Source organism: Luteibacter sp. 3190 (assembly GCF_031456385.1).
Taxonomy (GTDB): Bacteria; Pseudomonadota; Gammaproteobacteria; order Xanthomonadales; family Rhodanobacteraceae; genus Luteibacter.
Map to the genome: position 1 here is coordinate 112,866 of NZ_JAVDUO010000004.1, position 115,343 is coordinate 228,208.

90 protein-coding genes (2 of these 90 cut by a window edge) are annotated in these 115,343 nt (G+C 69.0%); 54 read left to right on the forward strand and 36 right to left on the reverse strand.

Translation table 11 applies throughout. The features are described from left to right. Together J2X58_RS16195 and J2X58_RS16200 are read left to right on the forward strand one after the other, a co-directional pair. Nucleotides 1–138, forward strand: the final stretch of a protein-coding gene (locus tag J2X58_RS16195; protein ID WP_310049392.1) for a recombination-associated protein RdgC. It extends 771 nt beyond the left edge of the window; the window shows 138 of its 909 coding nt (coding positions 772–909); its start codon lies beyond the left edge, outside the window; the stop codon is at nt 136–138. A 73-nt stretch (nt 139–211) separates the two neighbouring features. Continuing rightward, the gene (locus J2X58_RS16200) at nt 212–979 is read left to right on the forward strand and encodes a YgjP-like metallopeptidase domain-containing protein (RefSeq protein WP_090057602.1); all 768 of its coding nucleotides are present in this window, start codon (nt 212–214) and stop codon (nt 977–979) included. A 56-nt stretch (nt 980–1,035) separates the two neighbouring features. Here J2X58_RS16200 and J2X58_RS16205 read toward each other — a convergent pair whose 3' ends face one another. The 7 genes from J2X58_RS16205 to J2X58_RS16235 all read right to left on the reverse strand — a co-directional run bounded on the left by J2X58_RS16205 (nt 1,036) and on the right by J2X58_RS16235 (nt 12,940). After that, on the reverse strand, nt 1,036–2,034 hold the full coding sequence (locus tag J2X58_RS16205) for an alpha/beta fold hydrolase (RefSeq protein WP_310049396.1): 999 nt from the start codon (nt 2,032–2,034) through the stop codon (nt 1,036–1,038). A gap of 97 nt (nt 2,035–2,131) precedes the next feature. After that, nucleotides 2,132–3,982 carry a M1 family metallopeptidase gene (locus J2X58_RS16210; protein ID WP_310049398.1) on the reverse strand — a complete coding sequence of 617 codons (1,851 nt, stop codon included), beginning with the start codon at nt 3,980–3,982 and terminating at the stop codon, nt 2,132–2,134. Nucleotides 3,983–4,040: 58 nt separating this feature from the next. Then, nucleotides 4,041–4,790, reverse strand: coding sequence for a bifunctional demethylmenaquinone methyltransferase/2-methoxy-6-polyprenyl-1,4-benzoquinol methylase UbiE (gene ubiE / locus J2X58_RS16215; RefSeq protein WP_090057595.1), 750 nt, complete (start codon nt 4,788–4,790; stop codon nt 4,041–4,043). An 82-nt stretch (nt 4,791–4,872) separates the two neighbouring features. Further along, on the reverse strand, nt 4,873–8,085 hold the full coding sequence (locus tag J2X58_RS16220) for a DUF6543 domain-containing protein (RefSeq protein ID WP_310049401.1): 3,213 nt from the start codon (nt 8,083–8,085) through the stop codon (nt 4,873–4,875). 150 nt (nt 8,086–8,235) lie between these two features. Next, entirely contained in the window at nt 8,236–10,848 is a 2,613-nt protein-coding gene (plsB, locus tag J2X58_RS16225) for a glycerol-3-phosphate 1-O-acyltransferase PlsB (RefSeq protein ID WP_310049403.1), read from the reverse strand. Nucleotides 10,849–10,865: 17 nt separating this feature from the next. Further along, nucleotides 10,866–11,822, reverse strand: a complete 957-nt coding sequence (locus J2X58_RS16230) for a hypothetical protein (protein ID WP_310049406.1) — start codon at nt 11,820–11,822, stop codon at nt 10,866–10,868. Nucleotides 11,823–12,028: 206 nt separating this feature from the next. Beyond that, a complete protein-coding gene (locus J2X58_RS16235) occupies nt 12,029–12,940 on the reverse strand; it encodes an HAD family acid phosphatase (protein WP_310049408.1) in 912 nt (303 codons plus the stop codon). Between the two features lie 144 nt (nt 12,941–13,084). On the opposite strand from J2X58_RS16235, the gene J2X58_RS16240 reads away from it, so the two are divergent. Both J2X58_RS16240 and J2X58_RS16245 read left to right on the forward strand, forming a co-directional pair. Continuing rightward, a complete protein-coding gene (locus tag J2X58_RS16240) occupies nt 13,085–14,104 on the forward strand; it encodes an AI-2E family transporter (RefSeq protein WP_090057582.1) in 1,020 nt (339 codons plus the stop codon). 66 nt (nt 14,105–14,170) lie between these two features. Beyond that, nucleotides 14,171–15,190, forward strand: a complete 1,020-nt coding sequence (locus tag J2X58_RS16245) for an AI-2E family transporter (protein WP_090057581.1) — start codon at nt 14,171–14,173, stop codon at nt 15,188–15,190. A 51-nt stretch (nt 15,191–15,241) separates the two neighbouring features. Here J2X58_RS16245 and J2X58_RS16250 read toward each other — a convergent pair whose 3' ends face one another. Further along, nucleotides 15,242–17,233, reverse strand: a complete 1,992-nt coding sequence (locus J2X58_RS16250) for a UvrD-helicase domain-containing protein (RefSeq protein WP_090179793.1) — start codon at nt 17,231–17,233, stop codon at nt 15,242–15,244. A gap of 105 nt (nt 17,234–17,338) precedes the next feature. On the opposite strand from J2X58_RS16250, the gene J2X58_RS16255 reads away from it, so the two are divergent. Both J2X58_RS16255 and J2X58_RS16260 read left to right on the forward strand, forming a co-directional pair. Continuing rightward, nucleotides 17,339–17,992, forward strand: a complete 654-nt coding sequence (locus J2X58_RS16255; protein ID WP_090179790.1) for a thymidine kinase — start codon at nt 17,339–17,341, stop codon at nt 17,990–17,992. Continuing rightward, nucleotides 17,989–18,762: a hypothetical protein gene (locus J2X58_RS16260; protein WP_310049415.1), complete on the forward strand. Its 774-nt coding sequence runs from the start codon at nt 17,989–17,991 to the stop codon at nt 18,760–18,762. Before J2X58_RS16255 ends, J2X58_RS16260 begins: the two co-directional genes overlap by 4 nt. A 4-nt stretch (nt 18,763–18,766) precedes the next feature. Here J2X58_RS16260 and J2X58_RS16265 read toward each other — a convergent pair whose 3' ends face one another. The 6 genes from J2X58_RS16265 to J2X58_RS16290 all read right to left on the reverse strand — a co-directional run bounded on the left by J2X58_RS16265 (nt 18,767) and on the right by J2X58_RS16290 (nt 24,171). Further along, nucleotides 18,767–19,693: a hypothetical protein gene (locus tag J2X58_RS16265; RefSeq protein WP_310049417.1), complete on the reverse strand. Its 927-nt coding sequence runs from the start codon at nt 19,691–19,693 to the stop codon at nt 18,767–18,769. Between the two features lie 93 nt (nt 19,694–19,786). Beyond that, nucleotides 19,787–20,599 carry a bifunctional DNA-formamidopyrimidine glycosylase/DNA-(apurinic or apyrimidinic site) lyase gene (mutM, locus tag J2X58_RS16270; protein ID WP_310049419.1) on the reverse strand — a complete coding sequence of 271 codons (813 nt, stop codon included), beginning with the start codon at nt 20,597–20,599 and terminating at the stop codon, nt 19,787–19,789. A gap of 39 nt (nt 20,600–20,638) precedes the next feature. After that, nucleotides 20,639–21,127 (reverse strand): hypothetical protein, encoded by a 489-nt coding sequence (locus J2X58_RS16275; RefSeq protein ID WP_310049421.1) that lies wholly within the window; start codon nt 21,125–21,127, stop codon nt 20,639–20,641. 1 nt (nt 21,128) lies between these two features. Continuing rightward, nucleotides 21,129–22,475, reverse strand: a complete 1,347-nt coding sequence (locus J2X58_RS16280) for a DUF4350 domain-containing protein (protein ID WP_310049424.1) — start codon at nt 22,473–22,475, stop codon at nt 21,129–21,131. Beyond that, the gene (locus tag J2X58_RS16285) at nt 22,475–23,230 is read right to left on the reverse strand and encodes an ABC transporter permease (protein WP_310049435.1); all 756 of its coding nucleotides are present in this window, start codon (nt 23,228–23,230) and stop codon (nt 22,475–22,477) included. The genes J2X58_RS16280 and J2X58_RS16285 overlap by 1 nt, the downstream gene beginning before the upstream one ends. Next, complete coding sequence (locus tag J2X58_RS16290; protein ID WP_310049438.1) at nt 23,227–24,171, reverse strand: ATP-binding cassette domain-containing protein; 945 nt, start codon at nt 24,169–24,171, stop codon at nt 23,227–23,229. Before J2X58_RS16290 ends, J2X58_RS16285 begins: the two co-directional genes overlap by 4 nt. Nucleotides 24,172–24,192: 21 nt before the next feature. Between J2X58_RS16290 and J2X58_RS16295 the strand changes: the two genes are divergently transcribed. Then, nucleotides 24,193–25,386: a fatty acid desaturase gene (locus J2X58_RS16295; RefSeq protein WP_090057555.1), complete on the forward strand. Its 1,194-nt coding sequence runs from the start codon at nt 24,193–24,195 to the stop codon at nt 25,384–25,386. A 70-nt stretch (nt 25,387–25,456) separates the two neighbouring features. On the opposite strand, the gene J2X58_RS16300 is transcribed toward J2X58_RS16295, so the two are convergent. Beyond that, complete coding sequence (locus J2X58_RS16300) at nt 25,457–26,359, reverse strand: LysR substrate-binding domain-containing protein (RefSeq protein WP_310049441.1); 903 nt, start codon at nt 26,357–26,359, stop codon at nt 25,457–25,459. Between the two features lie 146 nt (nt 26,360–26,505). Here J2X58_RS16300 and J2X58_RS16305 point away from each other — a divergent pair, with 146 nt between their 5' ends. Then, complete coding sequence (locus J2X58_RS16305; RefSeq protein ID WP_310049442.1) at nt 26,506–27,420, forward strand: aromatic alcohol reductase; 915 nt, start codon at nt 26,506–26,508, stop codon at nt 27,418–27,420. A gap of 102 nt (nt 27,421–27,522) precedes the next feature. On the opposite strand, the gene rpmG is transcribed toward J2X58_RS16305, so the two are convergent. Together rpmG and rpmB are read right to left on the reverse strand one after the other, a co-directional pair. Further along, a complete protein-coding gene (gene rpmG / locus J2X58_RS16310; protein WP_036109728.1) occupies nt 27,523–27,687 on the reverse strand; it encodes a 50S ribosomal protein L33 in 165 nt (54 codons plus the stop codon). A gap of 11 nt (nt 27,688–27,698) precedes the next feature. Continuing rightward, nucleotides 27,699–27,935 carry a 50S ribosomal protein L28 gene (gene rpmB / locus J2X58_RS16315; RefSeq protein WP_089981369.1) on the reverse strand — a complete coding sequence of 79 codons (237 nt, stop codon included), beginning with the start codon at nt 27,933–27,935 and terminating at the stop codon, nt 27,699–27,701. Between the two features lie 304 nt (nt 27,936–28,239). Here rpmB and secB point away from each other — a divergent pair, with 304 nt between their 5' ends. From secB to J2X58_RS16345, 6 genes are all read left to right on the forward strand, one after another. Continuing rightward, nucleotides 28,240–28,731 carry a protein-export chaperone SecB gene (secB, locus tag J2X58_RS16320; RefSeq protein WP_090057550.1) on the forward strand — a complete coding sequence of 164 codons (492 nt, stop codon included), beginning with the start codon at nt 28,240–28,242 and terminating at the stop codon, nt 28,729–28,731. Nucleotides 28,732–28,735: 4 nt separating this feature from the next. After that, a complete protein-coding gene (locus tag J2X58_RS16325; RefSeq protein ID WP_310049451.1) occupies nt 28,736–29,770 on the forward strand; it encodes an NAD(P)H-dependent glycerol-3-phosphate dehydrogenase in 1,035 nt (344 codons plus the stop codon). A 126-nt stretch (nt 29,771–29,896) separates the two neighbouring features. Next, nucleotides 29,897–32,908, forward strand: coding sequence for a DEAD/DEAH box helicase (locus tag J2X58_RS16330; protein WP_090057545.1), 3,012 nt, complete (start codon nt 29,897–29,899; stop codon nt 32,906–32,908). An 81-nt stretch (nt 32,909–32,989) separates the two neighbouring features. Next, the gene (locus J2X58_RS16335) at nt 32,990–33,310 is read left to right on the forward strand and encodes a type II toxin-antitoxin system RelE/ParE family toxin (RefSeq protein WP_310049455.1); all 321 of its coding nucleotides are present in this window, start codon (nt 32,990–32,992) and stop codon (nt 33,308–33,310) included. After that, complete coding sequence (locus J2X58_RS16340; protein ID WP_310049458.1) at nt 33,307–33,591, forward strand: addiction module antidote protein; 285 nt, start codon at nt 33,307–33,309, stop codon at nt 33,589–33,591. The genes J2X58_RS16335 and J2X58_RS16340 overlap by 4 nt, the downstream gene beginning before the upstream one ends. A 64-nt stretch (nt 33,592–33,655) precedes the next feature. After that, nucleotides 33,656–34,207 carry a hypothetical protein gene (locus J2X58_RS16345; protein ID WP_310049460.1) on the forward strand — a complete coding sequence of 184 codons (552 nt, stop codon included), beginning with the start codon at nt 33,656–33,658 and terminating at the stop codon, nt 34,205–34,207. Nucleotides 34,208–34,277: 70 nt separating this feature from the next. On the opposite strand, the gene glk is transcribed toward J2X58_RS16345, so the two are convergent. Further along, nucleotides 34,278–35,318, reverse strand: a complete 1,041-nt coding sequence (gene glk, locus J2X58_RS16350) for a glucokinase (protein ID WP_310049462.1) — start codon at nt 35,316–35,318, stop codon at nt 34,278–34,280. A 219-nt stretch (nt 35,319–35,537) separates the two neighbouring features. Here glk and ugpC point away from each other — a divergent pair, with 219 nt between their 5' ends. The 3 genes from ugpC (at nt 35,538) to J2X58_RS16365 (ending at nt 39,604) form a co-directional block, all read left to right on the forward strand. Further along, complete coding sequence (gene ugpC / locus J2X58_RS16355; protein WP_310049465.1) at nt 35,538–36,629, forward strand: sn-glycerol-3-phosphate ABC transporter ATP-binding protein UgpC; 1,092 nt, start codon at nt 35,538–35,540, stop codon at nt 36,627–36,629. A 100-nt stretch (nt 36,630–36,729) separates the two neighbouring features. Continuing rightward, nucleotides 36,730–37,719, forward strand: coding sequence for a porphobilinogen synthase (hemB, locus tag J2X58_RS16360; protein ID WP_310049468.1), 990 nt, complete (start codon nt 36,730–36,732; stop codon nt 37,717–37,719). A gap of 76 nt (nt 37,720–37,795) precedes the next feature. Next, nucleotides 37,796–39,604, forward strand: a complete 1,809-nt coding sequence (locus J2X58_RS16365) for a monovalent cation:proton antiporter-2 (CPA2) family protein (protein WP_090057523.1) — start codon at nt 37,796–37,798, stop codon at nt 39,602–39,604. A 1-nt stretch (nt 39,605) separates the two neighbouring features. Here J2X58_RS16365 and J2X58_RS16370 read toward each other — a convergent pair whose 3' ends face one another. Together J2X58_RS16370 and J2X58_RS16375 are read right to left on the reverse strand one after the other, a co-directional pair. Next, on the reverse strand, nt 39,606–43,034 hold the full coding sequence (locus J2X58_RS16370; RefSeq protein ID WP_310049473.1) for an ankyrin repeat domain-containing protein: 3,429 nt from the start codon (nt 43,032–43,034) through the stop codon (nt 39,606–39,608). Nucleotides 43,035–43,124: 90 nt separating this feature from the next. Beyond that, nucleotides 43,125–43,427 (reverse strand): YcgL domain-containing protein, encoded by a 303-nt coding sequence (locus J2X58_RS16375; protein ID WP_090057518.1) that lies wholly within the window; start codon nt 43,425–43,427, stop codon nt 43,125–43,127. A 234-nt stretch (nt 43,428–43,661) separates the two neighbouring features. Between J2X58_RS16375 and J2X58_RS16380 the strand changes: the two genes are divergently transcribed. Then, complete coding sequence (locus J2X58_RS16380; protein ID WP_090057516.1) at nt 43,662–45,089, forward strand: outer membrane protein transport protein; 1,428 nt, start codon at nt 43,662–43,664, stop codon at nt 45,087–45,089. Nucleotides 45,090–45,221: 132 nt separating this feature from the next. On the opposite strand, the gene J2X58_RS16385 is transcribed toward J2X58_RS16380, so the two are convergent. The 3 genes from J2X58_RS16385 to trxA form a co-directional block, all read right to left on the reverse strand. Next, nucleotides 45,222–46,592, reverse strand: coding sequence for a glutamate--cysteine ligase (locus tag J2X58_RS16385; RefSeq protein WP_310049480.1), 1,371 nt, complete (start codon nt 46,590–46,592; stop codon nt 45,222–45,224). A 311-nt stretch (nt 46,593–46,903) separates the two neighbouring features. After that, nucleotides 46,904–48,679 carry a transcription termination factor Rho gene (gene rho, locus J2X58_RS16390; protein WP_090057511.1) on the reverse strand — a complete coding sequence of 592 codons (1,776 nt, stop codon included), beginning with the start codon at nt 48,677–48,679 and terminating at the stop codon, nt 46,904–46,906. A gap of 156 nt (nt 48,680–48,835) precedes the next feature. Continuing rightward, nucleotides 48,836–49,162, reverse strand: a complete 327-nt coding sequence (trxA, locus tag J2X58_RS16395) for a thioredoxin TrxA (RefSeq protein WP_090057509.1) — start codon at nt 49,160–49,162, stop codon at nt 48,836–48,838. Between the two features lie 427 nt (nt 49,163–49,589). Between trxA and J2X58_RS16400 the strand changes: the two genes are divergently transcribed. From J2X58_RS16400 to J2X58_RS16460, 13 genes are all read left to right on the forward strand, one after another. Then, on the forward strand, nt 49,590–51,332 hold the full coding sequence (locus J2X58_RS16400; protein ID WP_090057506.1) for a DEAD/DEAH box helicase: 1,743 nt from the start codon (nt 49,590–49,592) through the stop codon (nt 51,330–51,332). Between the two features lie 165 nt (nt 51,333–51,497). Then, nucleotides 51,498–52,175: a cell division ATP-binding protein FtsE gene (ftsE, locus tag J2X58_RS16405; RefSeq protein ID WP_090057503.1), complete on the forward strand. Its 678-nt coding sequence runs from the start codon at nt 51,498–51,500 to the stop codon at nt 52,173–52,175. Continuing rightward, complete coding sequence (ftsX, locus tag J2X58_RS16410) at nt 52,172–53,152, forward strand: permease-like cell division protein FtsX (protein WP_090057501.1); 981 nt, start codon at nt 52,172–52,174, stop codon at nt 53,150–53,152. Before ftsE ends, ftsX begins: the two co-directional genes overlap by 4 nt. Before the next feature lie 18 nt (nt 53,153–53,170). Then, on the forward strand, nt 53,171–54,010 hold the full coding sequence (locus tag J2X58_RS16415; protein ID WP_310049485.1) for a response regulator: 840 nt from the start codon (nt 53,171–53,173) through the stop codon (nt 54,008–54,010). Continuing rightward, nucleotides 54,007–54,711, forward strand: coding sequence for a uracil-DNA glycosylase (gene ung, locus J2X58_RS16420; protein WP_090179743.1), 705 nt, complete (start codon nt 54,007–54,009; stop codon nt 54,709–54,711). Before J2X58_RS16415 ends, ung begins: the two co-directional genes overlap by 4 nt. 231 nt (nt 54,712–54,942) lie before the next feature. Beyond that, the gene (gene rpoH, locus J2X58_RS16425) at nt 54,943–55,803 is read left to right on the forward strand and encodes an RNA polymerase sigma factor RpoH (protein ID WP_090057497.1); all 861 of its coding nucleotides are present in this window, start codon (nt 54,943–54,945) and stop codon (nt 55,801–55,803) included. Nucleotides 55,804–55,888: 85 nt separating this feature from the next. Continuing rightward, on the forward strand, nt 55,889–56,569 hold the full coding sequence (locus tag J2X58_RS16430) for a response regulator transcription factor (protein WP_090057494.1): 681 nt from the start codon (nt 55,889–55,891) through the stop codon (nt 56,567–56,569). Further along, the gene (locus tag J2X58_RS16435; protein ID WP_090057492.1) at nt 56,547–57,920 is read left to right on the forward strand and encodes a HAMP domain-containing sensor histidine kinase; all 1,374 of its coding nucleotides are present in this window, start codon (nt 56,547–56,549) and stop codon (nt 57,918–57,920) included. Before J2X58_RS16430 ends, J2X58_RS16435 begins: the two co-directional genes overlap by 23 nt. 93 nt (nt 57,921–58,013) lie before the next feature. Further along, nucleotides 58,014–61,217 (forward strand): efflux RND transporter permease subunit, encoded by a 3,204-nt coding sequence (locus tag J2X58_RS16440; RefSeq protein WP_310049492.1) that lies wholly within the window; start codon nt 58,014–58,016, stop codon nt 61,215–61,217. After that, nucleotides 61,207–62,379 (forward strand): efflux RND transporter periplasmic adaptor subunit, encoded by a 1,173-nt coding sequence (locus J2X58_RS16445; protein ID WP_310049497.1) that lies wholly within the window; start codon nt 61,207–61,209, stop codon nt 62,377–62,379. Before J2X58_RS16440 ends, J2X58_RS16445 begins: the two co-directional genes overlap by 11 nt. Further along, nucleotides 62,366–63,781, forward strand: a complete 1,416-nt coding sequence (locus tag J2X58_RS16450) for an efflux transporter outer membrane subunit (protein WP_310049500.1) — start codon at nt 62,366–62,368, stop codon at nt 63,779–63,781. Before J2X58_RS16445 ends, J2X58_RS16450 begins: the two co-directional genes overlap by 14 nt. Before the next feature lie 659 nt (nt 63,782–64,440). Continuing rightward, complete coding sequence (locus J2X58_RS16455; protein WP_310049503.1) at nt 64,441–65,196, forward strand: hypothetical protein; 756 nt, start codon at nt 64,441–64,443, stop codon at nt 65,194–65,196. Between the two features lie 22 nt (nt 65,197–65,218). Continuing rightward, entirely contained in the window at nt 65,219–66,616 is a 1,398-nt protein-coding gene (locus tag J2X58_RS16460; RefSeq protein WP_310049506.1) for a coniferyl aldehyde dehydrogenase, read from the forward strand. Nucleotides 66,617–66,670: 54 nt separating this feature from the next. Here the strand turns inward: J2X58_RS16460 and tal are convergent, their stop codons facing one another. From tal to J2X58_RS16475, 3 genes are all read right to left on the reverse strand, one after another. Beyond that, nucleotides 66,671–67,648: a transaldolase gene (tal, locus tag J2X58_RS16465; RefSeq protein WP_090179727.1), complete on the reverse strand. Its 978-nt coding sequence runs from the start codon at nt 67,646–67,648 to the stop codon at nt 66,671–66,673. Nucleotides 67,649–67,778: 130 nt separating this feature from the next. Then, nucleotides 67,779–69,950 (reverse strand): primosomal protein N', encoded by a 2,172-nt coding sequence (locus J2X58_RS16470; RefSeq protein WP_310049511.1) that lies wholly within the window; start codon nt 69,948–69,950, stop codon nt 67,779–67,781. A 372-nt stretch (nt 69,951–70,322) separates the two neighbouring features. Beyond that, nucleotides 70,323–71,483: a DUF3667 domain-containing protein gene (locus J2X58_RS16475; RefSeq protein WP_310049514.1), complete on the reverse strand. Its 1,161-nt coding sequence runs from the start codon at nt 71,481–71,483 to the stop codon at nt 70,323–70,325. An 88-nt stretch (nt 71,484–71,571) separates the two neighbouring features. Here J2X58_RS16475 and J2X58_RS16480 point away from each other — a divergent pair, with 88 nt between their 5' ends. Next, entirely contained in the window at nt 71,572–72,960 is a 1,389-nt protein-coding gene (locus J2X58_RS16480) for an MATE family efflux transporter (RefSeq protein WP_310049517.1), read from the forward strand. Nucleotides 72,961–73,013: 53 nt separating this feature from the next. After that, entirely contained in the window at nt 73,014–74,933 is a 1,920-nt protein-coding gene (gene sppA / locus J2X58_RS16485) for a signal peptide peptidase SppA (protein WP_310049520.1), read from the forward strand. A gap of 136 nt (nt 74,934–75,069) precedes the next feature. Here the strand turns inward: sppA and J2X58_RS16490 are convergent, their stop codons facing one another. Both J2X58_RS16490 and J2X58_RS16495 read right to left on the reverse strand, forming a co-directional pair. After that, on the reverse strand, nt 75,070–75,282 hold the full coding sequence (locus tag J2X58_RS16490) for a hypothetical protein (protein ID WP_175472885.1): 213 nt from the start codon (nt 75,280–75,282) through the stop codon (nt 75,070–75,072). A 44-nt stretch (nt 75,283–75,326) separates the two neighbouring features. Beyond that, on the reverse strand, nt 75,327–76,127 hold the full coding sequence (locus J2X58_RS16495; RefSeq protein WP_310049524.1) for an ATP-binding cassette domain-containing protein: 801 nt from the start codon (nt 76,125–76,127) through the stop codon (nt 75,327–75,329). A gap of 172 nt (nt 76,128–76,299) precedes the next feature. Here J2X58_RS16495 and J2X58_RS16500 point away from each other — a divergent pair, with 172 nt between their 5' ends. Together J2X58_RS16500 and J2X58_RS16505 are read left to right on the forward strand one after the other, a co-directional pair. Then, nucleotides 76,300–77,082: an SDR family oxidoreductase gene (locus J2X58_RS16500; RefSeq protein WP_090179717.1), complete on the forward strand. Its 783-nt coding sequence runs from the start codon at nt 76,300–76,302 to the stop codon at nt 77,080–77,082. A gap of 81 nt (nt 77,083–77,163) precedes the next feature. After that, nucleotides 77,164–78,552 (forward strand): Hsp70 family protein, encoded by a 1,389-nt coding sequence (locus J2X58_RS16505; protein WP_310049527.1) that lies wholly within the window; start codon nt 77,164–77,166, stop codon nt 78,550–78,552. Nucleotides 78,553–78,656: 104 nt separating this feature from the next. Here J2X58_RS16505 and J2X58_RS16510 read toward each other — a convergent pair whose 3' ends face one another. Both J2X58_RS16510 and J2X58_RS16515 read right to left on the reverse strand, forming a co-directional pair. Then, entirely contained in the window at nt 78,657–79,298 is a 642-nt protein-coding gene (locus J2X58_RS16510; protein ID WP_310049530.1) for a DUF4124 domain-containing protein, read from the reverse strand. Nucleotides 79,299–79,301: 3 nt separating this feature from the next. Then, on the reverse strand, nt 79,302–80,246 hold the full coding sequence (locus J2X58_RS16515; RefSeq protein WP_175472883.1) for a DegV family protein: 945 nt from the start codon (nt 80,244–80,246) through the stop codon (nt 79,302–79,304). A gap of 194 nt (nt 80,247–80,440) precedes the next feature. Here J2X58_RS16515 and J2X58_RS16520 point away from each other — a divergent pair, with 194 nt between their 5' ends. Both J2X58_RS16520 and J2X58_RS16525 read left to right on the forward strand, forming a co-directional pair. Further along, nucleotides 80,441–81,226: an AMP nucleosidase gene (locus J2X58_RS16520; protein ID WP_090057469.1), complete on the forward strand. Its 786-nt coding sequence runs from the start codon at nt 80,441–80,443 to the stop codon at nt 81,224–81,226. Nucleotides 81,227–81,472: 246 nt separating this feature from the next. Continuing rightward, nucleotides 81,473–82,357, forward strand: a complete 885-nt coding sequence (locus tag J2X58_RS16525; RefSeq protein WP_310049537.1) for an EamA family transporter — start codon at nt 81,473–81,475, stop codon at nt 82,355–82,357. Between the two features lie 24 nt (nt 82,358–82,381). Here the strand turns inward: J2X58_RS16525 and J2X58_RS16530 are convergent, their stop codons facing one another. From J2X58_RS16530 to J2X58_RS16545, 4 genes are read right to left on the reverse strand one after another with little or no spacing between them, the layout of a single operon-like run. Next, the gene (locus J2X58_RS16530; RefSeq protein WP_090057466.1) at nt 82,382–82,621 is read right to left on the reverse strand and encodes a hypothetical protein; all 240 of its coding nucleotides are present in this window, start codon (nt 82,619–82,621) and stop codon (nt 82,382–82,384) included. 23 nt (nt 82,622–82,644) lie between these two features. Beyond that, nucleotides 82,645–84,474, reverse strand: coding sequence for a S8 family serine peptidase (locus J2X58_RS16535; protein ID WP_310049540.1), 1,830 nt, complete (start codon nt 84,472–84,474; stop codon nt 82,645–82,647). Nucleotides 84,475–84,495: 21 nt separating this feature from the next. Further along, a complete protein-coding gene (locus J2X58_RS16540) occupies nt 84,496–86,337 on the reverse strand; it encodes a S8 family serine peptidase (protein WP_310049542.1) in 1,842 nt (613 codons plus the stop codon). A 31-nt stretch (nt 86,338–86,368) separates the two neighbouring features. Next, a complete protein-coding gene (locus tag J2X58_RS16545; RefSeq protein ID WP_310049546.1) occupies nt 86,369–88,783 on the reverse strand; it encodes a YadA-like family protein in 2,415 nt (804 codons plus the stop codon). 211 nt (nt 88,784–88,994) lie between these two features. Between J2X58_RS16545 and J2X58_RS16550 the strand changes: the two genes are divergently transcribed. Beyond that, nucleotides 88,995–90,389: an ATP-binding protein gene (locus J2X58_RS16550; RefSeq protein ID WP_310049549.1), complete on the forward strand. Its 1,395-nt coding sequence runs from the start codon at nt 88,995–88,997 to the stop codon at nt 90,387–90,389. On the opposite strand, the gene J2X58_RS16555 is transcribed toward J2X58_RS16550, so the two are convergent. Continuing rightward, nucleotides 90,362–91,036, reverse strand: a complete 675-nt coding sequence (locus J2X58_RS16555) for a response regulator transcription factor (RefSeq protein ID WP_310049550.1) — start codon at nt 91,034–91,036, stop codon at nt 90,362–90,364. The genes J2X58_RS16550 and J2X58_RS16555 overlap by 28 nt on opposite strands. A gap of 464 nt (nt 91,037–91,500) precedes the next feature. Between J2X58_RS16555 and J2X58_RS16560 the strand changes: the two genes are divergently transcribed. After that, nucleotides 91,501–93,159 carry a Na+/H+ antiporter gene (locus J2X58_RS16560; RefSeq protein ID WP_090057451.1) on the forward strand — a complete coding sequence of 553 codons (1,659 nt, stop codon included), beginning with the start codon at nt 91,501–91,503 and terminating at the stop codon, nt 93,157–93,159. Between the two features lie 39 nt (nt 93,160–93,198). Here the strand turns inward: J2X58_RS16560 and J2X58_RS16565 are convergent, their stop codons facing one another. Continuing rightward, entirely contained in the window at nt 93,199–93,984 is a 786-nt protein-coding gene (locus tag J2X58_RS16565; protein ID WP_310049555.1) for a TatD family hydrolase, read from the reverse strand. Nucleotides 93,985–94,566: 582 nt separating this feature from the next. Here J2X58_RS16565 and J2X58_RS16570 point away from each other — a divergent pair. From J2X58_RS16570 to hrpB, 15 genes are all read left to right on the forward strand, one after another. Further along, entirely contained in the window at nt 94,567–95,004 is a 438-nt protein-coding gene (locus J2X58_RS16570) for a hypothetical protein (protein ID WP_139206119.1), read from the forward strand. Beyond that, nucleotides 95,001–96,968 (forward strand): PA domain-containing protein, encoded by a 1,968-nt coding sequence (locus J2X58_RS16575; RefSeq protein WP_090057444.1) that lies wholly within the window; start codon nt 95,001–95,003, stop codon nt 96,966–96,968. Before J2X58_RS16570 ends, J2X58_RS16575 begins: the two co-directional genes overlap by 4 nt. A gap of 229 nt (nt 96,969–97,197) precedes the next feature. Next, nucleotides 97,198–103,995: an ESPR-type extended signal peptide-containing protein gene (locus tag J2X58_RS16580; protein WP_310049558.1), complete on the forward strand. Its 6,798-nt coding sequence runs from the start codon at nt 97,198–97,200 to the stop codon at nt 103,993–103,995. A gap of 228 nt (nt 103,996–104,223) precedes the next feature. After that, complete coding sequence (gspE, locus tag J2X58_RS16585; protein ID WP_175472881.1) at nt 104,224–105,921, forward strand: type II secretion system ATPase GspE; 1,698 nt, start codon at nt 104,224–104,226, stop codon at nt 105,919–105,921. Between the two features lie 12 nt (nt 105,922–105,933). Further along, nucleotides 105,934–107,151, forward strand: a complete 1,218-nt coding sequence (gspF, locus tag J2X58_RS16590) for a type II secretion system inner membrane protein GspF (protein ID WP_310049562.1) — start codon at nt 105,934–105,936, stop codon at nt 107,149–107,151. A 26-nt stretch (nt 107,152–107,177) separates the two neighbouring features. Beyond that, nucleotides 107,178–107,603, forward strand: a complete 426-nt coding sequence (gene gspG / locus J2X58_RS16595) for a type II secretion system major pseudopilin GspG (protein ID WP_090179692.1) — start codon at nt 107,178–107,180, stop codon at nt 107,601–107,603. Nucleotides 107,604–107,629: 26 nt separating this feature from the next. Beyond that, complete coding sequence (locus J2X58_RS16600) at nt 107,630–108,070, forward strand: GspH/FimT family pseudopilin (protein ID WP_090057433.1); 441 nt, start codon at nt 107,630–107,632, stop codon at nt 108,068–108,070. Next, a complete protein-coding gene (locus tag J2X58_RS16605) occupies nt 108,067–108,489 on the forward strand; it encodes a prepilin-type N-terminal cleavage/methylation domain-containing protein (protein WP_310049568.1) in 423 nt (140 codons plus the stop codon). Before J2X58_RS16600 ends, J2X58_RS16605 begins: the two co-directional genes overlap by 4 nt. After that, nucleotides 108,486–109,151, forward strand: coding sequence for a prepilin-type N-terminal cleavage/methylation domain-containing protein (locus J2X58_RS16610; protein ID WP_310049571.1), 666 nt, complete (start codon nt 108,486–108,488; stop codon nt 109,149–109,151). The genes J2X58_RS16605 and J2X58_RS16610 overlap by 4 nt, the downstream gene beginning before the upstream one ends. Further along, nucleotides 109,148–110,005, forward strand: a complete 858-nt coding sequence (locus J2X58_RS16615) for a type II secretion system protein GspK (protein WP_310049574.1) — start codon at nt 109,148–109,150, stop codon at nt 110,003–110,005. The genes J2X58_RS16610 and J2X58_RS16615 overlap by 4 nt, the downstream gene beginning before the upstream one ends. Continuing rightward, the gene (locus tag J2X58_RS16620) at nt 110,002–111,261 is read left to right on the forward strand and encodes a type II secretion system protein GspL (RefSeq protein WP_310049577.1); all 1,260 of its coding nucleotides are present in this window, start codon (nt 110,002–110,004) and stop codon (nt 111,259–111,261) included. The genes J2X58_RS16615 and J2X58_RS16620 overlap by 4 nt, the downstream gene beginning before the upstream one ends. Next, nucleotides 111,248–111,844 carry a type II secretion system protein GspM gene (gspM, locus tag J2X58_RS16625; RefSeq protein WP_310049580.1) on the forward strand — a complete coding sequence of 199 codons (597 nt, stop codon included), beginning with the start codon at nt 111,248–111,250 and terminating at the stop codon, nt 111,842–111,844. Before J2X58_RS16620 ends, gspM begins: the two co-directional genes overlap by 14 nt. Further along, nucleotides 111,841–112,611 (forward strand): hypothetical protein, encoded by a 771-nt coding sequence (locus J2X58_RS16630; RefSeq protein WP_310049582.1) that lies wholly within the window; start codon nt 111,841–111,843, stop codon nt 112,609–112,611. The genes gspM and J2X58_RS16630 overlap by 4 nt, the downstream gene beginning before the upstream one ends. Before the next feature lie 37 nt (nt 112,612–112,648). After that, nucleotides 112,649–114,859, forward strand: a complete 2,211-nt coding sequence (gene gspD, locus J2X58_RS16635; protein WP_310049584.1) for a type II secretion system secretin GspD — start codon at nt 112,649–112,651, stop codon at nt 114,857–114,859. Nucleotides 114,860–114,897: 38 nt separating this feature from the next. Then, nucleotides 114,898–115,343, forward strand: the 5' end (the start) of a protein-coding gene (hrpB, locus tag J2X58_RS16640) for an ATP-dependent helicase HrpB (RefSeq protein ID WP_310049587.1). Its footprint extends 2,065 nt past the window's final position; only the first 446 of its 2,511 coding nucleotides appear in the window; the start codon lies at nt 114,898–114,900; the stop codon falls past the right edge of the window.

Below are 115,343 nucleotides of genomic sequence, written 5' to 3' on the forward strand. Positions count from 1 at the left end.
GTCGTGCTCGACGAACAGGCGGACAGCCCCGAATCGGCCGCGGCGGAAATGGACGCGAACTTCGCCCTGATGGCGCTCGAATACGAACGCCTGCTCGGCAAGCTCGCCGAATGGTTCACGCTGCCTCGCCCGGAATGATCCCGGCCCGCCAGTCGCAGTGTCTGATATGAGTTGGTGGGATGTTCGTCGGGATCGCAACGAGACTCGGCTCATGGCATCGGACGAAGGCGACTGGCTGGAACTGGCGACCCCCACGGGCGCCACGATCCGTGTACTTAAGGCGGCGCACCCCCGTGCGCGCCGCCTGCGGCTGACGGTGACGCCGAAGGGCGCCCGTCTCACCTATCCCAACGGCACGCACGTGGCGCAGATGACCGCGTTCCTGCGCCACCATGCCGACTGGCTCGAGCAGAAGCTCGGCGAGTTCAACCTCGATGCCGAGCCCCTGCCGCCGCTGCGCGTGGGAGTCCCCACCACGTTCCCATTCCGCGGCGAGGACGTCACCCTCGATTGGGCCGAGGGCCCTTATCCGCGCGTGGAGCACGAGCCGGGCCTGCTCACCCTCAGCATTCCGCGCCCGCACACCCGCGCGTTGCTCGTCGCCCGGGGGCTGCTCGCGACGCATTTCGAGGCGCAGATCCGGCGCGACGTCTCGCGCTGGCTGCCCGCCTACATCCCGCAGATCAACGCGGCGCCGACCGCCCTGCGCATCCGGCCGCTGAAGAGCTTGTGGGGAAGCCTGGACACGCGCGACAGGATCAACCTCGATCTCGCCCTCGCGCTCGCCCCGCCCGCGGCGCTGCGCTACGTACTCGTGCACGAGCTGTGTCACCTGAAGGTGCGCAACCACTCGGCGAAGTTCTGGCACTGGGTGGAAGCCGTGTTTCCCGATTACAAGGAACAGCGCACGTGGCTGCGCGCGAACGGCAGCGGGCTGAAGATGCAGCTCGATCGTCTGATCGCCGACGTGGCGGACTGAGCTTCGCCCGCCGGCGGGCGCCGGTCGTATCGGCGATCAGGGCGCTTGCGACGGCGTCAATGCGCCAGCGCGAAACCCGTCAGGACGCGCGCGGTGTCTTCCGGCTTCTCGAGCATCGGCATGTGGTTGCAGCCGTTCAGCACCGTGGCGCCGATCGACGGCGAGCTCTTCAGGCCTTCGCGCAGCGTGTCCAGCGCGGACACGTCGATGATCTTGTCCTCGCGGCACCACAGGCCGAGCACGGGCATCTGCAGCTTGCCGATGACCGGGTCGAGCGCGAACGCCTGCGCCGGCTGCTTCAGTTCGACGAACGTGCGCTCGATGAAGGCGTGGTCCTTACGGTTGCGTGCGACCAGCGCATCCTCGATGCGACCGGGGAATTGCGGCGGCTTGAGGAAAATGCGCGCGAGCAGGGCTTCCAGATCGGCGCGATCCTCGAGAAGGAACGGATTCTTGCCCGACTTCACGTCGCGGGTGAAGTCGTTGTCCTTGAACGTGAGGCCGAGCGAGCTCATCAGCACGAGACTCGCCACGCGCTCGGGATGCTGCTGCGCGTAGACGCCAGCGATCGCACCGCCCATCGAATGGCCGACCAGCAGGAAACGCTGCGCGCCGACCGCGGCCGCGAAGGCCTCGAGGCGGGCGGCCTGCTGGGGAATGCCGTAGTCGCCGGTGTCGATGCGCGACGAATCGCCCCAGCCCGGAAGATCGGGAATGAGGATGTGGAAATGTTCGCCGAGCGCCTTTGCGGTTTCGAGCCAGGTGGTCTTGTCGGCGGCGAAGCCGTGCAGCAGCACGATCGTCGGCCCCTGGCCGCCTTCGTAATACGACCACGTGGTGTCGCCCGCCACGATCGTCTTCTTCTCCATGTGCGCGCTCAGCGCCTGCCGGGCCGCGTCGGCCTTGAGCAGCAGGGAGGGCGCGAAGAGGTAGACGATGCCCGCGCCCAGGCCCAGCACGACCGCCACGATGACGAGGAACTTCAGCCGGCGCAGCAGCAGGCGCTGCCAGAGCGGGCGGCGATCGGACGAGGCGAGGGTGGGGGTCTTGGCCATGAATGGGGGCTTCGTAACGGTGGACGCCCCGCAAGATGCGGGGCGTCGCAGGAGGATGCAACCCTTGCGGCCGCCTTCGCGGCCGCAAGATCGTGCGTCACGGCTTCTTCGCGGTGCCGGCGAGGATGCGTTCGACGGCCTGCTGCGTCATCGGGTGGTAGCCGGACTTCGCCTTGGCATACGTCGCCTTCGCGAAGGCGAGGCCTTCCGGCGTGCGCGCGAAGGCGCGGTAGACGGGCGTCGTCAGGTACAGGCGGCCGATGCGGGTCATGTGCTCCGCGGCGGCCGTCCACACGTCCTTGTCGCCCGCCGCGATGGCGTGCGCGTACCAGCGCATGCCGATCTCGGCGTTCGGCGTGCCGGTGAGATGCCACGCGGCGTCGATCTCCTTCATCTTCGCAAGCGGCGGCGCGTCCGGCAGGCGATCGAGGAAGTACATCCACTCCTGGGTGTTCCACGACTTCGCATCGAGCTTGTCCGCGGCGAGCTTGCCGGCGAGGAACGCCTCGCGCTCCTTGTCGATCGCGTCGAAGCGCGGCGATTCGGGCAGCGGCGCGTCCTTCGGAATGTCCGGCTGCCAGATCCACGCGCGGGCCTCGGCTTCGCTCATCTTGCCCGGGTACTTGTCGAGCAGGTTGGCCTTCAGGTACGCGAACATCGTGTCGGTATCGATGCTCTGGAACGCGAAGTGCGCGAAATACCCCTTCAGGTAGGTGTCGAAGGTCTCGCGCCCGAAGCGCGCTTCCAGCGTGCGCAGGAACCAGGAACCCTTGTCGTAAGCCACCGACGAAAGCGAATCGTCGGCACCCACGCCGCGCGGCTCGGGCGTCAGGCGCTGGACGTTCTCGGGCATCTTGCCGATCGTCTTCTGCAGCTCGCGCGCGGAGAGAAGGCTTTCCTCGTCGGCGAGCGCCTTGCCGTAGACGGCTTCGGTGATGCGCCCCTGCACGTAGGTGGTGAAACCTTCGTTCAGCCAGATGTCGCGCCATGCGGCGCTGGTGACGAGGTTGCCCGACCAGGAGTGCGCCAGTTCGTGCGAGACCAGCGACACGAGGCTCTTGTCGCCGACGAGTACGGTCGGCGTCGCGAACGTCATGTTCGGGTTTTCCATGCCGCCGAACGGGAAGGACGGCGGCAGCACGAGGATGTCGTAACGGCCCCAGGCGTAGGGGCCGTAGAGCTTCTCGGTGGTCTCGATCAGCTTCTCGGTGTCCTCGAACTCGTGCGCGGCCTTGCCGACCACACTGGGCTCGGCATACACCGCGCTGCGCGGACCGGTTTCCTTGACGGCGAGGTCGCCCGCGGCGATGGCGAGCAGGTAGGACGGGATCGGGTGCGGCTGGTCGAAGCGGAAGTCGCCATCGAGCGGATGCTTCGCGTCGTTGATCGCGCTCATCACGACGCGGACGTCCTTCGGCGCGGTGACGTGCGCGTCGTACGTGAAGCGGATCGCCGGCGAGTCCTGCAGCGGCACCCACGAACGCGCGTGGATCGACTCGGACTGCGAGAACATGAAGGGCTGCTTCTTGTCGGCCGTCTGGTCGGGCGTCAGCCACTGAAGGCCGGAGGCTTCCGGCACGGTGGCATACGTGATGCGGACGCTGGCGGGATGCGCCGGGGCCTGGATCGTCAGCTTCGAACCGAGCTCCTTGTCGCGCGGCGCGAGGGCGAACTTCAGCGGCGAGGCCTTGCCGGTCGCATCGACGGCTTCGACGCCGGCGATCTTGAGGTCGCGCGTGTCGAGGACGAGGTCCTTCGCCTTCGCGTCCCTCCAGTCGAGCTTGAGCGTCGCGTTGCCCGCGAGCTCACGCTTGCCGAAGTCGAGCTTCAGGTCGAGGTCGAGATGGGTGACCCGGACCGCGTCGGGCTGGGCATAGGAATGCGGATCGGCGGCGAAGGCCACGACGGGAAACGTCATGGTCAGGGCAACGACGGGAAGCAGGCGCATCGCAGGGTTCCGTACGGGGGAAGCCCCGAGTATGCCACCGGGCGCCGCGTTCCGTTCCCTAGAGCTTGTACGCCCGGTGGATCGCCACGATGCCGTTGGTGAGGTTGCGCACTTCCACGTGCCCGAAACCCGCGTTGAGCATCATGCCCTTGAGCGTTTCCTGATCGGGGTGCTTGCGGATCGATTCCGCCAGGTACTGGTAGCTGTCGGCGTCGTTGGCGAACAGGCGGCCGAGGCGCGGCAGGATCCGGAACGAGTGCACGTCGTAGAGCTTCGACAGCAGCGGACTCTGCACCTTCGAGAACTCCAGCACGAGCGCGCGGCCGCCGGGCTTGAGGATGCGGTGCATGTCCGCCAGCGCCTTGTCCTTGTCGGTGACGTTGCGCAGGCCGAAGGCGATGGTGACCGCGTCGAAGCTGTTGTCCGGGAACGGCAGCATTTCGGCGTTCATCTGGGCCCAGCGCAGGCCCGCGACGAGGCCGCGGTCGGTGAGCCGGTCGCGGCCCACGCCCAGCATCGCGGCATTGATGTCGCCGACGACCACCTCGCCCTCGTCGCCCACGACGGGCTTGAGCAGCGCCGCGATGTCGCCGGTGCCACCGGCGAGGTCGAGGACCCGGTCACCGCGGCGAACGCCGCTGACGGCCACGAAATGACGCTTCCACAGCCGGTGGATGCCGAACGACATCAGGTCGTTCATCAGGTCGTAGTTGCGCGCCACGGACGTGAAGACCTGGCCGACGAGCTTCTGCTTGTCGGCCACGGGAACGTCGCGGAAGCCGAAATGGGTGGTTTTCTGGGATTCCATGCGTCCATGGTATCCCGAACCCGTGCCCCTCGCAGCTTCCGCGACGCCACCTCGTCAGACGCCGCCGACCGGGCGGCCAGCGTCAACGCGGAGCCAGCGTGTTGTAGACATGGAAGTTGAAGATGCGAAGTTCCGTGGCCCCGTCGGCGGGCATGAGGTAATACGTGCCTGCCGGTCCGTCGACTGGCGCGAAGACTTCGACCGCCGGACGCGCGAGGTGCGGAGGCCGCTCCGCGAGGCTGCGGGCGTTGAATTCCACGGCGAACGTCTTTGACCTCGGTAGACCGCGGAGACCCATCGCGGCGATGATCTGGTCATGTGGCGCACTCAGATCGAACGAGGTCGCGCGTACCACCGGGAAGCCATCCCTCAGCAGAGTCGTGCGGATGGTGCCCGAGTTGTTGGAATAGCCCTGGTTCCCCACGAGGATCGACCGGGTGAGCCGGCTTCGCTTGAAGGGCAGTTCGTCGTAGAACCAGAGCTGCGGCGGCACCTCGTGGGCGGGCACACGCCGGATGCCGGGTGGAAGCGGTTGTTGCGACAGGTCCATCGCGACGGATCGCGGCAGCCCACCCACCCACGGGTCGCGCTGGATCGCGCGCCCGGCACCTCGCAGGGCCGCCGTCTCCCATGCCGCGCGCTGTGCGGGCGTGATCATCGCCGGAATGTTTTCGGTGAGCTCGGCGCGCATCGCCGTGGCGACACGCTCGCGCTCCACCGGATCGGGGAAGGCGCGTTCGATCTCGTCGGCGTAGTCGTCGAAGAGATCGGTGGGCCGCACGCCGGCACCGCGTCCGGACCCGCCGCGCAGGCCCACGGTCCGGAACGCCCAGCCCTGGCTTGCGCCGCGCTCGATGGCGGGTCCCCATGCGCCGGAGGCGGCGCCCGGACGGGCGAGTCGCCAGGTGCCGTAGTCGGCGTCGAAGCGCACGCCGTAGAGGCCGCCGTCATGCTCGATGTACTGCTTGCCGTCGATCGTGTAGACGCCCTCGCTGCTCGCCTGGCCGGTCTTGCGGACGTTCGGGGCGCGATACTGCGATTCGAAGACGACCTTCTGCGGCGTGGGTGCGCGGCCTTCGACCAGCGTGCCACCGGCGCGGAAGCGACCGCCGACGAAGCCCCGGCCCGCGGCGACCTTCACGAACTGCTGCGCGCCGGGCGCGGCCCAGAGCGAGGCGACGTAGAGTTCGGTGAAGTCGACGAAGGCCTGCCGGGTGTCGCCAGCCTTGACGCTGTCGTAGAGGCGCCAGCCGGCGGAGGCGGCATGCACCGGGGCCGTGACGACATCGCGCACGACGCGACCCAGGCTCTCGAGCACGCGGCGATCGTACTCTTCCGTCCAGCGGCGCTTCGCGTCGTCGGTGCTGGTGGTCAGCGTGCGCGCGTTGCGCTGGCCGAGCTGGACGTCCGTCTCGTAGAGCGCGTGCAGGAAGTCGCCGGTGACACGGCGCTCGTCGAATGGCTCGGCGGTGAAGGTGACGTCCGCGGCGGATGCGGAGGAGCCGAGGATCCAGTTGGCGAGCCGGTCGCCGGCGAAGACGCGCGTGCCGTTGGGACGGACCGCGGCGTGCTCGAGCGGGAGTCGGTCGAGCAGGTACTCGCGGAACCGCGGTGCGTAGAGGAACTGTCGCGCGGCCTCGGCGCGGCTGCCGAACTCGCGGAAGCTGATGCCATCGGGGGCCTCGGGCGTGTACAGGACGATGGTGGACACGCTGCGCGGATCGCGTACACCGACCATGAACACGTCGCGCAGCGCGACGCCCTGGTAGGTGAGCTGGCTGACCTGAATATCGTGGTTCTCGACGCGGGCGCGTCCGGCTTCCGACGGACTGGCCAGCACCGCTTCGACCCAGCGGTAGCCGCGGTAGGCATGGTCCTTCTGGAACGAGCGCGGCAGGTCGCTCAGGAAATACGACAGCCGCGCCTCGTTGGCGAGCAGGCGCATCTGCGCCAGTTGCAACGAGGTGGTGGCGTCGCGCCGCGCGGTGGCGTCCGGTCCGCTGCGCAGCGCGGTATCGAGGTAGGCCGGGTACGTGCGATGGACGTCGAGGTCGTTGACGATCACGCGCAGCGCCGCGTCGTCGAGTCCCGCCACCGGCGCGCCGTCGGGGCCGATGGCCTTCATCCGTACCGGATCGGTGCCGCCGATGTTGCGGTAGGCGAGGTCGACGAGGCTCAGCGAGGGCGGCTTGCCGCCGGCGAGGAAGTCCAGCACGGACTGCGGCAGGAGGCTGTGGTAATTCTCGATGTCGATGCGGATGTCGCTGGGATCGAGCGTGACGCCCAGTGCCTTCAGGCGCGTGCGCAGGCCGTCGTGCGTGAACGCGTAGAGGCCCTTGACCGGTGCCGCATGCGGCTTGCCCGCGTCGGCGGCGAGCAGATCGTGCGTCGCCAGGAAGTGCTCGCTGGCGTCGCGCCAGTCGGCGGCGACGTTCGCCGGCACGCGGGCCAGGCGCGCCTCGTTCACCGCGTCGACGACCGCGGCCTGGCGGATCGCGAGCAGGGCGGTGGCGTCGAAGAGGTAGTCGTCGCGCAGGGCGTGGGTGACGCCATCGACGAGCAGGCGCGAGGCGCGGTCGGCGTCGCCGGCCAGCTTCGCCTCGAACCACGCCTGGTTCAGCTTCTCGCGCTGTACGCCGACGAAGCGATTGACGACGGCGGTGAAAGGATCGCTGCTCATGGGCCGGGAGTCGATGAAACGGCCCTCCGCGATCCCCGCCGCATACCGTCGCGCCAGCCCGGGCAGGTCGCTGGACGTCACGAGCATGGCGCGGAAGCGCGCTTCGAACGCCGCGTAGGCCGCTTCCAGGTCGTCGAATGGTTCCCAGCCCGTCTGGGTCGAGAAGGCGAGGACGCGGCTGTCGCGTGCGAGGTCCTGCACGAGCAGCACGCCCGCGTATCCCGTGCCGCCGATCCGCAGTTCGCGAACGACCACCGACTCGGCCGCGCCGCCGGCGATGGTGACGGAACGCGCGAGATCACGCGCGTCGGCGTCGAGCGTGCCGTCTTCGTAGGCCAGGACGGCGAGGGCGCGCGCACCGTCGGCGATACGCGCGGCGAACGCGTCGCGACGCGTCCGCGCGGTGCCGCCGTCGGTCGCCGGTCCGTACCAATAGGCCCTGTGTGCCTCGATGAAGGAGTTCAGCGGCACGGCGTCGATCGACTCGGGCGTGGCTGGCAACGCGGCACGCTCGTTGGCGAGCCATGCCTGCACGCCGACGATGCGATCGTACGCCTGCTGGGCTTCCTGATAGACGTGTTGGATGTGTGCAGGCGGTGCCTGCGGGGGCAGCATGTCCAAGAGCTTTCCTTTGCGTGGGTGAACCGGCGCAAAGTGTAGGAACTGCCCTTGGGACGACGCGCGAGGCGGGTGCCTCGCGCGAGTCATCGTTTGCCCTCGTCTGCCTGTCAGCGTCGACTGATCGGCCGGGTCGCCACGAAGACGTCAGTGCTGGCCGTGATGGCGTTCCCGCTCGTTCGCCACGTGGCGGTCGTGCAGGGACGGGCCTGCCGAACCATCGTCGGGATCGACGGGAGGCCGCGCATCGAAGTCGCGATCGTTCTCGCCACCCGGCGTGATCTTCAGGATCGAATGGCGCACCTCGCGCGCGAGAATCACCCGGGCGTCGCGGACCATCTCCTCCAGGGCCTCGCTGAAATCCAGCTTCCCCGCGTCGTCCGTCCAGACGACCCTGGCTTCGCGCAGCTTCTGGATGAAGCCGCGGAAGAGGGCCTTGTCGAAGAACTCCGGCGCCGAGAGTTCGTTGAGCAGGCTGAGGCGCTGCGCGGTGAGCGTGCAGGCCGTTTCGAGTTCGCCCGCGGTCATGGTGTGCGGACCGTTCTTCACCAGCGCGGCGATGGCGATGTAATAGCGTTCGAACGCCTGCAGCATGCTGCGCGCGATCACGCGCAACTGGTAGGCGCCATCGTCCTGGCCGGGACCGCGCTCGAGCACGCGGCCCTCCGCGCTGGCCTCGAGGATGCCGCGACGCACGAAGAACTCGATGGTGTCCTGAACCTGGGCGGCGAAACCGTCCTCGTCCCACGGCAGGAACAATTCGCCCTGGATGAAGGGGTAGATGATGCGGCCGAGTCGCACGACCGACGAGCGCGACATGCGGCGATTGTTGAGGAAGCACGCCGCCACCCACGCCGCGGCGGCGTTGAGGTGCAGCACGTTGTTGCGGAAGTACGAAAGCAGGACGGCCTGCTCGCCCTCCGTCACCAGCACGTCGCCCAGCGGATGGCGCACGCGACGGATCCAGCCCATCTGCTCGCCATAGGCGATCACGCCCTGCGGATTCATCGGCGTGATGGTGACGCGGTCGGAGTAGGGCAGTTCCTGCAGCATCGCCTTGGAGAGTTCGATCTGCGCGAGCAGATCGTTTTCCGCCATCGCGTGCTTCGGCGTCGCGAGGAGGGCCAGCGCGAGCAGGTTGATCGGATTCACGTCGGCGGCGCGATTGATGTTCACCTGGATGCGTTCGGCGAGGTCGTCGACGACACGGTTCATCCATTCGGGCTTCGTATCGGGATCGGCGCCGGCCTCGCGCCAGTCCGGCGCCGCCGCGTCGAGCATCGGGGTAAGCAGGATCGGCTCGCCGAAGTTGAGGGTGACGTGGCCGTAGCGTTGGCGCAGCACCTTCAGGCCGCGGATCAGGCCGAGCAGCGATTCCTTCTCCTTCGGCTTGCCGGAAAGCTCGCCGATGTACGACTTGCCTTCCATGAGCTTCTCGTACCCGATGTACACCGGCTGGAACAGGACCGGGCGGCGTGGCGCGCGCAGGAACGCGCGCAGCGTCATCACCAGCATGCCGGCGCGCGGCGCCAGCAGCCGGCCCGTGCGCGAGCGGCCGCCCTCGATGAAATACTCGAGCGGCACGCCGCGATCGACGAGCTGGGCGAGGTATTCGTTGAACACCACCGAGTACAGCGCGTTGCCCTTGAAGCTGCGACGGAGGAAGAAGGCACCACCGCGGCGCAGGATCGGACCGACCACCGGCAGATTGAGGTTGACGCCCGCCGCGATGTGCGGCGGCACCACGCCCGAGTGGTGCAGCTGGTAGGAGAGCAGCAGGTAATCGGTGTGGCTGCGATGGCAGGGCACGTACACCACTTCATGCCCCGGCGCGGCGGCGCGCGCCTTGTCGAAGTGATGCATCGCGATGCCGTCGTAGAGCTTGTTCCAGAAGTTGGACAGCAGGAACGACGACGAGCGCACCACGGGGTGCGAGTAGTCGGCGGAGATCTCGAGCGCGAAATCCCGTGCCCGGCGCTCCGCCTTGGCGAGGGGAATGTTCTCCTTGCTCGCGGTGGCGGCGATGGCGTCGCGCACGGGCTCGGTGTTCAGCACGGCGTCGACGACGGTGCGGCGATGCGAAAGATCGGGCCCGATGACCGCCGCCCGGATGCGGCGGAAGTGCGTGCGCAGCACGCGCGCGATCTTGCGCGTCAACCGCTCCGGGCTGATGCCGGCCGATTCGGCGAGCACGCTGCGCAGGGACACTGGCGCGGAGAAGTGCACGACGGTGTCGCGGCCGTTGAGCAGCAGCGCGAGCATGCGGCGGAAGCGGCCGACGACCAGCCAGTTCTCGGCGAACAGCACGCTGAACCAGCCGCTTTCGCGGTTCGGCGCACGACCGACGTAGATCGAAACGGGCACGATCTGGATGTCGCGCTCCGGATCGTCCTCGAGCGCGCGGATGAGCTGGCCGATCGGCTCCCTGGGCCCCCGTGCGTCCGTCCGGCCGAACAGCCAGCCGTGGCGGCGGCTCAACGAGAACACCGAGCGACGGCGACGGCCGGGCAGGTCGAGCAGCTGCATCGGGCTGGGCAAACCGGCTTCGCGGCACGCGCGCTCGAGGATCAGGGCGTCGGACGTGCCGTCGCGTTCGATGGCGTAGCAGACCGCGGCCCCGCTGCCGAGCAGCGTGGCGGGCTCCGCGGGATCGCGTTTGATACGCACCCAGGGTTCGAGCATGCGCCCCAGCAGCTTGAACCACCAGGGCGAACGGGCGACATGGACGTGCGGATCCGCACTCATCGGGATATCAGGCATCGGACGATTGTAAGGCCTCAGGGGGCTCTGGCGTCCGCGACGGGCGCGGCGGGGGTGGCGGCGGTGCCGGGGCGCGCGGGAACGCTGGTCGCGGGAGCGGGCGGGGCGAGGCGGGCGTGCTCGTCGCGCACGCGTTGCAGGAGATCGCTGTCGTACCAGCGGCCGTCGAGCAGCACCATCGTGGCGTCGGTCTGGATGGGCTTGTCGAGCAGGGTGTAGGTGATCTTCACGTGGGCGGAGCCGCCGCCGCGCTCCAGCGTGTCGATGCTCACCGAGTCGAACGTCTTGTCGATCGACAGCCCGTACACGTCCAGCAGGCGCTTGAAGCCAAGCCACGCCGTCGACCAGGTCGCCATCGATTGCTCGAAGTTCATCGCATGCAGCGCGTCCGGCGTCGAGAGATGGGCCTGCCGTGCGGTGTCGACGACCGTGGCGATGGCCTGCTTCGCCTTCGCCTGATCGCCCCACGACACCGTCTGGGCCCACGGACCGACGATGTTCACGGCCTCGCGAAGCTGCCGTTTCTGCGACAGCGTCAGGTCCTTCGCCTGGTCGATGGCCGTGAGCGCCATCGACTGGCCGATGCCCGCGATCAGCGGCATCTGGTCCTTGTAGTCGCGGTCGAAGCGGACGAGCGTCGGCCGCAGGTCGGCGAAGAGTTTCTTCTCGGCGTCGGGCTCCGTGAGTCGTTTCACGCCGTTCTCGAACTTCGCCCGATCCTCGTCCGACATCGGCTCGTTCGCGGCGTTGCGGCGCGGCCAGTCGGCGCGCAGCGTCGCGAAGTCGGCGGGCGGCAGGGCGTGTTTCCAGAAGAGGTCGAACTTACCGTCGCGCAGCAGCTGCAGCGATTCGCGCGTGGCGTCCTCCGGCGAGCCGCCGCCGGGCGTGCCGGGCGCTTCCTTCTGCCGGTTGCAGGCAGCGACGAGCGCGAGGACCAGCAGGAGGGCCAGGGTCTTCGGGAAAGTGCGGGGCATGGCACGCATGTCGACAACGGGATCGGGAAGCGTAACAAGAAAAAACCCCGGAAGCCGGAGGCCTCACGGGGTTATCCAGCCCGAAGCCGGAAAGGGAAATGGCCTTGCCTGCTTTGCTTTGGGCACCGCAGGTTTCGGCGAGTGGAATGATAGTTGGCTCACATTGCTAAAGCAATATGTCAGGTTATGTGCCGTAACTCACTGATTTATTTGGTGCGAAGCGATTCGATCTTCCTCGCGCGGCGCTCGGACCGCGGCAGGCCGTAGTCGTTGTCGAACAGCGCGCTTTCCCAGGCGCCGTACGTCGGGTTAGGCAGCACGAACCAGCGCTCTCCGATCCACGCGGTGTAGGGCGCCATGGCCTTCGCGCGACCTTCGGCGTTGTTGCCATACACGTCGGTGAAGTCGCCGATTTGATCGCCGAACTGCATCAGCACGCGATGGTCCTTGCCGACCAGCTGGCGGCGGCAGCCCTTCTCGCTACCCGCCTGCTCGCATCCTTCGACGAAGGTGCCCAGGCCCAGGAACGAGGACTTGTCCGCGACCGGGAACCCGGCCGAACGGAGGTTGGCGAGCGTCGCCTCGTCGAGATCCTTCGCCCGGTTCGAGATGTAGAACACGGCCACGCCATGGTCGGCGGCGAACTTCGTGAATTCGAGCGCGCCGGGCAGCGGACGGGCGATCGCCTCCTTGCACCACGCCGCCCATGCGGCCTCGTCGAACTCGCCGCCGGAGCGCACGAGGCGGGCCTGGTAGGGCGAGTTGTCGAGCACGGTCTCGTCGATGTCGAGGATCACGGCCGGCTTCAGACCCTTCAGCGACGGGTGCGCGGCGCGGTCCGCCTTCGGCAGGGCGTCCCACGTCGGGTCCTTCTTCGCCTTGAGGAGTTTCTCCGTCGCGTCGCGGTAGGTCTGCAGATAGATGAAATCGTGCTCGCTCGCGTTCTGCGACCAGGCCACGGCGTTGAGGTTGTCGTCGGCGGCGGGGCCAGCCGGCGCCGGCGCGGACGCGCTGGCACTCGACGCTGGAACCGGTATCGGCGCGGTGGCCTTCGGCGTGTGAGCGCAGCCCGCGAGTGACAGCGCGGCCGCGAGTGCGACCGGAGCGAACCTGATCATGCAAACCCCTGTGGAGACGGGCACCGCGCCCGTGGCGCGGCGATTCTGCGGGCAGTTTACGACAGCGTGACGACGGCGGCACGCCTCTGGCGCAAAGGCCCCACCTGCTGACAGACTGCGCCCTCATCCACGACGGAACCGTCCATGGAAGTCGCCACCTCGCGATCGCACGCCGTGCGCATCGCCAGTTATATCGCCGCCGGACTCGGCCTGTTCCTCGTCCTTTACCTGCGTTTGTTGCCGGCGCTCCTGGCCGGACTCCTGGTCTACGAGGTGGTCGTGTCGACCGCGCCGCTCATGGGCCGACGGCTTTCGGGCGACCGGGCGCGCGTGCTCGTCGTGGCCCTCGTCGGCGTGCTCGTCGTGGGTCTGCTCACGCTCCTCGTGTTCGGCGGCATCAGCTTCTTCCGCAACGAGATCGGCAACCCCGAAGACCTCTGGCAGAACCGGCTCATGCCGCTGGTCGAGCGCGCCCGGCAGCAGCTGCCGCCCGCGATCGTCGACCGCCTGCCGGACAGCGTGGAGGCGCTGCGCGTGACGGCGATGGACTGGGCGCGCTCGCACGCCGTCACGCTGCAGCTGGCGGGCAAGGAAGCCGCTCGCGTGGTGGTGCACATCCTGATCGGCCTCGTGCTGGGCGCGATCGTGGCACTCAGCCGTACGCGGCCGACGCACCAGGTCGGTCCGTTCGCGGCGGAGCTGAGCCTGCGCGCCGCGCGCCTCGCCGACGCCTTCCACAACATCGTCTTCGCGCAGATCAAGATCTCGCTGTTCAATACCTTGTTCACCGCGATCTATCTGCTCGCCGTGCTGCCGATGTTCGGCGTGCACCTGCCGCTGACGAAGACGCTGATCGTGATCACCTTCGTGGTGGGCCTGCTGCCCGTGATCGGGAACCTCCTGTCCAACACGGCCATCACCGTCGTCGGCCTTTCGGTATCGCTGTACGTCGGTCTCGGCGCGCTGGCGTTCCTGATCGTCATCCACAAGTTCGAGTACTTCCTCAACGCGCGCATCGTCGGCAGCCAGATCCGCGCGCGGGCGTGGGAATTGCTGGTGGCGATGCTGCTCTTCGAGGCGGCGTTCGGGCTGCCCGGCGTGGTGGCGGCGCCGATCTTCTACGCCTACCTGAAAGCCGAGCTGGAAGCCGAGCGGCTGATCTGACCTCGCGGGTTTGATGCCGCGTTCATCGCCGTGCTGCTGGAATCGCGCCACCCCGAGGAGCCCTCCATGCCGGATACCCCGTACAACGCACGCGCCATCCGCATCGTCACGTACGTGCTGGCGGCACTCGCGCTATGGGGCATCCTGATGCTCCATCTCATCTCCGCGCTTCTGGCGGGGCTCCTGGTCTACGAGGTCGTGGAAACGCTGACGCCGCTGATCCGGCGGGTCGTCCCCGGCGAGCGCGCCCGCTTCTTCGCCGTCGGCGTGGTCACCGTGGTGGTCGTCGGCGCCATCATCGGGATCGTCGTGGCCGCGTTGACGTTCTACCGTCGCGACCTGGGCGATCCCCAGGCGCTGTGGGATGCCAAGCTGCTGCCGCTCCTGACCAAGGCGCACGAGCAGCTGCCCGCTTGGCTCACGTCGAACCTGCCCGACAGCTTCATCGACTTCCGGGAGCAGGGCATGGCCTGGGCCCACGAGCACTCCGGCGACCTGCGTCTGGTCGGCACGACCGCCGCGCGCGTCTTCGCGCATGTCCTGATCGGCCTCGTGCTCGGCGCCATCGTGGCCGTGAGTCACGGTGCCGGGCACCGGCCGTCGCGTCCGCTCTCGTCGGAGCTGGCGACGCGCGCGGCGCGCCTCGCGCGCGCCTTCCACAACATCATCTTCGCGCAGCTGAAGATCTCGGCGATCAACACGGCGCTCGCCGGTCTCTTCCTGCTGGTCGCGCTGCCGCTGTTCGGCGTGCACGTGCCGCTGGCGAAGACGCTCGTGATCGTGACCTTCGTGACCGGCCTGCTGCCCGTCGTCGGCAACCTCATCTCGAACACGCTCGTGACGATCGCGGCGCTATCGGTATCGCTATGGGTGGGCGTGGCCGCGCTCGGTTTCCTCGTCGTGGTGCACAAGCTCGAGTACTTCCTCAACGCGCGCATCGTCGGCGGGCAGATCCGTGCGCGCACCTGGGAGCTGCTCGTCGCGATGCTCGCCTTCGAGGCCGCGTTCGGCCTGGCGGGGCTGGTGGCCGCGCCGATCTACTACGCCTACCTGAAGAGCGAGCTCGAGGCCGAAGGGCTGGTGTGATCAAGCGCCGCCGCGCGGCATCGCCGATGCGATCGGGTGCTCGCGGTGGCGTCAGCCGCCGGCGAGCATGGCGCGGATGCGCGCCATGTGCGTCGCCGCCGTCTCCTTCTTCACCTCGGCGTCGGCTTCCGGATCCTTGCCGTCCCAGTGCAGGTCGTCCTGCGGCAGCTCGTCGAGGAAACGGCTGGGATCGTTGGTGAGGATCTCGCCGTACTTGCGCGACTTCGCGGCGAAGGAGAGCGTCAGCAACTCCTTCGCGCGGGTGATGCCGACGTACATCAGGCGCCGTTCCTCGTCGAGGCGCCCTTCGTCGATCGCACCCTCGTGCGGAAGGGTTCCGTCCTCGCAGCCCACGATGAACACGAAGCGGAATTCGAGGCCCTTGGCCGAGTGCAGCGTCATCATGCGCAGCGCGTTGCCCGGATCGTCGCGGTCGGCATGGCTGAGCAGTGCCAGCTGCGCCGCGATGTCGCCGGTGCGGCCGCCGTCCTTGCCCATCGCGCGGAACCAGTCGGTCAGTTCGCGCAGGTTGCCCAGCCGACGTTCGCGCAGCGCTTCGTCCGGCGTCGAGGCCGCGATCTGCGCGCCGTATCCGGTCTTCTCGATGACCGTGTTCACCAGGTCCGCGGCGCTTTCGTGCACGGCGTGGCTGCGTAGTTCGTCCATCAGCCGCGCGAAGCTGGCGAGCGCGCCCGCCGGACGGGGGCTGATGGATTTCAACGCCGCGTCGCTGCGGGCGGCGTCGAGGAGCGACGCGTTGCGTGTCTGCGCGATCTGCCCGAGCTTCTCCAGCGACGTGGCGCCGATCTCGCGCTTGGGCACGTTGACGACGCGCAGGAAGGCGGCGTCGTCGGTCGGGTTGGTGATCAGCCGCAGGTAGCAGAGGATGTCCTTCACCTCGGCGCGGTCGAGGAACGACAGCGCGCCGCTGAGGTGGTACGGCACGCGCGCCAGGCGCAGCGCCTTCTCGATCACGCGCGCCTGGAAGTTGCCGCGGTAAAGGATGCAGAAGTCGTCCCAGCGAACGCCCTTTTCCTTGTACTTCTCGTGCAGGTTCGAGGCGATGGCGGCGATGCGTTCGGCCTCGTGCTCGTTGTCCTTGCACTCGAGCACGCGGATCGGCGGACCCTCGATGTGGTCGCTCCAGAGCTTCTTCTCGTGCACGTGCGGGTTGTTCGCGATCAGCTGGTTCGCGGCACGCAGGATGCGCTTCGCGCAGCGGTAGTTCTGCTCCAGCTTAATCACGCGCAGGTTGGGGAAATCGCGGCCGAGCTGGTCGATGTTCTCCGGATTCGCACCGCGCCACGCGTAGATGCTCTGGTCGTCGTCGCCGACGCAGGTGAAGCGCGCCTTCGGGCCTGCGATGGCCTTCAGCAGGCGGTACTGCGCGTCGTTGGTGTCCTGGTATTCGTCGACCAGCAGGTAGCGCAGGCGCTCCTGCCAGATGGCGCGCGCCTCGTCGTCCGTCTCGAGGATGCGCAGCGGCAGCCGGATGAGGTCGTCGAAGTCCACCGCGTTGAAGGCGGCGAGGCGCTGCTGGTAGAGATCGTAGATCGTCGCGGCCTCGATCTCGCGCGGGCTGCGCGCGGAGGCCATCGCTTCCTCGGGCGTCAGGCCGGCGTTCTTCGCGCGGCCGACGAGGTTGCGAATGCCCTGGATCACCTCGGGCTTCACGCCCTTGGGCGAGAGCTCCTTGATCATGTTCGCGCTGTCGTCGGCGTCCAGCACCGAGAACCCGCGGCGCAACTGCGCGCGGTCGTGCTCGATCTGCAGGAACTTCAGGCCCAGCGCATGGAAGGTGCACACCGTCAGCGCCCGGGCGGCATCGTCCGAGATGAGCTTCGAGACGCGCTCGCGCATCTCTTTCGCTGCCTTGTTGGTGAACGTGATCGCGGCGATCTTCTCGGCGGCGAGATGCCGGCGGGAAATCAGGTGCGAGATCTTCTCCGTGATGACACGGGTCTTGCCGGAGCCGGCGCCGGCCAGCACGAGGAGGGGGCCGTCGCAGTATTCGACGGCCGCGTGTTGTTGCGGGTTGAGCATCGTGGGATCGGCCACTAGGACAGGCGGACGAGGGCCCCGATGGTAGCAGGTGGAGGCCCCGGGCTCGCGAGGCGGTAAACTGGACCGTCACGTACCGGAAAGTCCATGGCCAAGCTCTACTTCTACTACTCGGCGATGAATGCCGGAAAGACCACCACGCTGCTGCAGAGCGCGCACAACTACCATGAGCGCGGGATGCGGACGCTGATTCTCACGCCGGCGCTGGACGACCGCTACGGCGAAGGCGTCGTGGCCTCCCGGATCGGCCTCCAGGCCCGCGCGATGCGGTTCGCGGGGGAGGACGACATCTTCGCGATCGTCGAGAAGGACATCGCGAACCGCGGCGCGCTCCACTGCGTGCTGGTGGACGAGGCGCAGTTCATGAGCAAGGCGCAGGTCTGGCAGCTGTCGGACGTGGTCGACCGCCTGGGCATCCCGGTCCTGGCCTACGGCCTGCGGACCGATTTTCGCGGCGAGCTCTTCGAGGGCAGCCGTTATCTGCTGGCGTGGGCCGACAACCTGGAGGAGATCAAGACGATCTGCCACTCGGGCAAGAAGGCCACGATGGTCGTCCGCGTCGACGAGCACGGGCGCGCCGTGACCCAGGGCCCGCAGGTTGAGATCGGCGGAAACGACCGCTATGTCTCCGTCAGTCGCGCCGAGTTCAAGAGCATCACCGGCGGCGACGGACGTATCGAGCTTCAGCAGCCCGTGCTGCCCCTCGGCGAAACCGACCCCGAAGAAGGATCCCACGCGTGACCGAGACGACGACCCCTGCCGCCGAATGGCCGCGCCCCTACTGGCAGGAAAGCGACGAGCAGGCCGTGCTCCTGTTCTTCGTCTTCGGCGCCTTCCCCGAGGACCTCGCCATTCCGGCCGCGAAGTACGGTAGCCCGGGCCTGCCCGAGGGCGTCGAGCTGCAGCGCTTCCAGAACGCCGTGCTCGCGCGCTGGGAAGGCTACCCGCTTTCCGGCGCGCTCGGCGAACTGTTGCGCGAGGACAACGCCGAGGCCTTCAAGGCCGCGAAGGCCGCGCCGCATGTGATCGCGATCCGTGGGCGCTTCCCCGACCGCGACACCCTCGACTACCTGCGCGACACCCTGGGTGTCGTGGCGGGGCTGCTCGATGTCGGCGGCACCGCCGTGGTGGATCCGCAGATCCTGACCCTGTTCGACAAGGGCGCCTGGCGCGAGCACTACCTCGTGCAGGGCGGCGCGCCGCCGCGGAACCACGTGCTGATCCTGTGCAGTCCCGAAGAGACCAAGGGTCGTTCGTGGATCCGGACCCGCGGCATGCGCAAGTTCGGACGCCCGGACATCAGCCTGACCAACGTGCCCGATCGCGAAGTCGACCGCGCGGGCGCGCTCTCGGAACGCCTCGTGGAGCTCGGGGCGCTGGGCTCGCGCTTCGACGAAGGGCAGGCGCTCGAGGTCGACGGCGTGCCGGGCGGCCTCGCCGTCGTGCTTTCCGGCGACGAGGAAGATCCACGCTTCAACAACTCCCATGCGGCGATGCGCTGGCCGGACTGACGCGTCAGTCCGGCGCGAACGCGTTGAGCCAATGCACGAACTTCGCCGTGTCGCCGTCCTCGTGGATGTCGACCGCGACGAAGTTCGGCTTGCGCCCCGCGGCGGGACGGCAGTAGTCGACGTAGCGGACGTGTAGCCGGTCGAAGTCGTTGTCCGCCGCCACGTGCCAGTCGGTCAGGGGCGTCGCCGCGTCGTGGAAGTGGTTCATGGTGAAAAGCCGGCGCCACCCCGGCTTTCCCGCGACCTCGGCCTCGGACAGGGGAACGTGCTTCCATCGGCTGTAGCACGCGTAATTGTGCTCGATGACCGGTGTGCCGAGGCTCCAGTAATTCTCCACCGTGAACGCGTCGCTGCGCATGAAGTGGACGGGCCCGGCCGGCGTGTCGATGCGGCCGCTTTGCTCGTTGGCGAGGGTGAAGACGAGGATGCGCCGGCCGCTCTGCACGATCGCTTCGTAGGTCGGCCAGCCATCGATGTCCCACGCGTCGGGATCGAACGTCATCGCCGCCAGGGCGGGCGCCCTCTCCAGTTCGGCGACGAGCGCGTCGCGCGTCGTGAAGTCCTCCAGATGGAGCATCAGCACCGCCGACGGATCGCGCTCGAGGAACGGTAGCAGCGTTCCGTTGACCAGATCGGCGAAGTGGGTCGGCGGGGTGGTGCACCGGTTATGGCAAAGGCTCACCCGGCCGCGGTGTTCATGCAGATCGAGCATGAACGCGCGAACGCCCGCGGCGAGCTGCTCCTCGATCGTCTGGCGCTGGTTCGGAAACGAGCCGTTGCTGGTGAACGCGTTGTGCGTCGTCACCCAGCTGTAGCGGTCGAAGGGGCGGCTCAGGTCGGTCGGCGTGTCGGCATTGGCCGCATGGGCCAGCAGGTTGGCGATGGCGAATACCGTCAGTCCGGCGAGCCGCGTGTGCATGGTGGTGGGCACGGGAGACTTCCATGTGGCAAGGCATGGAGAAAGTCTATGAAGCGGTGCCCGGGCGTCGCCGTCGGTTCACTACCCGGGTTCGTGTAGTCCTGCCTACTTCTGGCAGCCTGGGCAGTAGAACGACGCGCGTTGGCCGAGCGTCACGACGCGGATGGCCGCGCCACAGGTCTTGCAGGGCTCGCCCGCCCGGCCGTAGGCGTTGAGTTCCTGGAAGAAGTAGCCCGGCGCGCCGTCCGGTGCGAGGAAGTCGCGCAGCGTCGTGCCGCCCCGTTCGATGGCGTACGCGAGGATGCGCTTCACCTCCGTGGCGAGCCGCGCGTAGCGCTCGCGCGAGACCTTCCCGGCGGCGCGACGCGGATCGATGCCGGCGGCGAACAAGGCTTCGCTTGCATAGATGTTGCCGACGCCGACGACCACGGCGTTGTCCATCAGGAACGTCTTCACGGCCGCGGTGCGACCGCGCGAGAGGCGCCACAGCAGGTCGCCGTCGAACGCCTCGGTGAGGGGTTCCGGCCCGATGCCTTCGAGCAATTCGTGCGTTTCGTCCGGCATCTGCCAGAGCAGGGCGCCGAAGCGACGCGGATCCGTGAAGCGGAGCACGCGGCCGGAGTCGAGCAGGATGTCGACATGGTCGTGCTTGCCGGGCGGCGTGTCGGCGGGGAGCACGCGCAGCATGCCGGACATGCCCAGATGCAGCAGTGCCGTACCGGCCGCCGTGTGCAACAGGAGGTACTTGGCGCGCCGTTCCACCGCGTCGACGACCTGACCCGGCAGCAGCGTCGCGATCTCCGGCGGAATGGGCCAGCGCAGATCGGGACGGCGCAGGACCACGCCGGTTACCCGTCGCCCTTCGATGTGCGGTGCGATTCCGCGGCGGGTGGTTTCGACTTCGGGCAGTTCAGGCATGCGCGAAAGATGGGGTTTCCCGGCGTTCCGGGCAAGCGGTCACGGTGCCGTCGAGGCCGACGTGGGCAACGGCGACGTGCGCGGCGCCCTTGGCAGGGCTTGCGCGGGGACGATGGCGATGCGGTCGCCGATGCGCGCGTAGCGCTGCTTGCCCAGGGCGGTCATCTCGCCGAACTCGATCCGTGTATCGTCCAGGCGCAACTCGGCCAGCGGGGGCGCCAGGCCGATCTTCGCGGGGTCGAAGGCGCTCGCCGGCCGCCAGTCCGCGACGGGCGTGGCCGCCAGCGACGCGAGTTCGTCGGCGCGACCCTGATCGACGGCGCCGGTGCCGTTCGTCCAGCGGCCGTCGTGGCGGTCGAACCGCTGGACGGGCAGGCCTTTCAGCGACACCTCGACATGCGTCACGGCATCCGGATCGAGAGGCGTCAGCAGATGCGCGCGCGCTTCGGCATCGTCGGCATGCCATTGCCAGGCCACCGCTCCGACGAGCGCGATCAACGCCACGATGCCTGCGACGCGTGCGAGCACGTCAGCGCCGCCGGCGTCGCCACGCGATGCCGACGCCGAGCGCCAGCAGCACGAGGGGCAGGAAGACGAGGAAGCCGAAGGTCACGGCGTTGAGGCCGTCCTGCGAGAGCGAGATCACGCGATCGGGCGCGCCGCGCGCGGGCAGGTCGACGAGCACGTCGTCGCCGAGCAGCCAGTCGAGGATGCGCTCGCCGAGCGCGCGATTGCCGCCGTTGCCGACATAGGTGTTGGAGAGGAAGTCGCCATCGCCGATCACCACGGCTCGCTGTTCGCTCTTCGCCGGGCTGGGCGAGAGGCGGTTGAGCGCGAACGCGAAATCGAGCGGTCCCTTCAGTTCGCCGGCTTCGGGATGGAAGGCGACTGTCGACGGCTTGTCGTTGTCGATGCCTCCGAACGCGGTCCAGCTGCGTTCGCCGGAGCGCAGGAAGGGCACCACGGCCCAGTCGTGGTCGGATACCTGCGCGAGTGCCGCGACCTGCGGGAACAGCGTCGTTTCGCGGAACGCGCGCGTGATCGCATGGAAAGGATAGTCGCCCACCACAACGAGGCGCGGATCGTTGACGTTGAGCGTGCTGCCCTGGCCATCGACGAGGACGCCGGGCAGCACGCGCACGCCGAGCACGTCGGCGAGCGCGCCGGTGCCGAGGTCGTCGTTCGCGGGCTCGGTGAGCCAGAGCAGGTTGCCGCCGTCGCGCACGTAGTCGACGAGCGCCGTCACGCTCTGGGCCGGCAGGGCGGCCACCGGGCTCGCCAGCACCACGAGGTCGGTGTGCTCGGGAACGCCGCGCGTCTGGCTGAAGTTGAGGGGCACGGCCCGGATGCCGCGCCGTTCCACCTGGCGCATGAACGTGCCGAGGTCGGCGTTCGCACGACCGTCGGCCTGACGCTCGCCGTCGCCGGTGACGAAGGCGACGATGCGCTGGCCGCCGCGCGCGAGGCGTTCGAGCGCGTTGGACAGGTTGCGTTCGTTGATGGGGCTTTCGACGCGTTCCTCGCGGCCGTGGTAACGGATCAGCAGCGCGCCGTCGCCTGCGATGCCCAGCTGCCGCGACGCCGCCGGATCGAGGTCGGGATCGACGAAGGAGAGGACCAGATCGGGTTTCGCGCGCGTGTAGCGCTCCATCACCGCGGCGATCTGCTCGCGCAGCGGGCCGGCTGGCGACAGGTAGCCGACGACCTCGACGCGGCCCGGAAGTTTTCCGAGCACGGCGACGCTCTCCGGCGCGAGGCTGGCGCGCGCGCCGCGCGTCCAGTCCCATGTCCAGCTGTGTCGCGCGCTGAGGAAGCCGAGGCAGCCGGTCGCGACGATCAGGCCGAGGAGCACGAACCAGCGGTCGAGGCGGCGCATCACTGGCGCTCCCGGTCGGCGCCCAGGCGACGGATCGCGAGGGTCAGGGCGAATGCGATCGCGAGCGCGAACCATGCGAGGTCCGCGGTGGTCACGAGGCCGCGCAGGAGGTTCTGCAGGTGCGTCGCCATCGTCAGCCACTCGAGGAACCCACCGTTCACGCCGGCCGCCTGGGCGCCCCGGTCGATCGTCCACAAGGCCAGCGTGACGATCAGCGCCATGGCGGCGGCGATGGCGGGAAAGCTCGTCGCCGCCGAGCAGGCGATGCCGATGGCGGCGAGCGTGGCCAGCATCAGCGCCGTGCCGAGGGTGGCCGAGGCCAGCTTGCCCCAGTCGGCGGTCGACTCGAGGCCGACGACAAGCGGCATGGCGAGTGTCGCCATCAGCCACAGGGCGAGCCACACGAGCACCGCGAGGTACTTGCCGAGCACGATCCGCCACGGCGGCAGGCCGGTCGAGGCGAGGAGGGCGAGGGTGCCGTTCCGGCGCTCCCCGGCGAGCTGCGTCATCGTCATCAGCGGCACGACGAGGAAGGCGAGCTTGGCGAGCTCGGCGAGCAGCGGAATGGCGACCAGATCGGTGAAGCCCGGCGCGTCGGCCACCGCGGCGTATTTCACCTGCTGGGCGACGAACTGGCCGAGGCCGAGGATGAAGGTCCACGCGAGCCAGGCGATGGTGAGCGCGGCGAGCGCCCAGGCCAGGGGCCGGACGGCGAGGCGGCGGAGTTCGAGTCCCGTGACGGCGAGGACGGTCATGCCGCGTTCCCCGTGGCGATGCCGAAGAAGGTGGCCTCCAGCGCCTTGCCGCCTTCGTCGCCCTGCAGTGGGGCGTCATGGCGGAGCGAGCCCTCGTGGAGGATCGCCACCCGGTCGCACACGGCGACGACCTCGCCGAGCACATGCGTGGAAAGAATGACTGCCGCTCCGGCGGCGGCGCGCTCGCGGATGAGCTTGCGCAATTCGCCGACCTGGACGGGGTCGAGCGCGTTCGCCGGTTCGTCGAGGATGATCAACGCCGGATCGTGCACGAGGGCGCACGCCAGCCCCAGGCGCTGGCGCTGGCCCTGGGAAAGGACTCCGGCCATCCGCCGCCGCAGCGGTTCCAGCTGAAGGCGCGCGACCATCGCATCGGCCGCCCGGCGGGCGGCCGCGCGCGTCGCCCCGCGCAGCCGGGCGAACGCCAGCAGGTGCTCGTCGACCGAGAGTTCGGGCCACAAGGGGGCGCTTTCGGGAAGCCAGCCCACCAGCGTGCGTGCCAGGCCGGGGTGGGCCACGAAATCCTTGCCGGCCAGGAGGATCCTTCCGCGATCGGGTCGCAGGGCGCCCGCGAGCATCGAAAGCGTCGTGGATTTGCCCGCGCCATTGACGCCGAGCAGGCCAAGCACTTCACCGCCGTTCAGGCGGAACGAGACGTCGGCGACCGCCGCGCGGCCGGCGCGGCGGCGGGAAACGCCTTCGACGTTCAGCAAGCCGTCTCCGATCATGCCCGTACGTCGCCCATCGCCGCGCTTCTTGCAGAATCCTGCTCCCATCGTGTCGACGGGGCGGCGGGCGGATGAACGGTGGGCGTCGGTGTCATCCCGCGATTGTGCGGAATGGCCGCCGGATCCGACAACCGCCGTTTTCACAAATCGCCGGAAACCGTGCTGGTGGGTATGGAACCGGCTGGTTAGACTGGTCAGGCACGATCCCTTCACTTCCCGCGCGGTACCGACTGAATGCTCGACACCCTGCTCGATTTCCTGTCCAACGGCCTCACCCGCGCAAGCTGGGGCGAGATCGTCGTGTACATGCTGGTGGTCACCCAGCTCACCATCTTCACGGTGACGCTCTACTACCACCGTAGCGCGACCCATCGCGGCGTGGATTTCCACTGGACCCTCAACGGCTTCTTCCGTTTCTGGGGCTGGCTGACCACGGGCATGGTGGTGAAGGAGTGGGTGGCCATCCACCGCAAGCACCACGCCAAGGTCGAGACCGAGGAGGATCCGCACAGCCCGCAGATCTTCGGCATCAAGAAGGTCTTCCTCGACGGCGTCTCCCTCTACCGTGAGGCCAGCGAAAACAAGGCCGACATGGAGAAGTACGGTCGCGGCACGCCCGACGACTGGTTCGAGCGTCACCTGTTCGGCAAGCACCCGTACTGGGGTCCGGTGCTCATGGCCGTGATCGACCTGTCGCTGTTCGGCGTGGTCGGCATGGCGCTGTGGGCGGTGCAGATGATCTGGATCCCGTTCTGGGCCGCCGGTTTCGTCAACGGCATCGGCCACTGGTGGGGCTACCGCAACTTCGAGAGCTCCGACACGGCCACGAACATCTCGCCGTGGGGCTTCTGGATCGGTGGCGAAGAGCTGCACAACAATCACCACGCGTTCCCGAGCTCGGCGAAGTTCGCGCTGCGCAAGTGGGAGTTCGACATCGGCTGGGCGGCCATCTGCGGCCTGCGCTTCCTCGGCCTCGCCAAGGTGCTCCGCGTCGCGCCGACGCTGAACATCCGCCCGAACGTCCACCTGCCGGACGCCGAGACGCTCAAGGGCGTGCTGGCGCTGCGGTTCCAGGCCACCACCGATTACTACCGCAACGTCATCCTGCCGACGATGCGCGAGGAAGTCGGCCAGGCCGGCGAGAGCATCAAGGCCATTCCGCGTCGCCTGCGCCGCGCGCTGGCCGATGGCGGCCGCTGGCTGGACAACGACGCCCGCGAGCGCATGCATGCCGCGCTCGCCAATCGCCCCGCGCTGCAGACCGTGTGCGAGTTCCGCGCTCGCCTCGTCGCGCTGATGGAAGAGCGCGGTGCGGAGAAGTCGCTCAAGGCGCTCCAGCAGTGGATCGTCGAGGCGGAGCAGAGCGGCATTCGTTCGCTCCAGCAGTTCGCGCAGCGCCTGAAGGGGTACTCCGCGGTCGGCGTCTGAGTCGAAGCGCTACGCAGGTCCGAAAGGGCGCCGACTCGGGAGGGTCGGCGCCTTTTTCATGCGTGGACGATCACCAGTGTCGTGCCGCGTCGGCGAACAGTTCGACGGCCCAGTCGATGAAGGCGCGCACGGCGGGGGCGAGGTGGCGACTCTGCGGATAGAGGGCCGACACCGGTTCCAGGGGCGCATCGACATCGGCGAGCACCCGGATCAGACGCCCCTCCGCGAGCGGCTCGCGCACCATGTAGCTGGCGACACGGATCAGGCCCAGCCCGGCCATGCCGGCCGCGACATACGCATCGGTGTCGTTGACGCGGACGCGTTCCTTCATCGCGATGCTCACTGTCTCCGTCCCTTGCCGGAACGGCCACGCGATCGAGCGGCCCGTCTGGCTGTTCACATAGCCGACGGCCGTGTGCCGGCCCATTGCCTCGATGGAGTCGGGCATGCCGTGACGTTCGAAGTACGCCGGTGAACCGCACACGTACCATCGGAACGCGCCGAGGCGACGGGCGACGAGGCGCGAGGGGCGAAGCTCGCCGGCCCGGATCACGCAGTCGATGCCGCGCTGGATGACGTCGACGGTGGCATCCGCCAGGTGCAGGTCGAGGTCGATGCCCGGATACCGTGCGTGGAAACCGCCGAGGGCGGGAATGATGAAATGCGTCGCGAGCGACGGGGTGGTGCCGATCGTGATCGATCCTCGGGGCGCGCCGGTCTGCTGAGCCGTGGCCTCCGCCGCCCGCACGTCGTGCAGGATCGCCTTGCAGCTGTCGAAGTAACGAAGGCCCGCGTCGGTGAGGCTCAGGGAGCGGGTCGTCCGGTTGAGCAGCCTCGCGCCCAGGTGCGCCTCGAGCTCCTTGATGGTGCGCGTCACCGTTGACGGAAGGACGTGCATGGTCTCGGCGGCCCTGCGGAAGCTGCCGGCCTCGATCACGCGAATGAATGTCTCCATCGCCTGCAGACGATCCATGCGGGGCTCCGTGACGCGGCCGGCGCACCGACCAGGATTGTTGCGCGATGACGAACTATGAAGTCGTGCACGCGCAGCCTATCACCGGCTTCTCATCGAGCACCATGGTGGCTGGCTTGGTCATTGCATCGAAGAGGGCGAACAACATGGTGAACGAAAGCGAAGCGCTCAAGGACGTCCTCGTCCTCGGCGCGGGACAACTGGGCATGGCGGTACTGCGCGCGCTGGCGCCGCGCGCTCGGGCGGCGGGCCACCGACTGACGGTACTGGTGTCGCCGGCGAGTCTGACCGAGCCGTCGGGGCAGGAGGCGCTCGAACGGTTGGGCGTCGACGTCGTCGGCTTCGACCTCATGGCGGACGAAGCGTCGCTGGCGGCGCTCTTCTCGCGGTACCGCACGGTGCTGAACGCGACCGGGTTCGTCGCGGGTCCGGGAACGCAGATGAAGATCACGCGCGCCGTGCTGGCGGCAGGGGTTTACCGTTACTTCCCGTGGCAGTTCGGGGTGGATTACGACGTCGTCGGACGTGGCAGCGGGCAGCCCGTCTTCGACGAGCAGTACGACGTCCGTCAGGTGCTGCGTGCGCAGCGCGGAACCGAATGGGTGATCGTGTCGACGGGCATGTTCACGAGTTTCCTGTTCGAGCCTGCGTTCGGCGTGGTCGACCTCGACGCGGGAAAGGTCAACGGCCTCGGCAGCTGGGAAACGCGAGTCACCGTCACCACGCCCGACGATATCGGCAGGCTCACGACGGAGATCCTGCTGGCCGAGCCGTGGATCGCGAACGAGGTCGTCTACCTGGCCGGCGACACGATCTCGTACGGCGAGCTGGCGGACGTGGTCGAGCGCGTCACGGGGAAGAAGGTCGAAAGGACGCTGTGGACGCTCGACAGGCTGCGCGCCGATCTCGCCAACGCGCCCGACGACGTGATGGCGCGATACCGGGCGGCCTTCGCGCGCGGCGACGGGATGTGGTGGGAGATGTCGCGGACGTTCAACCGGCGGCACGGGTACGAGACGGTCGACGTCGAGGGCTACCTGCGATCCCGCCTCGAGTGTTGAAGCAAAAAGAAAGCCGCCTTTCGGCGGCTCCCGCCATCGTCAGATGGCACGCCTTTATCAAGGCAAAAAGAAAGCCGCCTTTCGGCGGCTTTCTTCGGAAGATCACTTGATCTTGCCTTCCTTGTATTCGACGTGCTTCCGGACGACGGGGTCGTACTTCATGAAGACCATCTTTTCCGGGGTGTTCTTCTTGTTCTTGGTGGTCGTGTAGAAGTGACCGGTGCCCGCGGTGGAAATCAGGCGGTGCTTATCGCGCTTGCTTGCCATGTTCGATCTCCTTAGATCTTTTCGCCGCGGGAACGGAGGTCGGCCAGCACGGCTTCGATGCCGTTCTTGTCGATGGTGCGCAGCGCGTGGTTGGAAACGCGCAGCTTCACCCAGCGGTTCTCGCTGGCGACCCAGAAGCGACGCTCGTGCAGGTTCGGCAGCCAGCGGCGACGGGTCTTGTTGTTCGCGTGCGAGACGTTGTTACCGGTCTGCACACCCTTGTTGGTGACTTGGCATCTACGGGCCATGATGACCTCCTCTAGATTCGTTGGACCATCCTTTGGCCAGGACGGCGACGGCCCAGCGACGCGCCGTTCGACCGGGCGCCACGCGATGGCTGGAGGGTGGAGCGCTTCCGCCGCTGAGGGCCCGCATCGCGTGACGGGCCTGCCCGACGCATCGGGTTGGCATAGGGAAGCCGGGCATTCTCTCAGAATCCCACGTGCCCGCGCAAGCCGGACTGTGCGCCGCGCCGTGTTGTATGAAACAATCCCGGCTTTCGTGCCCCCGGCACACGCCCACTCCAGACGACGCCTTCCCGAGGACAACGCAATGGCAGAAATCACCGCCAACGGCCAGGCCGGCCAGCCGCAGCTCGTGCTGCAGAAGATCTACGTGAAGGACGCCTCCTTCGAAGCCCCGAACGCCCCGCAGGTGTTCCAGGAAATGGGCGAAACCGAGGCGCAGCCGCAGGTCCAGCTCAACCTGGGCCACAAGGCGACGGACCTGGGCAACGATCTGTTCGAAGTCGTCCTCAGCCTGACCCTCACCTGCAACCTGGGCGAGCGCACGGCGTACCTGGCCGAAGTGCATCAGGCCGGCATCTTCGGCATCGCCGGCTTCAGCGACGAAGACCGCGACGGCATCCTCGGCTCCTACTGCCCGAACCTGCTGTTCCCGTACGGCCGCCAGATGGTCTCGGCGATGATCCAGGAGGGTGGTTTCCCGCCGTTCCTGCTGCAGCCGATCAACTTCGACGCCCTCTACGCCGAGCAGCAGCGCCAGCAGGTCGAAGGCGTGGGTGCCCATACCCTCAACAGCTGACGCGATGAGCGCCGCTTCCCGACCCACCGTCGCCGTTCTCGGCGCCGGGTCCTGGGGTACCGCGCTGGCCGCGCTGCTGGCGCGCAACGACGTCGCCACGCGACTGTGGGGGCGCGACGCGGACGCGCTCGCGGCCATGGCCGCGGCGCGCCGCAACCTGCGTTACCTGCCCGATCTCGACCTCCCGCCCGAGCTCGCCTACGAGTCCGATCTCGCGGCGGTGCTGCGCGGGGCGGACATCGTCCTCATGGTGGTGCCGAGCCACGCCTTCGCGGCGATGCTCGACCAGATCGTGCCGCTGCTCGAGGCCGGAGCGAAGATCTCCTGGGCGACCAAGGGCTTCGAGACCGGCACCGGTCGTTTCCTGCACGAGCTCGTCAACGAGAAGCTGCCGGGCCGCCCCGCGGCGGTCGTCACGGGGCCCTCGTTCGCACGCGAAGTCACGGCGGGTCTGCCCAGCGCGGTCACGGTGCACGCGACCGACGAAGCCTTCGGCAAGGAGCTCGCCGTGCTGCTGCACGCGCCGAACTTCCGTGCCTACACGGGCAACGACATCCTCGGCGCCGAGCTCGGTGGCGCAATGAAGAACGTGCTTGCGGTGGCGACGGGCGTGGCCGACGGCATGGAGCTTGGGCTCAATGCGCGCGCGGGCCTCATCACCCGTGGCATGAACGAAATGCTGCGGCTCGGCGTGGCGCTGGGCGCGCGGGCCGAGACCCTGATGGGGCTGGCGGGCCTCGGCGACCTCGTGCTCACGTGCACGGGCGACCTCTCGCGCAACCGCCGGCTCGGGCTCGCCCTGGGCAAGGGCATTCCGCTCGACGAGGCCGTGCGCCAGATCGGCCAGGTGGTCGAGAGTGTCGTCACGGCCGACGAGGTGGCGCGGCTCGCCGGCTTCCACGGGCTGGACCTGCCGATCTCGGCCGCGGTGCGTGCCGTGCTGCATGGTGAAGTCACACCCGCCGAGGGCCTGCGCAGCCTGATGGGCCGTGAGCAGAAGGCCGAGTACCCGGTCGACCTGTTCGCCAACCGGCGCTGAGACGCGGGCCAGGCCGACGCCCGGCTCGCTGAACCGGGCCGGTCCACTGGGTAAAAAGTCCTACGGGTTCCTCATCCTGCGTTTGCTAAGCTTCCTGTTTTGATCGCGCGGGCAGGATCGGTACGGATGCATCAACCGGACGACAAGCGCAGCAGGGGGGACGAGCCGGCCGGTTCGCTGCCGCAGGCGTGGCGGCGCGCGCTCGACGGCGCGGCCCCGGCGGCGCCGACCGACCGCACCGTGCTCGGTTTTTTCGTCGAGGCGGTCAACGACGACCATGAGCCGGCCGCCCGGCTGGACGTCGCGCCCGTGCTGCTTTCCGTCAGCGCCGACGGCCGTTACTCGCGCCCCTTGCCGCTCGACAGTCGCCACCTGCCCGAATCCGCGCTCACGGTGACCGAGAAGCGGCTCGCCGCGACGCTGCTCGGACTGCCCCAGACGTTGCGCAAGAGCCGGAGCTACGCCCGTTTCACCGGTACGCTCGGCGACCAGCTGCTGGCCGAGGTGCTCGACAACGCACCGTGCTTCTTCGGCGGCGTCGCCGGCCTGCAGCTCTCGCGCGGCAAACCGCACGCGTTGCGTTGGCGCTGGAGCCTCGAGAAGGACGGCAGCCAGAAGCTGCTACCCGACGTGCCTGCGAGCCAGCGCCTGTTCCGCGTGGGTTCGCTCTGGTACCTCGACGCCGAACACGCCGAGGTCGGCCCGCTCGAGGGCGATCCGTCCGAGAGCGCGTGGCTCGACCTCCCGGCGCTGCCGCCGGAGAGCACCGCCGCGTTCATCGCCGGCCGCGACGGCACGCGCTTCGGCAATCGTCTTCCGGAACCGCAGGTGTTCGGCGCGATGCGTCGCGCGGAAGTCTCGCCACGGCCCGTGCTCGTACTGCATGCGCTGACGCGCCACGCCCGCCTGGCCGCCGGAACGCCGCCGCTCGCATACGGCCGGCTCGCTTTCGATTACGCCGGCGAGCGCCTGCCCGGGCGTGGCGGTGAGCCACTGGTGCGCCGCGTGCGCAACGGAACGCTCCTCGAGATCTGCCGTCGCCGGGCCGAAGAACTCGCGACCATGGAAAGCCTCGAGTCCGCCGGGCTGAATCCTGCCGTCGACACCGAGGGTCTCCCCTGGGACATGGCGGACACGCTGCCGGAGGACGCCTGGCTCTTTCCGGGCAAGGGCTATGCCGGCGCGCTGGAAGTGAACACGCCGGCGCGATGGCTCGCCCTGCGTCCGCGGCTCGAAGCGGACGGTTTCCTGCTCGAGTACGACCGCAGCTTCCCGTTCGAAGTCCTCGAAGGCCCGGTGCGCTGGTACGGACAAGCCGACGAGGACGATGCCGATCGCGCCTTCGATCTCGAGATCGGCATCGAAGTCGAAGGCAAGCGGGTCAACCTGCTGCCGGCCGTGGCGCAGGCCCTGGCCGAGCATCAGCTCAGCCTGAGCCCGCTCCCGGGCGAGGCGGAAGACTCGGTCTGGTATGCCCCGGTCGACGATCGTCGCCGCGTGCCGGTGCGGCTGAAGGAATTGCGCGGCCTCCTCGCGCCGCTGGCCGAATACCTCGAGAAGCCTCGCCAGCAGCTTCACCTTCCGCGCGTGCAGGCGGGGCGTCTGGAGGAACTCGTGCAGGCCCTGCCGAGCGGCGGGTCGTTCGAAGCGCCGGAGCGACTGCGCGGCTTCACGCGCCGCCTGCGCGAGGCGGCCGAGCGCGCGAGCGACGCCGTGCCGGCCGGCATCCGTGCCGAGCTGCGCGGTTACCAGCGCGACGGCCTGCGCTGGATGAACGCGCTCGCCGAAGCGGGCACCGGCGGTGTGCTCGCCGACGACATGGGCCTGGGCAAGACCCTGCAGCTCATCACGCACCTGGTCGCGCTGAAGGAGAGCGGCAACCTGTCGTCGCCGGCGCTGGTCGTGGTGCCGACGAGCCTCGTGCCGAACTGGATTTCGGAGGTCGCGCGCTTCGCGCCGGAACTCACGTTGCTGGCGCTGCATGGCCCGCAACGCGCCGAGACGTTCGCGCGCATCGCCGAGCACGACGTGATCCTGACCACGTACGCGCTTCTTCCGCGCGACGTCGAGACACTGAAGAAGCACGCCTTCTCGCTCGTCGTTCTCGACGAGGCGCAACAGGTGAAGAACCCGCGCACGCAGGCGCGCCGCGCGCTGCTCGCGCTGAAGGTGCAGCGTTGCCTGTGCCTCACCGGCACGCCGCTGGAAAACCACCTGGGCGAGTTGTGGTCGCAGATCGACCTCGCGGTGCCGGGACTGCTCGGCGACGAGGGAGCGTTCCGTCGTCACTATCGCGTGCCGATCGAGAAGCACCAGGACATCGACTGCCAGGACCGGCTCAATCGCCGCATCGCGCCGTTCATCCTGCGCCGCACGAAGGCGCAGGTGGCATCGGAACTGCCGGCGAAGACGGAAATCACGCGTCGCGTCGTCATGGAGCCGAAGCAGCGCGATCTGTACGAAAGCCTGCGCCTGTCGCTGGCGGAAGAGCTGCGCGAGGTGATCGCGCAGCGCGGTATCGCGCACAGCGGCATCGTGGTGCTCGACGCGCTGCTGAAGCTCCGCCAGGTCTGCTGCGATCCGCGGCTCGTGAAGCTCGAAGCCGCGCGTGGCGTCCGCGAATCCGCGAAGTTCGAGCTGCTGATGGACATGCTGCCCGCGCTACTCGCCGAAGGGCGTCGCGTGCTGCTCTTCAGCCAGTTCACCGAGATGCTCAAGCTCATCGCGCACGAACTCGATCGTCGCCGCATCGCGTACGTCACGCTCACCGGCGAGACACGCGATCGCGCCGAGCCCGTGCAGCGCTTCCAGGATGGCGAGGTGCCGCTCTTCCTGCTGTCGCTCAAGGCCGGCGGCGTCGGACTCAACCTCACCAGTGCCGACACCGTCATCCACTACGACCCGTGGTGGAACCCGGCGGCCGAAGCGCAGGCGAGCGATCGCGCGCATCGCATCGGCCAGGACAAGCCCGTCTTCGTCTATCGCCTCATCACGGCGGGAACGGTGGAAGAGCGCATCGAAGAGCTGAAGGCCCGCAAGGCGGAACTCGCCGATGCGGTCCTCGAAGGCGGTGGCAGTCGCGAGCGCCTCAGCTTCGACGAAAGCGACCTCGACGCGCTGCTCGCTCCCTCGACGTAGGCCGCACCGCCGGGGAATGCGCCGGCGATTGCGTCGGACCACGGCGCGAGGCTTGTAATCCATAGGTCACGAGCGTAACTTATGGGTTACGGTCGATCCACGTATGAGATCGTCCAGAGCGAGACATTCCGGCGCTGGTTTTCGCGGCTTCGCGATGCGGACGCGACTGCGCGCATACAGGCGAGGTTGCGTCGTATGTCGTTGGGTCATCCGGGCGACGTCAAGCACGTCGGATCGGGTGTCCGCGAGATGCGCATCGCCTGCGGTCCCGGATATCGCCTCTACTACATCGTGCGCGCGTCGGCGCTGGTCATCCTTCTGACAGGCGGCGACAAGAGCAGTCAGCGCGCCGACATCGAACGGGCGATCGCCATCGCCGCAGCATGGGACCACGGTGCATGAAAGAACGATTCACACGCTGGGATGCCGCCGACCGCCTCCGGACCGAGGCCGACCAGACGCGCTACCTCAACGCCTGTCTCGCCGACGACCCAGGCGATGGCAGCCTCGTACGCGCCGCGCTTGGCGACATCGCGCGGGCGCGCGGCATGACGCACGTCGCACGCGCCAGCGGCATCTCGCGCGAAGGCCTCTACCGGGCGCTGGCGACGGACGGCAACCCCGAGTTCGCCACCGTCATGCGCGTGATGCGCGCGCTCGGCGTGCACCTGCACGCGGCGTGATCACCGGGCGGGCTGCGAGACTGCGGCAGAAAGAAAGAGAGGGGCGCCGGGCGAGAACCGGGGCATGGATGTTCAACGCGCAACCTGGACATATGAGAAGTCATCGATGATCGCAAGAGCTGCTGGCGCGCTTCTGCTGGCCTTGTTCACGGCGTACGACGCCAACCACAGCCTTCCCGCATCCGGCGACGCTGGCGATCAGGATCCCGTTTTCTGGCAGCGGGTGAACGACATCGCGAGCCGGCTGGCGGAGGGCGAGGAAGCGCTGCGCGGCGTTTGGCCCGGAAGCTCCCCGTCGTCGAGCGACGACGATCGATCCGAAAGCGGTGCTGGTCCCTTTTCGCCCTCGACCACCGTCACGCGTTCCGAGTTGCGACAGCGCAGGGATGGACGGCTGGCGGTGGCGGTCATCGACATCGGCGGGCGTTGCGTCTCCCGAGGTGAAGTCCTGACTCACTACCCAGGGCTCGAACTTCGGGACACGCCGAGGCCGGACATGCCCGACGCGTCGAAGCGAGTGGTCTGGTCAGCGAACGTCGATCGCGGAAGCGTGGTGTTCAGCTTCGCGGACGGCGCACCCGGATGCCTTCGGAGCGTCTCGTTCAGTCCAGACTGACGTCGAGGAAGCTGGCAAAACGAAACGCCCGGCGGGAGCCGGGCGTTTCGTTTCAGCACGAAGCGAGGGATCAGCGATGCAGCGGCGTGCCGCCGGCTTCGACGATGGCGAGCGCGGCTCCGCCGATGAGGCCCGGCTCGGGATTCATGATCGCCTGCGTCGGCACCTTTTCCATCGTGTCGCGGAAGCGGCCCTTGGCTTCGAAACGCTCGCGGAAATGCGTCTGGATCCACGGAAGCAGGATCGGTGTCATGCCGCCGGTGAGATACACGCCGTCCCATGCGCCGAGCGTGAGGACCAGGTCGCCCGCCACGCTGCCGAAGATGCCGGCGAGGGCTTGCACGGCCCGCGCGCACATCGGGCAGGTGCCTTCCGTCGCACGCTTGGTGACATCTTCCGGCGTGATCGTCTCATCGGGCTTCTGGCCGGCGATCTCGCAGATCGCGGTGTAGAGGTTCACCAGGCCCTGGCCACTGATCAGGCGCTCGTTGGAGACGCGGCCGTAGCGGAGGTTCAGCACCTTGAGGATCTCGATGTCCTCGGCGCTGTGTGCCGCGAAGCCGGCATGGCCGCCCTCGGTCTGCAGCACGCTGACCTTGTCGCCGCGGATCAGCAGGCCGCCGACGCCCAGGCCCGTGCCCGGACCCACGACGACGAACGTCTGCTCGTCCTTGGCGCCGATTACGGGAACGGCCGGCTCGCCGATCCGCTCGAGCTCGCGATGGCCGTCGCGCAGGGCCTTGTCCGGGCTCATCAGCATCACGGCCATCGACTGCGCGGCGAAGTCGTTGACGAGGTGGACCCACTCGAGGCCGAGTTCGCCCGCCAGCGTATGCGCCGAGATGGCCCACGGATTGTTCGTGACCTTGACGGTCTCACCGTTGTCGATACGGCCAGCGGCGGCGATGATCGCGCGGGTCGCCTCGTGGCCCGTTTCCTTGAAGTACTGCTTCGCGGCGTCCGCCATGGAGGCGTAGTCCTTGACGTGGTACTTCCGGATGCTCGATTCGATAAGCGGTTGATCTTCTTCCGGATGCGCGATGCCGAAGCGCACATTGGTGCCGCCGAGGTCGGCGAGCAGGGTCGGCGCCGGAGCGCTAACGTTGGCCATGTTGGAGAACCTGTCGTGTCACGGAAGCACGCAAGGGTGCCTCGCATGGGGGCTGGCGTCTAGTGAAGGCTGTCCCCGCGCTTAGCTACGAGCGTGGTTCTCCTTGAACGGCCTTCCCTGCCGGCACTTTGACGTAAACGATTACGTCGGCAGAATACTCCATTGCCCGGACCATTGGCAGGCTCGACCTGTCGCCCGCGGCGCCCACCGGAGAAAGTGATGGCAGCGGTTCGCCTCGACAAAGTACGCAAGGTCTATCCGAACGGCCACGTGGCCCTGAAGGAGGCCAGCTTCGAGATCGCCGACGGTGAACTCCTCGTGCTTGTCGGCCCGTCGGGCTGCGGCAAGACGACCCTGCTGCGCATGATCGCCGGCCTGGAGTCGATCAGCGGGGGCACGATGACCATCGGCGACCGCGTGGTGAACGACGTCGCGCCGAAGGACCGCGACATCGCGATGGTCTTCCAGAACTACGCGCTGTATCCCCACATGACCGTGCGCGAGAACCTCGGCTTCGGCCTGCGCCTCCGCGGAGTGGCGAAGGAGGAGATCGACCGTCGTGTCGACGGCGCGTCCGGGATGCTCGGCCTCGACGAACGCCTCGACCATCGACCGGCCGCGCTCTCCGGCGGGCAGCGCCAGCGCGTGGCGCTGGGTCGCGCGCTCGTGCGCGATCCCGCCGTGTTCCTGCTCGACGAGCCGTTGTCGAACCTCGACGCGAAGCTGCGCCTGTCCACGCGCGTGGAGATCGCGCGTATTCATCGACGCCTTGGCGCGACGATGGTCTACGTCACGCACGACCAGATCGAGGCGATGACGCTCGGTCAGCGCATCGTGGTGCTCAACGGTGGCGTGATCCAGCAGCTCGATACGCCGATGAACCTCTACAACAAGCCGGCGAACCTCTTCGTGGCCGGCTTCCTCGGCAGTCCGGCGATGAACCTGTTCCACGGCACGCTGCGCCGCGCCGACGGACTCGTGCTGGAAACGCGTGACGGGTCGATCGCGCTCGGTTCGGATGTCGCCGCGCTCGCGGCCTACGTGGACAAGCCGGTCATCGTCGGCATCCGTCCCGAGGACCTCCTCACCGTGGGCGATCACGAGGGTGTCGCGGAGCGCCTGCGCGCGCACGTGGAAGTCGTGGAGCCCGTGGGCAACGAGGTGTTCCTGAACATGCGCCAGGGCGACGACGAGCTGGTCGCGCGCGTTCCGCCGCACTCCAGCGTGCAGCCGGGAACCGATGTCGCGCTGGGTTTCCTGCCCGAACGCCTGCATTTCTTCGATCCGGAATCCACCGCCCGCATCGGCTGAGCGCCGGGAGCCACGGTCGCCGCCCCTGCGACGCTTTGCCCCCCGGAAGGAGGGCGAGGAGGCGTAAAATGGGCGGATCGCCAACGAACAGGTTCGTCCCATGACCTTTCCCGCCGTTCGCATGCGCCGCATGCGTCGCGACGCCTTCTCCCGCGCGCTGATGCGCGAGAACGTGCTCACCGCCAGCGACCTCATCATGGTGGCCTTCGTGGTCGAGGGCCAGGGCGTCCGCCAGCCGGTGCCGTCGATGCCGGGCGTGGATCGCCTGTCGATCGACGAACTCGTGAAGCTCGGCGAGGAATGCGTCGCGCTCGGCATCCCCGCGCTCGCGCTGTTCCCGTCCGTGGATGCGTCGGCCAAGTCCGAGGACGCCGCCGAGGCCTGGAATCCGGACGCGCTGTTCCAGCGCGCCACGCGCGAGCTGAAGGCGCGCTTTCCGGAGCTCGGCCTCATCGGCGACGTGGCCCTCGATCCGTACACGACGCATGGGCAGGACGGTCTCATCGACGCCGATGGCTACGTGATGAACGAGCCGACGGTCGAGGCGCTCATCCGGATGTCGCTCGCGCAGGCCGAGGCCGGCATGGACTTCATCGCGCCGTCCGACATGATGGACGGCCGCATCGGCGCCATCCGCGAGGCGCTCGAAGACGCCGGCTACATCCACACGCGCATCCTGGCGTACTCGGCGAAGTACGCCTCGAGCTTCTATGGCCCGTTCCGTGATGCCGTCGGATCCTCGGCCAACCTGGGCAAGGGCAACAAGCACACCTATCAGATGGACATCGGCAACAGCGACGAGGCCCTGCGCGAGGTCGAGCTCGACCTCCAGGAGGGCGCCGACGTCGTCATGGTGAAGCCGGGCCTGCCGTACCTCGACATCGTCCGCCGCGTGAAGGACACCTTCGCTGCGCCGACGTTCGTCTACCAGGTCAGCGGCGAGTACGCGATGATCAAGGCGGCGGCGCAGAACGGATGGGTCGACGAGAAGGCCGTGGTGATGGAATCGCTGCTCGCGATGAAGCGCGCCGGCGCCGATGCGATCCTCACCTATTTCGCGATCGACGTCGCGCGCTGGCTGAAGGGCTGACGCAAGTCCCGGATTCTGCAAATCCCATCCGTGCACGCGTGACATAATCGCGGGCGACATTGGTGGGAGTCGCAGGATGGATGGGCATCATTTTCTGGAGACGGCGGTCGTCTTTCTTCTGGCGACCGTTATCGCCGTACCGCTGACCAAGCGCTTCCGCCTCGGCGCCGTCCTCGGCTACCTGCTCGCGGGCGTGGTCATCGGCCCGTCGGTGCTCGGCCTGGTGAGCGATACCGAGGGTGTGGCGACGATCTCCGATTTCGGTGTCGTGCTGATGCTGTTCGTCATCGGCCTCGAACTCTCGCCATCACGCCTGTGGGTGATGCGGCGCGCGGTATTCGGCAGCGGCAGTCTCCAGGTGCTGACCTGCGCGCTGGCGCTGGGCGCCATCGGCTACTTCCTGTTCGGTCTCACGTGGAAGGCGGCCGTCATCGTCGGCGGCAGCCTGGCGTTGTCCTCGACGGCGTTCGGTCTGCAGATCCTCGCCGAGCGCAAGGAGGCGGGCACCGTCTATGGACGCCAGGCCTTCGCGATCCTGCTGTTCCAGGACCTCGCGGCCATTCCCCTGATCGCCGCCGTGCCCCTTCTCGGGGGCGCCATCGCGCGCGACGCGCATGCCCCCGATCTGTTCAGCGTCCTCCGCGTCGTCGGCACCATCTTCGCGGTGATCGTCGGTGGCCGGCTGCTGCTGCGCCACGTCTTCCGATTCGTCGCGCGCGCCAAGAGCACGGAAGTCTTCACCGCGACCGCGCTGCTCGTGGTGATGGGCACGGCGTGGCTGATGGAGCTGGCCGGCATATCGACGACGCTCGGCGCGTTCCTCGCCGGTCTGCTGCTGGCGGATTCGGAATATCGCCACGAGCTCGAATCCAATATCGAACCCTTCAAGGGCCTTCTGCTCGGCCTGTTCTTCGTCAGCGTGGGCATGTCCGTCGATCTCGGCATGCTGGTGGCGAAGCCGCTGCTCGTGCTCGGCATGGTGGCGCTCCTGCTCGCGGTGAAGGCCGTGCTGATCCTGCCCTTGGGCCGGGTGGTCGGCGCGTTGACCATGGGCGATTCGGTGAGGCTCGCCGCGGTGCTCGCATGCGGCGGCGAATTCGCCTTCGTGCTGCTCAACCTCGCGCAGCAGAACCAGCTGATCAACGGCAGCCAGCGCGGCCTGATGGTGATGGCCATCTCGCTGTCGATGGCGCTGACGCCGCTGCTCGTGCTGCTCGCGTCGCGCCTGGTGCACGACCGGGTGCGCAAGCCGGACCGCGAATTCGACGCGATCGAGGCCGATACGCCGCGCGTCATCATCGCGGGCTTCGGCCGCATGGGGCAGATCGTCGCCCGCGTGCTGCGCGCGCAGGGCATCCAGTTCGTGGCGCTGGAGAGCTCGGTCGAACAGGTCGAGACGTCGCGTCGCTTCGGCGGTACGTCACTGTTCTTCGGCGACCCTGGCCGGCCCGAGATGCTGCGCGCGGCGCAGGCGGACAAGGCCGAGGTATTCGTCATCGCCACCGACGATCCGGAGGCGAACCTGCGCACCGCCCGCCTGGTGCGTCGCCAGTACCCGCACCTGAAGATCGTCGCCCGCGCACGCAATCGTCAGCATGCGTTTCGCCTGATGGACATCGGCGTCGAGGACCCCGTGCGTGAAACGTTCTACTCCAGCCTGGAGATGACGCGGCACGTGCTCGAATCGCTGGACATGCCGGCGGACGTCGCCGCGAGCCGCATCGAGCGTTTCCGCAAGCACGACGACCAGGTGCTGCGCGCGCAGTACCTCGTTTACGACGATGAGACCGCGCTCGTGCAGACGAGCAAGGAAGCGCTGCACGACCTGCAGCAGCTCTTCGAGGCGGACGCCGTGGAAGAGCGCGTCCGCGACGGCGAGAAATAGATCAGTCCGGCTGGGCCGGCTGCCTGAGGGTCTGCCTCACGCTCGGGATCGCGCCGACGCGCGTGCCGAGTTCGTGAGCGATGTCGACGTAGCCGAGGTGCCGCGCGACGTCGCCGGCCGTGCGGCCGAACGCATCCGCCGCGTTGCGGTTCGCGCCGCGCTGGAGGAGCACGCGGGCCGGCGGCAGCAAAGCGTGCATCGCGCACGCGTGCAGCGCGCTGACGCCGCGATGGTCGGCGTGTTCCATGGCGGCGCCAGCATCGAGCAGCACGGGCACCAGCGCGCCGAGATGGGTCGCGTCCGCGTGGCTGCCCGGGCGCATGTGCGCGCCAAGCAGGATCAGCAACGGCGTGACGCCGTCCTTGTCGGCCTTGTTCACATCGGCGCCCTTGCGGATCACGGTGTCCAGCAGGCGGCGTGCGCGCAGGCTGTCGCTGCTGCCGAAGCAGTACTGCGCGGCGGCATGCAACGACGTATGCCCGTGCGCATCCTCCGCCGCCGCATCGGCGCCGGCGGCGAGCAGCATCTCGGCGATCTCGGGATAGCCGAGCGTGGCGGCGATCATGAGCGCGGTGGCGTTACCCGGCAGCCGCTGGTCGGCGGCGACGCCTCGTGCGAGCAGCAGTTCGACCACCGATTCCCGGCGTGCGTTGACGGCGGCCGCGAGCGGCGTGACCCCGGAGGCCGCGGCGGCCGACGGATCGGCGCCGGCCGCGAGCAGGTGCTCGGCCACGTCGCGCTGGCCCGCGCCGGCGGCGCGGAGCAGGGCCGTCGCGCCCTGCGCGTCGCGGGTGTCGACGTCGAAGCCGAGTTCGAGGAGGCGATCCACGGCCGCCATGTCGCCCGCGGCGGCCGCCGCGGGGAGGTCGGCGGCACGCAGCGCGCGACGCGGCAGCGGCCACGTGGCCCAGCTGAGCCAGCGCTCCACGTCGCCGTGGCCGATACCGAGGCCGTATGGCGTCTCGCCATTGACGTCCGCGGCTTCGGGGTCGGCACCGTGGGAGACGAGCGCGCGGACGAGCGGCAGGTTGTCGCCGCCATGTTCCAGCGCCGCGTGCAGCGGCGTCCGGCCGCCCAGGTCGCGGACGTTCGGATCCATGCCGCGGGCGAGCAAAGCGTCGAGCAACGCGACGCGACCGGTCGCGGCCGCCATGTGCATGGGCGTGCGACCGCGCGCGTCGGCGCCGAACGGGTCCGCGCCGGCGTCGAGCATCGCCAGCGTCAGGCGCTCGTCGACACCGTCGAGGCGGCAGACGGCCTGACCCAGCAGCCCGGCGCCCGCCGGCGACGCGCCCGCTTGCATCAACTGCAGGAGCGCTTCGGCCGATTGCGGCAGTTGCGGCAGCAGCGCGTCGAAGAGGCGCCGGCCGAGGACGCCTTCGTCTTCGGCGGGAGGCGCCAGGCGCGCATCGGCGGAAAGACCATGATCGAGCAGCCACGCGCGCGCCATGTGCAGGCCGGCGCCGGCCAGCTCGAGATAGAGCGCGGCAAGCTGTTCGGCGGGCCATTCGCGAACCTTCGTGGCGAACGTCGACGCGACCGCCCAGTGGCCGAAGCGCAGCGCGTCGTAAAGATGCGCCGGGGAGTCGGCGCCCGCTTCGGGCACCACGGATTCGCTCAGCGAGGTGGGCAGCGGCGTGTCGGGATCGAGCAGCGCGACGAAGTCCCAGCGTCCCGCGGCGGCCGCATGATCGAGGGCGCTGCGTCCGTCGGCACCGGTTTCCTTCGGCTGCGCACCGAGCGTGAGCAGCGCGCGCACCGTGGCGGCCTGCGCGCGCGGGGACTGGCAGGCGAGCGTCAGCGCGTCGCGTCCGTGGCCGTCGCGGGGAGATGCGTCGGCGTGGGCATCGGCCAGCGCCTGCACGATGCCTTGCGCGCCCGCGCGAGCCGCTTCCATCAGGGCGGTCGTGCCGTGGCGGTCGGCGAGGTTGGGATTGGCGTGCGCCTGGAGCAACGCGCGCGCGATCTGTTCGTGTCCTTCCGCCGCGGCGGCGATCAGCGCCGTGCGGCCGTGCGCGTCGGTCGCGTTGACCGGCGCCTTGTAACGCAGCAGGACCTTCACGCCCTCGCTGTCGTCGTCGGGAATGCCGGCCGCCGCGACGAGCGCCGGTTCGCCACCCACCGGCGCCGGCTTCGCGCCGTGTTCGAGCAGGAAGCGGGCGAGCGTCCAGTTCGCGGCGCGGCAGGCGATGACGAGCGGCGTGTCGCCCGCCGAGTTGACGGCGTCCACCGGCGCGCCGGCGTCGAGCAGCATCGCCGCGACGGTCGGCTCGGCGCTGAGCACCGCGCCGTGCAGCGCCGTGTTGCCATGGGCGTCGGTGGCGGCGGCGTTGGCGCCATTGGTGAGCAACGTGAGCACGGCTTCCGGTCGGCCGTGCCAGCTGTCGCGGCACGCCGCGAGCAGGGCGGTCATGCCGCCGTGGACGCGGTCCACGCGAGCGCCCTTCGCGATCAGCGCGCGCAGCAGGCGCGTGTCCGGCGACAGCGCGGCGAGGGTGAGGACGGGACGCTGGTCGCGCTCGCCGGGCTCGGCATCGCCATCGGGTGCCGCGCCGGCCTCGACCAGCGCGACGGCGCGCGCGATGTCGCCTTCGCGCAACGCGGCACGAAGGGCGCGATCGCGCACGCCCGGCTGGGCCTCCTCGGTGCTCAGCACGGGGATGGGTGCACGCGGCGGCTCCACGGGCGCCATCGCGGGCTCGCGGCGCGGCTCGGCGCGCCCGGTCCGGACGTGCCCGCGACGATCGCTGAGCAGGGCGCGGAGCGTGCGGTTGGCGATGACCATGCAGCCGAGCGGCAGGAGCACGAGCGCATAGAGGCCCAGCGCGGCGATGCGCAGTTCGGCCGGAAGCACGCCGTACAGACCGGACAGCGCGACCGCGCAGAACGCGAGCACGAGCAGGCCGAGCGCCGCGGGAAGGAAATGGGAGAAGAAGCGCTCTTCCGCCGAGAGATGGCGGCCGAACGAGATCGAGCGGGCGATCGCGGTGAAGATCCACGATCCGTCGCCGCTTTCCTCCGGATAAGCGTCGTCCCAGAGGAACACCAGGCCGAACGCGGGCCAGACGCGCCATAGTGCCGCGAACGCCACGACCAGGGTCGCGGCCAGCAGCAGCGCCGCGCCGAGGCTCGGCGCTTGCGTCAGCTTCAGCAGCGGCCAGGCGACGAGCACGAAGACCACGAAGGCGTACGCGGTGAACATCACCAGATGCGCCGACCCGCGGCGCAGCACCGTACGCACGTAGCTCGGCTCCGGATCGAAACCGATCGCGTGGCACACCGCGCCCATGGCCAGGGCGTTCGCGAGCAGCAACGGAATGAGGGCGAGCGGCGATGCGGTGAGACCCGCGCACGCGACGGCGGCAAGGGCGGGGAGGAACCAGGGCAGTGCCTTGATCAGCGATGGTCGACGACGTTTGGGATTGGCCATGCGCGCGAGTATACGGAGCACGTCACGCCTACGCGGTAACGTCGCGTTAACTCGCGCTGCACGCCGCGATTCCGTGCGTTTTCGGCCGGATCAGTTCCTTACCAGGACCAGGTCGGGGTCGATCTCGCGATTGTGGTTCGGCTGGTTGCACACGCTGAGCGTCTCGTTCGGCGGACTCTGCAGGTGCCAGCCCTGCGCCGCGAGATTCGCCATCACGCGTTCGCTGTCCTCGTTCGGCAGCTTGCGCTGAGGCGTCAGTTCGACCTCGAGCACGAAGCGCAGCTCGCCCAACAGCAGGGCGAGGGGCTCGGGAACGGCCTGGAAGCCGTCACGTTCGGCAAGCCATAGATAGGAGTCGGGCTTTCGCTGGCTGGCGTAGACGAAGCAGTGCATGACGGCAGGTCTCGCTGGGGGCCAATGCGACAAGGTAGCAAAAGGCGCAGGGAAATACGTGACGGGCGTCCCGGTCGTTTCATCTTTGTTGCATGCGCACTTGCAAAAACAGCGTCAAGTCCGCCAGAGTTCGCTGCCAGATTGTTAAACGCGCGTATGAAAACAAGAAATTTTTGCGTTTTTTCGCGTGATCCAGTCGCCCCAGAGCAAAACAAGAAGCAGGAGCCCGTCCGCATGCAGAAGCTGAACCTTTCGACCCGTCCGCTGGCCGCCGCCGCCCTTTCGCTGGCCATCGCCGGCGCGCTGGTCGCTCCGCAGGCTGCCCACGCCAGCGCGTTCCAGCTCAAGGAAAACAGCGCCAAGGCCCTCGGCCGCGCGTTCGCGGGCTCCGCCGCCGCTGGCGACGACGCCTCGGCCATCGTCAACAACCCGGCCGCCATGACCCTCCTGAAGGGCAACGTGTTCCAGGCCGACGTGACGGGCATCAACTTCAGCACCAAGTTCCACGGCACCGCGACCGACGCGCAGGGCCGTCCGATCAGCGGTGGCAACGGCGGCGACGCCGGCACCACGATCCCGGTTCCGGCGCTGTACTTCGCCACGCAGGTCGCCGATCGCTGGCACTTCGGCCTCGGCCTGACCGCGCCGTTCGGCTTCAAGACCGAATACGACTCCGACTGGAAGGGCCGCTACAACGGCATCAAGTCCGACTTCAAGTCGTTCGACGCCACGCTGTCCGCCTCGTTCGACGTCACCGACACCTTCACCTTCGGTGTCAGCGCCATCGCGCAGAAGACCAGCGCCGAGCTGACCAGCGCCATCAACTACAACACCGTCGGCCTGGGTCTGATCCAGCGCGCTGCGGCCGCCGGCCAGCTGTCGCCGGCCGTCGCTCGCGCCCTCGCCGCCCAGTACGCGGCGGTCGTTCCGCCGGGCAGCGACGGCTACGCCAAGATCAAGGGTGACGACTGGGCCTACGGCTGGCAGGTCGGTGGCCTGTGGAAGCTGACCCCGAACGATCGTCTCGCGCTCAGCTACCGCAGCAAGATCAAGCACAACCTGGAAGGCACGGGTAACTTCACCATGCCGACCAACGTGACGGCCGTGCTGTCGAACCCGACCGTCGCCGCCCTGCTGGGCCGCGGCCAGCCGCCGTTCACCCACACCGACGGCCGCGCGGGCTTCACCACGCCGGCGATCGCCACCGCCAGCTTCTGGCACCAGGACGAGAAGTTCGGCCTCGGCTTCGACCTGTCGTGGACGAAGTGGGATGCGTTCGAGAACCTGACGGTGAACTACTCCAACCCGAACCAGCCGCCGACCAGCGAGAAGTACGGCTGGCGCAACAGCTGGTTCGTGTCGGCCGGCGGTGAGTACTACCTCAGCGACAAGCTGACGCTGCGTGGCGGTATCGCCGTCGACAGCACCCCGACCTACGACGACACCCGTTCGCCGCGCGTGCCGGACTCCACCCGCAAGTGGCTGGCCTTCGGTGTCGGCTACAAGGCCACGGAGCGCTTCGAGCTCAACGCCGGTTACGCCCACATCTTCGTGAACAAGGCGCACATCGGCGGCGTGAACAGCGGCACGAACGACCGCATCGTCGGCGAGAACGACGACAAGGGCAACCTGCTCAGCGTCTCGGCCAAGTACGCGTTCTGATCGAACGATACCTGGTGAAAAAAAACCTCCGCGGCGACGGGGAGGCTTTTTTATGTCCGCCGTTGCCGGCTTATGGTTGGAGCGCACCTGGGCGCGATGCGCGGTGCGCTTGTCTCCGCCGGATCCCCGCGCTCAGTACGCGTATTCGCGGAACACCGGGTCCACGCTACCGTTCCACTCGCCGTGGAACTTCTCGAGCTTCACGTCTGCCTGCGTCTTGCCCGAAAGCGCGATCTCGAGCAGCGGCTCGAGGTAGATCGACTCGTCGATGCCGCGATTGCCGCGCTGGTCGCGACGCTTCAGGCCATGGTCCGCGATCTTCAGCGACTCCAGCGCGAGCTCGCGCACGTGGTGGCCGCGGAAGGGAAGGTCGAGCGCATGCTTCGGCACGCCGTCGCGAAGCGCATGGCGCTCCGCCTTGCTGAAGTCCTTGACGAGGTCCCACGCGGCGTCGAGCGCCACGTCGTCGTACAGCAGGCCGACCCAGTACGCGGGCAGCGCGCAGAGCGAACCCCACGTGCTGGTGTCCGCGCCGCGCATCTCGAGGTACTGCTTCAGGCGCACTTCGGGGAAGGCCGTCGTGAGGTGGTCGGCCCAGTCCTTCATGTCGGCCTTCACTCCGGGCAACGCCGCGAGTTCGCCGCGCATGAACTTCTTGAAGTCCTGGCCGGAGAGGTCGACGTACTTGCCGTCCCGGTAGCTGAAGTACATCGGCACATCGAGGATGTAATCGACGTAGCGTTCGTAGCCGAAGCCATCCTCGAAGACGAAGTCGAGCATGCCGGTACGGTCGGCGTCGGTATCGGTCCACACGTGCGACCGGAACGACTTGTAGCCGTTCGGCTTGCCTTCGGTGAAGGGTGAATTGGCGAACAGGGCGGTGGCGATCGGTTGAAGCGCGAGGGCGACGCGGAACTTCTTCACCATGTCGGCCTCGCTCGCGAAATCGAGGTTGACCTGCACGGTGCACGTGCGCGTCATCATGTCGAGCCCGAGCGAACCCACCTTGGGCATGTACTCCCGCATGATCTTGTAGCGACCCTTAGGCATCCACGGCATCTGGTCGCGCCGCCACTTCGGCTGGAAGCCCATGCCGAGGAAACCGATGCCGAATTCCTCGGCGACCGAGCGCACTTCCTTCAGGTGGTTGGTGACCTCGTCGCAGGTCTCGTGGATCGTCTTCAGCGGGGCGCCGGACAACTCCAGCTGGCCTGCCGGTTCGAGCGTGATGTTCGCCTTGCCCTTGGTCAGCGCGACCGGCGTTTCGCCCTCGCGCGCGATGTTCCAGTGGTACCGCTCCGCCAGGCCTTCGAGGATCGCGCGAATGCCCGGCCGCTCGCCTTCGAACGGCGGCGGCGTCAGGTCGTCGGTATAGAACCCGAACTTCTCGTGTTCGGTGCCGATGCGCCACTCCGCCTGCGGCTTCTCACCCTTGGCGAGGTATTCGACCAGATCGTTGCGGTCGCCGATGGGCGTGCTCTTGGCGGCGCTGGGTATGGACACGTCACTTTCCTTGGCTGATCGGCTGACCGGTGCCGCCCACATGGGGGCGCGATGGGGCGAGCAAAAGGTCGGGGGAGGGTAACAAAAGCGGAGCGGGGAGCAGGGAATCGGGGGCGCGATCCCGGCGTGCGCTCGAGGGTACGTGAAGCGTTCGGCTGCGGCGTCGCCAGCGCGGAGTTGTGCATCGCCTCGTGCGCCCGCCGGCTATGTCGCCCCCACTTCCCATCCCCCGGCCCCCCGCTCCGAAAAATAAAAGGCCGCCCCATCGAGGCGGCCTTTCGTCATGTCCGACGATCCGGCAGGCGCGAGGCCTAGCGCTTCATCGAATTGAAGAACTCGTCGTTCGACTTCGTGTTCTTCATCTTGTCGAGCATGAACTCCATGGCGGCCAGTTCGTCCATCGGGTGGAGGAGCTTGCGCAGGATCCAGATCTTGGCGAGCAGGTCCGGATCGATCAGGAGGTCTTCGCGGCGGGTGCCCGAGCGGTTGATGTCGATCGCCGGGTAGACGCGCTTCTCGGAGATGCGGCGGGACAGGTGCACTTCCATGTTGCCCGTGCCCTTGAACTCCTCGTAGATCACCTCGTCCATCTTCGAGCCGGTGTCGGTCAGCGCCGTGGCGATGATCGTCAGGCTGCCGCCTTCCTCGACGTTGCGCGCCGCGCCGAAGAAGCGCTTGGGGCGCTGCAGGGCGTTGGCGTCGACACCGCCGGTGAGCACCTTGCCGGAGCTCGGCACCACCGTGTTGTAGGCGCGGGCCAGGCGGGTGATGGAGTCGAGCAGGATCACGACGTCCTTCTTGTGCTCGACCAGGCGCTTGGCGCGCTCGATCACCATCTCGGCGACCTGCACGTGGCGGACGGCCGGCTCGTCGAAGGTGGAGCTGATCACTTCGGCGCGGACGGTGCGGGCGATTTCGGTGACTTCCTCCGGACGTTCGTCGATCAGCAGCATGATCAGGTGCACGTCGGGATGGTTGTACTGGATGGCCTGCGCGACGTTCTGCAGCATCATCGTCTTACCGGATTTCGGCTGGGAGACGATGAGGCCGCGCTGGCCGCGACCGATCGGGGCGACCAGGTCGAGGATGCGGCCCGTGATGTCCTCGGTCGAACCGTTGCCGCGCTCGAGCTTGAAGGCCTTGCGCGGGAACAGCGGGGTGAGGTTCTCGAACAGCAGCTTGTTCTTCGACGCCTCCGGCGGATCGCCGTTGATGTCGTCGACCTTGAGCATCGCGAAGTAGCGCTCGCCTTCCTTCGGATGGCGGACGCGTCCGGTGATGTAGTCGCCGGTGCGCAGGTTGAAGCGGCGAATCTGGCTGGGCGAGACGTAGATGTCGTCCGGGCCGGCCAGGTAGGACTCGTCAGCCGAGCGCAGGAAGCCGAAGCCGTCCTGCAGGATCTCGAGCACGCCTTCCGCCCAGATGCCGCCGCCCGAGCGGGCGTGCGCCTTGAGGATGTTGAAGACGACGTCCTGCTTGCGCTGGCGCGCGACGCCCTCGCGCACGCCGAGCGATTCGGCGAACTCGAGCAGCTGGATCGCGTTCTTGCGCTTCAGTTCCGTCAGGTTGATCAGGCGATCGTTGCTGCCGGCGTCGGCGTTCTCGTCGTCGTCGACCGGATAGCCGTTGTTGTTGCGCGGATTCTGGTAGTTGCCGTTGCCGTTGCCACCGCCGCCACCCTGGCGCTGCTGGTTGCGCTCGTTGCGACGGCGGCGACCGCGGCCTTCGCGCTCGTTGCGGTCGTTGCGATTGTTCTGATGCTGGTTGGGGTTGTCGCCGCGGGCCTGCTGGCCCTGCGGCTGCCCATTGCCCTGGGGCTGCGACGAGCCGCCGTCACGGGACTCGCCCTGCGGCGGTGCCGGGCGCGGCTCGGCCGGCGCGTTGCCGAGCTGCAGCTCCGCCTGCGGGGCGGGCGCCGGAGCCGGTGCGGGCACGGCCTTGGCGGGAGCCGGCGCCGGAGCGCTCGTCTCGACCGCGGGCGCCTCGGGGGCGGCCGCCTTGCGGCGGGTACGCGGACGCGGCTCGGTCGCAGGCTGGTCGCCGGCGCCCTTGGCGTCGATGGAGTCTTTGGTTTCGATATCGGACACGGGCAAACCTCACGGGGCGCCGTTGGAAGAAAGAAGGGAGAGGGTTCGCGACAGGGGGGACAAGCGGTGTCCCGGCGAACTCCTAGAGCCTAGCATCGCGTGAGGCGCGTCGTAAAGCGCCTCACGCGGCGGCGAAAGGTGGAGCGGGGTGTTACGTCAGATGGACTTGTCGATGAACTGGGCGAGGACGCCCTTGTTCACGGCGCCGACCTGGGTACCGGCGACCTTGCCGTCCTTGAACACCATCAGCGTCGGGATGCCGCGGATGCCGTACTGGCGCGGGGTCTGCTGGTTCTCGTCGATGTTGATCTTGACGATCTTGACCTTGCCTTCGTACTCGCCGGCGAGCTGCTCGAGCGCGGGAGCGATCGACTTGCAGGGGCCGCACCATTCGGCCCAGAAATCGAGCAGGACGGGGGTGTCGGATTCGAGGACGTCCTTCGAGAAGGCGGCATCGCTCGTATGGGTGATCTTGTCGCTCACCGTGGTCTCCAATAGAGGGGCGGGAAGGGGGTTGACGACCGTGACGCTGGCATCGGCTACACTTAGGAGCCCCATGTCGCGGGTCCAACCGGAACCGAAGGTCTTGGCCATTGCGGCCGGTGGCCCTCATTCCACCCGAACTAGGGGCGCGATTCAAGCGATTCAAGGTCGCCGACGGATGGTTTCCGTTGACATAGGTAAACCGGTTCACGCAGCCGGTTCACCTATGCCAGCGGGAACCCTCCAGGCGGCCGCCACCCGCCTCCGGCCTTCGCGCGCCGGGCGCGTCGACAGGCCGCCGGACTGGCAACCGGCCCTTCCCGACTCTCCCGTGACCCCGGCCGGACCATCCCCGTCCCGTGGTGCACGCTTTGCCGCCGGGACGGCGCCGCGCACGCGCGGCGCGAGCTTCCAGGCCTTCCATTCCATGTCCGAAACCGTACTCACCGACGTCTTCTACGAAAACCTCGACCTGCATCCGCTGCTCCAGCAGGGTCTCGCCGCCGCCGGCATCACCCGCTGTACGCCGATCCAGGCCCTCACCCTCCCGATCGCCCTGACCGGCCGCGACGTCGCCGGCCAGGCCCAGACCGGCACCGGCAAGACGTTCGCCTTCCTCGTCGCGCTCGTCGACCGGCTGCTGAAGAATCCGGCCCACCCGGACCGCAAGGATTCCGACCCGCGCGCGCTGGTCATCGCCCCGACGCGCGAACTCGCCATCCAGATCGAGAAGGACTTCCAGACCATCGGCAAGGCCACCGGTCTGCGCAGCGCGCTGATCTACGGCGGCGTCGACTACGACAAGCAGCGCCAGCAGCTGCGCGACGGCTGCGACATCATCATCGCCACGCCCGGCCGCCTGCTCGACTACTACAAGCAGGACGTCTTCGGCTTCGGCAGCGTCGAGGTCATGGTCATCGACGAAGCCGACCGCATGTTCGACCTCGGCTTCATCAAGGACGTCCGCTTCATCTTCCGCCGCCTTCCCGCGCGCGAGAAGCGCCAGGTCCTGCTGTTCTCGGCAACGCTCAGCCACCGCGTGCTCGAGCTCGCCTACGAGCACATGCACGAGGCCGAGAAGCTGGTGGTGGAAACCGAGAACGTCACCGCCGACCGCGTGCGCCAGATCGTCTACTTCCCGTCCAAGGAAGAGAAGATGCCGCTGCTGTTCAACCTGCTGGAGGAAACGAAGGCGGAGCGCAGCATCATCTTCGTCAACACGAAGGCGGCCGCCGAGCGCATCACCGACCGCCTGAAGCGCCACAACTTCCGTGTCGGCGCCATCTCGGGCGATGTGCCGCAGGTGAAGCGCCAGAAGCTCCTGCAGCGCTTCCAGGCGGGCCAGATCGACCTGCTCGTGGCGACCGACGTCGCGGCGCGCGGCCTCCACATCCCGGCCGTCAGCCACGTGTTCAACTACGACCTGCCGCAGGATGCCGAGGACTACGTCCACCGCATCGGCCGCACGGCCCGCCTGGGCGCGGAGGGCGACGCGATCAGCTTCGCGTGCGATCTCTACGCGATGGGCCTGCCGGACATCGAGACCTACATCAACCAGAAGATCCCCACCGCGTCGATCGAGGCCCGCATGCTCGTCATGCCGGCGCCGCGCCCGCGTGCCGACGGCGTGCAGGACGAAGTGGACGATCCGAACGACAACGACGGCCACATCCCGACCCGCGGCGCGCCGCCGGAGAAGGGTGGTCGCGGCGGCCGTGGTGGCCGTGACGGTCGCGGTCCGCGTTCCGGCGAACGTTCGGGCACGCGCGAGCGCCGCCCGCGTCCGCCGCGCGAAGAGGGCGCCGCCGCTCCGTCGCCGACCGAGGTGCCGGTGAAGACGGTCGTCGTCGCCGAAACCGTCGCCGGCCTGCCGGCCGCCGCGGAAGCGATGGCGGACGCGTCCGCGACGAAGAAGCGTCGCCGTCGTCGGGGCGGCCGTGGCCGCGGTGCGCGCGAAGGCGCCGAAAACACCGCCGGCACCGTCGCCACGGCGGGCGAGAGCCAGCCGTCCGCGCCGCGCAAGGCCGACGGCCCCGCCAACCCGAACCGCCGTCCGTCCCGCCAGGTGACGGCCGCGCGTCCGGCCGCCACCCCGGCGCCGACCGCGCCGAAGGCGCCGGAAAAGGTCGGCCTGCTCCGTCGCATCGGCCGCCTCTTCGGCGGCCGCTGACCCGGGCGCCCCGGTAGGAGCGCGCCCTGCGCGCGACGGCTTTTGGGGCCGTGCGCAACAGGCCGTGCAGCTCTTCGCGAAAAGATGTCGCGCGCGAGGCGCGCTCCTACCGGGCCCGTTCCACATCCCTTATCCTCTGAGGCTTAACAGCCAACGGGTGATGCGGTGATCGGTTTCGATCTGGTGAGCAAACGATACGAGGGCGGCCACCAGGCCCTTACCGATGTGTCGTTCCAGGTCGGTGCGGGCGAGATGGCATTCGTCACCGGTCATTCCGGCGCGGGCAAGAGCACCCTGCTGAAGCTGCTGGCCATGATCGAGCGGCCCACCAATGGCGTCGTCACCCTCGACGGCCAGAAGCTCAATACCGTCCGCCCCGGCGACATCCCGAAGATCCGCCGCAAGCTCGGGATGGTCTTCCAGGACCACCGCCTGCTGCTGGACCGTACCGTCTTCGCCAACGTCGAACTGCCGCTGATCATCGGTGGCGTGTCGCCGGCCGATCGTGGCCGTCGCGTCCGCGCCGCCCTCGAGAAGGTCGGCCTGCTCAGTTACGAGAAGCAGCTGCCCGAGGCCCTGTCCACGGGCGAGCAGCAGCGCGTGGGCATCGCGCGTGCCATCGTCGCCAAGCCGGCCGTGCTCATCGCCGATGAGCCCACGGGCAACCTCGACCCCCAGCTGGCCATGGAAATCATGTCGCTCTTCGCCGAATTCCAGGCCGTGGGCACCGCGGTGCTGGTCGCCAGCCACGACCTCATGCTGATCAAGCGCATGAAGAAACGCGTGGTCGTCCTCGATCACGGCAAGCTCGTCGCCGACGTGCCCGCGACGGAGGTCGTATGAACGCCGCCCGCGACGCACGCAAGACGCCCGAGGCCGAAGCGACCCGCCGCAGCGGGCCGCGCAAGGTCGGCGCGTGGCGCGAACACCACGCGTGGAGCATGTCGATCAGCCTGCGCCGCCTCGGCGCGCGACCGCTCGGCACGCTGCTCACCATCGCGGTGATGGGCGTGGCGCTCGCCCTTCCGCTGACGTTCTACCTGCTGCTCGACAACGTCCAGCGCATGGGCGACGCCCTCGGCCGCAACCAGTCGATCAGCGCCTTCCTGAAGCCCGGGCAGAACGCGGGCGTCGCCGAGACGGCGGCCTCCGCCCTGCGCGGACGCCCCGAGGTCGCCGACATCGTCGTGCGGACGCCGAAGGATGGCCTCGACGAACTGGCGGAAGTGCAGGGTTTCTCCGGCGCGTTGCAGTCGCTCGACGCCAACCCCTTGCCGTACGTGCTCTCGGTGCAGCCGAAGGCCGGGCTATCGGCGGACGACGTCAACCGGCTGGTCGAGGCGATGAAGGCGACGCCAGGCGTCGACATGGTCCAGGAGACCGGCGCGTGGCGGCAGCGCCTCGACGCCCTTGTCGGCGTCGGTGGCCGCGCCGTCGGATTGCTCGCGTTGCTGCTGGGCGTGGCCGCGTTGCTGGTCGTCGGCAACACCATCCGCGTGGACATCCAGAGCCGCAGCGCCGAGATCGGCGTGCTGCTACTCATCGGCGCGAGCCGTCCGTTCGTGCGCAGGCCTTACCTGTATGCCGGCATCTGGCTCGGCTTCCTCGCCGGCGTGCTCGCCGTCGCCCTGGCCGTCGTGCTGGAACTCGCGATGGCCGGACCGGTCGGGCGGCTCGCCGCCGCGTACGACGGCAGCGTGAGCTTCGGCGCACTCCCCGCGTGGCTGCTGCTTTCGGTACCCTTCGCGTCTGCCGTGCTGGGGTGGCTCGGCGCACGTCTCGTCAGTGCGAGGCAGATCCGCCGCGCCGCGGCGGGCTGAGAGCGAAGGGGGCTTAGGGTGGGATCTCACATCGGTTCGGGTGTCGCCGGCGCCACGCCACGCATCCTGCTCGTCGACGGCTCCAAGGTCGTCCGGCAGCTGATCGCGCGCGTCGTCGCGGCCGAGGTGCCCGGCGTGGAAATCGTCGGTGCGGCCACCGGCGCGGAAGCGCAGACCGAACTGCAGCAGGGCGTCTTCGATTTCGTGACCGTCGCCCTGCGCCTGCCCGACATGGATGGTCTGGAACTCGCCCGCTTCGTGCGCGAGGCCACGCCGCAGATCTACATGCCCATCGTCGTGGTGTCCGGCGACGTCGAGGCGCGCCTGCACCGGCGCGAACTCGGCGAGTTCGTCACCGACTACTTCGACAAGTCGCTCGGCTTCGGCGCGCTCGCGGAGTTCATCCGCGGCTACGTGCGCCCCGAGGGCGGCGCCGAAGGTGAAGTGCTTTACGTGGAAGACAGCCGCGTCGTCGCGCTGGCCACGCGGCGCATGATGGAGAAGTACGGCCTGACCGTGCACCACGTCATCAGCGCCGAAGACGCGCTCGAACACCTGCGCGCGGCCAGGGATCGGGGTGACGTCGGCGCCGACGTCGTGCTCACCGACGTCAGCCTCAAGGGCGAGCTCACCGGCGGTGATCTCGTCGAGCGTATCCGCAACGACTTCGGCTACGGCAAGGGCCAGCTGCCCACGCTGATCATGACCGGCGACGAGAACCCGGCGAACCAGGCGGCGCTGCTGCGCGCCGGCGCCAACGACCTCGTCGAGAAGCCGGTGGAAGAGAAGCTGCTCATCACCAAGCTGCTCTTCCAGCTGCGCGTCGCCCTGCATCTCCGCGACCGGATCGAACATTGAACGACCGCGTGAAGCTCGAGCCGAGCTGGAAGGCGCGGATCGGCGATTACCTCGACCGTCCCGACATGCTGGCGCTGTCGGCGTTCCTTCGTGAGGAGAAGGCCCGCGGCAAGGAGATCTATCCGCCCGGCCCCGAGATCTTCAACGCCTTCGCGCACACGCCGTTCGAGGCGGTCCGCGTGGTCATCCTCGGCCAGGACCCGTACCACGGGCCGGGGCAGGCGCATGGCCTGAGCTTTTCGGTGCGCCCCGGCGTGCGCGTGCCGCCTTCGCTGCAGAACATGTTCAAGGAGATCGAGGCCTGCCTCGGCATCCCGCGTCCGGACCATGGCTGTCTGACGCCATGGGCCGACCGTGGCGTCCTCCTGCTCAACGCGGTGCTGACCGTCGAGGCCGGGCAGGCGGGTTCCCATCAGGGCAGGGGCTGGGAAGGTTTCACCGACGCCGCCGTCGACGCGCTCAACCGCGGGCGGGACGGCCTGGTCTTCATGCTCTGGGGCAGCCACGCCCAGAAGAAGGGCCAGCTGATCGACGGCAAGCGCCACCTGATCCTCCGCAGCGTGCATCCGTCGCCTCTCTCGGCTCACCGCGGTTTCCTCGGCTGCGGGCACTTCGCGCAGGCCAACGCCTGGCTGGAAGCCCGCGGCGAGCAGCCGATCGACTGGTCGTTGCCGCCGCGCCCGGAAATCGCCGCCCTTTAATTGGTCCGGCGGAGACCCATATTCCTATGTGGAACAGCCACCTGGCTGGGAGCCTCTCCGGTTCCCGGCCTGGGCTTGCCGTCTCTCCCCTGAATGCCCCGAACCTCCCTCTGGACACCTGCCCGGTATTTCTGTACTATGGCGTACAGTTAACCGATGAACTTCGGGCTGGCTTAGCACTCTCATTCCGGGACTGCTAATCTGCATACAGACTTTCAGGAGGTTCCACACATGTCCCAAGCCCTCGCCACCCGTAACTACGGGCTACCGAGCGTCGTTGGCAGTCTGGATTCCTATATCTCGGCCGTCCATCGCATCCCGGTGCTCAGCCTTGACGAGGAGCAGTCGCTGGCGCGCCGCTTCCACGACGACGCCGATCTCGACGCCGCCAAGCAGCTCGTGATGTCCCACCTGCGTTTCGTGGTCCACGTCGCGCGCGGCTACAACGGCTACGGCCTGCAGCTCTCGGACCTGATCCAGGAAGGCAACATCGGCCTCATGAAGGCGGTGAAGCGTTTCGATCCGGACCAGGGCGTGCGCCTGGTCAGCTTCGCGGTCCACTGGATCCGTGCCGAAATGCACGAGTTCATCCTGCGCAACTGGCGCATCGTGAAGGTCGCCACCACCAAGGCGCAGCGCAAGCTGTTCTTCAACCTGCGCAAGAGCAAGAAGCGCCTGGGCTGGATGAACGCCGAAGAGGTTCGCGTGGTCGCCAACGACCTGGGCGTGCCGGAAGCCACCGTGCGCGAGATGGAGTCGCGTCTTTCGGGCCGTGACATCGGCTTCGAGGCGCCGACCGACGCGGACGACGACGAGAAGCCGGCCCCGGCCGCCTTCCTGGTCGACGAAGGCGCCGACCCGTACGACAACCTCGCCGAGGAAGACGCCAGCAACAACCAGATGGGCGCGCTGTCGTCGGCCCTGAGCAACCTGGACGAGCGCTCGCGCGACATCATCCAGCGTCGCTGGCTGGCCGAGGAGAACAAGGCCACGCTGCAGGATCTCGCGGACGAGTACGGCGTGTCGGCCGAGCGTATCCGCCAGATCGAAGCGAACGCCATGAAGAAGATGCGCGTCGCCATCGCCGCCTGACCGGAGCGATTGGCGTAACATCCGGACGGCCCCGTGCTTCGCGCGGGGCCGTTTTCCGTTGGTTCCGAAGGTGGAGTGCAGCCGGATGCCCAGGGCCCTGGTCATCGAAGACGATGAAGTGACCGCCCGCGACATCGTCGCGGAGCTCGGTGCGCATGGTCTCACCGCCGAGTGGGTCGCGAACGGCCGCGACGGCCTCCAGCGGGCGCTCGCGGACGGCTTCGACATCATCACCCTCGACCGCATGCTGCCCGGCATGGACGGCATCGACGTCGTGTCCGAGCTGCGCGAGCGCGCCGTGGACACGCCCGTGCTGATGATCAGCGCGCTGTCCGACGTCGACGAGCGCGTGCGCGGCCTTCGCGCCGGCGGCGACGACTACCTCACCAAGCCGTTCGCTCCCGACGAACTGGCCGCGCGCGCCGAGGTGCTGCTGCGCCGTCGTCGTCCGGCCGCGAACGAAACCCGCCTGCGCGTCGCCGACCTCGAACTCGACCTCGTGCGCCACGACGCCGTGCGCAACGGCCAGCCCCTGACGCTGCTGCCCACCGAGTTCCGCCTGCTCGAATTCCTGATGCGCAACGCGGGCCAGGTGGTGACGCGGCAGATGATCTTCGAGCACGTCTGGGGTTTTCATTTCGATCCGGGTACCAACGTGATCGACGTCCACATCGGCCGCCTCCGTCGCAAGATCGACGGGGCCGGCCAGTCGCCGCTCATCCGCACCGTGCGCGGCTCGGGGTATGTCCTTGCGCCCGCTGACTGACGCCTGGCGTTCCGCCACCTCGCGCCTGATCATCATCTATGGCGCGCTCTTCGCCATCTGGTGCGTGATGCTGCTGGGCGTCGTGCAGTGGGAGGCGTCGCGCTACCTGAGCAACGTCGTCGACCAGATGCTCGTCGCCCGCATCCATTATCTGGAGAACACCGATACGCACCGGCTGCCGGCCACGGTGGAAGCGGCGAGCGAGATCGACATCCAGGGTTACATGTGGGTCGGCCTGTTCGACGCGCAGGGCAGGCGCGTGGCCGGCAACATCGCGTCGGTGCCGAAGCAGCTCACGGAAGACGGCGTCGTGCAGTCGGTCAACGCGACGCTCGACAGCCCCGGGCGCAAGCTCGACGGCGCGCGCGCACGTGCCATCACCCGCGTGCTTCCCGGCGGCGAGCGCCTCGTCGTCGCGAAGGAGAGCACCACGATCGACAGCCTCGGCGCCATCATCCGCCGTGGCGCGCTCTGGGGCCTGACGCTCACGCTGATTCCCGGCCTCCTCGGCGGCGTGCTCATCGCACGTGGCCCGGCGCGTCGCATCCGCGCGATCCAGCAGGCGATGGAGCCGATCCGCGAGGGCGACCTCAGCGTGCGCCTGCCGGTCAGTCGCAGTGGCGACGAAGTGGATCTGCTCGCTGCCACGGTCAACACGACGCTGACGGAGATCGAGCGCCTGCTCGGCGAGGTCAAAGGCGTGACGGACAACATCGCCCACGACCTGCGCACGCCGCTGACACGCATGCGGACGCGGCTCTACCGCCTGCAGCAGCAGTTCGAGGGCAGGCCCGAGGGCGAACAGCTCGAAGCGTGCGTCGCCGAGATCGACACGGTGCTCGGCCGTTTCCGCGCGCTGCTGCGCGTTTCCGAGCTCGAAGACCGCCAGCGCAGCGCCTGCTTCGCCTCGATGGACCTTGGCGCCGTGCTGCAGAACGTGCATGAGTTCTACGCGCCGCTCGCGGAGGATCGCGGGCAGTCCTTCGAACTGACGGTGGGCAAGCTTCCGCCGCTGCGCGGCGATCCGCAGCTGATGTTCGAGGCCTTCGCGAACCTCGTCGGCAACGCCATCAAGTTCACGCCGAATGGCGGCGCGGTGCGACTCGTCGCGTCCACCGATGCGAACGGCGGCGCGCGCGTGGACATCGCCGACACCGGCCCCGGCATCCCGCCCGACGAGCGCGAGGCGGTGTTCCGCCGGTTCTACCGGGCCGACGAGACCCGCGCCAAGCCCGGCTGCGGCCTGGGACTCGCGATCGTCAGCGCCATCGTGCGCCTGCACGGCTACTCCATGTCGGTCGGCGGCGACGAGCGCGGCGCGGTGTTCTCGGTGAGCTGCCCGGCCGCCTGATCGCGGCCTTCTAAATAAATCTTAACTACGCCGGAAAAGCGCAGGGGCGCAGAATTCGCCGCGACGCAACATCGCGCTCGGAATCCGTCCCCCATGATTGGCATCGTCCGGATCGCTCTCACGCGGCCGTATACCTTCGTCGTCCTCGCCCTGCTGATCCTGATCGTGGGACCGCTGGCGGCGCTGCGCACGCCGACGGACATCTTCCCCGACATCAAGATTCCCGTGATCGCGGTGGTCTGGCAGTACACGGGCCTCCCGGCCGACCAGATGGCCGGTCGCGTGTCGTCGCCGTTCGAGCGCGTGCTCACGACCACGGTGAACGACGTCGAGCACATCGAGGCGAACTCGATCCAGGGCTTCGGCATCGTCAAGATCTTCTTCCAGCCCACGGTGGACATCCGCACGGCCAACGCGCAGGTGACGGCGGTGGCGCAGACGCTGCTGCGCCAGTTGCCGCAGGGAACGACGCCGCCGCTGATCCTCAACTACAGCGCGTCGACGGTGCCGATCATCCAGCTGGCGCTGTCGGGCCAGGGGCTTACCGAGCAGAACCTCGCCGACCTCGGCCAGAACATCATCCGCCCGCAGCTGGTCTCCGTGCCGGGCGCGGCGATCCCTTATCCGTACGGCGGCAAGACCCGCCAGGTGCAGATCGACATCGACCCGCCGGCGCTGCAGGCGCGCGGCCTGTCCGCGCAGGACGTCGCCAACGCGCTCGCGGCGCAGAACCTCATCACGCCCGTCGGCACGCAGAAGATCGGGCGCTACGAATACACGCTGCAGCTGAACAACTCGCCCTCGGACATCGACGAGCTCGGCAACCTGCCGATCAAGGTGGTCAACGGCGCGACCGTGTACATCCGCGACGTCGCCCACGTTCGCGACGGCTCGCCGCCGCAGACCAACATCGTGCACGTCGACGGCGACCGCTCGGTGCTGATGACGGTGCTGAAGAACGGCTCGGCGTCGACGCTGGCGATTATCAAGGGCATCAAGGACCGCGCCGCCGCCATGAAGGACGCGCTGCCGCCGAACCTCAAGATCGCCCCGATCGGCGACCAGTCGCTGTTCGTCAGCGGCGCCATCGAAGGCGTGGCACGCGAGGGCGTGATCGCCGCCGCGCTGACGAGCCTGATGATCCTGCTGTTCCTCGGCAGCTGGCGCTCCACGATCATCATCGCGACGTCGATTCCGCTGGCGATCCTCGGCTCCATCGCCGCGCTGTCCGCGATCGGCGAGACGATGAACATCATGACGCTCGGCGGCCTCGCGCTCGCGGTGGGCATCCTCGTCGACGACGCCACGGTGACCATCGAGAACATCAACTGGCACCTGGAGCAGGGCAAGGACGTCGAGACGGCGATCCTGGACGGCGCCGCGCAGATCGTGACGCCGGCCTTCGTCTCGCTGCTGTGCATCTGCATCGTGTTCGTGCCGATGTTTTTCCTCGAAGGCGTCGCGCGCTTCCTCTTCGTGCCGATGGCCGAGGCGGTGATGTTCGCGATGATCGCGTCCTTCATCCTCTCGCGCACGCTCGTGCCAACGATGTCCAAGTACCTGCTCAAGCCGCACACGCACAACGATCCGCACGGCGAGCACGGCGCGCCGTCGCGCAATCCGCTGGTCCGCTTCCAGCGCGGGTTCGAGAAGCGCTTCGAGAAGATGCGCGCCGGCTACCACGTGCTGCTCGAGACGGCACTGAACCACCGCAAGGTGTTCACCATCGGCTTCATGGCCTTCGTGCTGCTCTCGTTCCTGCTGGTGCCGATGCTCGGCCGCAACTTCTTCCCGTCGGTGGACTCGGGCCAGATACTGATGCACGTCCGCGCGCCGATCGGTACCCGCGTGGAGGAGAGCGCGCGCCTGTTCGCCGAAGTCACCGATGCCGTCCGCAAGATCATTCCGAAGGACGAGCTCGGCACAGTCGTGGACAACATCGGCCTGTCGACCTCGGGCATCAACACCACGTACAACAACACCGGCACCATCGGTTCGTGGGATGGCGACATCCAGATCGCGCTCAACGAGGACCATGCGCCGACCGCCGACTACGTGCGCGAGCTGCGCGAGAAGCTGCCGCGCCAGTTCCCAGGCGCCACCTTCTCGTTCCCGCCCGCGGACATCATCAGCCAGATCCTGAACTTCGGTTCGCCCGCGCCGATCGACCTGCAGATCCGCGGTCCGAACATCGGCGCCAACTTCGCCTACGCGAACACGCTCCTGCGCGACATTCGCCGCGTGCCGGGCGTCGCCGACGTGCGCATCCAGCAGTCGCAGGCGAATCCCGGCTTCAACGTGGACGTCGACCGCAGCCGTGCGCAGCAGGTGGGCATCACCGAGCGCGACGTCACCACGAGCCTCGGCGTCAATCTCGCCGGTTCGAGCCAGGTGGCGCCGACGTTCTGGCTCAACCCGCAGAACGGCGTGTCGTACCCGATCGTGATGCAGACCCCGCAGTACAGCCTCGACAGCCTGCCCGACCTGGAAAACGTGCCCATCTCGCCGAGCTCCGGCACGGCCGGCTCGCAGATCCTCGGTGGCCTGGCGACGGTGAGCCGCACGACGACCAACGCCGTGGTCAGCCAGTACAACATCAACTCGATGGTCGAGATCTTCGCGACCACGCAGGATCGCGACCTCGGCGCGGTGGCCGCGGACATCCAGAAGATCCTCGACGCGCACAAGAAGGAACTGCCCAAGGCGTCGAGCATCGCGCTGCTCGGTCAGGTGCAGACGATGAACAACGCGTTCTCGGGCCTGATCTTCGGCCTGCTCGGCGCGATCGTGCTGATCTACCTGCTGATCGTCGTGAACTTCCAGTCGTGGAGCGATCCGTTCGTGATCGTCACCGCGCTGCCCGCCGCGATCGCCGGCATCGTGTGGATCCTGTTCGCCACGCACACGACGCTGTCGGTGCCGGCGCTCACCGGCGCGATCATGTGCATGGGTGTCGCGACGGCGAACTCGATCCTCGTGGTCAGCTTCTGTCGCGAAAAGCTCGCCGAGCACGGCGACGCCGTGCAGGCGGCCCTCGAGGGCGGTTTCGTCCGCTTCCGCCCGGTTCTGATGACCGCGCTGGCCATGATCATCGGCATGGCGCCGATGGCCCTCGGCCTGGGCGAAGGTGGCGAGCAGAACGCGCCCCTCGGCCGCGCGGTGATCGGCGGCCTCATCTTCGCGACGACGGCGACGCTGTTCTTCGTCCCCATCGTCTTCAGCATCATCCACGGCCGCCGCGGCCACCCGTCCCCCACCCCGGCGAACGCTTCCGGAGAGCCTGTCCATGTCGCCTGAAACCCTGCACACCCCGCCGCCGCGCCGCCTGCGCCTGGCCGGCATCATCGCCGCGATCGTCGTGCTCGCCATCGTGGTCGCGGGTGTCGCCACGCGCGCCAACGACTCGCGTCGCCTGCGCGAATGGACGAACGACCAGGCGGTGCCGACGGTCAGCGTCGTCAAGCCGGATGGCGGCCAGGGCGGCGGCGACCTCCAGCTGCCGGGTCGTCTCCAGGCCTACGCGCGTGCGCCCATCTTCGCGCGCACCAGCGGTTACCTGAAGTACTGGAAGGCCGACATCGGCCAGAAGGTGAAGGCCGGCGATCTGCTCGCCGAAATCGAGACGCCCGACCTCGACCAGCAGCTGCTGCAGGCGAAAGCCGATCTCGCCAGCGCGCGCGCCAACGAAGCGCTCGCATCGACCACCGCGAAACGCTGGCAGGCGATGCGCGACTCCGATTCGGTATCCAAGCAGGAAGTCGACGAGAAGACCGGCGACTACGACGCCAAGCACGCGCTGGCGCAGGCCGCGCAGGCCAACCTCGAGCGCATCCAGGCGCTCAAGGGCTTCGCGAAGCTCGTCGCACCGTTCGACGGCGTGGTCACGGCGCGCGAGACGGACGTCGGCGCGCTGATCAACGCCGGCGGCGGCGGCCAGGAGCTCTTCGTGGTCTCCGACGTGCGCAAGCTGCGCATGTACGTCAACGTGCCGCAGAACTACGCGCCGTCGATCCGCCAGGGCGCCACGGTCAAGCTCGCCGTTCCGGAGTATCCGGGCAAGAGCTTCACCGGCACCGTCGAGTCGACGTCGTCCGCGATCAACGCGGCGTCCGGCACGACGCTCGTGCAGGTCTCGGTGGATAACGCCGACGGCAAGCTCCTGCCGGGTGGCTACGCGAGCGTGACGTTCGATCTGCCCAGCGACGGCGCACTGCTGCGCGTCCCGGCCAGCGCGCTCGTCTTCGACGACAAGGGCCTGCGCGTCGCCGTGGTCGACGCGCAGAACAAGGTGAAGTTCAAGGACGTCACGATCACGCGCGACTTCGGGAAGACGGTGCAGCTGGGCTCGGGCATCGCCGCCGGCGACCGCCTGATCGAGAGTCCGCCGGACGGCCTGGCCGACGGCGACACCGTGCGCATCGCCGCACCGAAGGCGGAAGGCGACCATGCCAAGGCTTGATTCCGGCATCGCCGCCCTCCTGATCTCCGTCGGGCTCTCGGCCTGCTCGCTCGCGCCGACGTACAAGGCGCCCGAGGTGCCGGTGACGGACCAGTACGCGAACGCGACGACGCCGTGGACAGAGGCCAGGCCCGCCGACCACCTCGATCGCGACGGGTGGTGGAAGCTCTACGGCGACGCGCGCCTCGACGACCTGCAGACGCGTCTCGTCGCGAACAACGCGACGCTCGCCGCGGCGCTGGCCCATTACCAGCAGTCCGAAGCGTTCACGAAGCAGGTCCGCGCCGGGTTGTATCCGCAGGTCGGGCTGAACGCGAACGCGACGCGCAACAGGGAATCCGACACGCGGCCACTACGCGGCGCGACGTCGCCGACGTACTACGACTCGTACACCATCGGCGCGCAGCTCGATTACGAGGTCGACCTGTGGGGCAGGGTGCGCGACACCGTGGCCGCCGGCACCGCCGAACAGGCGGCATCCGCGGCGGACCTCGCCTCCGCCCGCCTCAGCCTGCAGGCGCAGCTGGCCGACAGCTACCTGCAGCTCAACGGCTTCGATCGGCAGATCAAGGTCCTCAACGAAAGCATCGACGCGTTCACGCGCGCGTTGCAGCTGACGCAGTCGCGGCACGAGGGCGGCATCGCTTCCGGCCTCGACGTCGCGCGTGCGCAGACGCAGCTGTCCAACGCGAAGTCGCAGCTCACGCAGGCGCAGGCGCAGCGCGCGGTCGTGCTGCACGCCATCGCGGTGCTGGTCGGCGATTCCGCGTCACGCTTCGAGCTCGCGACAAACGATGCGAAGGTCGAGGTGCCGACCCTTCCGGTCGACGTGCCGTCGACCCTCCTGCAGCGCCGTCCGGACATCGCCGCAGCCGAGCGCCGCACCGCCGCGGCGAACGCGCGCATCGGCATCGCCCGCTCCGCGTTCTTCCCGCAGCTCACGCTCGACGGCCAGGGCGGCTGGCAGAGCTCGCAGTGGGGCAACATCGCGACGGCGCCGAACCGCTTCTGGGCGATCGGCCCGAGTCTGTTGCTCAACGTCTTCGACGGTGGCCGTCGCAAGGCGGGCGTCGAAGCCGCGAAGGCGGCGACCGACGAAGCCGGCGCGCAGTATCGTGCCGTGGTGCTCAACGCGTTCGCGCAGGTGGAAGACAACCTCACGCTGCTGCGCGATCTCGGCACGGCGCTCACCGACCAGCGCGCCGCCGCCGACGCGGCGCAGCGCTCCGTCGATCTGTCGCTCGACCGCTATCGCCAGGGCGCCGTGGGTTATCTCGACGTGGTGCAGGCGCAGACGGCCGCGCTCGACGCGCGACGCAGCGTGATCGACCTCGAAACGCGTCAGCTCCGCGCGAGCGTCCAGCTGATCCGCGCGCTGGGTGGCGGCTGGAACAACACCTGATCGCGCGACGATTCCGTCAGCGATAGATCGGACTGTTTGATCAAGCGGTATGCCTTTTCGGCAACTTTCTTTGTGCCACGTGATCCGCCCGGTAATCTTGGTCGGTCACGCGCATCGGAGCCCGTGACGTGGATGTGCCATGCGGGCTGGTTCCGCTCGATTCGATACATGGATGGTCGTATGAAAGTCAACCGTATTCCGTTCTGTCTTGCTGACGTTCAATGACAGCGGCATCGCGGGGTATTCGATTTCCGACATTCGTTCCGAGCTTAGCGTTGAACAGATCTACGACGTGCTTGCCTTGTTCGGGGTCCAGGATGATATTGGCCTCATCCCGGAAGCACGATCGACGACTTTGAGGGATCGGGCTATCCAGCAAGGTTCGGTTCGTCTTCCGATGGATTATCGCAACTACAAGTGCGCAAGCCGTGCTAGCTGCCGTCGTGAATTCGATCACATATGCACAAGCAATTGCTTTGAGTAGAACGAAGCCTGGTCGACGGATGCGATGCATCCGTCCGACCATCCTGAGCATTCTTCTCGCGCTGCCCGTGATCTGCCCGGCTGGAAACGGCGTGCTCGGGAGCCGGGACGTGGCGGAGCTCCTTGACATCGGGCGGAACTCATATGGCGTCCCGTCGAAGGAGCGTGCTCGCCGGATGGAGCAACGCTATCGGCGGATGGTCTCGCCGTCGATCGGCCTGGAAGTCGAATCGCTGACGACCGATGACGTGCGGCTGCTTCTTCGAGTGCTGGCGATGATCGCGTTCTATGATCCGGAGGTCGACATCGCCGACGACATGACGCGGATACTCGGCGATCTGGACCGACGCGGAGCGACGCGCGATGAAGATCGCATGCGATACATTGAATTTCTTGTCGCAGCGCGACGTCTGGAAGATGCTCGCCGTTACGAAGACGACCATAAGACAAGTCGACGTCCGCGGATTCCGTCCCTGGACGAGCAGGTGGCGCGTGCCATGAGTGCACGTGGCGCGCTCGTCCTCGATGCGGATGGAACGTCGCTGGTGCCGGCGGTGGTAGCCGCTCGGGACATCGAGGTCGTCGTGGTGTCGTCGCCGCTGTGCAGTTTCTCCCGGCATGCGATGGCCTCCATCGAGGCCGACCCCGGTCTGCGGGATGTGATGTCACGGCATGGCCGCTGGCTGATGCCGGTCGAAGGGAATCTGCATATCGAGAGCGTTCGGGGCTGGAACGCGACGCACCCGCGCATGCCGATGGTCTACGCTTACAAGGAGAGCCAGTGGCCGTTCATCGGCTCCTGGGACACCCCGACGTTCTACTTCCTGCGCGGTGGTAGAGTCGTCGCGACGCACACCGGCTGGCGGTCGGACGCCGACATCGCCGTGTTGCGGCGGCACCTGCAGACCCTGGGCGCCTTGTCCGTCGAATAGCCATTTCGGCTATCGTGCGCGCATGCGCACCCTCCTCGACCGCCAGAAGCTCGCCCAGCTCGCCGATGGCTCGCCCTCCTTGCAGGTGCGGATCGATCGCCTCGACCGCGCCATCGGACTGCTCGTCGATCACGCGGACGCCATCGCCGACGCGCTGAGGGAGGACTTCGGCCATCGCTCCATCCAGGGCTCGCTCGTCACCGATGTCGCGGCGTCGATCGAACCGCTGAAGCACGCGAAGCGCCACGTGCGGAGATGGATGCGCCGCGAGCCGCGCAAGGTGTCGCCGGCCGCGCTCGCATTGCTCGGAGCCCGCGCCTGGATCGACTACCAGCCCAAGGGTGTGGTCGGCATCATGTCCCCGTGGAACTTCCCGTTCAACCTGACGTTCGCGCCGCTCGCCGGCGTGCTCGCGGCGGGCAACCGCGCGATGATCAAGCCATCGGAGTTCACGCCGCGCTCGTCGGCGCTGATGCAGCGCATGATCGCCACCGCGTTCGACGAGACTGAACTCGCGGTCGTCACCGGCGACGCCGAGGTCGGCGCCGCGTTCTCGGCGCTTCCTTTCGACCATCTCCTGTTCACCGGCGCGACGTCGGTCGCCAGGCACGTCATGCGCGCCGCGGCGGCGAACCTCGTGCCCGTCACCCTCGAACTGGGCGGCAAGTCGCCGGCCATCGTCGGGCGCGACGCCGACCTCACGCTCGCGGCGAAGCGGCTCATGTTCGGCAAGACGCTCAACGCGGGCCAGGTGTGCGTGGCACCGGATTACGCGCTGCTGCCGCGCGATCGCGTGGACGCGTTCGTCGATGCCTGCCGGGATGCGACGCGCGCGATGTTCCCGCGAGTGTCCGGCAATCCCGATTACACGGCGATCGTCAACGACCGTCACCGTGCGCGCTTGCGCGGTTACCTCGACGACGCACGCGCGAAGGGCGCCAAGGTGCTGCCGTTGCACGACGACGTGCCGGAGCCGTCGGACGGACGCATGGCGCCCGTCGCGGTGCTGGGTGCGAACGACACGATGGACGTGATGCGCGACGAGATCTTCGGCCCGATCCTTCCGGTGCTGCCCTACGACGGCATCGACGAGGCCGTGGCATACGTCAACGCGCGCCCGCGGCCACTGAGCCTCTACTACTTCGGCGACGACGCACGGGAGCAGGCGCGCGTGCTAGGCGACATCGTCGCGGGCGGCGTCACCGTCAACGACACGATCATGCATCTGACGATGGACGATCTTCCGTTCGGCGGCGTCGGGCCGTCGGGCATGGGTGCGTATCACGGTGTCGATGGCTTTCGCACGTTCAGCCACGCGCGCCCGGTCTACCGACAGTCGCGCCTCGACGTCACCGCGATGCTGAGGCCGCCGTACGGCAAGACGATCCAGCGGTTGCTGGCGTTCAAGCTCCGGCGGTAGGCAGGCACGAAAAGGGGCCTTTCGGCCCCTTTTCGTCGAGCAATGGCGAAGCGCTTACGCGCTGGCCTTCGCCGCGCTCAGCTTCTCGCCCAGCAGCGCTTCGAGCTTGCGCTGGTCGACGGCGAACTTGCGGATGCCTTCAGCCAGCTTGTCGGTGGCCATGGCGTCTTCGTTGTGGCCCCAGCGGAACTTGGCTTCGGTGAGCTTGTCCTTCGGCGGCTCTTCCTTCTTGCCGGTGTCCTTCAGCGCGACGTCGAGCTTGTCGTTGGTCTCGCTCAGCTGCTCGAGCAGCTCCGGCGCGATCGTCAGGCGGTCGCAGCCCGCGAGGGCCTGGATCTGGCCGATGTTGCGGAAGCTCGCGCCCATCACGATCGTCTTGTAGCCGTGCATCTTGTAGTAGTCGTAGATGCGACGCACCGACTTCACGCCCGGGTCTTCCGCCGGGGCGTAGGTCTTCTTGTCGGTGTTGGCGACATACCAGTCGAAGATGCGGCCGACGAACGGCGAGATCAGGAACGCGCCGGCCTCGGCGCACGCCACCGCCTGCTCGAAGCTGAAGAGCAGCGTCATGTTGCAGTTGATGCCGTCCTTCTGCAGCGTCTCGGCGGCCTTGATGCCTTCCCAGGTGGACGCGAGCTTGATCAGGATGCGCTTCGGATCGACACCGACGTCCTTGTACAGGCCGAGCAGGCGCTTGGCCTTCGCGATGGACGCCTCGGTGTCGAACGACAGGCGGGCGTCGACCTCGGTCGAAACGTAGCCCGGCACGATCTTCAGGATCTCGCGGCCGAACAGGACGGCTAGGCGGTCGCCGGCGTCGATCAGCTGCTGCTCGCGGCTGTCGCTCTGTTCGGCGGCCCATGCCACAGCCTCGTCGACGAGATGCGCGTACTCGGCGATGCCGGCGGCCTTTAGCAGCAGCGACGGATTGGTCGTCGCGTCCTGCGGCTGGTACTTCTTCATGGCGGAGAAGTCGCCGGTGTCGGCCACGACGGTGGTGATCTCTTTGAGCTGTTCGAGTTGGCTGGTCACGTTCTTGTTCCGTTACCTGATAAGGGGGCTATTGTCGCGCCGATCGCGGGCCAGATACAGGCATCCGAAGGTATCGGTCGGCCGATCATGACAACGTGAGAGCACGGCGCCCGGGAATCAACCGCGCCGCTCAGTAGAGATCGATCGGATCCACGTCGAGCGACCAGCGCACCTTCCGTGCCGAGGGCAGGCTGGCCAACGCCTGCTGCCACGTCCGCAGGAAGCCGTGGAGCTGCGCGCGCGTGCCGGCCTCCACGAGCAGCTGGCCGCGATGCCGGCCGGCGCGCAGGGGCATGGGCGCGGGCATGGGTCCGGCGATCCGCAGGGGCCCGGGTGCTCCGATGGCGACATGGGCTTCGGCCAGGAACGCGTCCACCTCCGCCCGGCCCAGCGCGTCGGCGCGCAGCAGCACCTGATGGGCGTACGGCGGCAGCTCGAGCAGCCGGCGCTCTTCGAGCAAGCCGGCGGCCACCGCGGGATAACCGCCACGGAGCAGGGCGTGCAGCATCGGGTGGTCGGGGTGATGCGTCTGCAGCAGCACGCTGCCCGGCTTGGCCGAGCGCCCCGCGCGTCCCGCGACCTGGACGACGAGCTGGGCCAGGCGTTCGCCGGCGCGGAAGTCGACGCTGTGCAGGCCCTCATCCACGCCGACGATGGCCACGAGGGTCAGGTTGGGCAGGTCGTGGCCCTTGGCGAGCATCTGGGTTCCGACCAGGATCGCCGGCTTGTCCTCGCGCAGGCCGTCGAGGATCTCGCCGAAGGCGTCGCGGCGCCGTGTCGTCTCGCGGTCGATGCGGACGACGGCGACACCGGGGAAACGTTCCGTCAGGGCCTCTTCGAGCCGCTCGGTGCCCTGTCCCTGCGGACTGAGGTTGGCCGAGCCGCAGGCCGGGCAGGCCGCCGGCACGTGCATCGTGTTGTCGCAGTGGTGGCAGACCAGCCGTCGGCGGCCGGCGTGCAGCGTCATGGGACGTTCGCAGCGCGGGCAGTCGGCGTGCCATCCGCAGTCGTGGCAGAGCAGCACCGGCGCGTAGCCGCGCCGGTTGCGGAAGACCAGCGCCTGCTCGCCCCGTTCGATGCACGCGGCCACCGCATGCACCAGCGTGGGCGAGAGGCCATGGTCGAGGCGTTGGGCGCGCATGTCCACGATCTGCACGCGCGTGGGCTGCGCCGCACCGGGGCGCGCCTTCAGCACCACGCGCCGGTAGCGGCCCGCCTCGACGTTGCCCAGCGTCTCGAGCGACGGCGTCGCGGAGCCGAGCACGACGGGCACGCCGAGCGACCGGGCCCGGACCACCGCGAGATCGCGGGCGTGGTAACGGAAGCCTTCCTGTTGCTTGTAGGAGGGGTCGTGTTCCTCGTCGACGATGATGAGACCCGCGTGGGGCAAGGGAGTGAACACCGCCGAGCGCGTGCCGAGCACGACGCGGGCGCTGCCGTTGCGCGCGCGCAGCCACGCGCGGGCGCGCTCGCCCTCGGCGAGATTGGAATGCAGCACCTCGACCGCGACGCCCAGACGGTCGCGCAGGCGACGCACGGTCTGCGGTGCGAGGCCGATCTCGGGCACCAGCAGCAGGGTTTGCCTGCCCTCCGCCAGGGCCCGCTCGATCAGCGCGAGGTAAACCTCGGTCTTGCCGCTGCCCGTCACGCCATCCAGTAGCCAGGGCTGGAAGCCACCGAAGGCCTCGCCGATGGCCGCCACCGCCGCCGTCTGCTCGTCGCTCAGGGCCGGACCCGGGGCGGCGCCGCCGGGCGGCGGCGCGTCCTCGACCTCGCGTTTTTCGACGAGACCGGCTTCCAGCAGCCGGCGCGCCGCCGCGCGCCAGTCGGGCAGGACGACGCCGAAATCGTCGGCGGCGCGTGGCCCGTCCTGGAGCGCGGCCAGCAAGGCGGCCGAGCCGCCCTTCCGGCTGCCCGCCGCCAGGGCATCGCGCCCCTGTTCCGTGAGTGCCCACACCTCGATGCCCGTGGGCGGCAGCGCACGCGGCTCGCGCAGCGCGAGGGGCAACGCATTGGCCACCGCCTCGCCCGGGGCACCCGCCCAGTAGTCGGCGGCCCAGGCGAGCGTGGCGAGCTGCTCGGCGTCCAGCAGCGGATAGGGGTCCAGGACCTCGATGGCCTGTTTCAGGCGCTTCGATCCGACCGCCGCCTCGGCCGCTGGATCGACCACGACGCCGACCATCTCTCCCTTGCCGAACGGAACCCGCACGCGCGACCCCGCGCGCGCTTCGCCGACCGCCGGGGGCAGGTAGTCGAAGAGCGTGGGGAGGGGTACGGGAAGGGCGACGCGGAGGGTGAGCATGCGAGGCCTAGTTTAATGGCATATGCCGATTTCGCTGGTCAATGATTGACCAGCGGCACATGGGTTTGCCTCTCAATGGCATCCCCCGAAAGAGGAATGAAAGCTAAGTGCCCGCCCCCGGGACGCTTTCCGTGTTATCCACAACCTCTGTGGATAACTCTGTGGATGAGCCTCGGATGGGACCCTTCCAGACCGCATGGTTGGGCCGTTCGGGTCAGCTTGGGTACATTTTAACCAAGCTGAAATGTACTTCTAAATCAATTGGTTGGACTTTAGGTGCCGCCCGGCGTTCATCAAACGTCCATCCGATCTTGACAAACGCGAAGGGTGCGCCGGCCCTGTGCACAACCGTCCGGCCGGTAGGAATAAATCCTAGTGCGACGCACCGATGAAGAAGGCCACCGTCACCGCGAAGAGGAGCAGCCAGAAATAGACGCTGCCTATCAACCAATACTTAAGGATGGTCATAGGCCATGCCTGACGGTAGACCCGTTTCTGCATGATCAGGAGATACACCGGCATCCACACCCACATGATCCCCTGGACCAGCCCGATGAGGCTGGCCGCGGGCCATGCATGCGGCCGGATCGCGTCCTTGGCGAAGCCGAGCACCATCAGGAGGAGCAGCGAGAGGAACAGGAACGCGTGGCTGTGCAGCGCCACGATGATGTGCTCCATGTAGAGCCGGCGCCGGAAGGCGTAGAAGAGCTTCAGGATCAGCGCGAAGACCGGGATCATCACCAGCATGGTCTGCGGCAGCACCGAGAAGAACCCCTCGCCCATGCGCTTCAGGGCTTCGGCCTTCGCCTCGCCGCCCTCTCCGAGCCGGGCGATGTTGGCCTTGAAATGACCGATGCCCACGGCGATCCGCCGGGTCACCACGTCGGGGAGCCAGGCGATGTCGACGACGGTCGGTTCGTGGGTCCATTTGAGATCGTCGTCGCGCGCCGCCGGTGCGGCGCCCGCCGCGGGGGCCGGAATCGGATCCGCCTTGAGTTCCGCCAGGCGACGGTTGGCGGCATCACGGACCAGGCCCTGCCCGAACTCGAGGGCTTTCTTCGTGGCCGCCGGTACCTCGGGATTGGCGATCGTGGCGTCCAGCTCGCCGATCTGCGCGTCGTAAAGGCGGCGCACGTCCTCCGGTGTTTTCGCGGCATGGATCGCGCCGACGCTGTCCGGCGGGGCGGCCTCGTCGTCGTCGTCCCCGAAACGGACGTCGCTGAAGGCGAGGTGCACGAAGAAGAACGCGAGCAGGCAGAACACGAACATCAGGCGGAACGGCGCGACATAGCGGATGCGCCGTCCCGAGAAGTACTCCAGGGTGAGGAACCCGGGTTTCGTGTACAGCGGCGGCAGCGTATGGACGATGCGTTCGTCCATGTGCAGGAACAGGTCCCCGGCGTCTTCCAGCATGTGCGAGACAGGCCGGAGCACGCTGTGGATCGACTGCCCGCATGCGTGGCAGAACTCGCCCTGCAGGGCCGTGCCGCAGTTCGCGCAGAGCAGAGCCGGCGAAGGCGTGAGCTCGTTCATCCCCTGGTTGTCCCCGATTGACCCCTGTCGGGTTCGGATGATGGCACGGCAGCCGCTACAATGGCGGGCCCCATTGGTCATCCTTCCCATGTCCCTCGACCGCGCCCGCGCGCGGCGTGAGATCGGCGCCACCGTACGGCTGGCCCTGCCGATGATCGTCGCCCAGCTCTCCGCCATCGGCACCAACGTGGTCGACGCCGTGCTCGCCGGCCACCAGGGTGCGCACACGCAGGCCGCCGTGGTCACGGGCGCGAACATCTGGGTGCTCGCCATCGTGACCGGCATCGGCACGATGATGGCGGTGCCGCCCACGGTCGCGCAGCTGGACGGCGCGGGTCGCCGTGGCGAGGTCGGGCCGGTGTTCCACCAGGCCCTCTACATCGCCTGGGGCCTGGGCATCCTGCTCGGCATCGGTGTCTGGCACGCTTCGCCGCTGATGGCCCTGTTCGGCGTCGTCGAATCGATGCGCGCCGACGTGACCGCCTTCCTCCACGCGATCGCGTTCGCGGCCCCGGCGCTGACGACGTATTTCGCGCTGCGCGGCCTCTCGGACGGTCTGTCGATGCCACGACCCTCGATGTACTTCAGCTTCGGCGGATTGCTGGTGCTGGCGCCGCTGGGCTACGTGCTGATGTACGGCAAGCTGGGCTTCCCGGTCATGGGCGCGCGCGGCAGCGGCATCGCCACGGCGCTCGTGCTCTGGCTGGAGATGATCGGCTTCGCCACGTACGTGCTGAAGCACCGCAATTACCGCGACCTCAACCTGCGTTCGCGCATGGCCGCGCCCGATCGCCGCCAGATCGGCCAGCTCCTGCACATCGGTCTGCCCATGGCCGTGACGCTGCTGATGGAGGCGGGGCTGTTCGTGGCCGTCGCGTTGCTGATCGGCCGGCTCGGCGAGACCGTCACGGCGAGCCACCACGTGGCGCTCAACGTGGCGTCGGTCGCCTTCATGATCCCGCTGGGCCTGTCGATGGCCATCACGGTCCGCGTCGGCAACGCGGCCGGCCGTCGCGACGTGGCGGGCGTCCGCTACGCCGGCCTGTCCGGCATCGCGCTGGTCCTGGTCACGCAGTGCGTGTCGTCGGGCGTCATGCTGCTGTTCCCGGAGGCCATCGCCCGGCTCTACACGAGCGACGCCGCGGTGATCGCCACGGCATCGCAGCTGCTGATCCTCGCGGGCTTCTTCCAGTTCTCCGACGGCATCCAGGTGGCGTCGAACGGGGCCCTTCGCGGGCTGAAGGACACGCGGGTGCCCATGGGCATCACCCTGTTCGCCTATTGGGGCGTCGGCATGCCGATCGGCTGGTACCTCGCGTTCGTCCACGACCTGGGTGCGCGGGGCATGTGGATGGGCCTCATCGCCGGCCTCAGCATGGCCGCCATCCTGCTGTTCGCAAGGTTCTGGCGGAGCAGCGTCCGCGGGCGCTGGCGCAGCGATCCCGAGACGGCGGAGCCCGTGCCTTTCCACACGTGATACGCACGGTGTTACGCGTTACGCTGCGCACAACCTTCGAGGAAACCGCTTAGATGACGGACCGTTACGACGCCGTGCCGCCGCCCCTGCCGGGTCGTCCCCAGCCCGTGCCGCCACCCCGGCGGCGCAACGGCTTCGGACGCTTCATGCGTGGCCTGGGCCGGGGCATCAACATCACGCGGCTGGTTATCATCAACGTGATCTTCTTCGGCATCCTTGGCGTGTTCCTCCTGCTGCTGTTCCTCGGCGGCCGTGGCAACGCCGTCGACGAGCGCACCGTGCTCGTACTGGCGCCCGAAGGCGCGCTGGTGGAGCAGTACAGCGCCGACGCGTTCTCGCGTGCCGCCGGCCGGCTTTCCGGCGACGGCGTGAAGCAGGTGCAGGTGCGCGACCTCGTCCGCGCCATCGACAGCGCGGCGAAGGACGACCGCATCAGCCGCATCGTGCTCAACCCGGACAAGCTGCAGGCGGGCGGGTTCGCCGCGCTGCGCGAGGTCGGCGCGGCGCTCGACCGCTTCCGCAAGGCCGGCAAGCCGGTGCTCGTCTGGGGCGCGAGCATGGAGCAGGGCCAGTACTACCTGGCCGCGCACGCGGACAAGATCTACATCGACCCGCAGGGCGGCATCCTCGCCACGGGGCTCGCCAACTACCGCCTGTTCTACAAGGACATGCTCGACCGCCTCGGCGTGCAGGTGCACCTGTTCCGCGTCGGCCAGTTCAAGAGCGCGGCCGAACCCTTCATCCTCGACCACGCGTCGCCCGAGTCGAAGGAAGCCGACGCGTTCTGGCTCGGCGGCCTGTGGACGACGTGGATCGACGAGGTCTCGAAGCTGCGCCGGATCGACGCCGCGCAGCTGCGCGCCGACATCGACGGTCTCGCCGCGCGCGTGCGCGACGCGAAGGGCAGCCTCGCGGAGCTGGCGCAGGAAGAAAAACTGGTCGACGGCATCGCCACCGAGCAGCAGTTCGTGCAGATGCTGCGCAAGGAAGGCGTCCCCGCGGGCAAGAAGGACCAGGGCTTCCGCCAGGTCGATCTCTCCGCCTACCTTGCCGACCGTGGCCTTTCGAACATCGATCTGCTGCAGACCGGCAACGGCGTCGCCGTGGTGGTCGCCGAGGGCGAGATCACGGGCGGCAAGCAGTCGCAGGGCACCATCGGCGGCGACTCGACGGCGGCGCTCATCCGCACGGTGCGCAACGATCGCCGCACGCGCGCGCTCGTCCTGCGCGTGAATTCGCCGGGCGGCGAGGTCTACGCGGCCGAGCAGATCCGTCGCGAAGTGGAGCGCACGCGCGAGGCGGGCATTCCGGTCGTCGTCTCGATGGGCGACGTGGCCGCGAGCGGCGGTTACTGGATCTCGATGAACGCCAATCGCATCTATGCCGAGCCCAACACCATCACGGGATCGATCGGCATCTTCGGCATGTTCTTCACCGTGCCGGACACGCTGGCGAAGATCGGCGTGAAGAGCGACGGTGTCGGCACCGGCCCGCTGGCCGGCGCGTTCGACATCACGCGCCCGCTCGATCCCAACGTCGGCGTGCTGATCCAGAGCATCATCGACAAGGGTTACCGCGACTTCGTCGGTAACGTCGCCAAGGCGCGCGGCAAGGATTTCGCGGCGATCGACGCCGTCGCGCAGGGCCGTGTGTGGACCGGGCAGCAGGCGCTCGATCGTGGACTGGTCGACCGCATGGGCAGCCTCGACGACGCGATCCGCGACGCGGCGGAGCAGGCGGGACTCGGCAAGGATTACAGCGTCCGTTACGCCGAAAAGCCGATGGGCGCCTTCGAGCGTTTCCTCACCAGCATCGGCGACAGCCCCGAAGCACGCGTCGCGATGTCCTGGGGCCTGCGCCTGCCGTCGTGGGTGGCCGACCTGCCGAAGCTCGCGCCGGAATGGGCGCTGTTCCGCACGGCCGAGGCAGGCAAGCCGCACGTCTACGCCTACTGCTTCTGCTCGCCGCGCTAAACCGGAGATCCCGTCGTAGGAGCGCGCCCTGGTGGGAGCGCACCTGGGCGCGACAGCTTCTCGCGCCAGTGTGCGGTCCCCTGCGCGGTGGGTGCGCGTGGCGAAACGATGTCGCGCGCAGGGCGCGCTCCTACGGTCATTGCGCCTGCGCGTCGGCTGCGGCGGCCTGCGCTTTCGCCTGCGCGTCGACGGTCTTCTGGACGTCCTGCGCCTTCTTCTTCTGGGCTTCGAGCGAATCCCACGGCGTTTCGACGCGCGCCTGCGGCGCCGGCGGCTCGTGCGGTTGCGGCGGCTTCGAGCACGCGGCGCAGGCGAGCGGAAGGGCCAGCAGCGGGGCGTATCGGATCATCGCGTGTTCCTCCGGAGTGCTTCGAGTCTCGCGCCCGCTTCGCCTCAGCGCAACCGCGCGCCGTAGAAGTCGCCGGAGCGCTCCACCTCCATGTGCCAGTCGAAGAGGCCGGAAAGGTGTTCGTCGGCGAGCAGCTCCTGTTTCGGGCCCTGCCGGAGAAGCTTCCCGTCCCGGAGCATCACCACGTGTTCGATCGCGGGAACGATCTCCTCGACGTGATGCGTGACGAGCAGCAACGTCGTTCCCTCGCGCGCCAGTTCCCCGAGCAGGTCGAGGAAGCGGCGGCGCGTGCCGGGATCGAGTCCCGCGCAGGGCTCGTCGAGCAGCAGCGCCCTGGGGCGGTGCACGAGCGCACGCGCGATCAGCACGCGGCGCGCCTCGCCGGTCGACAAGGTCGACACGTCGCGCTGGGCCAGATGCGCGGCGCCGACACGTTCCAGCGCCTCGCGCGCACGGGTGCGCATGGCGTCGTCGACATGGTGATCGAGGCCGAGCGTCATCGATGCGAAGAACCCGGAAAGCACGGCGTTCCCGGCCGTCTCGTTGCTGGCTTCGAACTCGCGGCGCAGGTCCGACGACACCACGCCGAGCAGTGAGCGCAGCTCCGCGACGTTCCAGCGGTCGCGCCCGAAGACACGCACGACGGGCGAGCGGTCGTCATGCACGACGGGGTAGACCCGGCGTTCGAGGAGTTTGACGAGCGTCGACTTGCCCGACCCGTTCGGGCCAAGGATCGCCGTGTGCTGGCCCGGCGCGATGTCGAGCGAGAGCGCATCGAGCAGCGCGTGGCCGTCGCGCAGCACCGTGGCGCGATCGATGGAGAGCAGGGGCGTGGTCGTGTCCATCGCCCGAGCATAAGCCCTCGACGCGCCCTGTGGGAGCGCACCTGGGCGCGACGGCTTTTCGCGAAGCGCAACAGGCCCTGAAGCGTTTCGCGAACAGCCATCGCGCCCAGGTGCGCTCCAACAACATCGGTCGTGGCAAGCTACGCCTTGTCGCCACACCCGGAGAACCGACATGCACCCACGCCTCGCCAGCTGGCGCCTCGACGGCCGCACGGCGCTCGTCACCGGAGCCAGCAAGGGCATCGGCTTCGCCTGCGCGCGCGAACTCGCCGCGCTCGGCGCCGACGTGCTGCTGGTGGCCCGCGACGAGCTCGTGCTGCAGGAGGTCCGCGACGAGATCGCCGACGAGTGCCCCGATGTCGAGGTGCTCGGCATGGCGGCCGACCTGTCCGACCACGAGGACCGGCTCGCGGTGTTCGACTGGGTCGCCGACCTCGGCATGAACCTGTCGATCCTCGTCAACAACGTCGGCGGCAACACGCCGAAGGCGACGCTCGACTATGACGGGGACGAGTACCGCGACCTGTTCGAGCTCAACGTGTTCTCCGCCTTCGAGATGAGTCGCGCCGCGTATCCGCACCTCGTCCAGCACGCGAACGCAGCGATCGTGAACGTCGGCTCGGTCTCCGGTATCACGCACGTGCGCACCGGGTCGCCTTACGGCATGACGAAGGCGGCACTGCACCAGATGACGCGCAATCTCGCCTGCGAATGGGCCGAGGATGGCATCCGCGTGAACGCCGTCGCGCCCTGGTACATCCGCACCCAGCGCAGCGAGCCGGCGCTCGCCGACGCCGAGTACCTCGAGGAAGTGCTCTCCCGGACGCCCATGGGCCGGATCGGCGAGCCGGAGGAGGTCGCCGGCGCGGTGGCCTTCCTGTGCCTGCCCGCCTCGAGCTATGTGACCGGCGAGGTGGTCGCCGTGGACGGCGGGTTCCTGCGGTACGGCTTCTGACGGGTTAGACTTCGCGGTCCCCCGGAGCCCGCGGCGCGCCACCGCGCCTGCCGCCCGCCCGTCACGACCCCCGAGAACCCCATGACCATCGGCATCGATTTCGGCACCAGTTACTCGGCCGCCGCGACCTTCGTCGGCGAGACGCTGACCCACATCCACTTCGGCGAGGCGAAGCAGTTCCGCACCGCGGTGTTCTTCCCCGAGGTCGTGCCCGACCCGAACGACTTCCAGCTGACGCCCGAACTCGAGGCGCAGGTCGAAGGACAGATCCGCTCGGCGCGCGCGCAGCAGCGGCAGTTCGCGACCGAAGCGCAGCAGCAGGGACGCGCCTTCGTCGAACGTTCCGACGCCGACCTTCGCCGCGACGCGCTGCGCACCGTGCGCCGCCAGTGGATGGAACGCCGCGCCGCGGAATCGCCCACCGCGACCGTCGAGAGCTTCCAGCACGCGCTGTTCGGCGAGGAGGCCGTCGAGGCATACCTGGAATACGGCGACGGCAACCTCATCGAATCGCCGAAGTCGATGCTCGGCTACCGTCTCGATCCGCAGGTGCGCAAGGTCATCGTGCACATCGCCACGCACATCCTCGAGCACATCCGCCTCGCCGCCAGTCGCCAGCTCGGCGAGCCGGTGCGCACGGCGGTGATCGGACGCCCGGTGCACTTCCGCAGTTCGATGGGCGAGAAGGGATCGGAGCAGGCGGTGGACATCATCCGCGAGGCCGCGGCCGTCGCGGGATTCGACGGCGTGACGTTCCTCGAAGAGCCCGCCGCCGCGGCGATGCATTACCACAAGCGCCTGTCGACGCGGCAGACCGCGCTGATCGTGGACATCGGCGGCGGTACCACCGACGTCGCGTTCGCCGAGCTGGGCGGCGACGCCATGCCGCGCATCGTGCGCACGTGGGGCCTGGCCAAGGGCGGTACCGACCTGGACATCAACCTCAGCATGCACAGCTTCATGCCGCAGCTGGGCAACAACGTCACGCGCGTGCCGGTGCATCATTTCGTCGAGGCCGCGAGCGTGCACAACCTGCCGAAGCAGCGCGAGTTCCGCCGCCAGGATTACCGCTTCGTGGACGAGCCCTGGCAGTCGCGCCTGCGCGCGCTGCAGCAGCCGGGCGCGACCACGCGCCTGAACCAGACGGCCGAGCGCGGAAAGATCGCGTTGAGTTCCGCCGACGACACGCATGCCGACCTCGGTTTCCTCGAGGAAGGTCTCGGCGTGGTCATCGCGCGCGCCGACATGCATGAAGCGGTCGAGCCTTTCGTCGAGCGCATGCAGCGGTTGTTCGACGAGGTTCGCCAGGAATGGCCGAGCGTGCCGGACAGCGTCTTCCTCACCGGCGGTACTTCGCGATCGCCGATCGTGAAGGCGGCGGTGCGCGAGGCGTTCGAGGGCATCCCGATGGTCGAAGGCGATCCGTCGCTGGGCGTGGTGTCGGGGCTCGCGGTCGCGGCGCTTATGTAGGAGCGCGCCTTGCGCGCGACATCTTTTGGGGCCGTGAACATCAGGTCCTGCTGCTCTTCGCGCGAACCTGTCGCGCGCAAGGCGCGCATCCACCAGCTACGGTGCTAACCGCAGCCTTGCAGCTGCTCGCGCAGCGCCGCATCCTTCGCCTCGAGCGGGCCGCGCTCGCTCTTGAAGGCGTTGCGGATGGCCCGCTGATTCGAATCGGCGTCGTCGCGCAGCGCCCGGCACGCTTCCGCAGGACTCAGCTGTCTGCACTGGTCCTGCACCCAGACGTAGTTGCTCGTCGCGACGGCGGCCGCGTTGCCCTTGCCGCGATTGAGTTCCGGGGCCGACGCGATGGCGGCATCGCGGCTTCCGTAGGTGTCGGCGAGCGGCTGGCTGATTGCGCCGAGCACGCCCAATGGGGCGAGGTACGGCTCGGGATGTCCGTTCGCCGAGGTGTACGCCTTGCCATCGGTGGCGCGGACGCACCCGTAAAGAATCGGCGGCGGTGCCGCGGGCACCGGTGGCGGCGCCGCGTCGTCGTCGGCCACGGAACGAACGGGCGCCGCGGGCATCGGTGCGACCGCACCGGACGGCGCCGGCGGTTGCAGCTCGATCGTCTGCTGACGCTGCCCCTTCGTGCACGGCGCCTGCTGGTAGATCGTCTGTTCGCCCGCCTGGCACTTGTAGACCGTCTGCGCCGCCACCGGGACGATGGCGGCGAGCGCCGCGAACGCCAGCAGGACGCGCGCGCCGTGCATGGCCTAGAAGTCGGCCACGTGGTCTTCGGATGCGAAGCCGATCGTCATCGCGCCTTCCCCGACGTTGACCATGCCCGTGATACCCATCGGGCTTTCGAGGATCTCGACGCCGGATTCGCCGCACGTCCGCACCATGGAGGTGTAGCCGGGCAGGTTGCGCATCTCGTCGAGATCGCCGCCGTAGCTGAGCGAGAGCGACGGCACGAGCAGGCCGGCCTGCACGCGCTTGGTCACGTAGTCGAACAGCACCTGCGCGCCGTGCTCGAAGCCGCGGACCTTGCCCACCGGGCCGGTCTCGCCGCGATGGCCGCGCAGGATGGGCTTGATGTCGAGCGCGGTGCCGAGCATGGAACTGAGGAAGCTCACGCTGCGGTCGCCCTTGCTGCGGGCGCGCGAGCGCAGGTAATTCAGGTCGCGCGGCAGCATGTACCCGTAGGAGCAGTCGGCGATGTGCGCGGCACGCTCGCGGACCTCCGCCGGCGAGCGGCCCTCCTGGATCATGCGCACCGTTTCCACGACGGCCGACGCGGCACCGGCGAAGATGTTCCGCGTGTCGACGACGCGCATCAGGAACGGCCCGCCGATGCCGGCGGCCTCGCGCACCGGGCGATAGTTCTTCAGGATGGCGAAGCTCGCCTTGATCACGTTGTCGTGGATGGGGCTGCGCGTGGCCATGATCGTCAGGCAGATGACGCAGTCGTATTCCTTGACCATGCGGCCCAGGAACAGGTTCTGCACGTCCTCGACCGAACTGGCCTCGGTCTCCGCGGAGTGACTCCGGCTGCCGAGCTTCTGATCGCGGAAGCGCTGGATCTCCGCCGGATCGCGGTCGTCCTTGAAGCGCTGCTGGTCCACCTTGACCGTGATCGGCATGACCGCGATGCCATGCTTCTCGATGAATTCATGCGGCACGTCGCAGGCCGCATCGATCGCCACACCGATTCGCATCGGTCACCCCCCGTCGAAGGTCGCAAGGACCCCGGGGTGCCCGGCCCGCCCTGCGCGTTCCAGCTCGCCCCCGCTGGGCGGATGCTACACTTGCACGAATGAATTTGGCACTCCGCCGGCGTGGCGTCGCCGGTAACCGCGCCGTCGGCACCTGAAGGGCGAAAGCCGCCGGCGCACGCGCAACCGGATTCGACATGAAAACCAAGAACGAGATCGTCTCCAACTGGCTGCCCCGCTACACGGGCACGCCGCTGGAGGACTTCGGCCGGCACATCCTGCTGACCAACTTCGGCCATTACGTCGACCGCTTCGCCCAGGAGCACGGCGTGGAGGTCAGGGGCCGCGACCGGCCGATGCCGAACGCCACCGCCGACGGCATCACGCTGATCAACTTCGGCATGGGCAGTCCCAATGCCGCCACGATCATGGACCTGCTCAGCGTCATCGAGCCGCAGGCCGTGCTGTTCCTGGGCAAGTGCGGCGGCCTGAAGCGCAAGAACGCCATCGGCGACCTCGTGCTGCCGATCGCCGCCATCCGCGGCGAGGGCACGTCCAACGACTATCTCCTCCCCGAGGTGCCCGCACTGCCGGCCTTCCAGCTCCAGCGCGCGGTCTCGACGATGATCCGCGACCTCGGCCACGACTACTGGACCGGCACCGTCTACACGACGAACCGCCGCGTGTGGGAACACGACGACGGCTTCAAGGACTACCTGCGCCGCACGCGCAGCATGGCCATCGACATGGAGACCGCGACGATCTTCGCCGCCGGCTTCGCCAACCACATTCCGTGCGGCGCGCTGCTGCTCGTCTCCGACCAGCCGATGATTCCCGAAGGCGTGAAGACCGAATCCAGCGATGCCTCGGTCACCGCGAACTTCGTCGAACGCCACATCAAGGTCGGCGTGGAAGCCCTGAAGCTGGTTCGCCGCCACGGCCGCAGCGTGAAGCACCTGCGCTTCGAGGACGACGCGGAGTAACGCGCCTCACCCGCGGCGGCTCCATGCGGGAAGCCTTCGCGGGAGCGGCCCGGCCGGGCCGCACTGTGGGAGCGAACCCGGCCGCGACGGCTCCTCGCGAAACGCGACACAGGACGCGCTTCGGCATTCCCGGAGCGCTTTTACGATTTCTTCCATAGCCGCCGGCATCGCGTCCCGCTAGGGTCCGCTCCGACCTCAGCGGAGATTCTCCATGCGTGACCGTTCCTGTGTTCCCGGACAATCGACGTGAAGCCGGGCCACCTCGCACTCGGCGTCCTCGTCACGGTGATCTGGGGAAGCAACTTCTCGGTCATCGAAGCCGGACTGCGCGACCTCGATCCATTCCTCCTCACCGCGCTGCGATTCACGTTCACGGCGTTTCCGCTCGTGCTGTTCGTCCGGCGTCCCCGACAGGTCCCGCTCGCCGCCCTGGCGGGGTACGGCGTCCTCTTCGGCGTGGGCCTATGGTGGGTCGTCAATCTCGCGATGTCGCGGGGCATGTCGCCCGGCCTGTCGTCGCTGTTGCTGCAATCCAGCGCCTTCTTCACCGTGTTGCTGAGCGCGCTCCTCCTGCGGGAGCGCGTCCGCATGCCGCAGGTATGGGGCATGGTGCTCGCGCTTTGCGGGATGGCGCTGGTGATCGGCCACGCGCCATCGTCGTCGACGCTCGTGGGTGTCGCGCTGGTGATGCTGGCGGCGATCAGCTGGAGTGCCTGCAACGTCATCGTGAAGATGCATCGCCCGGAGGATATGCTCGCTTTCGTCGTCTGGTCGAGCGTGTTCTCGGCGCCGGCCCTTTTCGTGCTGGCATGGGTCCATGGCGGCGTTCAGCCGTTCGTCGCACTGACGGATGGGCTGACCTGGCGCGCGGCGGGTTCCATCGCCTTCCAGGCGTACGTCACGACGGTGTTCGGATACCTGGTATGGAACAACCTGATGAAGACCTATCCCGCCGCCTCGGTCGCACCGCTGTCGTTGCTGGTTCCGGTATCGGGCATCGTCACGTCGTGGATCGTGTTCGACGAGCACTTCGCGCCGCAGGTGTGGGCGGGCATGGCCATCATCCTGGCTGGCATCGCCCTGTTCGTCGCATCGCCGTGGCTACGCCCCGGCGACGAAGCCGCCGCATGATTTCCGAGCCGGATCGAGCCGGCGCTACGTGGCGCGTAGTCGCTCACGCGCGCGTAGCGCCGCCAGCGATATCCACACGCCGTCGGCGGCGCAGACGCTGATGAAGCTCCGCACGCCACTGTCGGCTTCGAGCGTCGCCGCGTAGCGCTCGGCGAACGCGAGCGCCTCGTCGTGGTCGTCGAACCAATGGAGGCCGGTGCCATCGCAGCGGACCTCGCTCAGTTCCTTCGCGGTCGATCCCAGTACCACTTCGATCACATGCATCCGTGCGTCCTCGTGTCCGGCGTTCACGAGCCGGTGTACGCGGCGAGGACGCTCACGCCGCGGTACGCCGACGGCGAGGTCAGCCGGATGAAGTAGCGTCCCGCCGCCGGCGCGGCGATGACGACCGCATCGGTGATGCCGGCGCGACTGGCGCGCCATTGGCTGCCCGTGCCGTCCGCGGCGGGTGCGGCCGAGCGTGCGACGGCGATGTCGGCTTCGCCGCTGCCGCCCGAGGTCCGGATGGTGAGCGCGCGCGCATTGGCCGGCACGTCGATGTAGTACACGCCGCCGGCGCCCGACACGCCGTCCTGCGCGGCGAGCAGTCCGCCGCTGCGCAGCGGCACGCCACCGATCACGGCCGCCTGCACGGCGGCGCCGGCGTCGAGGATGCCGGCGCCGACCGCGCGATCCGGCGTCGCGGGGAACGGCTTCACCGTCGCGAGCAGCATGCTGCGCAGCGTGCCCGGTGCGGGGTCGGCGCGACCCATCTGGCGCGATGCCGAAAGCATCAACGCGAGCGCGCCGGCGACGTGCGGCGTCGCCTGCGACGTGCCCGCGTATCCGCCATAGACGGCGTCGCCCGGCACGGTCGTTCCCCCGTTGATCGCCTGCCAGACGAAACCTTCGGGCGATGCCTCGGTGTCGGTCGCCGGATCGTCGTTGACGTAGACGCCGCCACCGGGCGCCGCCATCGATACCGTGCCGCCGTAGTTGCTGTAGAACGCGCGCTTGCCCGTGATGCCGGTGGCGCCGACGACGATCGCACCGGGGCAGCTCGCCGGACTGAACTTCGAGGCGTCGGCACCGCTGTTGCCGGCGGCCACCACCACGGTCGTTCCGCGCGTCAGCGCATCGGCGATCGCCGCGCCGAGCACGTCGGACGGGCCGCAGACGCCACCGCCGCCCAGGCTCATGTTGATGACGCTCGCGGGATGCGCGTTATCGGGCACGCCGTCGACGTGACCGCCCGACGCCCAGACGACGGCATCGGCGATGTCGGAGGTCGAGCCGCCGCAATGGCCGAGCACGCGAATGGGCAGCACGCGGCTGCGACCGGCCATGCCGGCCAGGCCGACCCCGTTGTCCGTGAGCTCCGCGACGGTGCCGGCCACGTGCGTGCCGTGCCAGCTGCTCGGCGCGTCTTCGCCGCAGGCGAAGTTGTAGATCGGCTCGTTCGTCCAGTCGCCGGGATCCCAGCCGCCCGGGACGCGACCGTTCTGCTCACGTCCCGACAGCAGCGCGTCGGTGATGAAGTCGTAACCGGCATCGGCGAGCGACGTGTCCAGGTCGGGATGCGCGGTGATGCCCGTGTCGATCACCGCGACCACGACGCCGCTGCCGTCGGCGAAGTCCAGTGCGTCCGGGAGGCTCACGCCACCGGGTGCATCCGCGTAATGCCACTGGCGCGCCGCGTACGACGGGTCGGTGGGTACGCCCTGCGCGCGCGTGTCCCGCACGGCGTGCAGGATCGCGTCGGGTTCCACGTGCGCCACCGCGGGATCGGTCGCGAGTTGCTGCATGAAGGCCGTCGCGTCGGCGACGCCGAGCTTGCGCGACGTGCGCAGCACGTCGCTGCCGGTGCCGGCCTTGCGCACCCAATCGGCGGAGAGCGTGCTCCTCGCGCCTTGCATCGTGAAGCGCGCCGCCGCCGCGCGTGCCGATCGGGTCGCATCGGCGCCCCCACGGCGTTCGACGCTGCCGTCGCGGTAGGTGACGATGAAACGGTCGACCGGTCGTGCGGGATCGAGCGTGCTGGCGTTGATCTTCGTGTCCGTCGTCGCCGCCGCTGCCGCGAACGACGACGCGGCAAGGCATAGCCCGAGAACGAGGGGAGCAAGCGTGTGGCGAGCCATGAGGAATTCCCGTGATCGAGGTCAGGCCTTCGCGGCGACGAACGCGCCGAGCAGCGAGACGTTGGTGAAGGAAGGCGCGCCGACGAGGCGCGCGTAGTAGATCCCGGCGGCGTCGGCCGGGAGCACGGCCACCTGGGCGGTGCCGGCGCGCGTGGCGACGATGTCCGCGTCGCTGCCATCCGCCGCGGGCACGGCGCCACGCTTCACGTAGAGACGCACCGTGCCGCTTCCGCCGAGCGTGCGCAGGCTGGCGTTGGTCGAGCCGTACGGGATCGTCAGGCGGAACACGGGCGCGCTGCCCGCCGTCGCGGCGATGCCGCTGGCGGTCCTGCCGTTCACCAGTGGCGTCGTCGACGGATCGGGCGCCTGTCCCGCGCCGGCGAGACGCAGCGCGGCATCGATGTCGAGGATGCCGGTACCCAAAGGATGCGGCTGCGTGACGGGGAAGGGTCCTGCCGACGCCGCGACGAGTTTCTTCAGCGACGCGGGCGCGAGCGGATCGAGTCCGCTCGCGACGAGACCCGACTGCACCATCGCGACCGCCGCCGCGACATGCGGTGTCGCCTGCGACGTGCCGGCGAGGCCGCCATAGGCGGGCGTCGTCGGTGTCGTCGCGCCGAAGTTGCTCAGCGACCAGACGAAGCCCTGGTCGACGAGCTGGCCCGAGGCCGGATCGTCGTCCTGGAACACACCGCCGCCGGGCGCGGCGACGGTGACCACCTTGCCGAAGTTGGAGTAGTACGACGCCTTGCCGGTGATGCCGGTGGCACCGACCGTGATCACGCCCGGACACGAGGCCGGTGCGTAGTTCTGCGCATCGTCGGTGTCGTTGCCCGCGGCCACCACGACCGACACGCCGCGCGCGAGGGCGATAGCGATGGCATCGCCCAGCGGACTGTCGGAGCAGGCGCCGTAGCCGCCGAGGCTCATGTTGATGACCTGCGCGGGGTGCGCGTTGTCGGGCACGCCGTCGACATGGCCGCCCGCCGCCCAGACGACCGCATCGGCGATGTCCGAATCGTAGCCACCGCAGTGGCCGAGCACGCGGACAGGCAACACGGTGGCGTCGTGCGCCAGGCCGGCGAGGCCGACGCCGTTGTCGGTGCTCTCGGCGATGGTGCCGGCGACATGCGTGCCGTGCCAGCTCGAGTCTTCCGACGTGCCGCACTCGCTGGTATAGGGCTCGGTCGACGTCCAGTCGCCGGTGTCCCAGCCGCCCGGCACGCGGCTGTCGGATGCGCGGCCCGACACGAAGGCGTCGCTGATGAAGTCGTAGCCGTCGCCAGCCAGCGACAGGTCGATGTCGGGATGGGCGACGATGCCGGTATCGAGCACGGCCACCACGATGCCAAGACCCGTCGATACCTGCCATGCCTCGGGCGCCCGCACGCCGCCCGTCGGATCGAAGTAATCCCACTGGTACGCGGCGTAGCTGGGATCGTTCGGGGCTGCCACGGCAGCCCGACGCACGGGCGTACCGCCGGTCGCGTGGCGCCGGACGTCCGGACGCACGGACAGCACGTTCGGATCGGCGGCGATCTGGCGCATCAGCGTCGCCGCGTCGGCGGCACCCAGCTTGCGCGAGAGCTTCACGAGCTCGCCACCCGCGGCGAGGCGGCGGACGAAACGCGGCACCGGCGCCGCGACACGCGCGTTCCCCGCCACCGTCTTCGCCACGGCGGCGTCGACCGTGTTCGCCGCGGCTCCGGCAGGCACGGGCGACTTATAGGTGACGATGAAACGGTCCGTGAGCGAGCCGGGACGCAGGGGCGCGGTGGCCGCGGTGCCCGCGAAGCCGGGGGCGGCGAGGAGGAGGCACGCCGCGACGAGCGCGCGACGTGGGAGGACGGCGGGAAGTGTCATGGGTTGGGTCCGCGTGTCGAGGAGGAGGAGGTCACCAGCCGAAGCTGACGCCGACGCTGCCGGTGGATTCGCCGCCGCGCGAGAGGGCGCCGCCGAGCAGCACGGCACCGTTGCCCGGGATGCGCTGCGCGAAGCCCACGGCCACGGCGCCTTCGCCGTGGTAGCCGCCGACCGCCGCGCTCACGCGGTGATCGGTGCCCGCCGCGGCGGCGATCGCGCCGGCCATGCCGGCCATCGCGGAGCCCATCGCGCCGACGCGGTCGAGGCGCTGGTCGACCGCGTGGAAGCGGCGGTCGGTGTCCGCGCGGAACGCGTCGAAGCGTTCGGACGAAACCATGCCGCTGAGCTTCGCATCCGCATAGGCGTTGGCTTTCGACAGCGTGGCCTGGTCGCCGCGGTCCGCGTACTGCTGGGCCGTCACGATCGCCTGGTCGACCTGCGCGGTGTTCGCCGCGTCGGTCGGACGCGTGCCGGCCGCCACGTTGGTCACGCGGCGCTCGTTGCCCGCCGAGCCGACCGACACCGTGTTCGCTTCGTCGGCGCGCGCGCCCTGGCCGAGCGCGACGGCGTTCTGCGCGGTGGCGCTGGCAGCTTGCCCGACGGCTACGCCGCCGGCGGCCGTGACCTGCGTGTCCGCACCCACCGCCACGGCGTTGGTGGCCGCCGCGGTGATCGTCGCGTTGCTGCCGAGCGCCGTGCTGCCGTCGGCGCCGATCGTGGCGCCCGTGCCGACCGCGGTATCGCGGCCGTCGGTCGCCACCGAGCCCTGGCCGATGGCGAGTCCCTCGCCCCGGCCCAGCGGCGCGCCCGGCTGCGACGGACCGGAAGGATCAGCCTCGAGGACGTCCAGACGGCCAAACACCTCGCCGAAGGCCGCGTCGACGGCACCGAACGCGGCGCCCACGCTGTCGTACACCGTGCCGCGGATGAGGTAACCGCCGCCCTCGCCGCCACCGTTGCCCATGCCGAGCAGCGCGTCGAGCTGGCCCTTGTTGACCGCGTCGTTCTCGAAGACGCCCGCGGCCACATGCGTGATCTGCCGGTCCGCCCCCTCGGCGCCGACGGAGACCGTGCCGTCGCGGTCGGCGACCGATCCGGCGCCGATCGCCACGCTGCCCTCCGCGACGGCCTGCGCCGACGCCCCCAGCGCGAGACTGTCGGCGGCGTACGCCGCGGCACCGTAGCCGACGGCGCCGCTGCGATCGCCGATCGCCGCGGCGAGGCTGCCGAACGCGGCGGCACCTTCACCGAGGGCGAGCGCGCCGGAACCCGCGCCGGTCGCGTACGCACCCAGCACCTGCACCTGGTCGAAGGCGTCGCCGTTCGCGCCGAAGTAGTCGCGCAGCGGCGCGACGGACGCATCCAGCGCCTGCAGCTGCCTCACCGTGGCGGCGTCGCTCGCCTGCGTGCCGTCCGCGACGTTGGTGATGCGCCGCTGGATCGGTGCGCCGCCGTCGCTGCCGTCGTAGCCGACGGTCACCACGTTGGACTCATACGTGAATGAGCCGGCACCGAGGGCCACGCTGTTCGTCGCGTCGACCGTGCTGGCGCCATGGCCGATGGCGACCGAATCGGCGCCGCCGGCCTGCGCGTTGTCGCCGAGGGCGAGCGCGCTCGCCGCGCCCGCCGCCGCGCCGGGGCCGATGGCCACGGCGCCCAGGTCGGTCGACCGTGCGAAGGCACCGATCGCGACGGCACGGTCGGCGAAGGCGCTCGCGGCGCCGCCGAGCGCGACGGCGTCGGTGCCGCTCGCGGTCGTGGGGATCGAGATGTAGATGATCTGATCGCCGTTCGGCGTGCTGGCGATCAGGTAGTCGTCCAGCGACCCGCCGATCGCGACGCTGCGCAGGCCCGTCGCCTTCGCGTAGTCGCCGACGGAGACGCCGTTCGCGGCGGACGTCGCGCCGTAGCCCACGGCGGTGGCGCGCACGCCGGTCGCGCTCGAACTGGTGCCGATGGCGGTCGACGACACGCCTTCCGCGCGGCTGCCGGCGCCCATCGCCACCGCGAGGTCGCCCGCGTACGTGCTGTCGACGATGGCGTTTCCGTTGTGGTCCACGAGCGGCACGCTCGTCGCCGCGTCGATCCGCTGCGCCCGCCCGCCGATCGCGGTGCTTCCGAGGCCGTCCGCGATGGCGTCGTGGCCGCTCGCGATGCTGTCGTCGCCATTGGCCTGCGCGGCGTACCCGTTGGCGAGCGAGAATTCGCCGATGGCGCCCGAGAGACTCCCGTAGGCGGCGCTGCCGGTGCCGAACGCGAAGGCGAGCGATCCGGCCGCGACGGCGTACTGGCCGTACGCGAGCGCGGGATCGGTGGCATCCGGATCGCCGTTGGCGGCGAAATACGTGGCGGCCGCGTCCTGCGCATGGAGGGTCTGCGTGCCCGCCATACCGGCGAGCGCGAACACCAAAGCGGCACGGAGCCGACCTGGGCTTGCTGAAGTCATGGATTTTCCCCGATGGCGCGGCAGCGCGGGGCTGCCCGTGGAAGCGTCGAAGACGACTTTCCTGCGTTAGACTCGGCGCGAGGGACGACCCCGGCCGCGTGTGGATGAAACGTAGTCGGCGGCGGCGGACGCTGTCACGCATGGGGACTCACGGGGACTCACGAAAACTCACGCAGCGGATGCGCGCCTTGGGGGAGGTCTCGCGTCACGCATGTGGAAGTCGTTGAAAGGCTGGCTCGCCAGCGTGCCCATCGCGGATCCGATCGAGCGCAAGAGCGCCGTCTTCCTGCAACTCGTGCTGGCCTACGAAGGCCTGTTCGTTCCGTTCAACAAGATCTACCGGCGCTGGTTCGTCGACAGCGCGCTCGGTGGCGCGCCGGACTACGGCAACTACGCGATCCTCGTCGACAACCTCACCGACGCCGGTATCACCGTCGCGGCATGGGTGGCGTTCGCCCTCGTGCGCCGGGGTAATTTCCGCGGGGCGTCGATCACCATTCTCGCCACGATGTGGTGTTCGATGCTGCTCGCGTACGCCACGTTCGGGTACGCGGTGATGCCCACCGACGAGACGGCGATGGAAGTGCTGGTGCTGGCGACGCTGTTGCTTGGCAAACGCGCGCTCTGGACGACCTTCGGCGTCATCTGCGGCAGCCTGCTGCTCGCCATGACCCGCGACGCCATCGCCTCGGGCGACTGGTCGGCCAACTTCTGGCGCAGCTACAACGAGTTTCCGTCCGTCGGCGCGTCGTACGTGGCGATCACGCTGTTCCTCAACCAGCTCAACTACAGCCTGCGCTCGGCGCTGTCCGAGTCGGAGGCGCGCGGACGCGCGCTCCGGCAGGAGGTCGCGGCACGCGAGCGCAGCCAGGCGGCGCTGCTGCACACGCGCAAGCTCGAAGCGGTCGGGCAGCTGGCGAGTGGTGTCGCCCACGACTTCAACAACGTGCTCGGCGTCATCCAGGGCTACGCGCGCGAGCGATTCCGTGTCATGACCGGACGTGCCTCGCAGGGCGACGACGTGGAACGGCTGCAGGATGCGCTCGAAGGCATCGAAGAGGCCGCCGATCGCGGTGCCGCCGTGACGGGACGCCTGCTCGGCTTCAGTCGTCGCGACACGGGTGCCGTCGAGGTGGTCGACCTCGCGGCGGTATGCGCCAGCCTGACGACGATGCTCCGCCAGCTGCTGCCGCCGACCGTGCGACTGCAGGTCGCGCCACCGTCGCAGCCGCTCTTCGTACGCGTGGATCGCAACGAGCTCGATCTCGCCTTCCTCGACATCGCCTCGAACGCGCGTGACGCGATGCCCCGTGGCGGATGCTTCAGCGTGACGGTGACCGGGGGCGCGTGCGTGACCATCCAGTGCAGCGACACCGGCACGGGCATCGAGCCGTCCGTCATCGAACGCGTCACGGAGCCGTTCTTCACCACGAAGGGCCGCGGACAGGGGACGGGGCTCGGTCTCTCGACGGTCTACGGCATGCTACGTCGCGTGGGCGGCGACCTGCGGATCACGAGCGTGCCGGGGCAGGGCACGACGATCGCCATGATCCTTCCGCACGCGGACGAGCCGGACGATCAGGTATCCGTCGCGACCAGCATGTAGCCGTTGCCGTGCACGGGATTCAGCGGGAAGCGTTCGTCGGTCGCGGCGGCGATCTTCCGGCGCAGGCGATGCAGGAGCGAGTCGAGGCGGTGCGGGTCGTAATCGTGCACGTTGTCCGTCATGGCCTGCACCAGATCGTCGCGCGGAACGGTCTCGTCCACGCGATCGAACAGCACCGTGAGGAACGTGCGCTCCGTCGCGGTGAGGCCGATGCGTACGCCGGCGGGTGAACGCAGGGTCCACTGGCTGCCCACGAGTCGCCAGGGTTCGGCGGGCGGCGGCGCGACGAGGCGGCCGAGCCGCCGGGCGACGCTGCCGAGCGTCGCGACCAGCACGTCGACCGACACCGGCTTGGTCAGGTAGGCGTCTGCGTCGTTCAGGCCGCGCACCACGTCGTCGGTGTCGCGGCGACCGGTGAGCATCACGATGCCCATGTCCGGCCGGGCCTCGCGACAATGCTTCGAGAGCGAGAAGCCATCGCCGTCGGGCAGTCCCACGTCCAGCACCGCGATGTCGACGGCCTCGTGCGAGAGGTGTTCGCGCAGTTCCGCCGCCAGCGCCATGGGCCGCACGTCGAAGCCGGCCCGCCGCAGGCTGGGCAGCAGGACACGATCGCGCAGGGCGATGTCGTCCTCGACGAGTGCCACGCTGATCACCGGCCCCTTCCCCTGCTGTTCTGTCGGGACCCTAACATACGCGAATTCGGCAGGGTGGTAGTGAAGCTGCGATCGGACGAAAAAGGTCCGCCCGTGGGAGCGGGCGGCAATCCGGGGTCGCCCGCGCGATGGCGCGTCGCGGGCGTGTCCTGCCATGCGGAGCAGTACGGGAGTCGTGTCTTAAAAAAGGACCGCTCCCGAAGGAGCGGCCAAAAGCGCAGGAGCCAAGAACGACGATTGGTTCCCGGGACCAGAGGCTAGGGATGGCCGGGTCGCGCGGATATGGAAGAATTCTGAGTAACGCGCGTTACGCGGGAAGGTGCGAGCGAGGTCGCAGTTTTTTGCTTCACCGGAGATGTCGCGCCGTTTTCTCATGACGAGGCGTGCAGTACGTGCTAGCTGGCGCGCGCCGAGGTGTTGATGCCCGGCCCTCCCAGACGTTAGCGTCCCTCTCCATGGAACTCGTCATCACCATCCTCGTCCTGTTGCTCGTCGTCGCGCTGTCGGGCGCGCTCGTGCGCATCCTGCCCGTGCGGCTGCCGCTTCCCTTGCTGCAGATCGGCCTGGGCGCGCTGCTCGCGCGGCCCTTCGGCATGCATGTCGAATTCGATCCCGATCTGTTCTTCCTGCTCTTCATCCCGCCGCTCCTCTTCGCCGACGGCTGGCGCATTCCGAAGCGGGAGCTTTTCCTGCTCCGCGGTCCGATCCTCGCGCTGGCCGTGGGCCTCGTCTTCTTCACGATCCTGGGCATCGGGTACTTCGTGCACTGGATGATCCCGACGGTGCCGTTGGCGGTCGCGTTCGCGCTGGCCGCGGTGCTGTCGCCGACGGACGCGGTGGCGGTGTCGTCGATCACGGGCCGGTCGCCCATGCCGCCACGCCTCATGCACATCCTCTCGGGCGAGGCGCTGCTCAACGACGCATCGGGCCTCGTCGCGCTTCAGTTCGCGATCGCGGCCGAACTGACCGGCCATTTCTCACTGCTGTCCGCCACCGGCGATTTCGCCGTCACGGCGTTCGGCGGCCTGCTGGCCGGCGCGTTCGTCAGCGCGGTGTTCGGCGTGGTGCGCCGGCGCCTGGTGCGCTGGAGCAGCGAAGTCGACCCGGCGAGCCAGGTCGGCCTGCTCCTGCTGCTGCCGTTCGCCGCGTACCTGCTCGCCGAGCACTTCGGCGTGTCGGGCATCCTCGCCGCCGTCGCCGCGGGCATGACGATGAACTACACCGACATGCAGAAAGGCACGTACGTCGCGACGCGCGTGCAGAGCGTGGCGGTCTGGTCGATGGTGGAGTTCACCTTCAACGGCCTGATCTTCCTTCTGCTAGGGCTGCAGCTACCGGGCATCGTCGGCAACGCGAAACTCGACCTCGCGCAAGCCGGCGGAGGCGAGCTGTGGTATCTCGCGGCCTACGTCGTCGCCATCACGTTCGCGCTGGTGATCCTGCGCTTCGTCTGGGTGTGGATCTCGCTGCGCTTCGTGCTGCTGAGGGCGTGGCATCGGGGCGAGCAGCGGCCCAAGGTGGGCACGCGACTCATGTGGACCACCTCGCTCGCGGGCGTGCGCGGCGCGATCACGCTGGCCGGCGTGCTCTCGCTGCCGTTGATGAAGAGCACGGATGTGCCGTTCCCCACGCGCGATCTGATGATCTTCCTGGCGACGGGTGTGATCCTCTGCACGCTGGCGTTCGGTGCCATCGGCCTGCCGCTCTCCGTGCGCAAGCTGAATCTGCCCGGCGAGGATCCACGCGTGCGGGAGGAGCGGATGGCGCGTGCGCTGGCCGCCGAGGCGGCGCTGCGCGGCATCGCCGATGAGCAGAAAAAGGTGGAGGCCGACGGCGACGAGAACGCGATCGCCCTGGCGTCACGTGTCGCGGCGCGCGTGCTGGGCGATTACCAGCAGCGCCTGGAAGCCGCGGGCGAGGAGGGCGATGTGCCGGAGAAGGCACGCGCCGAAGCGGGCACCGAGCGTGCGATGCGTCTCGCGGCCCTGCGCGCGGAACGCCGCGAGCTGTTCGAGCTGCGGCGCTCGCATCGCATCAACGACGAGACCCTGCGCACGCTCGTGCGCGAAGTGGATCTCGCGGAGGCGGCGTTGACCGGCCTGCATTCGGAGTGAGCGGTGGGCTCGCCGATACGATCGGCTCCCACCCGTTCGTCAGAGTCCGAAGAAGGCTTCCGCCGCGCGCGTGGATGACTCCGTCAGCGCCTCGCGCGACTCGCCCCGGTCACGCGCGACCTCGTCGCGGATGTGCGCCAGGTACATGGGTTCGTTGCGGCGGTCCTTGGGCATGGGACGGATCGTGCGCGGCAGGAGGTAGGGCGCATCCGTTTCCAGGAGCAGGCGGTCCGCCGGTATGAGCTTCACCAGTTCGCGCAGGTGCGCGCCGCGGCGTTCGTCGCAGATCCAGCCCGTGATGCCGATGTGGCAGTCGAGGTCGAGGTAGTCGCGCAACGCTTCGCCGGTATCGGTGAAGCAGTGCACGACGGCCGCGGGCACCCGGTCGCGATAGCGCTTCAGGATCGCCAGGAAATCGTGGTGCGCGTCGCGCTGGTGCAGGAACAGCGGCTTGCCCAGGTCCGCCGCGATTCGCAGCTGGCGCTCGAAGACCTCGCGCTGCACGTCGCGGGGCGAATAGTTGCGGTTGTAGTCGAGGCCGGTCTCGCCGATGGCCCGCACCTCCGGCTGCACGGCGATCTCGCGCAGGAGCGCGTCGGTCGCGTCGTCGTACTCGATCGCATGGTGCGGATGCACGCCGGCCGTCGAGAAGAGCCTCCCTCCACTCGCCCGTGCGATCTCGAGGGCGTGCACGCTTCCCTCGCGCGACGCGCCCGTGACCACCATGCGCCCGACGCCATGCGCGCTGGCGCGGTCGAGCACGTCGTCAAAATCCTGACGAAAGGATTCGTGGGTGAGATTCGCGCCGATGTCGATCAAGTCCATGTTTTCTTTCGCTTTGGTTCGTTTCGTTGACTGAAGGAGGTGTGCGTTATCGAAACGCAAGGCCATGAATCGCCGCGCCTTTGCCCCTGGAAAATGCGTTTCGCCGGGATTTTCGCATAGGCCGTTCGGCCGACACGACATCGGGAGTCAAAAGATTGACGTTCGCATTTTCGTGCTGCTACGTTCCAACGACGGGCGTCAAAAAGACGCCGTGCTTAAACACCTTTTCGCAGGGGGTGCCCGCCACGGGCATCAAAAGGGAAGACGGCCTGCAAGTGGCCGTCTGAAGGCAGTACCACGGGGCAAGGGGTAGTGCAGATGGTAAACCGTACGACCGTGAGCGCGTTCGTCCGCTCGCACCTTCCGGCCCGTTCGCCCGGGCCGTTCGTCGCATCGCACCCCGCCGGTTTCGCCGGCTGTCCCACCACGTCATGAATCGTCGCCGTCGCGCGAGGCGCGGCGGCGGGCAGGGTTTGACGTTGTGGGGAACGTCCGATCCTCGAGTGTTTACGCCGGCGAGGGGGTCTTCGCCGGTGGGCGTGCAGGGAGGGGTCCCGGCGCCGCACTAGGGAGGTACTGGTAATGACTTCACGAACACTGGCACAGGCCATGGGCCTCGTGCTGACGGGCATGTTCTTCGTCGCGGGAGCGGCGCACGCCGCCGACACACCGCAGGCACAGCCTGCGCCGCGCGCCGCCGGGGTGCAGGTGGCCATCGATCCCGCGACCGGCAAGCTCCGCGAGCCGACCGCCGCCGAACGCGCGGCCTATTCCCAGGCCTTCCAGGCGCGCCAGGCACGGCTCTCGGCCCTCTCGGGCCAGCCGCTGACCAACGCCGACGCGAAGACGACGCTGCGCAAGGTGACCCTCGGCAACGGCGTGAAGGCCACGGGCGCGCGGCTTCCGCAGTCGCGCATGACGAGCCTCGTGGCCACGCGCGCCGCGGACGGCACGATCACCATCAGGCACGACGACGCAGCCGCTCCGGCCGCGCCGCAGGCACCGGAGGCGACCCGATGATCCGCCGCGGCCTTCTCTATTCCGCCCTCCTCACGGCCGGACTGTGCGGCGCGATCAGCGCCAACGCCGCCGAGATCAAGATCGTCAACCAGGACGTCGGCACCGGCCAGGGTCTCGACGATCCCACGCCCGCCACGCCTGTCGGCGGCAATCCGGGCACGACGTTCGGCCAGCAGGCCCTGAACGTGTTCAAGTTCGCCGCGCAGATCCATGGCTCCTACCTCAAGAGCAACGTGACGATCATCAACAACGCCACGTTCGAACCGCTCGAATGCGACGCCACCGGTGGCGTGCTCGGTTCGTCCGGTCCGCTTTCCGTCTTCACCTTCGACGCGGGCGCCACGCTGCCGGCCGGCGCGCTCGCCAATACGTGGTACGCGGGTCCCACCGCCGACGCGCTCGCGGGCGAGGATCTCGATCCGGGTAACGCCGACATCCAGAGCCAGTTCAACGGCGCGCTCGGCTCGCCGGGTTGCATCGAAGGATCGAAGTGGTACATGGGTCTCGATCACCAGGTCCCGGCGGGACAGATCGACTTCCTCAACGTGGTGCTGCACGAGATGGGCCACGGTCTCGGCTTCCTCGACCTGACGGACCTCGAGACCGGTGAGGATTTCCCGGGAGGCGCCGGTTCGTATCCGAACATCTACGGCACCTACGTCAAGCACGACGGCGTGCTCTGGAACGACCTCACCCCGGCACAGCGCGTCAGCGCCGCGCTCGACGACGGCCATCTCGCCTTCTCCGGCGCGACCGTGATCGCCGAGGCACCGCTCGCCCTGGGTCTGCCCGATGTCTATCGCGTCACCGCGCCGGCCGCCGCCGTGGGCGAATACGGCTACGCGCAAGCCAGCTTCGGTCCGACCGCCACCGCGTCGAACTTCACGGGTAGCGTCGCCCAGGCCGTGCCGAACGACGGCTGCGCCGCGATCACGAACGCGTCCGCCGTCGCCGGCAAGGTCGCGCTGATCGATCGTGGCTCGTGCGACTTCACCGTGAAGTCGCTCAACGCGCAGGCGGCCGGTGCCACGGCCGTGCTCCTGGCGAACAACCAGGCGGCGGGCGTCACGCCGGGCGGCACGCCGGCGTCGCCGGTGAACATTCCCGTGATCCTCGTGAGCCAGGTCGATGGCGCGAAGCTCAAGGCGAATCTCGCGGGCCTCACGGGCAGCGTCGGCAAAGGCACCGGCCTTGCCGGCACGAACGCCGACGGTGTGCTGATCTACGCGCCGGCGACGCTCTCGCCCGGCTCGTCCTTCTCGCACTACGACACGCGCCTGACGCCGAACGCGATCATGGAGTACGCGATCAACCAGGACCTCCGCGGCGAGATCGACCTCGATCTGACCCCGGCGCTGTTCCAGGACATCGGCTGGGGCATCGATCGCAGCAACCAGACGCTGCTCACCTGCGACACGGGTATCCCGAGGCTCGTCCCGGGCGGCCTCGTCATCGGCGCGAACGTGATCGCCAACGCGAAGATCATTGCCGAGAACTCGGCCGACGTCGGTGCGTACCGTGCGGGTATCACGGCGTACGCCGCGAAGCTCGCCAGCGACGGTCTGATCACGGCCGGCCAGGCATCCAGCCTGAACGCCTGCCTCTCCGACGCGGAAACCCAGAAGCAGTACGCCGCGTTCGGTCCGCCGCCGGCTCCTCCGGGCATCGCGCTCAGCAACAACAAGGCGCTGGCCAACCAGAAGGGCGCCGCGGGCTCGACGGTGGTCTACACGCTCGACGTACCGGCACGGGCGAAGACGCTCAGCCTGCGCACGTTCGGCGGGTCGGGCGACGTCTCGATCTCGGTGACCGATCCGAAGGGCGCCGTGAAGACGCAGCCGAACAAGCCCGGCAACAGCGAGGCCTTCACCACCGGCAATCCGGCGGCGGGCGTCTGGACGCTGACCGTGAAGGGCGTGAAGGCGTACTCCGGCGTTTCGGTGCTGGGCGTGTACACGCAGTAGCGCACGACGACGAAGAGGCCCCGGTTCGCCGGGGCCTCGACGTTCGGCAAGGGGGCCCGCCTCGCGGGCAGGGGACATATCGAACGGTTTCATCGGCCGACGGCGTCGCCGCCGGTCGTCAGGACACACACATCGTCCGCCGCGGTCGCGACGGACCGGTGACGGGCAGCGCGCCGCGCGCCCGCGCTCCGATCGCCCACATGCGGACATTTCCGGGAGGAAGGTTGACGTGAATACCATCTACAGCAAGGTCTGGAACAAATCGCTCGGCATCCTGGTCGTCGCCTCGGAACTGGCACGGGCCAACGGCAAGGGCGGTGCGTCCCGACGCGTGCGCGCCGCGATGGCCGCGCTGCCCCTGGCCGCCGGCATCGTGCTGGCGCTGGGCAGCTCGCCGGCACAGGCCGGCAACATCTGCGGCGGTTACCTCTTGGGCATTCAGGGCAAGTCGCCGGTCGCGAAGGGCGCCGACGCGTTCGCATGCGGCACCTCGGCCAAGGCCGCGGGCGACTACAGCACGGCGGTGGGCACCGCCGCCGACAGCAGCGGCATGTACAGCGTCGCGCTCGGCCAGAGCGCCCGATCGGACGGTGCGTGGTCCACGGCACTGGGACAGAACGCGCGTGCCAGCGGCACGGGCGCGGTGGCGATCGGCGAATCGTCGTACGCGAGCGGTTCGGCCGCATCGGCGTTCGGCACGGACTCGCGCGCGACCGCGAAGAATTCCGTCGCGCTCGGCGACGGCTCGATCGCCGACCGCGCCAACACGGTGTCCATCGGCAAGGTCAACGAGGATCGCCAGCTCGTCCACGTCGCCGATGGCACGCAGGACACGGACGCCGTGAACAAGCGGCAGCTCGACAAGGTATCGACCTCGGTCGGTGGTGTGTCCACGCGCGTCGACGCGTTGTCGACCCGTGTCGATGGCGTCTCCACGCGCGTCGACGATCTGGCCGGCAGCGTCAGCGACGCATCGCATTACTTCAAGGCGAACGGCCTCGCCGATGGCAGCGACGACGCGCAGGCGATCGGCGAGCAAGCGACCGCCTCGGGCTCCGGCGCGTTCGCCGGCGCGCAGGGCGCGAGCGCGTTCGGCAGCGGCGCGGTGGCGACGGGGCAGCAGGCGACGGCGACGGGCTATGGCACGGTCGCCTCGGGACAGAACAGCGCGGCGTACGGCGCCGGTGCGCAGGCCTCCGGCCCGGCGTCGGTCGCCGTGGGCGGCGTGGCGGTGGGTGCCGACGGCAATCCGCTGGTCACGCATAGTGGCGAGCCGGTCGAAACGGCAGCGACCAGCGCCGGCGTCGCCGGCACGGCGATCGGCGCCAGCGCGGAAGCCAGTGGCTTCGCCGCGTCGTCGCTTGGCGTGGGTGCGTACGCGAGCGGTGCGCAAGGTACGGCGGTCGGCGCGGTCGCGAATGCGATCGGCGACTACTCCACGGCCGTCGGCACGGCCAGCGCGGCGGTCGGTGTGAGCAGCGTCGCGGTCGGCGAGTCGTCGCAGGCGACGGGCGAGGAAAGCGTCGCCGTGGGTGGCACCGCGTACGGGTTCATCCCGACGCTCGCCAGTGGCGTGGGATCGTCGGCGTTCGGCAACGGCGCCTGGGGATCGGCGGATTACACCACGGCCGTCGGCTGGTCGAGCACGGCCAACCAGCTCAACGCGACGGCCGTCGGTGCGCTGGCCGGCGCGCTCGACGTCGACGCGGTGGCGGTCGGTTTCCGCAGCGCCGCCATCGGCGGACAGACGACGACCGTCGGCACGAATTCCTTCGTCTGGGGCGAAGGCGCGTCGGCTTACGGTGCGAACAGTTTCGTCTGGGGCGACAACGCGACGGGCCTCGGCAGCGCCACGAACATCGACGGTGACGACACCACGACGGTCGGCGCGAACACGAGCATCACCGGCAGCGGCTCCACCGCGATCGGCGCGAACAGCGCCGTCTTCGGCGACGATTCCACCGCGACCGGACACGGTGCGCTGGCGACCGGCACGGGCGCCTCGGCGATGGGCGCGAGCAGCCTGGCCAGTGGCGATTACACGACCGCCGTCGGGCAGGGCTCGTTCGCCGGTGCGACGGGCGCGACGGCGAACGGCAGCGGTGCCGTGGCGACGGGCCAGCAGTCGACGGCGAGCGGTTACGGCGCGGTGGCGACGGGACAGAACAGCGCGGCGTACGGCGCGGGCTCGCAGGCCAATGGCCCGGGCAGCGTCGCGGTGGGCGGCAACGCGGTGGACGACGAGGGCAACGCGCTGATCACCAACGGTGGCGTGCCGGTCGACACCGGTGCGACGACGGCGGCGATCGGTGGCACGGCGATCGGCGCGAGCGCGCAGGCGTCGGGCTTCGCGTCCTCCTCGCTGGGCGTCGGTGCGTACGCCAGCGGCGCGCAGGCGACGGCGGTCGGTGCGGTGGCCAATGCCACGGGTGATTACTCGACATCGGTGGGCACGCAGAGCGCGGCTACCGGCGCGAGCAGCGTCGCGGTCGGCGAAAGCGCGCAGGCCACGGGCGACGAGAGCGTCGCGCTCGGTGGCACGACGTTCTTCGGCTTCATCCCGGCGCTCGCGTCGGGCTACGCGACGACGGCGCTCGGTGCGGGCGCCTGGGCGACGGCGGACTACGCGACGGCGCTGGGCTGGAACAGCTACGCGGAAGGGGCGAACAGCACGTCGATCGGCAGCCTGTCGTACGCGTCGGCGGAAAACAGCGTCGCGCTGGGCGTGTCGTCGCTGGCCGACCGCGCGAACACCGTCTCGGTGGGCGGCGTCGGCAGCGAGCGGCAGATCACGAACGTCGCGGCAGGCACGGAAGCGACGGACGCGGTGAACAAGGGACAGCTGGACGCGAGCGTCAACGACGCCACGCGCTACTTCAAGGCGAACGGCCTCAACGACGGCAGCGACGACGCGCAGGCGATCGGCGATTACGCGACCGCTTCCGGCTCCGGCGCGTTCGCCGGCGCGCAGGGTGCCAGCGCGTATGGCAGCGGCGCGGTGGCGACGGGCGTGAACGCGACGGCATCCGGTTACGGCAGCGTGGCGACGGGCGAGGGAAGCTCCGCGACCGGTGCCAACGCGCAGGCGACCGGCGACCGGAGCACGGCGCACGGGTCCGACGCCGTGGCGTCGGCGGCGCAGAATTCGGCCTTCGGCAGCGCGGCACAGGCGACCGGACAGCGATCGACGGCCGTGGGTGCGAGCTCGCGAAGCGTGGGCGACTACGCCGCGTCCGTGGGCAACGACAGCATCGCGAACGGCGAATCCAGTGTCGCCATCGGCGGTCCCGCCAACGCGCTCTATGGCACGGGATACAGCATCCTCTTCAACACCGAGGCGAACGGTTACGGCTCGACGGCGGTCGGCGCGGGCTCGTTCGCCCGCGATTACGGCACCGCGGTCGGCCTGCTCGCGACGGCGGGCGCGACGCGCGCCACCTCGGTGGGCTGGTCCGCGCTCTCGTACCAGGAGAACGCCACCGCGCTCGGCGAGTTCGCGATCGCGTACGGTGCCAACTCGACCGGCGTGGGTGGCGAGGCCACGGCGTACGGCGACAACTCGATCGCGTTCGGTTACCGCGCCGGAACGGCGAACGCCAACACCATCGCGATCGGTCCGCATAGCATCGCCGTGTTCGACGGCGCGGTAGCCCTCGGCGCCAACGCGTACGCGAACAGCGCCGGTTCCGTCGCGCTCGGCAACAATTCGCTGGCGACGCGCGACAACAGCGTGTCGGTCGGCGCGTCGGAGCCGTGGATGGACACCAGCGGCGTGGTGCATGAGCCGTTCACGCGGCAGATCACCAATGTCGCCGCGGGCACGGAAGCGACCGACGCGGTGAACAAGGGGCAGCTCGATGCGGTCGCGGGCAGCGTCACGGACGCCACGCGCTACTTCAAGGCGAACGGCCTGAACGACGGCAGCGACGATGCGCAGGCGGTCGGCGATTACGCGACCGCGTCCGGCGCCGGTGCGTTCGCCGGTGCGACGGGCGCGACGGCGAACGGCAGCGGTGCGGTGGCGACGGGCCAGCAGTCGACGGCGAGCGGTTACGGCGCGGTGGCCACGGGACAGAACAGCGCGGCGTACGGCGCGGGCTCGCAGGCCAATGGCCCGGGCAGCGTCGCGGTGGGCGGTAACGCGGTGGACGACGAGGGCAACGCGCTGATCACCAACGGTGGCGTGCCGGTCGACACCGGTGCGACGACGGCGGCGATCGGTGGCACGGCGATCGGCGCGAGCGCGCAGGCGTCGGGCTTCGCGTCCTCCTCGCTGGGCGTCGGTGCGTACGCCAGCGGCGCGCAGGCGACGGCGGTCGGTGCGGTGGCCAATGCCACGGGTGATTACTCCACATCGGTGGGCACGCAGAGCGCGGCGACGGGCGCGAGCAGCGTCGCGGTCGGCGAAAGCGCGCAGGCCACAGGCGACGAGAGCGTCGCGCTCGGTGGCACGACGTTCTTCGGCTTCATTCCGGCGCTCGCGTCGGGCTACGCGACGACGGCGCTCGGTGCCGGTGCGTGGGCGACGGCGGATTACGCGACGGCGCTGGGCTGGAACAGCTACGCGGAAGGGGCGAACAGCACGTCGATCGGCAGCCTGTCGTACGCGTCGGCGGAAAACAGCGTCGCGCTGGGCGCGTCGTCGCTGGCCGATCGCGCGAACACCGTCTCGGTGGGCGGCGTCGGCAGCGAGCGGCAGATCACGAACGTCGCGGCAGGCACGGAAGCGACGGACGCGGTGAACAAGGGACAGCTCGATGCGGTATCGGGCAGCGTCACGGACGCCACGCGCTACTTCAAGGCGAACGGTCTGAACGACGGCAGCGACGACGCGCAGGCGCTCGGCGATCAGGCCACCGCTTCCGGCTCCGGCGCGTTCGCCGGCGCGCAGGGTGCAAGCGCCTATGGCAGCGGGGCGGTGGCGACCGGTCAGCAGGCCACGGCGACGGGCTACGGCGCGGTCGCCTCGGGGCAGAACAGCGCGGCCTACGGTGCCGGTTCGCAGGCGAACGGACCGGGTAGCGTGGCCGTCGGTGGCAACGCCGTCGACGAGGACGGCAACGCCCTCATCGCGGACGGCAACGGTAATCCGGTGGATACCGGTGCGACGACCGCCGCGGTCGGCGGAACGGCGGTGGGCGCGAGCGCGCAGGCCGGTGGCTTCGCCGCCACCTCGGTCGGCGTCGGCGCCTTCGCCAGCGGCGATCAGTCGACGGCGCTCGGCGCGGTCGCCAACGCCACGGGCGACTACGCGACGGCGGTGGGCACGGCCACGACCGCCTCGGGTGCCGGTTCGGTCGCCGTCGGCGGACCGAGCAATCTGCCCGGCGTCGGTCTCATCTATACCGGCGCGACGGGCGACAGCGCCGCGGCGTTCGGTGCGGGCGCGCAGGCGACGGCGGATTACGCCACGGCCCTGGGTGCCATCGCGGGCGCCGAAGGCGTCGGCAGCACCGCGGTCGGTTACTTCGCATATGCCCCGGGGGCGAACGCGACGGCGCTCGGCATCAACAGCTGGGCCTCGGGTGCCAGCAGCGTGGCGGTCGGCGACTACTCGACCGCGACGGGCAGCCGGAGCGTCGCCGTCGGCGCGGACGCCACGGCCTCGGCGGCCAACAGCGTGGCGCTGGGAACCAACTCGGTGGCGAACCGCGCGAACACCGTCTCGGTGGGATCGACGACCGGGACGCGGCAGATCGCCAACGTCGCCGCGGGCACGCAGGGCACCGACGCGGTCAACGTCGACCAGCTGACCGCCCTGTCCGACAGCGTCGGCAGCGCGCAGCACTACGTGGCCGCCAACGGTGCCGGCGACGGTTCGGACGACGCCAGCGCCACCGGCGCGTTCGCGACCGCCACGGGTGCCGCCAGCGGCGCGAGCGGCGACATGTCCACGGCGATCGGCGCGTTTGCCACGGCCAGTCGGGAATCGGCGACGGCGATCGGCGCCTCGGCGAACGCCGGCGCCGCGGGTGCCACGGCGATCGGTGACAGCGCACGCGCGCTGGGCGCCAATTCGGTGGCCCTGGGCAGCGGATCGCTGGCCACGCGCGCCAACACCGTCTCGGTGGGCACGGCGGCCAGCAACCGGCAGATCACCAACGTGGCGGCCGGTACGCAGAATACCGACGCGGTGAACCTGGGCCAGCTCAACTCGGCCCTGAGCAGCGCCTTCTCGGGTACCTCAAACGCGGCCGGCAATGCCGTCGCGATGGCCCTCGGCGGCGGCGCGACGATGGGCGCCAACGGCCTCGTCGGTCCGACCTACCGCGTGCAGGGCGCGCAGTACGGCTCCGTCGGCGACGCGGTGGGTGCGCTGGACGGTGCCCTCGGTTCGCTCAACAACCGCGTGGGTGCCCTCGAGTCGAAGTCCGGCACCGGCGGCAGCACGATCCCGGGCGGCACGCCGCCGCGCGGCGGTAGCACCGCCACGATCGCCGCCAAGGCCACGACGACGGCGGCCGTGCCGCAGGAAGTCGCGGCCGCGGTCGCCGCGCCCGTCGCCGCCGGCAGCCCGGTGGCGGCCGCGGCGGTTCCGATCGCGCCGGCCGCGATCGACGGCGGCAACGCCCCGATCACGAACGTGGCCCCCGGCGTGGCGCCGACGGACGCCGCCAACGTCAGCCAGGTCGACCAGGCGCTGACCACGGCCAAGTCGTATGCCGACCAGGGCGACGCGGCGACGCTGAACAGCGCGAAGCAGTACACCGACCAGCGGTTCGGCGACGTGGTGAGCGGCGGGGCGTTCGACGAGTACAAGCGCACCGTCGACCGCCGCTTCAGCAACCTCAACGACCGCCTGAACAAGGTGGGCGCGATGGGCGCGGCCATGTCCCAGATGGCCTTCAGCGCCCAGGGCGTCAACGGCGACAACCGGCTTGGCGTGGGCGTTGGCGGATACAAGGGGCAGGGCGCGCTGTCGGTGGGCTACTCGCGGAGCATCTCGTCCAACGCCGCCCTGACCTTCGGCGCGGCGGTCAGCGGCGGGGAGTCCTCCGGTGGCGTCGGCGTAGGCATCGGCTGGTAAACGAGTCCGGCGGCGGCCGACAAGCCGCCGCCAGGTGCCTGAAAAGCCGGCGGCGACGCCGGCTTTTCTTGTTGCGCCACGTCGCGGATCGTCACGCGCACGGTCGCCGTCGACGCACCGTATGTGCTACCAATAGCGCCCCATCCGGTCAGGAACGACCGGGCGGTACGACGTAACCAACGGACAGCGTGTGGAGATGGCATGTCTGCGATGACCGAGCAAAGGGACATGCTTACCGGGGAACCGGGAGAAGCCCAGGTCTGTGCGCACCTCGTGGCGCATGGGCGGCTCAAGGATACCGACCTGGCGCGGGCGCGCCGGCTGCACGACGAGGCACCGGAAGGAACGCTCACGGCGCTGATGGCCCGTCTCGGGCTCGTGTCCGAACGCGACCTCGCCGACGCGTGGGCCGATCTGCTCGGCCTGCCGCTGCTCGCGGCCAAGGACGCCCCGGAGCTGCCGCCGGCCGACGTCGAACTCTCGCCCCGGTTCCTCAAGCAGTACCACGTCGTTCCCGTCCGCGAGGGCGAGGAGGGGCTGGCGCTGCTCGTGGCCGACCCGGCCGATCCCTATCCGTTGCAGGCCGTGCGTCTGGCGACCGGGCGCGACGTCCAGCTCCGCGTCGGCCTGCGTTCGGAAATCGACGACCTGATCGAACGTTATTACGGCCAGGGCCGTTCCGCGATGGGCAGCATCGTCGAGAGCCTCGACGGCAGCGCCGCGGTGGAAGACGACGTGGAGCACCTGCGCGACCTCGCCTCGGAAGCGCCCGTCATCCGCCTGGTGAACCTGATCCTGCAGCGCGCGGTGGAACAGCGCGCGTCGGACGTGCACATCGAGCCGTTCGAGAATCGACTCAAGGTGCGCTACCGCATCGATGGCGTGCTGCACGAGGTCGAGGCACCGCCGTCGAGTTCCACGGCGGCGGTGATCTCCCGCGTGAAGATCATGGCGCGCCTCAACATCGCCGAGCGTCGCCTGCCGCAGGACGGCCGCATCCAGCTGCGCGTGCAGGGCAAGGAACTCGACCTGCGCGTTTCGACGGTGCCGACCAGCTTCGGCGAATCGGTGGTGATGCGTATCCTCGACCGCGAATCCATCGTGTTCGACTTCGCGTCGCTCGGGTTCACCGACCACTTCCGCGACCGCTTCGTCGAGGTGCTCGACCGGCCGCACGGCATCCTGCTCGTCACCGGCCCGACCGGTTCGGGCAAGACCACCACGCTGTACACCGCGCTGTCCCAGATCAACACGCCGGACGTCAAGATCATCACGGTCGAGGACCCGGTCGAGTACCAGATCGAGGGCATCAACCAGATCCAGGTCAAGCCGCAGATCGGCCTCGATTTCGCGGGCGCGCTGCGCTCGATCGTCCGCCAGGATCCGGACGTCATCATGATCGGCGAAATGCGCGACCTGGAAACCTGCCGCATCGCGATCCAGTCGGCACTCACGGGCCACCTCGTGCTCTCCACGCTGCATACCAACAGCGCGTCCGGCGGCATCACCCGCCTGCTCGACATGGGCGTGGAGGATTACCTGCTCGGCTCCACGGTCAACGGCATCCTCGCCCAGCGACTCGTGCGCCGCCTCGATCCCGAAACCGCCGTGCCTTACGAGGCCCTGCCGGAAGTGATCGAACAGTTCGAGCTGCACAAGTACACGGACGAGCGCCCGATCCGCCTGTGGAAGCCGGGCAGCAGCGCCGCCAACCCCACGGGCTACCGCGGGCGCCGGGCGATCATGGAATTCCTGGTGATGAGCGATCCGCTGCGGCGGCTCGTGATGCAGCGCGCGGATGCCGGCGAGATCGAGCGCCAGGCGCGCTCCGAAGGCATGCGCACGATGTACGAGGACGGCCTCGCCAAGGCGGTGGCCGGTGTCACGACGATCGAGGAAGTCCTGCGCGTCACGCAGGAATCGTAAGGCCGCCCGCGAATGAGCCAGTTCCGCTACCGCGCCATCAGCGCCGCCGGCGAAGCCCTCACGGGTCGCATGGAGGCCGCGTCGATCGAGGACGTCGTCGCCCGTCTCCAGGACCAGGGACACACGCCGATCGAGGCCGTGCCCGCCGATGGCGACGCCTCGGGCGGCAGCTTCGCCGCGCTCTTTCGCAAAGGGCCGTTCACGGGCGACCAGCTCGCGCAGTTCACGCACCAGCTCGCGACGCTCCTCGGCGCGGGCCAGCCGCTCGACCGCGCGCTCGGCATCCTGCTCGACCTGCCCGAGGGCGAGCGCGCGAAGAACATGGTCGAGCGCATCCGCGACCGCGTGCGCGGCGGTACGACGCTGTCGACCGCGCTCGACGAGGAGAACGGGGTGTTCCCGCGTCTCTACGTGAGCCTCGTGCGCGCCGGCGAGGCCGGCGGTTCGCTCGACGAGACCCTGCGCCGCCTCGCCGACTACCTCGAACGCGCGCAGGCCCTGCGCGGCAGCATCATCAACGCGCTGATCTATCCCGCGTTCCTGATGGTCGGCGTGCTCGGGTCGCTGGTGCTCCTGCTGGCCTACGTCGTGCCGCAGTTCGTGCCGATCTTCGCCGACATGCAGGTGCCCATCCCGCTCATCACGAAGGTGGTGCTGGGTATCGGGACGACCATCGGCGACTGGTGGTGGGCGATCCTCGCCTTCGGTGTCGTCGCGGTTGTGTTGCTGCGCCTCCGCCTGCGCGATCCCGAGACGAAGCTCGCGTTCCACGGACGCCTCCTGACGATGCGCGTCGCCGGCCCCCTGTTGCTCAAGGTGGAGACCGCGCGCATCGCGCGCACGCTCGGCACGTTGCTGAAGAACGGCGTGCCGCTCCTCTCGTCGCTGGCCATCGCCCGGCAGGTGACGGGGAACCGCGCCCTCGACCTCGCGCTCGAGCAGGCCGCCGAACGCGTGAAGGGTGGCGCGGGCCTCGGTTCGTCGCTCGGCCAGACCGAACGCTTTCCGCGCCTCGCGCTGCAGATGATCCAGGTGGGCGAGGAAGCCGGCGCGCTGGACACGATGCTGCTTAAGGTCGCCGACACCTTCGACGTGGAGGCGAAGCGCGCGATCGACCGCCTGCTCGCCGCGCTCGTGCCCAGCCTCACGATCGTCATGACCGTGCTCGTCGCCTTCATCATGGCGGCGATCCTCCTGCCCCTGCTCAGCCTCACCAGCAACATCAACTGACCGAATCGTTCCAAGGAGTCGTACCCATGCGTGACAACCGAACCCTTCGCCACGGCCATGCCCGCGGCTTCACGCTGCTTGAAATGCTGGCCGTCATCGTGCTGATCGGCATCATCGGCGCCATCGTCGTCACCCAGGTCGGCAAGAACGTCGACAAGGGCAAGTACGGCGCCGGCAAGGCGCAGCTGACCACGCTCGGCCAGAAGATCGAGAACTACGCGCTCGACAACGGCACGCCGCCGCATGCGCTGGAAGACCTCACGACGAAGCCCGCCGACGCCAGCAACTGGCAGGGGCCGTACGCGAAGGAATCCGACCTCAAGGATCCCTGGGGCCACGCGTTCGGTTACCGCTATCCGGGCGAGCACGGCAGCTTCGACGTCGTGTTCTACGGCCAGGACGGCAAGGCGGGCGGCGAAGGCTACTCGGCCGACGTCGGCAACTGGCAGTAAGGGCCTCCGGAGCCGGATGATCCTGCATGCGCGCGCGCGGTTTCACGCTGTTCGAGATGCTCGCGGTGATCCTGTTGATCGGGATCGCCGCGGCCGCCGTCTCGATCCCCGTGACGCAGGGACTCGCCAGTGCCCGCGTCAACGCGGCCAGCGGTGAGCTCGCCGCCGCGCTGCGCTGGACCCGCGCGCAATCCATCGTTCGCGGCGAGAGCCTCGCGCTCGAGGTCGACACCGCCGCGGCGACGTACAAGCCGCCGGGCAAGGGCGACGTGCGACTGCCGAAGGACATGCGCGTCTCCATCACCAGCGCCCGCGAAGACCAGGCGAACGCCACCACCGGCCGCATCCGCTTCTTTCCCGACGGCAGCTCGACGGGCGGACGCGTCACGCTGAAGCGGGGCGATCGCGAATGGCACGTCAACGTCGGCTGGCTGACCGGCGCGGTCAGCGTGGTGGACACGCGATGAGGGGCGCAACAGGCCGCCAGCGCGGCTTCAGCCTGCTCGAGGTGATCGCGGCCATCGCCATCCTCGCGATCGCGTTCGCCGCGCTGATGCAGGTCGCCGGCAGCTCGCTCAGCCTCACCGCGAGGGCGAACGAGCGGACGCAGGCCGCGCTGCGCGCGCGCACGTTGCTCGACGGCGCGTTCGTCATGGACCCCGTGCGGGAAGGTTCCAGCGAGGGGCGGTTCGACGACACATATCGCTGGCGCATGAACGTCGCGCGCTATCGACCGCCCGACGATGCCGCGCGCGACGATGCGAGCGACGCCGGCGGCATGTTCCGGATCGATCTCGACGTCATCTGGGGTGATCCCTCCAGCGAACGTCATGCACGCTTTTCCACGTTGCGCCTCGCGGGCCCCGGCGGGGGCAACGTGCCATGAGGCACGCACGCGGCTTCAGCCTGATGGAGGTGCTCGCGGCGCTCGCTCTGCTGACGATCGTGCTGCTGGGCGTGTACTCCGGCATCTCGACGGCGACGCGCATCGTTCGCGGCGGCAGCGCGGCGATCGAGCGCATGGACGAGATCCGTTCGGCGCAATCCTATCTGCGCACCGAGCTGGCGCAGGCCCTGGTCATTCCCTTCGGCGAGAACGACGACGGCGATCCCATCGTCTTCTCGGGCGACGACCACTCGCTTCGCTTCGTCGCGCCCATGCCAGGCTATCTCTCGCGCCTCGGGCCGCAACTGCAGACCGTTTCGCTGGTCGGCGACGGCAAGGATGGCTACCGCCTCGAGGTCGCCCTGGCGCTGCTGCCGCCCGACGGCGGCGACCCGCAACCGCTGGGCGAGCCGGAGGTGCTGCTTCGCGGCATTCGTAAAGGCGCCTTCGCGTTCCGCGGGCTCGACGAACAGGGCAAGCCGGGCGACTGGCAGGACGCGTGGACGGACAACCGGCGCACCCCGTCGCTGGTGCGGATCGCGCTCGATGTCGGCGGCAACGTGGCTTTCCCGACGCTCGTGGCGCCGCTGCGCATCGATCCCTCGGCGTCGCGCAATGGATTCACGCTGTCGCGGACGCGGCGAACGACGGGCATACGATGATGTTCGGTCGACACACCCGGGGCGTCGCCCTGCTCATCGTCCTCTGGGGCTGCACGTTGCTGGCGATCATGCTCGGCGGATTCGCCGCGCTCGCGCGCACGGAAGGGCTGCAGGCCCGCTACCAGTTCGCGCAGACGCGCGCCCATTACGCGGCCGAGGCGGGCGTGATGCGCGCCATCGCAGCGCTGCAGACACCGGATGCGTCGTCGCGCTGGATCGCGGACGGCCGCGTCTACGTGTTCGCCTTCGACGACGCGAAGGTCGACATCACCATCGTCGACGAGGACGGCAAGGTCGACCTCAATGCCGCGTCGGGCGACGTCCTGACCGGACTGTTCAAGGCGGCCGGCGTGCAGGACGACCGCGCGGGCCGGTTGTCGTCGGCCATCCAGGACTGGCGGCGCCCGGGCGACGCGGCGTCGCCCAACGGCGCCAAGAAACCGCAGTACGAGGCGGCGGGTCTCGCCTACGGGCCGAGGAACGGACCGTTCGCCAGCGTCGAGGAAGCGCGCATGGTGCTCGGCATGGACGCGGCGACATGGGCGAAGGTCGCGTCCGCGCTGACCATCTGGTCCGGCCGCGAGCGACCCAATACCGAGCACGCGCAGCCCCTGGCCCTCGCCGCGATTCCCGGCCTCGGCGGCGCGGGCGCGGAAGCGGTGCTCGCCACGCGCGCGCAGGGCGGCGGCGGTGCGATGGCGGGCGGCAACGGTGTCACGCACACGATACGTGCTGAGGCGATCCTTGACGACGGAACCAGGAGTTCCCTTACATCGACGATCCGGCTCCGTGGGATAAGATCCGGAAATCAGCCCTACGCAGTGTTGCGTTGGCGCGAAGGAGATACTGAATGACCACATGGCAGGACGCATCGCAGCTGCAGCTCGATCGCCTGCGCCGTGCCTGGCGCGGTAGCGCGCTGCCGGGCTTCCTGCGCTGGTGGGGTGGCGAGTTACAGGCGTTCGTGCCCGTGCGCTGGCGCGCCGTGTTCGCCGGTGGCGAACGCTGGTACGCGATCGAACGGCACGGCGACGCCTGGCGCGTGCGTCGGGCGGGCGAGGCGTACGCCGTCGCGGAAGCATCCGACGGCGGCGCGACGGAAGACCGCGCCGCGTCGCTCGCGCGCGCGTTCGCCGATGCCGATCCGTCCGATCGCCGCGTGGCGCTGGTACTTCCGCCGGCCGCCGTCCTGCGTCGTCGCCTCGTGCTGCCACTGGCCGCGCGCGACAACCTGCGTCAGGTGGTCGGCTACGACCTCGACAGGCAGACGCCGTTCCGCGCGGAAGACATCCACTTCGGCGTGCGCGAACTCGGCGAGGGCGGTCCGGAAGGCCGCTTCGTCGCGGAACTCGCGGCGACACCCCGCGCCGGTCTCGATCCCCTGCTCGACGAACTCGCTGCGCTCGGCATCCAACCCGACCGCGTCGACGTGGCGGACGGCAACGCGCTCGCTGGCGTCAATCTGCTTCCACCCGCGCGCGTGCCGCGGCGCGTCGATCGGCGGCGTCGCCTCAACGGTGTGCTCGTGGCCGCGATCCTGCTGCTCGCGGTCGCCTGCATGGCCGCGTGGCTGCACAACCGCGGCGTCGCCCTGCAGGCGATGCGCGACGAGGTCGAGGCCATGCGCGGCGACGCGCAGCGGGTGAAGGAGCTGCGTCAGCGACTCACCGACAGCGCGGGTGCGTCCGGCTTCCTCGCGCGAAAGAAAACCGAGGCGCCGTCCATCCTGCCGGTGCTCGAAGACCTGACACGCCGCCTGCCCGACGACACCTGGCTGGAGCGTTTCACGCTCAATGCCACGGGCCAGATCGGCTTCCAGGGCCAGAGCCCGCAGGCCGCGCGCCTCATCGACGCGCTGAAGGGCGCGTCCACGATCGGCGACCCGAGTTTCCAGGGAACGATCCAGACCGATCCCACGTCCGGCAAGGAACGCTTCTACATGCAGGCGAAAGCGCAGATGCCGAAGCCCGAGGCCGCCGGCGCGAAGACCGCGCCCGCCACGGCGTCCACGTCGTCGCGCGCGGCCGTCGAGAAACCGGTCGCCTCGCCGGCGGCGTCCGGCACGAGCAACGGGACGAAGGAGGGCGCTCGTGCGAATGAAACCCGCTGAGTCCCGCATCGCCGCCGTGCTGTTGCTCGTGCTCGCCCTGGCGATAGGTTATTTCGCGCTCGTGCACTGGTGGTTCGTCGCGCCGCAGCTGACGATAGCCGACGAGATGGACGATCTGCGCGACACGCAGCGCCGCTTCGCCGCGGCCATCGCCGAACGGCCGCAGCTGGAGAAGCGCCTCGCCGCGCTGGAGCAGGGGCAGACGCACAGCGACGCCTTCCTGCCGGGCGACGACGCCAACGCGGCCGCGGCGGGCCTCATGCAGCGCATCGTCGACGTCGCGGCCGCCCACCGCGAGGACGGCGCATGCGACGTCGTGCAGAAGATGCCCGTGCCCAGCCAGGAGAAGGCGGGCGATCCGTATCGCAAGGTCACCGTCAACATCAGCCTGCGGTGCCAGATGCAGCCGATGACGGCCGTGCTGCACGACATCGAGGAAGAGACGCCTTACCTCTTCATCGAGGATTTCAGCATCTATCGCAATCCCGTCGCCGCGCGCGCCGGCGGTAACGCGCCCATGGAAGTGCAGTTCACCGTGTCTGGCTACATCCATGCCGCGCGAGACGCGAAGGTGTCCTCGTGAACGCGGCCGGTCAGCGTCGCCTCACCCCTGTTCTCGCCATCACGGCGGCGCTGCTCGCGGCGGTGTGCGCCTCGTTCGTGCTCGGTGTGGGCCGCGGCGTCCAGTGGGACGACCCGGGTACGCCCGAGCCCCTCCCTCCCGTCCGGCAGCTTTCCATGCCGCCGCCGACACCGCTGGCGCGTTTCGCCGAGGTCTGGCAGCGCCCGTTGTTCATGGCCGATCGCAAACCGGTCGCCGCGGCGGAGGGTGACGACACGTCGAGCAATATCGGCGATCTCGAACTCACCGGCATCATCATGACGCCCGGCCTGCGCATGGCGCTGCTCCGGGACCGCGGCAAGGACAGCACGGTTCGCGTCAAGGAGGGCACGGCGCTCGCCGACGGCCACTGGACGTTGTCGTCGCTCACGCCGCGAAGCGCCGTCTTCGACAACGGTGGCGAGCATCGCGAACTCACGCTCAAGGTCGCCGCGCCCGAAGCGCTCGCCAGGACGCCTGCCAAGCCCGGCCAGCCCGCCATGCCGGGGCAGCCGACGGCACGCCCGCCGACGCCCGCGGGCAACGGCGTGCAGGTGCAGCAGCAGGCGGGGCAGGGCATGACGGGCCCGGCGCTGCCGCGTCCGCCCACGGATGCCGCCCGCACGCCGCCGCCGCGCCAGGACGAAGACGCCCTGCAGAGGGCACGTGTCGAGGCTCTGAAACAGGCTGTCCAGAAACGCCGCATGGAGCAACAACAGCAGCGGCAGCAGGAAATGGATTCGAGGTAGAGGGCGCACGACGCGCCCCAGGGAAGGAGGCAACACCATGAAACGCAGCATGCTCGGCATGGCCGTCCTGACGGCCCTGCTGACGGTGGCTTGCGCCCCGCAGAAAGCGCGCAAGGACGACGGCAGGCTACAGCGCGAAGCGCTCGCCGGCGTCGAACGGCCGGTACCGGAGAGCCTTCCCCTCGCGCGGACGGCGGACCCGTCCGTCGACGACCCGCGACCGGCGCAGGAGTCCGTCGCACGCGAGATCAGTCGTGGCACCGGGCAGTTCATCCGACCGCAGGGCGTGGAACGGGCCGTACCCGTGGCCAGCGGCGCGGACGCGGTCACGCTCAACTTCGAAGACCAGCCCGTGGAAGCGGTGGTCAAGGCGATCCTCGGCGATCTGCTCGACGCGAACTATTCGGTGGCTCCTGGGGTGCAGGGCTCGATCTCGTTCGCGACGGCCAGGCCCGTGGCGAAATCCGAAGCGCTGCCGATCCTCGAGACGTTGCTCTCGTGGACGGGCAACGCGCTGGTGAGGGAACACGGCCGTTTCAGCGTCCTGCCGGCGAACCAGGCGGTCGCCGGCCGTCTTTCGCCGACGTTGCGCGCGACGAAGCCGGCCGCGGGCCTGAGCGCGAGCCTCTTCCCGCTGCGCCATGTGTCCGCGCCCGCGATGGCGAAACTGCTCGGCCCCTTCGTCAAGCCCGACGCCCTGCTGCTCACCGATCCGTCCCGCAACGTGCTGGTGGTCGCCGGTACGCGCGACGAACTCGCACGCGTCGGCGAGACGATCGAGACCTTCGACGTCGACTGGGTCGCCGGCATGTCCGTGGGTGTCTTCAGTCTGCGCAACGCGACGGTCGGCGAATTGCTCCCCGCGCTCGAGGGGACGTTCGGCGAATCGAGCAACACGCCCATCGCGGGCCTGCTCAGGTTCATCCCCATCGAACGGACCAACGCCATCGTCGTCATCGCGACGCGCTCCTCGCACCTCGATCAGGTCGGCGACTGGATCGACCGCATCGACCGTGGCGGTGGCAACGAGCCACGGCTGTTCGTTTACGACGTACGCAACCTTCTGGCGACCGACGTCGCGCGCTACGTGGCGAACGTGTTCGGCGGCGCCGTGTCGGGCGACGGCGGCGCACGGGTCGCACCGGGGCTCACGCCCGCGACCGTGGCAAGCGCGGGCGGCCTGGACGGCGCTCACGCCGACGCCGCCGCTGCCGGCGCCCCCGCGGATGAACAATCCGACTTCTTCCAGGCGCCGGCGGCGCCGGCGTCGTCGTCGCCGCCCGCCTCCGGCGCCTCCGACCTGCGCATCACGGCGATCGACGCCAACAACCAGCTCATGGTGCGTGCGCGGCCGTCCCAGTGGGCCGAGGTGCGCCAGGCCATCGAACGCCTCGACGCGGTGCCGCTGCAGGTGCAGATCGAGACGCGGATCCTCGAGGTGAAGCTGCGCGACTCGTTCCGTTTCGGCGTGCAGTGGTACCTGGAAGGGCTCGCCGGAGGCAATGGCAGTGTCACTCAGCCCGGCAACAAGCAGCAGTGGGCGCTCGGCGGTGGAACGGCGGCGGCCAGCGGTACGAACACGTTGTATTACTCGTTCGTCAACAAGGATCTCCAGGTGACGCTGCGTGCGATGGAGCGCGACGGGAACACGAAGACGCTCTCCGCGCCGTCGCTGGTCGTCGTGAACAACCACAAGGCACGCATCCAGGTAGGCGACCAGATTCCCGTGACGCAGACCTTCGTCAACACGGGGCAGGGCGGCAACAGCACGGTCGGCCAGGTGGAATACAAGGACACCGGCGTCATCCTGGACGTCCGGCCGCGCGTGAATCCGGGCGGCCTGGTCTACCTCGACGTCGCGCAGGAGGTCAGCAACGCGGATGTCGAGGGCCTGATCGGCAACGCTCCCATATCGAAGCGCAAGCTGACGACGCAGGTCGCGGTGCAGAGCGGGCAGACGGTGTTGCTCGGCGGCCTCATCGGCGAGAAAGAGGCCAGACACCGCAGCGGCGTTCCCTTCCTCGGCCGTATCCCCGTCCTTGGCATCCTTTTCTCGGAGCGCTCGGAATCGCGCGATCGCACGGAGCTCGTCGTGCTCATCACGCCGCGGGTGATCACCAACGGCGACGACGCGAAGCGCGTCTCGGACGACTATCGGCGCGCGTTCCAGTCCCTGCGCCCGTTCGACGTGACGGCCGCGGACAGGAAGCCCTCGCCCGCAGGAGACGACATCGAACGCGAGGGCTGAGAGCGGCGGCGTCCGCCCTTGCGTACCATAGCGGGGACATGCAGACCGTCTTTCCCATCACTCCGCTTCTCCCCGATATCGTCGACGCGCTGGCGGCCCACCCGCGACTCGTGCTCGAAGCACCGCCCGGTGCGGGCAAGACGACGCAGGTGCCGCTGGCGCTGCTCGACGCGCCCTGGCTCGCCGGCGGTCGCATCCTCGTGCTCGAGCCGCGGCGGATCGCCGCCCGCGCCGCCGCCGCGTTCATGGCGCGGCAGCGGAGCGAGGAGGTTGGCGAAACGGCGGGATATCGCATCCGCTTCGAGTCGCGTGTCGGGCCGCGCACGCGCATCGAGGTCGTGACGGAAGGCATCCTTGGGCGGATGATCCAGGACGATCCGTCGCTCGAAGGCGTCGGCGCCATCCTGTTCGACGAATTCCACGAGCGGCACCTCGCGGGCGACCTCGGCGCCGCGCTGGCGCTCGATGTCCAGGCGAGCCTGCG

Excerpts from the sequence above, each read along its gene's own strand:
- secB (WP_090057550.1), top strand. The coding sequence starts at position 28,240 with ATGGCAGAAATCACCGCCAACGGCCAGGCCGGCCAGCCGCAGCTCGTG.
- J2X58_RS16230 (WP_310049406.1), bottom strand. The coding sequence starts at position 11,822 with ATGCCCCGCACTTTCCCGAAGACCCTGGCCCTCCTGCTGGTCCTCGCG.
- glk (WP_310049462.1), bottom strand. The coding sequence starts at position 35,318 with ATGGCCAACGTTAGCGCTCCGGCGCCGACCCTGCTCGCCGACCTCGGC.
- J2X58_RS16205 (WP_310049396.1), bottom strand. The coding sequence starts at position 2,034 with ATGGCCAAGACCCCCACCCTCGCCTCGTCCGATCGCCGCCCGCTCTGG.
- J2X58_RS16200 (WP_090057602.1), top strand. The coding sequence starts at position 212 with ATGGCATCGGACGAAGGCGACTGGCTGGAACTGGCGACCCCCACGGGC.
- J2X58_RS16375 (WP_090057518.1), bottom strand. The coding sequence starts at position 43,427 with ATGCACTGCTTCGTCTACGCCAGCCAGCGAAAGCCCGACTCCTATCTA.
- J2X58_RS16565 (WP_310049555.1), bottom strand. The coding sequence starts at position 93,984 with ATGGACTTGATCGACATCGGCGCGAATCTCACCCACGAATCCTTTCGT.
- J2X58_RS16535 (WP_310049540.1), bottom strand. The coding sequence starts at position 84,474 with ATGGCTCGCCACACGCTTGCTCCCCTCGTTCTCGGGCTATGCCTTGCC.
- J2X58_RS16490 (WP_175472885.1), bottom strand. The coding sequence starts at position 75,282 with ATGATCCGATACGCCCCGCTGCTGGCCCTTCCGCTCGCCTGCGCCGCG.
- J2X58_RS16495 (WP_310049524.1), bottom strand. The coding sequence starts at position 76,127 with ATGGACACGACCACGCCCCTGCTCTCCATCGATCGCGCCACGGTGCTG.
- J2X58_RS16530 (WP_090057466.1), bottom strand. The coding sequence starts at position 82,621 with ATGCATGTGATCGAAGTGGTACTGGGATCGACCGCGAAGGAACTGAGC.
- rpmG (WP_036109728.1), bottom strand. The coding sequence starts at position 27,687 with ATGGCAAGCAAGCGCGATAAGCACCGCCTGATTTCCACCGCGGGCACC.
- J2X58_RS16240 (WP_090057582.1), top strand. The coding sequence starts at position 13,085 with ATGGAAGTCGCCACCTCGCGATCGCACGCCGTGCGCATCGCCAGTTAT.
- J2X58_RS16220 (WP_310049401.1), bottom strand. The coding sequence starts at position 8,085 with ATGCTGCCCCCGCAGGCACCGCCTGCACACATCCAACACGTCTATCAG.
- plsB (WP_310049403.1), bottom strand. The coding sequence starts at position 10,848 with ATGCCTGATATCCCGATGAGTGCGGATCCGCACGTCCATGTCGCCCGT.
- gspG (WP_090179692.1), top strand. The coding sequence starts at position 107,178 with ATGCGTGACAACCGAACCCTTCGCCACGGCCATGCCCGCGGCTTCACG.
- J2X58_RS16550 (WP_310049549.1), top strand. The coding sequence starts at position 88,995 with ATGTGGAAGTCGTTGAAAGGCTGGCTCGCCAGCGTGCCCATCGCGGAT.
- J2X58_RS16445 (WP_310049497.1), top strand. The coding sequence starts at position 61,207 with ATGTCGCCTGAAACCCTGCACACCCCGCCGCCGCGCCGCCTGCGCCTG.
- gspD (WP_310049584.1), top strand. The coding sequence starts at position 112,649 with ATGAAACGCAGCATGCTCGGCATGGCCGTCCTGACGGCCCTGCTGACG.
- J2X58_RS16235 (WP_310049408.1), bottom strand. The coding sequence starts at position 12,940 with ATGATCAGGTTCGCTCCGGTCGCACTCGCGGCCGCGCTGTCACTCGCG.
- J2X58_RS16430 (WP_090057494.1), top strand. The coding sequence starts at position 55,889 with ATGCCCAGGGCCCTGGTCATCGAAGACGATGAAGTGACCGCCCGCGAC.
- J2X58_RS16250 (WP_090179793.1), bottom strand. The coding sequence starts at position 17,233 with ATGCTCAACCCGCAACAACACGCGGCCGTCGAATACTGCGACGGCCCC.
- J2X58_RS16560 (WP_090057451.1), top strand. The coding sequence starts at position 91,501 with ATGGAACTCGTCATCACCATCCTCGTCCTGTTGCTCGTCGTCGCGCTG.
- gspF (WP_310049562.1), top strand. The coding sequence starts at position 105,934 with ATGAGCCAGTTCCGCTACCGCGCCATCAGCGCCGCCGGCGAAGCCCTC.
- J2X58_RS16545 (WP_310049546.1), bottom strand. The coding sequence starts at position 88,783 with ATGACTTCAGCAAGCCCAGGTCGGCTCCGTGCCGCTTTGGTGTTCGCG.
- J2X58_RS16460 (WP_310049506.1), top strand. The coding sequence starts at position 65,219 with ATGCGCACCCTCCTCGACCGCCAGAAGCTCGCCCAGCTCGCCGATGGC.
- J2X58_RS16500 (WP_090179717.1), top strand. The coding sequence starts at position 76,300 with ATGCACCCACGCCTCGCCAGCTGGCGCCTCGACGGCCGCACGGCGCTC.
- J2X58_RS16570 (WP_139206119.1), top strand. The coding sequence starts at position 94,567 with ATGACTTCACGAACACTGGCACAGGCCATGGGCCTCGTGCTGACGGGC.
- J2X58_RS16400 (WP_090057506.1), top strand. The coding sequence starts at position 49,590 with ATGTCCGAAACCGTACTCACCGACGTCTTCTACGAAAACCTCGACCTG.
- J2X58_RS16610 (WP_310049571.1), top strand. The coding sequence starts at position 108,486 with ATGAGGCACGCACGCGGCTTCAGCCTGATGGAGGTGCTCGCGGCGCTC.
- sppA (WP_310049520.1), top strand. The coding sequence starts at position 73,014 with ATGACGGACCGTTACGACGCCGTGCCGCCGCCCCTGCCGGGTCGTCCC.
- J2X58_RS16335 (WP_310049455.1), top strand. The coding sequence starts at position 32,990 with ATGGGTTACGGTCGATCCACGTATGAGATCGTCCAGAGCGAGACATTC.
- J2X58_RS16455 (WP_310049503.1), top strand. The coding sequence starts at position 64,441 with ATGGAGCAACGCTATCGGCGGATGGTCTCGCCGTCGATCGGCCTGGAA.
- rpmB (WP_089981369.1), bottom strand. The coding sequence starts at position 27,935 with ATGGCCCGTAGATGCCAAGTCACCAACAAGGGTGTGCAGACCGGTAAC.
- J2X58_RS16345 (WP_310049460.1), top strand. The coding sequence starts at position 33,656 with ATGGATGTTCAACGCGCAACCTGGACATATGAGAAGTCATCGATGATC.
- J2X58_RS16245 (WP_090057581.1), top strand. The coding sequence starts at position 14,171 with ATGCCGGATACCCCGTACAACGCACGCGCCATCCGCATCGTCACGTAC.
- J2X58_RS16365 (WP_090057523.1), top strand. The coding sequence starts at position 37,796 with ATGGATGGGCATCATTTTCTGGAGACGGCGGTCGTCTTTCTTCTGGCG.
- J2X58_RS16370 (WP_310049473.1), bottom strand. The coding sequence starts at position 43,034 with ATGGCCAATCCCAAACGTCGTCGACCATCGCTGATCAAGGCACTGCCC.
- J2X58_RS16450 (WP_310049500.1), top strand. The coding sequence starts at position 62,366 with ATGCCAAGGCTTGATTCCGGCATCGCCGCCCTCCTGATCTCCGTCGGG.
- J2X58_RS16475 (WP_310049514.1), bottom strand. The coding sequence starts at position 71,483 with ATGAACGAGCTCACGCCTTCGCCGGCTCTGCTCTGCGCGAACTGCGGC.
- J2X58_RS16440 (WP_310049492.1), top strand. The coding sequence starts at position 58,014 with ATGATTGGCATCGTCCGGATCGCTCTCACGCGGCCGTATACCTTCGTC.
- J2X58_RS16600 (WP_090057433.1), top strand. The coding sequence starts at position 107,630 with ATGCGCGCGCGCGGTTTCACGCTGTTCGAGATGCTCGCGGTGATCCTG.
- J2X58_RS16515 (WP_175472883.1), bottom strand. The coding sequence starts at position 80,246 with ATGCGAATCGGTGTGGCGATCGATGCGGCCTGCGACGTGCCGCATGAA.
- J2X58_RS16330 (WP_090057545.1), top strand. The coding sequence starts at position 29,897 with ATGCATCAACCGGACGACAAGCGCAGCAGGGGGGACGAGCCGGCCGGT.
- J2X58_RS16295 (WP_090057555.1), top strand. The coding sequence starts at position 24,193 with ATGCTCGACACCCTGCTCGATTTCCTGTCCAACGGCCTCACCCGCGCA.
- J2X58_RS16480 (WP_310049517.1), top strand. The coding sequence starts at position 71,572 with ATGTCCCTCGACCGCGCCCGCGCGCGGCGTGAGATCGGCGCCACCGTA.
- J2X58_RS16280 (WP_310049424.1), bottom strand. The coding sequence starts at position 22,475 with ATGCGCCGCCTCGACCGCTGGTTCGTGCTCCTCGGCCTGATCGTCGCG.
- J2X58_RS16505 (WP_310049527.1), top strand. The coding sequence starts at position 77,164 with ATGACCATCGGCATCGATTTCGGCACCAGTTACTCGGCCGCCGCGACC.
- gspM (WP_310049580.1), top strand. The coding sequence starts at position 111,248 with ATGAAACCCGCTGAGTCCCGCATCGCCGCCGTGCTGTTGCTCGTGCTC.
- J2X58_RS16435 (WP_090057492.1), top strand. The coding sequence starts at position 56,547 with ATGTCCTTGCGCCCGCTGACTGACGCCTGGCGTTCCGCCACCTCGCGC.
- J2X58_RS16285 (WP_310049435.1), bottom strand. The coding sequence starts at position 23,230 with ATGACCGTCCTCGCCGTCACGGGACTCGAACTCCGCCGCCTCGCCGTC.
- mutM (WP_310049419.1), bottom strand. The coding sequence starts at position 20,599 with ATGCCTGAACTGCCCGAAGTCGAAACCACCCGCCGCGGAATCGCACCG.
- rpoH (WP_090057497.1), top strand. The coding sequence starts at position 54,943 with ATGTCCCAAGCCCTCGCCACCCGTAACTACGGGCTACCGAGCGTCGTT.
- J2X58_RS16300 (WP_310049441.1), bottom strand. The coding sequence starts at position 26,359 with ATGGATCGTCTGCAGGCGATGGAGACATTCATTCGCGTGATCGAGGCC.
- J2X58_RS16380 (WP_090057516.1), top strand. The coding sequence starts at position 43,662 with ATGCAGAAGCTGAACCTTTCGACCCGTCCGCTGGCCGCCGCCGCCCTT.
- J2X58_RS16605 (WP_310049568.1), top strand. The coding sequence starts at position 108,067 with ATGAGGGGCGCAACAGGCCGCCAGCGCGGCTTCAGCCTGCTCGAGGTG.
- J2X58_RS16325 (WP_310049451.1), top strand. The coding sequence starts at position 28,736 with ATGAGCGCCGCTTCCCGACCCACCGTCGCCGTTCTCGGCGCCGGGTCC.
- hemB (WP_310049468.1), top strand. The coding sequence starts at position 36,730 with ATGACCTTTCCCGCCGTTCGCATGCGCCGCATGCGTCGCGACGCCTTC.
- ubiE (WP_090057595.1), bottom strand. The coding sequence starts at position 4,790 with ATGGAATCCCAGAAAACCACCCATTTCGGCTTCCGCGACGTTCCCGTG.
- ftsX (WP_090057501.1), top strand. The coding sequence starts at position 52,172 with ATGAACGCCGCCCGCGACGCACGCAAGACGCCCGAGGCCGAAGCGACC.
- J2X58_RS16620 (WP_310049577.1), top strand. The coding sequence starts at position 110,002 with ATGACCACATGGCAGGACGCATCGCAGCTGCAGCTCGATCGCCTGCGC.
- J2X58_RS16210 (WP_310049398.1), bottom strand. The coding sequence starts at position 3,982 with ATGCGCCTGCTTCCCGTCGTTGCCCTGACCATGACGTTTCCCGTCGTG.
- J2X58_RS16575 (WP_090057444.1), top strand. The coding sequence starts at position 95,001 with ATGATCCGCCGCGGCCTTCTCTATTCCGCCCTCCTCACGGCCGGACTG.
- gspE (WP_175472881.1), top strand. The coding sequence starts at position 104,224 with ATGCTTACCGGGGAACCGGGAGAAGCCCAGGTCTGTGCGCACCTCGTG.
- J2X58_RS16510 (WP_310049530.1), bottom strand. The coding sequence starts at position 79,298 with ATGCACGGCGCGCGCGTCCTGCTGGCGTTCGCGGCGCTCGCCGCCATC.
- J2X58_RS16520 (WP_090057469.1), top strand. The coding sequence starts at position 80,441 with ATGAAAACCAAGAACGAGATCGTCTCCAACTGGCTGCCCCGCTACACG.
- J2X58_RS16255 (WP_090179790.1), top strand. The coding sequence starts at position 17,339 with ATGGCCAAGCTCTACTTCTACTACTCGGCGATGAATGCCGGAAAGACC.
- J2X58_RS16540 (WP_310049542.1), bottom strand. The coding sequence starts at position 86,337 with ATGACACTTCCCGCCGTCCTCCCACGTCGCGCGCTCGTCGCGGCGTGC.
- ugpC (WP_310049465.1), top strand. The coding sequence starts at position 35,538 with ATGGCAGCGGTTCGCCTCGACAAAGTACGCAAGGTCTATCCGAACGGC.
- J2X58_RS16305 (WP_310049442.1), top strand. The coding sequence starts at position 26,506 with ATGGTGAACGAAAGCGAAGCGCTCAAGGACGTCCTCGTCCTCGGCGCG.
- J2X58_RS16340 (WP_310049458.1), top strand. The coding sequence starts at position 33,307 with ATGAAAGAACGATTCACACGCTGGGATGCCGCCGACCGCCTCCGGACC.
- J2X58_RS16470 (WP_310049511.1), bottom strand. The coding sequence starts at position 69,950 with ATGCTCACCCTCCGCGTCGCCCTTCCCGTACCCCTCCCCACGCTCTTC.
- J2X58_RS16615 (WP_310049574.1), top strand. The coding sequence starts at position 109,148 with ATGATGTTCGGTCGACACACCCGGGGCGTCGCCCTGCTCATCGTCCTC.